General features: G+C 67.5%; 102 protein-coding genes (1 of these 102 running past the window's edge). 60 read left to right on the plus strand and 42 right to left on the minus strand.

What is annotated here, in order from left to right; translation table 11 throughout:
* Positions 1 to 150 precede the first annotated feature (150 nt).
* Both ACF8ME_RS10800 and ACF8ME_RS10805 read right to left on the minus strand, forming a co-directional pair.
* Positions 151 to 1,440, minus strand: a complete 1,290-nt coding sequence (locus ACF8ME_RS10800) for a M20/M25/M40 family metallo-hydrolase (RefSeq protein ID WP_016452280.1) — start codon at positions 1,438 to 1,440, stop codon at positions 151 to 153.
* Positions 1,441 to 1,596: 156 nt separating this feature from the next.
* Positions 1,597 to 2,871, minus strand: a complete 1,275-nt coding sequence (locus ACF8ME_RS10805; RefSeq protein WP_016452281.1) for an MFS transporter — start codon at positions 2,869 to 2,871, stop codon at positions 1,597 to 1,599.
* 65 nt (positions 2,872 to 2,936) lie between these two features.
* Between ACF8ME_RS10805 and ACF8ME_RS10810 the strand changes: the two genes are divergently transcribed.
* From ACF8ME_RS10810 to ACF8ME_RS10830, 5 genes are all read left to right on the plus strand, one after another.
* Positions 2,937 to 3,947 (plus strand): AraC family transcriptional regulator, encoded by a 1,011-nt coding sequence (locus ACF8ME_RS10810; protein ID WP_392416381.1) that lies wholly within the window; start codon positions 2,937 to 2,939, stop codon positions 3,945 to 3,947.
* A 98-nt stretch (positions 3,948 to 4,045) separates the two neighbouring features.
* The gene (locus ACF8ME_RS10815; RefSeq protein WP_016452283.1) at positions 4,046 to 4,621 is read left to right on the plus strand and encodes an RNA polymerase sigma factor; all 576 of its coding nucleotides are present in this window, start codon (positions 4,046 to 4,048) and stop codon (positions 4,619 to 4,621) included.
* Positions 4,618 to 5,205 (plus strand): hypothetical protein, encoded by a 588-nt coding sequence (locus ACF8ME_RS10820; RefSeq protein WP_070080768.1) that lies wholly within the window; start codon positions 4,618 to 4,620, stop codon positions 5,203 to 5,205. The genes ACF8ME_RS10815 and ACF8ME_RS10820 overlap by 4 nt, the downstream gene beginning before the upstream one ends.
* 34 nt (positions 5,206 to 5,239) lie before the next feature.
* Positions 5,240 to 6,484 carry a sulfite oxidase gene (locus ACF8ME_RS10825; RefSeq protein WP_392416383.1) on the plus strand — a complete coding sequence of 415 codons (1,245 nt, stop codon included), beginning with the start codon at positions 5,240 to 5,242 and terminating at the stop codon, positions 6,482 to 6,484.
* A gap of 96 nt (positions 6,485 to 6,580) precedes the next feature.
* On the plus strand, positions 6,581 to 6,928 hold the full coding sequence (locus ACF8ME_RS10830) for a cytochrome c (RefSeq protein WP_017405076.1): 348 nt from the start codon (positions 6,581 to 6,583) through the stop codon (positions 6,926 to 6,928).
* Positions 6,929 to 6,941: 13 nt separating this feature from the next.
* Here ACF8ME_RS10830 and ACF8ME_RS10835 read toward each other — a convergent pair whose 3' ends face one another.
* The 8 genes from ACF8ME_RS10835 to mnmG all read right to left on the minus strand — a co-directional run bounded on the left by ACF8ME_RS10835 (position 6,942) and on the right by mnmG (position 14,695).
* Complete coding sequence (locus tag ACF8ME_RS10835; RefSeq protein WP_070080767.1) at positions 6,942 to 7,766, minus strand: methyltransferase type 12; 825 nt, start codon at positions 7,764 to 7,766, stop codon at positions 6,942 to 6,944.
* Between the two features lie 24 nt (positions 7,767 to 7,790).
* A complete protein-coding gene (locus tag ACF8ME_RS10840) occupies positions 7,791 to 8,825 on the minus strand; it encodes a peptidoglycan-binding domain-containing protein (RefSeq protein WP_016452287.1) in 1,035 nt (344 codons plus the stop codon).
* 196 nt (positions 8,826 to 9,021) lie between these two features.
* On the minus strand, positions 9,022 to 9,957 hold the full coding sequence (locus ACF8ME_RS10845) for a ParB/RepB/Spo0J family partition protein (RefSeq protein ID WP_016447293.1): 936 nt from the start codon (positions 9,955 to 9,957) through the stop codon (positions 9,022 to 9,024).
* A 13-nt stretch (positions 9,958 to 9,970) separates the two neighbouring features.
* A complete protein-coding gene (locus ACF8ME_RS10850; RefSeq protein WP_017405073.1) occupies positions 9,971 to 10,549 on the minus strand; it encodes an alpha/beta hydrolase in 579 nt (192 codons plus the stop codon).
* Positions 10,550 to 10,551: 2 nt separating this feature from the next.
* On the minus strand, positions 10,552 to 11,322 hold the full coding sequence (locus ACF8ME_RS10855; RefSeq protein ID WP_016447291.1) for a ParA family protein: 771 nt from the start codon (positions 11,320 to 11,322) through the stop codon (positions 10,552 to 10,554).
* A gap of 13 nt (positions 11,323 to 11,335) precedes the next feature.
* The gene (locus tag ACF8ME_RS10860; RefSeq protein ID WP_013799962.1) at positions 11,336 to 11,950 is read right to left on the minus strand and encodes a LysE family transporter; all 615 of its coding nucleotides are present in this window, start codon (positions 11,948 to 11,950) and stop codon (positions 11,336 to 11,338) included.
* A 106-nt stretch (positions 11,951 to 12,056) separates the two neighbouring features.
* Entirely contained in the window at positions 12,057 to 12,719 is a 663-nt protein-coding gene (gene rsmG, locus ACF8ME_RS10865; RefSeq protein ID WP_046238211.1) for a 16S rRNA (guanine(527)-N(7))-methyltransferase RsmG, read from the minus strand.
* Positions 12,716 to 14,695: a tRNA uridine-5-carboxymethylaminomethyl(34) synthesis enzyme MnmG gene (mnmG, locus tag ACF8ME_RS10870; RefSeq protein WP_016447288.1), complete on the minus strand. Its 1,980-nt coding sequence runs from the start codon at positions 14,693 to 14,695 to the stop codon at positions 12,716 to 12,718. Before mnmG ends, rsmG begins: the two co-directional genes overlap by 4 nt.
* A gap of 302 nt (positions 14,696 to 14,997) precedes the next feature.
* On the opposite strand from mnmG, the gene ACF8ME_RS10875 reads away from it, so the two are divergent.
* Both ACF8ME_RS10875 and gstA read left to right on the plus strand, forming a co-directional pair.
* On the plus strand, positions 14,998 to 15,585 hold the full coding sequence (locus tag ACF8ME_RS10875) for an NADPH-dependent FMN reductase (protein ID WP_016447287.1): 588 nt from the start codon (positions 14,998 to 15,000) through the stop codon (positions 15,583 to 15,585).
* Positions 15,586 to 15,680: 95 nt separating this feature from the next.
* On the plus strand, positions 15,681 to 16,289 hold the full coding sequence (gene gstA, locus ACF8ME_RS10880) for a glutathione transferase GstA (protein WP_013799958.1): 609 nt from the start codon (positions 15,681 to 15,683) through the stop codon (positions 16,287 to 16,289).
* Positions 16,290 to 16,349: 60 nt separating this feature from the next.
* Here the strand turns inward: gstA and ACF8ME_RS10885 are convergent, their stop codons facing one another.
* Positions 16,350 to 17,123: an IclR family transcriptional regulator gene (locus tag ACF8ME_RS10885; RefSeq protein ID WP_012201983.1), complete on the minus strand. Its 774-nt coding sequence runs from the start codon at positions 17,121 to 17,123 to the stop codon at positions 16,350 to 16,352.
* 114 nt (positions 17,124 to 17,237) lie between these two features.
* Between ACF8ME_RS10885 and ACF8ME_RS10890 the strand changes: the two genes are divergently transcribed.
* The 6 genes from ACF8ME_RS10890 (at position 17,238) to ACF8ME_RS10915 (ending at position 21,800) form a co-directional block, all read left to right on the plus strand.
* On the plus strand, positions 17,238 to 17,993 hold the full coding sequence (locus ACF8ME_RS10890) for an SDR family NAD(P)-dependent oxidoreductase (protein WP_074921160.1): 756 nt from the start codon (positions 17,238 to 17,240) through the stop codon (positions 17,991 to 17,993).
* A gap of 13 nt (positions 17,994 to 18,006) precedes the next feature.
* Positions 18,007 to 18,393 (plus strand): NIPSNAP family protein, encoded by a 387-nt coding sequence (locus tag ACF8ME_RS10895; RefSeq protein WP_047469599.1) that lies wholly within the window; start codon positions 18,007 to 18,009, stop codon positions 18,391 to 18,393.
* Positions 18,394 to 18,405: 12 nt separating this feature from the next.
* Complete coding sequence (locus ACF8ME_RS10900) at positions 18,406 to 18,957, plus strand: VOC family protein (protein ID WP_012201980.1); 552 nt, start codon at positions 18,406 to 18,408, stop codon at positions 18,955 to 18,957.
* Positions 18,958 to 19,039: 82 nt separating this feature from the next.
* Positions 19,040 to 20,014, plus strand: a complete 975-nt coding sequence (locus ACF8ME_RS10905) for a tripartite tricarboxylate transporter substrate binding protein (protein ID WP_160851006.1) — start codon at positions 19,040 to 19,042, stop codon at positions 20,012 to 20,014.
* Positions 20,015 to 20,018: 4 nt separating this feature from the next.
* Positions 20,019 to 20,600, plus strand: coding sequence for an NADPH-dependent FMN reductase (locus ACF8ME_RS10910; RefSeq protein ID WP_160851004.1), 582 nt, complete (start codon positions 20,019 to 20,021; stop codon positions 20,598 to 20,600).
* An 81-nt stretch (positions 20,601 to 20,681) separates the two neighbouring features.
* On the plus strand, positions 20,682 to 21,800 hold the full coding sequence (locus tag ACF8ME_RS10915; protein WP_392416388.1) for an alkene reductase: 1,119 nt from the start codon (positions 20,682 to 20,684) through the stop codon (positions 21,798 to 21,800).
* A 105-nt stretch (positions 21,801 to 21,905) separates the two neighbouring features.
* Here ACF8ME_RS10915 and ACF8ME_RS10920 read toward each other — a convergent pair whose 3' ends face one another.
* Positions 21,906 to 23,609, minus strand: a complete 1,704-nt coding sequence (locus ACF8ME_RS10920; protein ID WP_016447285.1) for a methyl-accepting chemotaxis protein — start codon at positions 23,607 to 23,609, stop codon at positions 21,906 to 21,908.
* Between the two features lie 300 nt (positions 23,610 to 23,909).
* On the opposite strand from ACF8ME_RS10920, the gene ACF8ME_RS10925 reads away from it, so the two are divergent.
* On the plus strand, positions 23,910 to 24,104 hold the full coding sequence (locus ACF8ME_RS10925; RefSeq protein WP_012201975.1) for a heavy-metal-associated domain-containing protein: 195 nt from the start codon (positions 23,910 to 23,912) through the stop codon (positions 24,102 to 24,104).
* Positions 24,105 to 24,125: 21 nt separating this feature from the next.
* Complete coding sequence (gene cueR / locus ACF8ME_RS10930) at positions 24,126 to 24,563, plus strand: Cu(I)-responsive transcriptional regulator (protein ID WP_043789533.1); 438 nt, start codon at positions 24,126 to 24,128, stop codon at positions 24,561 to 24,563.
* Here the strand turns inward: cueR and ACF8ME_RS10935 are convergent.
* The gene (locus tag ACF8ME_RS10935; RefSeq protein WP_252651931.1) at positions 24,560 to 25,351 is read right to left on the minus strand and encodes a TetR/AcrR family transcriptional regulator; all 792 of its coding nucleotides are present in this window, start codon (positions 25,349 to 25,351) and stop codon (positions 24,560 to 24,562) included. The genes cueR and ACF8ME_RS10935 overlap by 4 nt on opposite strands.
* 130 nt (positions 25,352 to 25,481) lie before the next feature.
* Here ACF8ME_RS10935 and ACF8ME_RS10940 point away from each other — a divergent pair, with 130 nt between their 5' ends.
* From ACF8ME_RS10940 to ACF8ME_RS10975, 8 genes are all read left to right on the plus strand, one after another.
* Positions 25,482 to 26,366, plus strand: coding sequence for an ABC transporter ATP-binding protein (locus ACF8ME_RS10940; protein WP_126311541.1), 885 nt, complete (start codon positions 25,482 to 25,484; stop codon positions 26,364 to 26,366).
* Complete coding sequence (locus ACF8ME_RS10945) at positions 26,363 to 27,244, plus strand: branched-chain amino acid ABC transporter permease (protein ID WP_017406956.1); 882 nt, start codon at positions 26,363 to 26,365, stop codon at positions 27,242 to 27,244. Before ACF8ME_RS10940 ends, ACF8ME_RS10945 begins: the two co-directional genes overlap by 4 nt.
* Positions 27,245 to 27,266: 22 nt before the next feature.
* Positions 27,267 to 28,304, plus strand: a complete 1,038-nt coding sequence (locus tag ACF8ME_RS10950; protein WP_392416390.1) for a branched-chain amino acid ABC transporter permease — start codon at positions 27,267 to 27,269, stop codon at positions 28,302 to 28,304.
* A gap of 36 nt (positions 28,305 to 28,340) precedes the next feature.
* The gene (locus ACF8ME_RS10955) at positions 28,341 to 29,522 is read left to right on the plus strand and encodes an ABC transporter substrate-binding protein (protein ID WP_016447278.1); all 1,182 of its coding nucleotides are present in this window, start codon (positions 28,341 to 28,343) and stop codon (positions 29,520 to 29,522) included.
* A 13-nt stretch (positions 29,523 to 29,535) separates the two neighbouring features.
* A complete protein-coding gene (locus tag ACF8ME_RS10960) occupies positions 29,536 to 30,354 on the plus strand; it encodes an ABC transporter ATP-binding protein (RefSeq protein WP_133072689.1) in 819 nt (272 codons plus the stop codon).
* A 145-nt stretch (positions 30,355 to 30,499) separates the two neighbouring features.
* Positions 30,500 to 32,335, plus strand: a complete 1,836-nt coding sequence (locus ACF8ME_RS10965) for an AMP-dependent synthetase/ligase (RefSeq protein ID WP_392416392.1) — start codon at positions 30,500 to 30,502, stop codon at positions 32,333 to 32,335.
* A 7-nt stretch (positions 32,336 to 32,342) separates the two neighbouring features.
* Positions 32,343 to 33,131, plus strand: a complete 789-nt coding sequence (locus ACF8ME_RS10970; protein ID WP_392416393.1) for an enoyl-CoA hydratase/isomerase family protein — start codon at positions 32,343 to 32,345, stop codon at positions 33,129 to 33,131.
* 99 nt (positions 33,132 to 33,230) lie between these two features.
* Positions 33,231 to 34,418, plus strand: coding sequence for an acetyl-CoA C-acyltransferase family protein (locus ACF8ME_RS10975; RefSeq protein WP_047217528.1), 1,188 nt, complete (start codon positions 33,231 to 33,233; stop codon positions 34,416 to 34,418).
* 64 nt (positions 34,419 to 34,482) lie between these two features.
* Here the strand turns inward: ACF8ME_RS10975 and ACF8ME_RS10980 are convergent, their stop codons facing one another.
* A complete protein-coding gene (locus ACF8ME_RS10980; RefSeq protein WP_392416395.1) occupies positions 34,483 to 35,520 on the minus strand; it encodes a recombination-associated protein RdgC in 1,038 nt (345 codons plus the stop codon).
* 309 nt (positions 35,521 to 35,829) lie between these two features.
* Between ACF8ME_RS10980 and ACF8ME_RS10985 the strand changes: the two genes are divergently transcribed.
* Entirely contained in the window at positions 35,830 to 36,375 is a 546-nt protein-coding gene (locus ACF8ME_RS10985) for a Spy/CpxP family protein refolding chaperone (RefSeq protein WP_126311536.1), read from the plus strand.
* A 176-nt stretch (positions 36,376 to 36,551) separates the two neighbouring features.
* Positions 36,552 to 37,184 carry an acyloxyacyl hydrolase gene (locus ACF8ME_RS10990; RefSeq protein WP_043789536.1) on the plus strand — a complete coding sequence of 211 codons (633 nt, stop codon included), beginning with the start codon at positions 36,552 to 36,554 and terminating at the stop codon, positions 37,182 to 37,184.
* Positions 37,185 to 38,709: 1,525 nt separating this feature from the next.
* Here ACF8ME_RS10990 and dinG read toward each other — a convergent pair.
* Positions 38,710 to 40,884: an ATP-dependent DNA helicase DinG gene (gene dinG, locus ACF8ME_RS10995; protein ID WP_392416397.1), complete on the minus strand. Its 2,175-nt coding sequence runs from the start codon at positions 40,882 to 40,884 to the stop codon at positions 38,710 to 38,712.
* Between the two features lie 816 nt (positions 40,885 to 41,700).
* Between dinG and ACF8ME_RS11000 the strand changes: the two genes are divergently transcribed.
* From ACF8ME_RS11000 to ACF8ME_RS11020, 5 genes are all read left to right on the plus strand, one after another.
* A complete protein-coding gene (locus ACF8ME_RS11000) occupies positions 41,701 to 42,849 on the plus strand; it encodes an efflux RND transporter periplasmic adaptor subunit (protein WP_016454185.1) in 1,149 nt (382 codons plus the stop codon).
* A 21-nt stretch (positions 42,850 to 42,870) separates the two neighbouring features.
* On the plus strand, positions 42,871 to 45,984 hold the full coding sequence (locus tag ACF8ME_RS11005) for an efflux RND transporter permease subunit (protein WP_016447267.1): 3,114 nt from the start codon (positions 42,871 to 42,873) through the stop codon (positions 45,982 to 45,984).
* Between the two features lie 301 nt (positions 45,985 to 46,285).
* Positions 46,286 to 47,422 (plus strand): TolC family protein, encoded by a 1,137-nt coding sequence (locus ACF8ME_RS11010; RefSeq protein ID WP_223275166.1) that lies wholly within the window; start codon positions 46,286 to 46,288, stop codon positions 47,420 to 47,422.
* Between the two features lie 153 nt (positions 47,423 to 47,575).
* On the plus strand, positions 47,576 to 48,280 hold the full coding sequence (locus ACF8ME_RS11015) for a response regulator transcription factor (RefSeq protein ID WP_392416399.1): 705 nt from the start codon (positions 47,576 to 47,578) through the stop codon (positions 48,278 to 48,280).
* Positions 48,281 to 48,284: 4 nt separating this feature from the next.
* Entirely contained in the window at positions 48,285 to 49,685 is a 1,401-nt protein-coding gene (locus ACF8ME_RS11020) for a HAMP domain-containing sensor histidine kinase (protein ID WP_046239392.1), read from the plus strand.
* A gap of 7 nt (positions 49,686 to 49,692) precedes the next feature.
* Here ACF8ME_RS11020 and ACF8ME_RS11025 read toward each other — a convergent pair whose 3' ends face one another.
* The 3 genes from ACF8ME_RS11025 to ACF8ME_RS11035 all read right to left on the minus strand — a co-directional run bounded on the left by ACF8ME_RS11025 (position 49,693) and on the right by ACF8ME_RS11035 (position 51,668).
* Positions 49,693 to 50,091 carry a YkgJ family cysteine cluster protein gene (locus ACF8ME_RS11025; protein WP_392416402.1) on the minus strand — a complete coding sequence of 133 codons (399 nt, stop codon included), beginning with the start codon at positions 50,089 to 50,091 and terminating at the stop codon, positions 49,693 to 49,695.
* A gap of 129 nt (positions 50,092 to 50,220) precedes the next feature.
* Positions 50,221 to 50,685, minus strand: coding sequence for a MaoC family dehydratase (locus tag ACF8ME_RS11030; protein WP_392416404.1), 465 nt, complete (start codon positions 50,683 to 50,685; stop codon positions 50,221 to 50,223).
* 11 nt (positions 50,686 to 50,696) lie between these two features.
* Complete coding sequence (locus tag ACF8ME_RS11035; protein ID WP_016454189.1) at positions 50,697 to 51,668, minus strand: tripartite tricarboxylate transporter substrate binding protein; 972 nt, start codon at positions 51,666 to 51,668, stop codon at positions 50,697 to 50,699.
* A gap of 126 nt (positions 51,669 to 51,794) precedes the next feature.
* Here ACF8ME_RS11035 and ACF8ME_RS11040 point away from each other — a divergent pair, with 126 nt between their 5' ends.
* Both ACF8ME_RS11040 and ACF8ME_RS11045 read left to right on the plus strand, forming a co-directional pair.
* Positions 51,795 to 52,715: a LysR family transcriptional regulator gene (locus tag ACF8ME_RS11040; RefSeq protein ID WP_392416444.1), complete on the plus strand. Its 921-nt coding sequence runs from the start codon at positions 51,795 to 51,797 to the stop codon at positions 52,713 to 52,715.
* Between the two features lie 133 nt (positions 52,716 to 52,848).
* The gene (locus ACF8ME_RS11045; RefSeq protein ID WP_392416406.1) at positions 52,849 to 53,955 is read left to right on the plus strand and encodes a CaiB/BaiF CoA transferase family protein; all 1,107 of its coding nucleotides are present in this window, start codon (positions 52,849 to 52,851) and stop codon (positions 53,953 to 53,955) included.
* An 81-nt stretch (positions 53,956 to 54,036) separates the two neighbouring features.
* Here ACF8ME_RS11045 and gyrB read toward each other — a convergent pair whose 3' ends face one another.
* The 3 genes from gyrB to dnaA form a co-directional block, all read right to left on the minus strand.
* Positions 54,037 to 56,616 carry a DNA topoisomerase (ATP-hydrolyzing) subunit B gene (gene gyrB / locus ACF8ME_RS11050; RefSeq protein WP_016447261.1) on the minus strand — a complete coding sequence of 860 codons (2,580 nt, stop codon included), beginning with the start codon at positions 56,614 to 56,616 and terminating at the stop codon, positions 54,037 to 54,039.
* A 202-nt stretch (positions 56,617 to 56,818) separates the two neighbouring features.
* Positions 56,819 to 57,937, minus strand: a complete 1,119-nt coding sequence (gene dnaN, locus ACF8ME_RS11055) for a DNA polymerase III subunit beta (protein ID WP_016447260.1) — start codon at positions 57,935 to 57,937, stop codon at positions 56,819 to 56,821.
* 121 nt (positions 57,938 to 58,058) lie between these two features.
* Entirely contained in the window at positions 58,059 to 59,465 is a 1,407-nt protein-coding gene (gene dnaA / locus ACF8ME_RS11060) for a chromosomal replication initiator protein DnaA (RefSeq protein WP_016447259.1), read from the minus strand.
* A gap of 414 nt (positions 59,466 to 59,879) precedes the next feature.
* Between dnaA and rpmH the strand changes: the two genes are divergently transcribed.
* The 7 genes from rpmH (at position 59,880) to ACF8ME_RS11095 (ending at position 65,715) form a co-directional block, all read left to right on the plus strand.
* A complete protein-coding gene (gene rpmH, locus ACF8ME_RS11065; RefSeq protein ID WP_012207856.1) occupies positions 59,880 to 60,014 on the plus strand; it encodes a 50S ribosomal protein L34 in 135 nt (44 codons plus the stop codon).
* A 58-nt stretch (positions 60,015 to 60,072) separates the two neighbouring features.
* Complete coding sequence (locus tag ACF8ME_RS11070) at positions 60,073 to 60,582, plus strand: ribonuclease P protein component (RefSeq protein WP_017407041.1); 510 nt, start codon at positions 60,073 to 60,075, stop codon at positions 60,580 to 60,582.
* Positions 60,579 to 60,869, plus strand: a complete 291-nt coding sequence (yidD, locus tag ACF8ME_RS11075) for a membrane protein insertion efficiency factor YidD (RefSeq protein ID WP_392416409.1) — start codon at positions 60,579 to 60,581, stop codon at positions 60,867 to 60,869. The genes ACF8ME_RS11070 and yidD overlap by 4 nt, the downstream gene beginning before the upstream one ends.
* Positions 60,866 to 62,575, plus strand: a complete 1,710-nt coding sequence (yidC, locus tag ACF8ME_RS11080; protein ID WP_016447256.1) for a membrane protein insertase YidC — start codon at positions 60,866 to 60,868, stop codon at positions 62,573 to 62,575. The genes yidD and yidC overlap by 4 nt, the downstream gene beginning before the upstream one ends.
* A 100-nt stretch (positions 62,576 to 62,675) precedes the next feature.
* Complete coding sequence (mnmE, locus tag ACF8ME_RS11085; protein ID WP_034365454.1) at positions 62,676 to 64,097, plus strand: tRNA uridine-5-carboxymethylaminomethyl(34) synthesis GTPase MnmE; 1,422 nt, start codon at positions 62,676 to 62,678, stop codon at positions 64,095 to 64,097.
* A gap of 223 nt (positions 64,098 to 64,320) precedes the next feature.
* A complete protein-coding gene (locus tag ACF8ME_RS11090; protein WP_016447254.1) occupies positions 64,321 to 64,800 on the plus strand; it encodes a Crp/Fnr family transcriptional regulator in 480 nt (159 codons plus the stop codon).
* A gap of 177 nt (positions 64,801 to 64,977) precedes the next feature.
* A complete protein-coding gene (locus ACF8ME_RS11095) occupies positions 64,978 to 65,715 on the plus strand; it encodes a hypothetical protein (RefSeq protein ID WP_016447253.1) in 738 nt (245 codons plus the stop codon).
* 17 nt (positions 65,716 to 65,732) lie between these two features.
* Here ACF8ME_RS11095 and ACF8ME_RS11100 read toward each other — a convergent pair whose 3' ends face one another.
* Entirely contained in the window at positions 65,733 to 66,290 is a 558-nt protein-coding gene (locus ACF8ME_RS11100) for an adenine phosphoribosyltransferase (protein WP_017405006.1), read from the minus strand.
* 96 nt (positions 66,291 to 66,386) lie between these two features.
* On the opposite strand from ACF8ME_RS11100, the gene ACF8ME_RS11105 reads away from it, so the two are divergent.
* From ACF8ME_RS11105 to ACF8ME_RS11120, 4 genes are read left to right on the plus strand one after another with little or no spacing between them, the layout of a single operon-like run.
* Positions 66,387 to 67,388 carry an SIS domain-containing protein gene (locus ACF8ME_RS11105; protein ID WP_016447251.1) on the plus strand — a complete coding sequence of 334 codons (1,002 nt, stop codon included), beginning with the start codon at positions 66,387 to 66,389 and terminating at the stop codon, positions 67,386 to 67,388.
* Positions 67,388 to 67,948, plus strand: coding sequence for a KdsC family phosphatase (locus tag ACF8ME_RS11110; protein ID WP_392416411.1), 561 nt, complete (start codon positions 67,388 to 67,390; stop codon positions 67,946 to 67,948). The genes ACF8ME_RS11105 and ACF8ME_RS11110 overlap by 1 nt, the downstream gene beginning before the upstream one ends.
* The gene (lptC, locus tag ACF8ME_RS11115; protein ID WP_392416412.1) at positions 67,945 to 68,562 is read left to right on the plus strand and encodes an LPS export ABC transporter periplasmic protein LptC; all 618 of its coding nucleotides are present in this window, start codon (positions 67,945 to 67,947) and stop codon (positions 68,560 to 68,562) included. Before ACF8ME_RS11110 ends, lptC begins: the two co-directional genes overlap by 4 nt.
* Before the next feature lie 41 nt (positions 68,563 to 68,603).
* Entirely contained in the window at positions 68,604 to 69,404 is an 801-nt protein-coding gene (locus tag ACF8ME_RS11120; RefSeq protein ID WP_016447248.1) for an SDR family oxidoreductase, read from the plus strand.
* Positions 69,405 to 69,507: 103 nt separating this feature from the next.
* Here ACF8ME_RS11120 and ACF8ME_RS11125 read toward each other — a convergent pair whose 3' ends face one another.
* Positions 69,508 to 70,032 carry an RNA recognition motif domain-containing protein gene (locus ACF8ME_RS11125; RefSeq protein ID WP_392416415.1) on the minus strand — a complete coding sequence of 175 codons (525 nt, stop codon included), beginning with the start codon at positions 70,030 to 70,032 and terminating at the stop codon, positions 69,508 to 69,510.
* 255 nt (positions 70,033 to 70,287) lie between these two features.
* On the minus strand, positions 70,288 to 70,653 hold the full coding sequence (locus ACF8ME_RS11130; protein ID WP_016447246.1) for an RNA-binding protein: 366 nt from the start codon (positions 70,651 to 70,653) through the stop codon (positions 70,288 to 70,290).
* Between the two features lie 493 nt (positions 70,654 to 71,146).
* On the opposite strand from ACF8ME_RS11130, the gene ACF8ME_RS11135 reads away from it, so the two are divergent.
* The 4 genes from ACF8ME_RS11135 (at position 71,147) to ACF8ME_RS11150 (ending at position 74,795) form a co-directional block, all read left to right on the plus strand.
* A complete protein-coding gene (locus ACF8ME_RS11135) occupies positions 71,147 to 71,725 on the plus strand; it encodes a TMEM165/GDT1 family protein (RefSeq protein ID WP_034348253.1) in 579 nt (192 codons plus the stop codon).
* Positions 71,726 to 71,831: 106 nt separating this feature from the next.
* On the plus strand, positions 71,832 to 72,980 hold the full coding sequence (locus ACF8ME_RS11140) for a homoserine O-acetyltransferase (RefSeq protein WP_392413377.1): 1,149 nt from the start codon (positions 71,832 to 71,834) through the stop codon (positions 72,978 to 72,980).
* A complete protein-coding gene (gene metW / locus ACF8ME_RS11145; RefSeq protein WP_012207840.1) occupies positions 72,977 to 73,561 on the plus strand; it encodes a methionine biosynthesis protein MetW in 585 nt (194 codons plus the stop codon). Before ACF8ME_RS11140 ends, metW begins: the two co-directional genes overlap by 4 nt.
* 70 nt (positions 73,562 to 73,631) lie before the next feature.
* Entirely contained in the window at positions 73,632 to 74,795 is a 1,164-nt protein-coding gene (locus ACF8ME_RS11150) for a glycerophosphodiester phosphodiesterase (RefSeq protein WP_392407009.1), read from the plus strand.
* Here ACF8ME_RS11150 and ACF8ME_RS11155 read toward each other — a convergent pair.
* A complete protein-coding gene (locus tag ACF8ME_RS11155; RefSeq protein ID WP_016447241.1) occupies positions 74,779 to 75,420 on the minus strand; it encodes an NAD(P)H-dependent oxidoreductase in 642 nt (213 codons plus the stop codon). The genes ACF8ME_RS11150 and ACF8ME_RS11155 overlap by 17 nt on opposite strands.
* A 38-nt stretch (positions 75,421 to 75,458) precedes the next feature.
* Complete coding sequence (locus ACF8ME_RS11160) at positions 75,459 to 75,848, minus strand: MerR family transcriptional regulator (protein ID WP_016447240.1); 390 nt, start codon at positions 75,846 to 75,848, stop codon at positions 75,459 to 75,461.
* A 123-nt stretch (positions 75,849 to 75,971) separates the two neighbouring features.
* Here ACF8ME_RS11160 and ACF8ME_RS11165 point away from each other — a divergent pair, with 123 nt between their 5' ends.
* Positions 75,972 to 77,486, plus strand: coding sequence for a M20 family metallopeptidase (locus ACF8ME_RS11165; protein ID WP_016447239.1), 1,515 nt, complete (start codon positions 75,972 to 75,974; stop codon positions 77,484 to 77,486).
* Positions 77,486 to 78,370, plus strand: coding sequence for an alpha/beta hydrolase (locus ACF8ME_RS11170; protein WP_392416416.1), 885 nt, complete (start codon positions 77,486 to 77,488; stop codon positions 78,368 to 78,370). Before ACF8ME_RS11165 ends, ACF8ME_RS11170 begins: the two co-directional genes overlap by 1 nt.
* On the opposite strand, the gene ACF8ME_RS11175 is transcribed toward ACF8ME_RS11170, so the two are convergent.
* Positions 78,357 to 79,109: a 16S rRNA (uracil(1498)-N(3))-methyltransferase gene (locus ACF8ME_RS11175; protein ID WP_046984816.1), complete on the minus strand. Its 753-nt coding sequence runs from the start codon at positions 79,107 to 79,109 to the stop codon at positions 78,357 to 78,359. The genes ACF8ME_RS11170 and ACF8ME_RS11175 overlap by 14 nt on opposite strands.
* A 13-nt stretch (positions 79,110 to 79,122) precedes the next feature.
* Positions 79,123 to 80,220: an aminoglycoside phosphotransferase family protein gene (locus ACF8ME_RS11180; RefSeq protein WP_392416418.1), complete on the minus strand. Its 1,098-nt coding sequence runs from the start codon at positions 80,218 to 80,220 to the stop codon at positions 79,123 to 79,125.
* A 92-nt stretch (positions 80,221 to 80,312) separates the two neighbouring features.
* Between ACF8ME_RS11180 and ACF8ME_RS11185 the strand changes: the two genes are divergently transcribed.
* The 3 genes from ACF8ME_RS11185 (at position 80,313) to rsmA (ending at position 85,061) form a co-directional block, all read left to right on the plus strand.
* Positions 80,313 to 82,748, plus strand: a complete 2,436-nt coding sequence (locus ACF8ME_RS11185; RefSeq protein WP_043791605.1) for an LPS-assembly protein LptD — start codon at positions 80,313 to 80,315, stop codon at positions 82,746 to 82,748.
* Positions 82,749 to 82,789: 41 nt separating this feature from the next.
* Entirely contained in the window at positions 82,790 to 84,217 is a 1,428-nt protein-coding gene (locus ACF8ME_RS11190) for a peptidylprolyl isomerase (RefSeq protein ID WP_016447234.1), read from the plus strand.
* A 76-nt stretch (positions 84,218 to 84,293) separates the two neighbouring features.
* Positions 84,294 to 85,061, plus strand: a complete 768-nt coding sequence (rsmA, locus tag ACF8ME_RS11195) for a 16S rRNA (adenine(1518)-N(6)/adenine(1519)-N(6))-dimethyltransferase RsmA (RefSeq protein WP_392416420.1) — start codon at positions 84,294 to 84,296, stop codon at positions 85,059 to 85,061.
* A gap of 66 nt (positions 85,062 to 85,127) precedes the next feature.
* Here rsmA and ACF8ME_RS11200 read toward each other — a convergent pair whose 3' ends face one another.
* The 10 genes from ACF8ME_RS11200 to ACF8ME_RS11245 form a co-directional block, all read right to left on the minus strand.
* Positions 85,128 to 85,553: a barstar family protein gene (locus tag ACF8ME_RS11200; RefSeq protein WP_013804792.1), complete on the minus strand. Its 426-nt coding sequence runs from the start codon at positions 85,551 to 85,553 to the stop codon at positions 85,128 to 85,130.
* 149 nt (positions 85,554 to 85,702) lie between these two features.
* A complete protein-coding gene (locus ACF8ME_RS11205) occupies positions 85,703 to 86,122 on the minus strand; it encodes a ribonuclease domain-containing protein (protein WP_016447232.1) in 420 nt (139 codons plus the stop codon).
* A gap of 324 nt (positions 86,123 to 86,446) precedes the next feature.
* Positions 86,447 to 88,756, minus strand: coding sequence for an NADP-dependent malic enzyme (locus tag ACF8ME_RS11210; protein WP_016447231.1), 2,310 nt, complete (start codon positions 88,754 to 88,756; stop codon positions 86,447 to 86,449).
* A gap of 208 nt (positions 88,757 to 88,964) precedes the next feature.
* Positions 88,965 to 90,431: a M81 family metallopeptidase gene (locus ACF8ME_RS11215; RefSeq protein ID WP_252651919.1), complete on the minus strand. Its 1,467-nt coding sequence runs from the start codon at positions 90,429 to 90,431 to the stop codon at positions 88,965 to 88,967.
* On the minus strand, positions 90,428 to 91,723 hold the full coding sequence (locus tag ACF8ME_RS11220) for a Zn-dependent hydrolase (RefSeq protein WP_392416422.1): 1,296 nt from the start codon (positions 91,721 to 91,723) through the stop codon (positions 90,428 to 90,430). The genes ACF8ME_RS11215 and ACF8ME_RS11220 overlap by 4 nt, the downstream gene beginning before the upstream one ends.
* 32 nt (positions 91,724 to 91,755) lie before the next feature.
* On the minus strand, positions 91,756 to 92,466 hold the full coding sequence (locus ACF8ME_RS11225) for an ABC transporter ATP-binding protein (protein ID WP_013804788.1): 711 nt from the start codon (positions 92,464 to 92,466) through the stop codon (positions 91,756 to 91,758).
* Positions 92,463 to 93,242, minus strand: a complete 780-nt coding sequence (locus ACF8ME_RS11230) for an ABC transporter ATP-binding protein (protein WP_012207823.1) — start codon at positions 93,240 to 93,242, stop codon at positions 92,463 to 92,465. Before ACF8ME_RS11230 ends, ACF8ME_RS11225 begins: the two co-directional genes overlap by 4 nt.
* Positions 93,239 to 94,231 carry a branched-chain amino acid ABC transporter permease gene (locus tag ACF8ME_RS11235; RefSeq protein WP_026062103.1) on the minus strand — a complete coding sequence of 331 codons (993 nt, stop codon included), beginning with the start codon at positions 94,229 to 94,231 and terminating at the stop codon, positions 93,239 to 93,241. Before ACF8ME_RS11235 ends, ACF8ME_RS11230 begins: the two co-directional genes overlap by 4 nt.
* A gap of 5 nt (positions 94,232 to 94,236) precedes the next feature.
* Entirely contained in the window at positions 94,237 to 95,097 is an 861-nt protein-coding gene (locus ACF8ME_RS11240) for a branched-chain amino acid ABC transporter permease (protein WP_016447227.1), read from the minus strand.
* A gap of 194 nt (positions 95,098 to 95,291) precedes the next feature.
* Entirely contained in the window at positions 95,292 to 96,497 is a 1,206-nt protein-coding gene (locus ACF8ME_RS11245) for an ABC transporter substrate-binding protein (protein WP_034365479.1), read from the minus strand.
* 244 nt (positions 96,498 to 96,741) lie between these two features.
* Between ACF8ME_RS11245 and ACF8ME_RS11250 the strand changes: the two genes are divergently transcribed.
* A complete protein-coding gene (locus ACF8ME_RS11250; RefSeq protein ID WP_392416425.1) occupies positions 96,742 to 97,758 on the plus strand; it encodes a FadR/GntR family transcriptional regulator in 1,017 nt (338 codons plus the stop codon).
* A 109-nt stretch (positions 97,759 to 97,867) separates the two neighbouring features.
* Positions 97,868 to 98,896 (plus strand): Bug family tripartite tricarboxylate transporter substrate binding protein, encoded by a 1,029-nt coding sequence (locus tag ACF8ME_RS11255; RefSeq protein WP_392416428.1) that lies wholly within the window; start codon positions 97,868 to 97,870, stop codon positions 98,894 to 98,896.
* 79 nt (positions 98,897 to 98,975) lie between these two features.
* Here the strand turns inward: ACF8ME_RS11255 and ACF8ME_RS11260 are convergent, their stop codons facing one another.
* Positions 98,976 to 100,334 (minus strand): aspartate aminotransferase family protein, encoded by a 1,359-nt coding sequence (locus ACF8ME_RS11260; RefSeq protein WP_016447223.1) that lies wholly within the window; start codon positions 100,332 to 100,334, stop codon positions 98,976 to 98,978.
* Between the two features lie 246 nt (positions 100,335 to 100,580).
* Between ACF8ME_RS11260 and ACF8ME_RS11265 the strand changes: the two genes are divergently transcribed.
* The gene (locus tag ACF8ME_RS11265) at positions 100,581 to 101,549 is read left to right on the plus strand and encodes a LysR family transcriptional regulator (protein ID WP_016447222.1); all 969 of its coding nucleotides are present in this window, start codon (positions 100,581 to 100,583) and stop codon (positions 101,547 to 101,549) included.
* 411 nt (positions 101,550 to 101,960) lie between these two features.
* On the opposite strand, the gene ACF8ME_RS11270 is transcribed toward ACF8ME_RS11265, so the two are convergent.
* Positions 101,961 to 102,233, minus strand: a complete 273-nt coding sequence (locus tag ACF8ME_RS11270) for a DUF2061 domain-containing protein (RefSeq protein WP_392416430.1) — start codon at positions 102,231 to 102,233, stop codon at positions 101,961 to 101,963.
* A gap of 138 nt (positions 102,234 to 102,371) precedes the next feature.
* On the opposite strand from ACF8ME_RS11270, the gene ACF8ME_RS11275 reads away from it, so the two are divergent.
* The 5 genes from ACF8ME_RS11275 to sigJ all read left to right on the plus strand — a co-directional run bounded on the left by ACF8ME_RS11275 (position 102,372) and on the right by sigJ (position 109,395).
* Positions 102,372 to 106,160, plus strand: a complete 3,789-nt coding sequence (locus ACF8ME_RS11275; RefSeq protein ID WP_392416432.1) for a PAS domain S-box protein — start codon at positions 102,372 to 102,374, stop codon at positions 106,158 to 106,160.
* On the plus strand, positions 106,157 to 107,158 hold the full coding sequence (locus ACF8ME_RS11280; RefSeq protein ID WP_016447218.1) for an HD-GYP domain-containing protein: 1,002 nt from the start codon (positions 106,157 to 106,159) through the stop codon (positions 107,156 to 107,158). The genes ACF8ME_RS11275 and ACF8ME_RS11280 overlap by 4 nt, the downstream gene beginning before the upstream one ends.
* Positions 107,159 to 107,245: 87 nt before the next feature.
* Positions 107,246 to 107,788 carry a GNAT family N-acetyltransferase gene (locus tag ACF8ME_RS11285; RefSeq protein WP_026062867.1) on the plus strand — a complete coding sequence of 181 codons (543 nt, stop codon included), beginning with the start codon at positions 107,246 to 107,248 and terminating at the stop codon, positions 107,786 to 107,788.
* 112 nt (positions 107,789 to 107,900) lie between these two features.
* Entirely contained in the window at positions 107,901 to 108,401 is a 501-nt protein-coding gene (locus ACF8ME_RS11290; protein ID WP_017407282.1) for an NUDIX hydrolase, read from the plus strand.
* Between the two features lie 70 nt (positions 108,402 to 108,471).
* A complete protein-coding gene (sigJ, locus tag ACF8ME_RS11295) occupies positions 108,472 to 109,395 on the plus strand; it encodes an RNA polymerase sigma factor SigJ (RefSeq protein ID WP_016447215.1) in 924 nt (307 codons plus the stop codon).
* Here sigJ and ACF8ME_RS11300 read toward each other — a convergent pair whose 3' ends face one another.
* Both ACF8ME_RS11300 and ACF8ME_RS11305 read right to left on the minus strand, forming a co-directional pair.
* On the minus strand, positions 109,396 to 110,610 hold the full coding sequence (locus ACF8ME_RS11300; RefSeq protein ID WP_074921138.1) for a DUF1501 domain-containing protein: 1,215 nt from the start codon (positions 110,608 to 110,610) through the stop codon (positions 109,396 to 109,398).
* A gap of 16 nt (positions 110,611 to 110,626) precedes the next feature.
* On the minus strand, positions 110,627 to 111,542 hold the 3' portion of the coding sequence (locus ACF8ME_RS11305; RefSeq protein ID WP_209670358.1) for a DUF1800 family protein. Its footprint extends 662 nt past the window's final position; 916 of the gene's 1,578 nt are visible here — the last part of the coding sequence; its start codon lies beyond the right edge, outside the window — the gene reads right to left on this strand; its stop codon occupies positions 110,627 to 110,629.

The raw sequence follows: 111,542 nt of genomic DNA on the forward strand, positions 1-111,542 counted from the left end.
CTGACCTTTCTTGGCGAATCAAGAAAGGGCAGTCGGCTGCCGGGCCGAAACCCGGCCTCGAAAAACAACCACCCGGCAGGGTCAGAAAAAGCGACTCAAGCCACCGTCTGGCTTTGGCTTAACGCAGGAGTGCAGCCTGATAGCCGACCCTTACTTGGAGAGATCCATGATCATGCGCGTGGCCAGGTACAGGCGCGGCACGATGGTGTTCAGCTGCACATACTCCGCATCATTGGAGTGCGCGCCGTAGCCGCTCAGGCCAAAGCCCTCGATGACCGCACCCTTGGCCTTGAGCGCCGCAAACGCCGCGTCGGTGCCGCCGCCCGTGGCCTTTTCCATCACGCTCATCTTCAGGCCCAGCTCATCGCTGTAGATGGTCTGCGCCTGTTTGGCCAGGCTGCGCGAGGCCTCGTTGGCCTCCAGCGGCGGGCGGCGCACTTCGAACTTGAGCTGCACCTTGCTGGCGTCCAGCAGCTTGTGGCCCACCTTGGCCTGCATGGCCTGCTCCAGCGCCGTGAAGTCGGCCACGCGCAGCGCGCGGGCGTCGGCCTGGGCCGTGGCCTCGGCGGGAATGACGTTGCGGTTGGTGCCGGCCTTGGCCACGGTCCAGTTGAGCTTGAGGCCGGTCTCGGGCTTGGACAGGTCCTTCATCTGCAGCAGCTGGTGCGACAGCTCGTACAGCGCATTCACGCCGTCCTCGGGCTTGGCGCCCGCGTGCGAGGCCTTGCCCTCGACCTTGAGGTAGGCCGCGCCGATGCCGCTGGTGGCCAGGCGCACGCCGCCGTCCGTGCCGCCACCTTCGAACGAGAAGACCGCATCCTGCTCGGCGCCCAGGCGCGTGATGGTGCTGCGCGCGCCGGGCGAGCTGATTTCCTCGTCGCTGTTCATCAGCACGGTCAGCGTGCCGTAGTTGTCGAAGCCCAGCTGGCGCAGCATGGCCACGGTGTGCAGGATCAGGGCCACGCCCTGCTTGTCGTCGGCAATGCCCAGGCCGTAGGCGCGCTCGCCGTCGATGCGAAACGGCTGGTCCTTGAGCATGCCGCGCAGGTAGACCGTGTCCATGTGGGCGATCAGCATGATGCGGCTGGTGCCCTTGCCCTTGAACTCGGCATGCACCATGGGACCGATCTTCTCGGGCGTGTCACCCAGCCGGTAGACGTCGGTGGGCTGCAGGATCTCGACCTTGCCGCCCTGCTCGCGCAGCTTGCCGGCCACGTAGTTGGCGATCTGTTCCACGCCCTCCATGTCCTTGCTGCCCGACTCGATGTGCACCAGCTCGCGCAGCGTGTCCAGCAGGGGCTGCTGGTGCTTTTGCGCCAGCGCCTGGATATCGGCCTTGGGCGCAGCCAGGGCACTGCCGGACAGGCCGGCCATGGCGAGGGCCAGCGCCAGCGGGGCGCTGCGGAACATGAGGGAAAGCGGTGCGAAGGCGGAACGCATGGACAGGTCTCCTGTGTTGAAAAGTTGTGCCTGCACGATAGCAGGCGCCGCGCAGGGCGCACGCAATTGGCGTGCCTGTTTTGTCCATCTCTGCGCCCAAAGCAAAGGCCCCGCAAGCTTGGGCCTGCGGGGCCTTGTGGGGAGCGCGACCCGGTATCAGCCCGCGCTCAGCGCCATGCCGCTTTTCCGGCTCACGCCATCGCCCACGACCACGGCCGACACCACGCTCAGCACCAGGGCAATGGCCGATCCGTAGAACACGCCGTGGCTCATGCCGTGGTCCAGCATGTAGCCGAACACCGGCGCGGCCAGGCAAAAGCCCAGGTCCAGGCCCGAATACACCGTGCCGTAGACGCGGCCCGTGGCGCCGGGCGGGGCGGCGCGCTTGATCAGCATGTCGCGCGAGGGGCCGGCCAGGCCCGTTCCCAGGCCCGCGATGGAGGCCACGGCCACGGCCGCCATGGCCGGCAGCCAGCCCGTGCCGACCAGGAACAGCGCAACACCCGAGCCCAGCATGCAGATGGAGATCACCTTCTCCAGCCGCTGCACGCGGCCCACGAGGAAGCCGCCGGCCAGCATGCCTGCCGCGCCGCAGAGCATGTAGCCCGTGACGATCAGCGCCGTCACGCTCAGCGGCAGTCCGTACATGGACTGCATGGCGGGGCTGGCAAAGCTCTGGATGGCGCTGAGCGCGCAGGTGCTCCAGAAGAAGAACGAGAAGCACAGCCAGACCGAGGGCAGCTTCAGGAAGGCCATGGGATGCTCCTGCGGCACGGCTGCCGCAGCGGCGCGCGCTGCGGGGGCCTGGGCATCGGCCGCACGGTCGTCCAGCGCCTCGCGGTTGAGCACCATGATGGTGAGGATGACGGCGGCCAGGGCCGCGCCGCACAGGCAGGCCAGGCGCCACGAGCCCGTGGCCGTGGTGATGCCCGCCATGAACAGCGGCGCCAGCGCCCAGCCGATATTGCCCGACAGGCCGTGCACCGAGAACGCATGGCCGATGCGCTTGGCCGACACGCGCTTGTTGAGGATGGTGAAGTCCACCGGGTGGAAGGGCGCATTGCCCAGGCCCGCGAAGAAGGCCGCCAGCAGCAGCATTCCATAGCCCTGTGCCAGGCTGGCGACCACGCCCGCCACGGTGAAGCTGCCCAGCGCCGCAAACAGAATGGGGCGCGCGCCGAAGCGGTCCACGGCAAAGCCGGCCATGGCCTGTCCCACGCCGGAGACCACGAAGAACAGCGACACCATCACGCTGAGCTCGGCATAGCTGTAGCCGAACTCGGCGATCAGCCACGGAAACAGCGGCGGCAGCAGCAGGTGGAAGAAATGCGAGGAACCATGCGCCAGGCCGATCAGGCCGATGGTGCGCACATCGCTGCGCAGCGGGTCCGGCGCCACGGCGTCCGGCATGGAAGAGGAAGAGGCGGTCATGGGCCGCATCTTAGGCAGCAGCGTTTCGTCTTGTATGCGATAGTCTGCCAACTTCTATCGCAAACATGCCAAAGCCTGTCTCCACGCCCGGCACCCCTGCCGACACTCTTGCCGACACCCTGCCCAGCACCTGCCCCGCAGCCGCACTGCGGTCGGTGCGCAGGGCCCGGCCGATGGAGCCGGTGGAGGCCCTGCATCCGCACCTGTTCGTGCCCACGCCCCAGCGCCCCGTGCGCGCCAAGCAGCATCGCCTGTCGGCACGCACGCGCGTTATACCGCACAGCCACAGCTGGGCACAGATCGCCATCTCGCTGGACGGCGTGCTGCACCTGTCGGCCCCCCAGGGCACGCTGATCGCCCCACCCTCCAAGGCCGTGTGGATTCCGCCCGGCCTGGTCCACGCCGTGGCCATGGTCGAGGAAGCCGATCTCGTCTCCATCTACGTGCTGCAGGACGATCCGGCCCAGGGCCCCGTACTGCCGGACCTCCCGCCCTGCGGCGTGGCCTGCAACCCGCAGGACTGGGCACGCTGCCGCGTGCTGGAGGTTTCGCCGCTGATGCGCGAACTGATCACGGCCCTGCCCAAGCAAAGCGATGACCAGCCCGCACCCGACGCCGCCACGCTGCAGCGCGAGCACCATCTGAGCGCCCTGCTGCTGGAAGAGCTTCGCCGCGCCAGCGAAGTCCACCTTGGCGTGAACATGCCCCAGGACAAACGGCTGCGCATGCTCTGCGAGGCCGTGGTGGCCGACCCCACCCAGCACGAGAGCCTGGCCGACTGGGCGGCAGACACCGGCGCCAGCCCGCGCACCGTGGCCCGGCTGTTCCAGCAGCAGCTGGGCTGCAGCTTCACCACCTGGCGCCAGCAAGTGGTGCTGGCCCATGGCCTGAGCCTGGCCGCGCGCGGCCTGCCCATACAGCAGATCGCGGCCGAGCTGGGCTACAGCCCCAGCGCCTTCAGCGCCATGGTGCACCGCACGGTGGGCATGCCTCCGGCACGGTTCTTCGGGCAGCAGGCTGGTTCCGCTGCCCACAGGGTCGGAACAGGCGCTGTATCGCGGCTGACCAGGGGATGAAAGGGAGCCATCGCCTCTTCGCGATAGCTGATCCGATATAGGGTTTGCCGATAGGCAGGCCATGGAATGCGGCGGCGCCCTGCGTGCTCTTATGCCGCATGATCTCCACCGCCGAGTCGCGCTACAACCAGTGGGTGCGCGAGCACTACCGATTCCTGCTGCGCAGCGCCTGGGCGCTGACCGGCTCGCGCGCGCTGGCCGAGGATGTGGTGCAGGACTGCTTCACCAGCGCCTGGCGCTTTCGCCACCAGCTGCGCGAGGCCGCAATGGCGCGGGCCTGGCTGTTCCAGATCATGCGCCGCCATGCCTTCCGGCACCTTGCGCCATCGGCCCATCTGGTCAGCGATGACGAGGCGCTGGACCAGCATCCCGCCCCCTCCCCCTCGCCTTCGGCGCTGGACGACCGGCTCGACGTGGTCAAGGCGCTGTCGCGCATCGCCCCCATCCACCGCGAGGTGCTGGTGCTCTATTACTTCGACGACATGCCCACGGCCCAGATGGCCGAGGCCCTGGACATTGCGCCGGGCACGGTGCTGTCGCGCCTGTCACGCGCCCGCGATGCGCTGAAGGCGGCCCTGGAGCAGGCCGCCCCGGCGCCTGCCCCAGAGACTGCCAGCGTGATCCCGCTACGCCCCACCCCGCTGCGCGCCACCCGATACCAAGGCTTGAAATGACTGCCCCGGACACGACCGACGAATCGGCCTTCGACCTGCGCGCACGCGCCGAACTGGCCCTGGCCTTCGACCCCGGGCCGCACGGCGAGCCGCCCGCCCATCTGCTGCGCCACACGCCCTGGCATGCGCGCAGCGGCGTGCGCCGGCTGATCGCCGCGCTGCTGGTGGGCAGCTCGGCCGCCACCGCCGTGTTCGCCATGCGCCCGCCCGAGCTGGTGCGCGCCGCCATCGAGCATGAGTACTACGAGCGCACGCTGCGCGGCAGCTTCATGCCCGAGGCCGAGGTGGCGCGCCGCCTGGACCTGCCGGCCGGCGAGAAGCTGCCCGGCTACACCCAGCTGATGCGGCCCTGCGATATCGACGGCACGCGCGCCTACCACCTGACCACCTTCTTCGAGAAGGGCGGCATCGTCACCGTGCTGGCCTTCGACCAGCCCCAGCGCCTGGCCGATGGCCAGGGCTGGTGGGCCAACATGCACTGGCAGGTCGTTCGCTCGCGCGAAGGCCGGCCGCTGGTGCTGGTAGCCCAGAAGAAACAGGCCCTGGCCGTGGCCAGCAAGGCCCTGGGCCCCCCTGCCCCATGACACGCCCCATGACAACCACCACGAGGAGACACCCATGAACCACTTGCCGACATCGCCCACCTCCCCCGCGCGCCGCAGCCTGCTGGCCGGCAGCGCCAGCGCACTGGCCGCCGCAGGCCTGGCCGGCCTGCACCAGGGCGCGTTGGCCCAAGCATCCGCAGCTGCGGCGGCACCGACAGCCCCGGCGGCCAAGCCCCTGCCCGGCTACGCGGGCTGGAAAAAGGCCGATGCCCTCATCGTCCACAGCTCCACCACCATAGAGACGCGGCGCGGCGCCTTCGGCACCAGCGTGATCACGCCCAGCGACCAGCTCTATGTGCGCAACAACCTGCCCACGCCGCCTGAATCCATCGTGGCCGACCGCGATGCCTGGCAGCTGCAGGTGGAGGGCGTGCGCCAACCCCGCAGCCTCAGCGTGCGCGAGCTCAAGTCCCTGGGACTGGAGACCGTGGCCATGGTGCTGCAGTGCTCTGGCAATGGCCGGGCCTTCTTTCCCAGCAAGCCCAGCGGCACGGCCTGGACCGTGGGTGCGGCCGGCTGCGTGGTCTGGAGCGGCGTGCCCGTGCGCGAGGTGGTCAAGGCCCTGGGCGGTGTGTCAGACGGCGGTCTCTACATGACCGGCACGGGCGGCGAGGTGCTGCCTGCAGGGCTGGACCCCAAGAGCGTCATCGTCGAGCGCTCGGTGCCGCTGTCGGCCCTGGAAGACGCCCTGCTGGCCTGGGAGATGAACGGCGAGCCCATCCCGCTGGCCCATGGCGGGCCACTGCGCCTGATCGTTCCCGGCTACACCGGCGTGAACAACATCAAGTACATCAAGCAGCTGGCCTTCACGCCGCGCGAGAGCGAGGCCCACATCATGTCCCACGGCTACCGCATCTCGCCGCCCGGCAGCAAGGGTGACCCGAGCCAGCCCTCGGTGCAGGAGATGAGCGTCAAGTCCTGGATCAACTCGCCCCTGCCCGAGGACGGCGGGCAGGCCGCCGGCCTGGTGCAGATCCACGGCGTGGCCTTTGGCGGCATGGACGCCGTCAAGGGCGTGGAGGTGTCCACGGACGGCGGCAAGAGCTGGCAGGCCGCGCGCCTGGTCGGCCCCGACCTGGGCAAGTACGCCTGGCGCCAGTTCGTGCTGCAGGCGCGCCTGCCCAAGGGCACGCATGTGCTGGCCAGCCGCGCCACCGACGCGCGCGGCCGGGTCCAGCCCGAGACGCGCGGTGAAAACCAGAGTGGCTACAACAACACCAGCTGGGCCGACCACGCCGTGACCGTCACCGTGGCCTGAACACGGCCCGCGCGCTCATCCCGCCACCCCTTCTCTTCACTCCCGTCACTTCCCGCACACGGCGCCAGACCGTGGCGGGCCCGTACCTCCATTGCCATGTTCACGATGAAACACCTGATCCACACCGCCCTGCTGGGCAGCACTTTGCTCGGCAGCGCCCTGCTGTGCGCCCCCGCCTTTGCCGATGAAGCGGCCCAGATGGCCCTGGGCAAGAAGCTGTTCGCCACGGCCACGCCCGCCTGCGCGCTGTGCCACACGCTCAAGGACGCGGGCGCCGAGGGCGCCATCGGCCCCGTGCTCGACGAGCTGCAGCCCGATGCCGCACGCGTGGCCCGTGCCCTGCGCGACGGCATAGGCGCCATGCCCTCATTCAAGGCCACGCTCAGCGAGGCCGAGATCGCCGCGCTGTCGCTCTATGTGAGCAAGGCCAGCGCGAAGAAGTAGGCGGCACGGCCCCTCACCGGCGTTCCTGCAGCTCCCGCAGGGCCTTTTCGTAGGGCGTCTCCTCGGGCTCGGGAACATGCACCACGGCCTCGCCGGCACCGCCCAGCGGCATGCGGTAGACCCAGAGGCTGTGCCGGCCCGGGCCCTGGCGCTGCCAGGAGGGCTCCACACCGGGCAGCGCAAAGTCCAGGCTGACCAGCCAGGCGCCCTCAGGCAGCTCCGTGGCGGCCTTGACGGCCGCACGGCCCATGCTTTCGGGGCGCTGGAACAGGTAGACCATCTGGTAGCCGCTCCAGTCGGCCAGCCAGATATCGGCGCGGCGCACGCGGGCCCAGGGGCAGCGCAGCGCGCACAGCCAGCGCAGCGGCCAGCTCCACTCCATGCCGTTGAGCCGCGCCTGCGGGTACTGCCCGCGCAGCGCGCGCAGGCCGTCACCCAGGCCGCAGCCGGCATCGAGCACGGCCGCGCCATCGGGCAGCGGCGCGGCATCGGCCAGGCCTTGCAGCGCATCGGTCGGCGTGGGAAACAGCGGCGCATCGCGCCAGGCGTTGAGCGGGTAGACCAGGGCGAGCAGGCCCAGCGCCGCCAGCCACAGCCAGGGGCTGATGGCGGCCAGGCCGCCCGGCCCCCACAGCATCAGGCAGGACAGCGGAAAGCCCGCCGCCACGGCCAGGCGCCGCCACCAGGGCGTGGCCAGCAGGCTGGCGAGCACGCCCAAAAAACAGGCCGCCAGCCAGGCGGCCAGCGGCCCTAGGGTCGATTGCAGCGCGGCGTAAACAAGCCAGGCGCCGGCCCAGGCAAGAAGGGCCGGGGCCGGCCAGGGAAGGCGCCGCATCATGCGCGCCCTCCGGCCGGGAGCCGCTTATTGCTGTTGCAGTGCTTGCGAGGTGGCACGGTCGAGGCGGCCGGTCTGCGGCAGGCTCTGGTCGCGCTGGAATTCGCGCAGGGCGTTCTGGGTGTTCTTGCCCATGGCGCCGTCAGGCGTGCCTGCGGTGTAGCCCAGGGCGTTGAGCTTTTGCTGCGCGGCGCGCAGCGACATGCCGGCGGCATTGGCGCCCGGAGCCGATGTCTGCGACGGTGCGGCACCGCCGTCCACGCCCAGGCGTCCACCGCCGCCCAGGCCCTGGCCCTTGACGGTCTGTGCCTTGTAGTTGCGCAGCGCGCGCACCATCTGGTTGTAGGCGTCCATGAAGGCGGCGGCGATCACCTTGCCTTCGGCCGTGCGCGTGTAGCCGCCCAGCGAGGCGCCGGCGGAGCCGCCGAACAGCGCGCCCATGCCGCCCCAGTCGGTCTTGGAGGACGAGCCTTCGGAAGCCGACACCTGCACGCCCGAACGGTTGTCCACCAGGGCCAGCATGACCGAGGCCTCGCGGGTCTTGGTGGCTGCAGCCAGCGCGCCGAAGATGCCGCCTGCGCGGCCGCCGATGGCGCCGCCCATGCCGCCGGCATCGCTCTGGTTGAAGATCACTTCGGGGGACAGGCCGTAGTCGGAGGCCACCATCTGGCCCTTGCCCAGGTTGCTGCCGCCGCGCATTTCGCCCGAGTCCATCAGCGCGCGTTCACGCGCCATGGCGCCCATGCCGGCCGCGCCGCGTTCCACGACGATGAAGCAGTTGGACTGCTGGATCATCAGGCGCAGCAGCTGCGAGGTGGGCGGCAGGCGGTACTGCTGCGTGAGGATGGTGTACCAGCCGGCGGTCTGGTTCTCGACCAGGGAGATGGTGCCCAGCGAGGAATCGCAGCGCTCCAGCTCGGTGTTGGCGTTCTCGGCGCTGGCACCGCCCGCGGCGCCCGTGGCCACGGTCTTGGCTTCCGGCGAACCCATGCGCATGTCGGTGGTCACGCAGCCGGTCAGCGCCACGGCGGCGATGGCAGTCAGGGCAAGATACTTCTTCACGTTGTAATCCTCTTGGTCTGGTCTAGGTGAAATCAGCGCCAGGGCAATGGCGTCCACGCACTGGCAGCGTCGCCAGTCAGCGATTACACACAATTACCCCGCATAACAGCGCGCAAATATACCGGGATTCACCCTTGCGAAAAAGCGCTGCTTTGCTGCAGAACGACAGATCACAGACGGTTACAAGCTGTTGTCATCACTCGGGTGCATCGCCGCGCAAACGTTCGATCAGCCCGTTGAGCGCATCGAGCGAGCCGAACTGGATCGCCACTTCGCCCATTTCCTGCAGCTTGCCGCCCCGGCGCACGGACTTCTTGATGCGCACTTCGACATCGGCCATGAGCAGGTCGGACAGCTCTTCCTCCACGCGCTTGATATCGCGCGTCTTGCCTTCCTTCTTGGACTTCTGGCGCACCAGGCTGAAGTCGGCGCCGATCTTCTTGACCAGGGCCTCGGCCTCGCGCACCGACAGCTTCTTGGCCGCGATCTGGTTGCCGGCCGTGATCTGGGCCGCGCGGTCCAGCGACAGCAGGGCGCGCGCATGGCCCATGTCGATGTCGCCGGCCATGAGCATGGTCTGCACCGGGTCGGCCAGGTTCAGCAGGCGCAGGATATTGGTGGCCGCGCTGCGCGAGCGTCCCACGGCCTGGGCCGCCTGCTCGTGCGTGAGGCCGAATTCCTTGACCAGGCGCGACAGGCCCTGGGCCTCTTCCAGCGGGTTCAGGTCCTCGCGCTGGATGTTCTCGATCAGCGCCATGGCGGCGGCGGCCTCGTCGGGCACCTCGCGCACCAGCACCGGCACCTCGGCCAGGCCGGCGATGCGGGCTGCGCGAAAGCGCCGCTCGCCCGCGATGATTTCGTATTTGCCGGCGTGTTCGCCCTTGGCCAGGCGGCGCACCAGGATGGGCTGCATGATGCCCTGGGCCTTGATGCTTTCGGCCAGCTCGTAGAGCGCGCCCTCGTCCATGTGGGTGCGCGGCTGGTATTGGCCGGGCACCATCACGTCCAGCTGCAGGATGCTGGGCAGCCCGGTCTCGGCCACGGGGCCGCCGGCCTCTTCCTTGTCGTGGACCTTGGGGCCGAGCAGGGCTTCGAGTCCTCGTCCCAGTCCCTTGGGTTTCTTGGTCACCATGGTGTTGTCCTTGTCAAAGCGACGCCAGCAGCGCGTGTCCGCTGTCCCAGTCGCCCAGCCCGCTGGCCGTGTTGAGATGGCCCGAAGGCCCTGCATCGACAAAGCGCGCGCCCCAGGCATCGGCCAGAGTCTGCACGCGCTGCGCGCTGCAATAGATATCGTTGTTGCTGCCGACCACGATGGAGGCAAACGGCAGGCGCTGCATCATCACGGGCGACCAGCCAGGCAATTGCTCGCGCAGCTGGGGCTGCTCGGTATCGCCGGGGGCGACCAGCAGCGCGCCACGCACCTTGCGGGCGGCCAGCGGCGAATGCGCCGCCCACCACGCCACAAGGATGCAGCCCAGACTGTGTGCCACCAGCACCACCGGGCGCGGCGCGTCGAGCACCGTCTCCTGCAGCCTGGCGCTCCAGTCGCCGCGCAGCGGACGGTCCCAGTCGTTTTGCTCCAGGCGGCGGTAGCCGTGGCGCTGCTCCCAGCGGCTTTGCCAGTGGCCGGCGTCCGAGTTCTGCCAGCCGGGCAGCAGCCAGACGTCCTCGGCAGCCCACCCGGTCGGCACGCCCTGCCCTGCCGTTTCATGTGAACCTTGCATGGCTACATCTTCTTGATGCGGCGCACCATCTCGTGCGCGAAATCGATGAAGGCCTTGCTGCCCTTGGCGCCCGGGTCGAAGACCACGCCAGGCACGCCATAGCTGGGCGCCTCGGCCAGGCGCACGTTGCGCGGGATGACGGTGTCGAAGACCTTGTCGCCGAAGTGCTCCTTGAGCTGGTCGCTGACCTGCTGCTGCAGCGTGGTGCGCGGGTCGAACATCACGCGCAGCAGGCCGATGATCTGCAGGTCGGGGTTCATGTTGGCATGCACCTGCTTGATGGTGTTGACCAGGTCGGTCAGGCCTTCGAGCGCGAAGTACTCGCACTGCATGGGCACGACCACGCCATGGGCCGCGCACAGGCCGTTCAGGGTGAGCATGGACAGGCTGGGCGGGCAGTCCACGAGCACGAAGTCGTAGTCGGCATCGGCCGCCCTGAGGGCGCCCTTCAGACGCTCGTTGCGGCGCTCCAGCGTGACCAGCTCGATCTCGGCGCCGCTGAGTTCGCGGTTGGCGCCCAGCACGTCATAGCCCACGGCCTCGGAGCGCACGGCGGCTTCCTTGACGCTGGCGTTCTCCAGCAGCACGTCGTAGACCGACAGCTCCAGCGCGCGCTTGTCCACGCCCGAGCCCATGGTGGCATTGCCCTGGGGGTCCAGGTCGATCATCAGCACGCGCTGGCCGATCTTGGCCAGGCCCGCAGCAAGGTTGACGGCGGTAGTGGTCTTGCCGACCCCACCCTTTTGATTGGCGACACAGAAGATTTTGGCCATGGTATTTACACGCTTATTTGGCGATGGCCAGCTTGAGGCCAAAACCGATCAGAAACACGCCCGCAGTCTTTTCGAGAACCCGGGAAACCGCAGGATTGGCGCGCATGCGCTCGGCCAGATGCGCGGTCAGCAGCACCACGATCAGGCAATAGAGAAAGGTCAGAGCAGCCACCGTGGCCGCCATCACCGCGAACGTGAGCAGGCCCTGGTGGCTTGCGGGATCCACGAACAGCGGGAAGAAGGCCATGTAGAACACGATGGACTTGGGGTTCATCAGGGTGATCAGGCCGGCCTGGCGAAAGTAGTGGCGCGGCTCGATGTGCAGCACGGGCTTGTCGCCGGGCTTGGCAGTGAGCATCCTGAAACCCAGCCAGCCCAGGTAGGCGGCGCCCAGCCACTGCACGGCATGGAAGGCCGCGGGATAGGAGGCCAGCAGCGCGGCAACGCCCGCCACCGCCATCCAGATCAGCACCTGGTCGGCCGCCAGCACGCCGGCGCAGGCCGCCATTCCGGCACGTATGCCGCCCTTGCCGGTGGAGGTGATCAGCGCCAGATTGCCCGGCCCCGGAATCAGCAAAAACAGAAGAATGGCAACAACGAATGCGCTGAAATCGGAGATGCCGAACATGCTGACCCCTGAGCGATGAAAGCTGGGAGTTTATGCGAGGGCCATGGCCAGCGCATGGGGAACATGGCCCCGCCGCAACGCGGCAGTGTGCTATTCGGTAAAAAAATCAGGCTGCAGCAGTGCGCAGCCAGAGGATGCAGCGCTCGGCATCCAGGCCCGGCACCTTCAATGGTTCCACGTGAAACACCTGCACGTCGGCAGGCAGCGCGGCGATTTCCTCGTCGGGGTGCTTGCCCTTCATGGCCAGCCAGGTGCCGCCCTCCTCCAGCGCCTGGCGCGACCAGCGGGTGAAGTCCGCCAGCGAGGCAAAGGCACGGCAGCTGATCAGCGGATAGCGCGTGGTCAGCTGCTCCACGCGGCTGTGGATGCCGCGCAGGTTGGGCAGGCGCAGAGTGGCCGCCGCCTGCTGGATGAAGGCCGCCTTCTTGCCCACCGTGTCCACGCAGTGCACGTCGATCTGCGGGCAGCAGACGGCAAAGACCACGCCGGGCAGGCCGCCGCCCGAGCCCACGTCCAGCATGGCGGTGCGCCCTGCGCGCGCAGGCATCTGGGCCAGGTGGCGCTGCAGGGGCGGCACGGCGGCCAGGCTGTCGAGCAGGTGGTGGGTCAGCATTTCCTGCGGATCACGCACTGCCGTGAGGTTGTAGACCTTGTTCCACTTGCCCAGCAGGGCCTGGAATTCCATCAGCGTATCGACCTGGGCAGGGGAAAGCTCCAGGCCCAGCGCCCGCAGGCCGGCCTCGAGAGGAGCGCGCAGTTCCTGGCTCATGCGGATGCCTCCTCGCCCTTCGCGTCTGTCACATCAGGGGCAAAGCCGCGGAAGCCCCCCTTCTTCAGGTGCACCATGAGCAGGGAGATCGCCGCTGGCGTCACGCCCGACATGCGCGAAGCCTGGCCCAGCGTCTCGGGCCTGTGCTTTTGCAGCGACTGGCGCACCTCGAAGGACAGGGCTGGCACCTGCATATAGTCCAGTTCGGCCGGCAGGCGCAGGTTCTCGAAGTGGGCGGCGCGCTGCACCTCGTCCTTCTGGCGGTCGATGTAGCCTGCGTACTTGGCCGCGATCTCCACCTGCTCGACGACGGAGGCGCTGAGATCGCCCAGCACCTCGGGCTGCACATCGGCCGAGGCATAGCGGCCCTCGTTCAGGCTCATCAGCTTGCCGTAGCCCACATCGGGGCGGCGCAACAGGTCGAACAGGTTGTATTCACGCTCGATGGACTTGCCCAGCACCCGCTCCGATTCCTCGGGCGCGACGATGCGCGGATTGACCCAGGTGGACTTCAGGCGCTCTGTTTCACGTGAAACAGCATCGCGCTTGCGGCTGAAGGCATCCCAGCGCGCATCGTCCACCAGGCCCATGGCGCGGCCCGCTTCGGTCAGGCGCATGTCGGCGTTGTCCTCGCGCAGCTGCAGACGGAACTCGGCGCGGCTGGTGAACATGCGGTAGGGCTCGGTCACGCCCTTGGTGATCAGGTCATCGACCAGCACGCCCAGGTAGGCCTCGTCGCGGCGCGGCAGCCAGGCTTCCTGGCCGCGGCACTGCAGCGCGGCGTTGAGGCCGGCGAACAGACCCTGGGCCGCCGCTTCCTCGTAGCCGGTCGTGCCGTTGATCTGGCCCGCGAAGAACAGGCCCTGGATCTGGCGCGTCTCGAAGCTGCTCTTGAGCGAGCGCGGATCGAAGTAGTCGTACTCGATGGCGTAGCCGGGACGCAGAATGTGCGCGTTCTCCAGCCCCTTCATGCTGCGCACCAGTTCGTACTGGATGTCGAAGGGCAGGCTGGTGGAGATGCCGTTGGGATAGAACTCGTTGGTGGTCAGGCCTTCGGGCTCCAGGAAGATCTGGTGGCTTTCCTTGTCGGCAAAGCGGTTGATCTTGTCCTCGACGCTGGGGCAGTAGCGCGGGCCCACGCCTTCGATCTTGCCCGTGAACATGGGGCTGCGGTCAAAGCCGCTGCGGATGATGTCGTGCGTGCGCTCGTTGGTGTGGGTGATCCAGCAGGGCATCTGGCGCGGGTGCATGGCCGCATTGCCGATGAAGCTGAACACGGGCAGCACGCCTTCGTTGACACCACCGGGCATGCCGTCGCCGGGCTGCTCCTCGCACTGCGAGAAATCGATGCTGCGGCCATCCAGGCGCGGCGGCGTGCCGGTCTTCAGGCGGCCCTGGGGCAGCTGCAGTTCCTTGAGCCGCGACGACAGGCTGACGGCCGGCGGGTCGCCCGCGCGGCCTGCCGCGTAGTTGTTCAGGCCCACGTGGATCTTGCCGTCCAGGAAGGTACCCGCCGTGAGCACCACGGTGCGGCTGCGAAAGCGCACGCCGACCTGCGTGACGGCGCCCACCACGCGGTCGCCTTCGACCATGAGGTCGTCCACCGCCTGCTGGAACAGCCACAGGTTGGGCTGGTTCTCCAGCATGTCGCGGATGGCGGCCTTGTAGAGAATGCGGTCGGCCTGGGCGCGCGTGGCACGCACGGCCGGGCCCTTGGAGCTGTTGAGGATGCGGAACTGTATGCCGCCGATATCGGTGGCCAGCGCCATGGCGCCGCCCAGCGCATCCACTTCCTTGACCAGATGGCCCTTGCCGATCCCGCCGATGCTGGGATTGCAGCTCATCTGGCCCAGGGTCTCGATGTTGTGGCTCAGCAGCAGCGTCCTGCAGCCCATGCGCGCAGCAGCCAGCGCGGCCTCGGTGCCGGCGTGGCCGCCACCGACCACGATCACATCAAATTCCTGTGGGTACAACATGCTTATCACTCCGGGGGCCTGCCCGGCCCAAGCCCCCGACACGGAGCACTCACGCTCCGGCGCTCATGGCAGGTGGCCCTCGTTCATGTAGCGAGGGGAACCCAGCGGGGAACCCGCGATTTTCCCACCTTTGCCGCACCAGTGCCTTGCAAGGGGTCGGCCGGCCCTGCCACCGGGCCGGCACTGTGCCGGTGTTCCACGTGAAACAGTGCAGCGGGCGACGGCATTCTCCGCAGGATGCTGCGCGCCGCCGCCCGCAACGCGGCCCGCTTGCAAGAAACATGTGCAGGGCCTGTGATGCAATGGCGGCCATGCAGATCCTCATCTTCGCGGGCAGTACCCGCCAACAATCGCACAACCGGCGCCTGGCCGCCGCCGCCGCCGACATGGCGCGCGAACTGGGCGCCCAGCCCACGCTGCTGGAGCTGTCGGATTTCGACATCCCCATGTACAACGCCGACCTGGAGGCCAGCGGCACACCGCCCGACGTGCTGCGCTTCAAGGCCGCGCTGCACAGCCACCCGGCCTGGCTGATCTGCTCGCCCGAGTACAACGGCAGCTACCCTGCCCTGCTCAAGAACGCCATCGACTGGGCTTCCAGCCCCGTGGCCGGTGATCCGGTCTGGTCCGATGGCACCCTGCCCTTTCGCGGCAAGGTCGTGGGCATGGCCAGCGCCTCGCCCGGCGGCCTGGGCGGCCTGCGCGCCCAGTCGCACCTGGCGCCGCTGCTGCTGAACCTGCAGTGCTGGCTGGCCCCCGTGAGCCACGCCGTGGGACAGGCAGGCCAGGCATTCGACGACGCCGGCCGCCTGCAGCGACCCCAGGACCAGCAGGGCATGAAGGCCGTGCTGGAACAGGTGCTCTGGGCTGCACAGCGCCTGTCGGCCTGAACCCTGGCGCCAGCGCGGTCCCATCATGCGCAGCCCCGCCACATGGGGTTAGCATGGGCGCTTGTCTTTCTTACCCTGATCGGAAGCCATCCACCATGAAGCTCTACTACAGCCCTGGCGCCTGCTCTCTGTCTCCCCACATCGTCCTGCACGAGGCAGGCCTGGCCTACGAGCCGGTCCTGGCCAGCACCAAGACGCACAAGCTGCAGGACGGCACGGACTACTACGGCATCAACCCGCTGGGCTATGTTCCCTTCCTCGTGCTCGACGACGGCGACACGCTGCATGAAGGCCCGGCCATCGTCCAGTACCTGGCCGATCTGGTCCCCGAGAAGAAGCTGGCCCCGGCCAACGGCACCATGGCCCGCTACCACCTGCAGGAGTGGCTGAACTTCATCGGCACCGAGCTGCACAAGGGCTTCGGTCCCCTGTTCAACCCCGCCACGCCCGACGACTACAAGCCCGTGGTGCGCCAGCGCGTGCTGGACCGCCTCAAGTGGGTGGACGGCGAGCTCAATGGCCGCGACTACCTGATGGGCGAGCAGTTCACCGTGGCCGACGCCTACCTGTTCACCGTGACGGGCTGGGCCCAGTTCGTGGGCGTGGACATCTCCGAGCTGACCAACCTCCTGGCCTACCGCGAGCGCGTGCTGGCCCGCCCTGCCGTGCAGGCCGCGATGAAGGCCGAAGGCCTGCTCAAGTAAGCAGCGCCGAGCCCGGGCTCGGCGGCACAAGGGGCCGGCTGGTGTGAACCAGCCGGCCCCTTATCTTTTGCGCGTGCGGATGCGCTGCTCTATCTGGGCCGCTGCAGCGCGCACCTGCTGGGCGATGCGCCGCACGCGCGCCGCCGTCATGCGCTGGGTCAGCGCGGCCACGCTGACCGCCCCCATGGCCTGGCCCATGCTGTCGCAAAAATGCGCGCCCACGGCCGTCACGCCCAGGCTCACGCGGTTCTGTATCACGGCCACGCCTGCGCGGGCCGTTTCCTCGCAGGCCAGGCGCAGTCCCGCATCGGTGAGCTTGCCAAAGGCCGGCAGGGCGGGCGCCACGCGCTCGATGATGGCCTCGCGCTCCTCTGGCGCAATGGCGGCCAGCACGGCCAGCCCACCGGCGCCCACGCCCAGCGGGCGCCGGCTGCCGACCTGCAGCACCAGCGTGCGTATGGGGAAGTCGCCTTCGAGCCGGTGCAGGCACACGGCCTCGAATCCGCTGCGCACCACCAGGTAGGCCGTGTCCTCGGTTTCACGTGACAGCGCCGCCATGGCCGGCTCGCACAGGTCGCGTATGTCGTGCAGCATCGACCCGGCCAGGCCCAGTTCGAAGGCCAGCGGCCCCAGCCGGTAGCGGTGGGTCTGGGCGTCGTGCACCACCAGGCGCTCGGCAATCAGCTGCTTGAGGATGCGGTGGGCCGAAGGGTGGGGCACGCCGGATTTTTCGGCCAGTTCGCTGAGCGGGCAACCGCGCACGCCCCCGGTCGCCAGCAGCTTGAGAAAGGCCACGCCCCGCTTGAGGGAGCCGGCATCGGACGATGAGGTCATGTTCGTTTATCGGACAACTGAGTAGCGCCGCCGGGCGATTTGAAAACAATCGGAATGGCCGATCAACCACGGCCCGGCCAGGGCACGGCAAGGCCGGGCGCCACGGATTTCCGAATGATGCAACTCTCCCATCCGCCATTGCAAGACAGAATCGCCGTCGTCACCGGCGCCAGCAGCGGCATAGGCGCCGCCACGGCGCGGGCCCTGGCCAGCGAAGGCGCCACCGTCGTGATCGGCTACCACCAGGGCCGCGACCGCGCCCAGGCGCTGCGCGAGGAACTGCCGGGCAGCCACCACACGCTGCAGCTGTCGCTGCAAGACGAGGCAAGCCACGCCACCGCCGCCCAGTGGCTGCAGCAGCACCTGGGCCGGGTGGACCTGCTGGTCAACTGCGCGGGCTTCACCGAGCGCATCGCGCACGCGCAGATCGATGCGCTGGAGCCCGCGCTGTTCAACCGCATCCTGTGCGCCAACGTGGGCGGCACCTATGCCGTGACGCGGGCCCTGCTGCCGCTGCTGCGCGCCTCGCAGGATGCCGCCGTGGTCAACGTGTCCTCGGTCTCCGCCTTCACGGGCCTGGGCAGCAACATGGCCTATTGCGCCGCCAAGGCCGCGCTGGACACGCTGACGGTGTCCATGGCGCGCGCCTTCGGCCCGGTGCGCTTTCTCTGCGTCTCGCCCGCCGCCGTGGACACTGGCTTCGTCGGGGGCCGCAGCCGCCAGGAGCTGGAGAAAAAGGCCGCGCACACGCCGCTGGGCCGCGTGGTCGAGCCCGGCGATGTGGCGCAGGCCATCCTCGCCTGCGCCACGCATCTGCGCACGGCCACGGGCACGCGCATCGTGATCGACGGCGGCCACAGCCTCGGTTGAAAAAAGGCACGGCATGCTCGTCGAACAACGCACCTACACCGCCCACCCCGGCAAGTGGCGGGACTACCTGGCGCTCTACCAGGCCGAGGGCCTGGAGCTGCAGCAACGCATTCTGGGCCGCATGGTCGGCTACTACACCAGCGACTCGGGGCCACTCAACCAGATCGTCCACCTGTGGGCCTATACGGACCTGAACGAGCGCGCCGAGCGCCGCGCCCGCCTGCTGGCCGAGCCACGCTGGCAGGCCTATGTCGCGCGCATGCTGCCGCTGCTGCAAAGCCAGGAATCGAAGCTCCTGGTCCCGGCCCCCTTCTTCCAGCCCCAGTGGAGCGGCTGCCAGGAGCCGCTCCACGGCGCCACAGGCCCCGCGTCCACTTCCGGCCCCTTTTCCACCGACTGACAGGAGACATCCATGCTGTGCAAAAAGCTTCACCACGCCGCCTACCGCTGCAAGGACGCGGCCGAGACCGTGCGCTTCTATACCGAGGTGCTGGGCCTGCGCTTCACCCACGCCATGGGCGAGGACCATGTGCCCTCCACGGGCCAGTACAGCCCGCACATCCACATCTTTTTCGAGATGGAGGACGGCAGCTCCATCGCCTTCTTCGAGTGCCCCAGGGACCCGGGCCAGATGAAGGACATGGAGTCGCCGGGCTGGATACAGCACTTCGCCTTCGAGGTCGCCGACGTGGACACCGTGCTGCGCGCCCGGCAGGACCTGCTGGACCGGGGCATTGACGTGGTGGGCCCCACCAACCACGACGACTTCATCACCTCCATCTACTTCTTCGACCCTTCGGGCCACCGCCTGGAGCTGACCGCGCGCACGGCCGACGCGGCGCGCCACCAGGTCTTCGAGCAGGAGGCCATGCAGGTGCTGGCCCTGTGGAACGAGACCCACGACTGGTCGCAGCGCGAAAAGCTCTACGGCGCCCAGACCGGCTACGCACGCGCGGACCGCTAGCCGCAACACCAGCCAGGCCTGCCAGGCCTGCCAGGCCACTGGACACGTCCGCCGCGCGCAATACAAAAAAAGGAGACACGACATGACTGCCATCACCCGACGCACGGCCCTGCTTGCAGGCGCCGCCTCACTCGCCCTGCCCACGGCCCGGGCCCAGGGCGGTTTTCCCAACCGGCCCATTCAATTGATCCACGGCTTTGGCGCGGGCGGCAATGCCGACGTGGTGGCCCGGCTCGTGGCCCAGAAGCTGCAGGAGTCGCTCAGGCAACCCGTGGTGGTGGAGATCAAGAGCGGCGCGGGCGGCTCCATTGCCAGCAACTTCGTGGCCAAGGCGGTGCCGGACGGCTACAGCCTGGTCATGCTCACGGGCGCGCACACCGTGTCGGCCGCGCTGCGCAAATCGCTGCCCTACGACGCGGTCAAGGACTTCGCCTTTGTCTCCACCGTCTCGTCCTTTCCCTTCGTGGTGGCCGTGCGCGCCGAGCATCCCGCCAGGACCCTGGCCGATCTGCTGGCCATGGCCCGCAAGGAGCCGGGACGCATCACCTTCACCTCGGTGGGCGTGGGCTCCACCCAGCACATGGCCGGCGAGCTGCTGGGCTCCACGGCCAAGGTGCAGCTGCTGCACGTGCCCTACCGGGGCGGCGGCGCACCCGTGCAGGCCGTGATAGCAGGCGATGTGGACGTGCTCAGCGACACGCTGACCGTGGCCATGCCGCACATCAAGTCGGGCCGGCTGCGCGCCCTGGCTGTCACCAGCGCCCAGGCCTGGCCCACCCTGCCCGAGGTGCCGCCGGCCTCGGCCGTGCTGCCCGGCTTCGAGGTGCGCTCCTGGCTGGGCCTGGCCGCGCCCGCAGGCACGCCCGCCGACGTGGTGCAAAGGCTGGCCGCCGAAACCCACAAGGCCCTGAAGGAGCCCGACCTGCTCCAGGCCCTGGCCAGCGCCGGCAGCGCGGCCACGCCCTGCAGCCCCGAGGAGATGCGTGGCATGGTGGGCACCGAAATCGCGCGCTGGCGCGGCGTCATCCAGCAGGTCGGCATTCCGCTGCAGGCCTGACGCCATGGACATCATCGGCCTGTGCGGCAGCCTGCGCCGCCATTCACTGAACCGCATGCTGCTGGAGCTGGCGGGCGAATGCCTGCCACCCCAGGCCACGATGCAGGTCTGCGACTGGCGCGCGCTGCCGCCGCTGGATGCCGGCCTGCTGGCCACGGGCATGCCCGAATCCGTGCACCAGTTGCGCGAGCGCATCCGCCGCGCCGACGCCGTGGTGCTGGCCACGCCCGAGTACAACTTCTCCATTCCAGGCATGTTCAAGAATGCGCTGGACTGGATCTCGCGTGGCGACGACCAACCCTTTCGGCACAAGCCCGTGGCCCTTGTCTCGGCCTCGCCGGGCCCGCTGGGCGGGGCGCGCGTGCAGTACGAACTTCGCAAGGTATTGCAGTGCATGGAAGCCGACGTGCTGGCCCGGCCCGAGGTGTTTGTGGGCCAGGCGGCGCAGAAATTCGACAGCCAGGGCCTGTGCACCGATGCCGCCACGCGCAGCTTCGTGACAGCGCAGATGCAGGCGCTGGGCCGACTCGTGGCACAGCACCGTCGCCTGCACGACAGCGCGCAAATCCCTGGCCTGCACGATTGATTCCATGGGCGTAATCTGTGCCGTACGCCGCGCCGCCCGCACGGGCGGCGCTTTTGCTTCACGCACAGAAAGCCCCGTTGCATGACCTCTCTGTTCGAACCCATACAGGCTGGCGAACTGCGCCTGCCCAACCGCATCGCCATGGCGCCGCTGACGCGCAACCGCGCACCCCAGGCCCTGCCCAACGACATCATGGTCACCTACTACGCCCAGCGCGCCAGCGCCGGCCTGCTGATCAGCGAAGGCACGGCCATCAGCCACCAGGGCCAGGGCTATGCCCATGTGCCGGGCCTGTACGGCAGCGAGCAGCTCGACGGCTGGAGGCGCGTGACCGACGCCGTGCACAAGGAGGGCGGGCGCATCGTCACCCAGCTGTGGCATGTGGGCCGGGTCTCGCACACCTCGCTGCAGCCCGAAGGCCAGGCGCCCGTGGGGCCGTCCCCGGTGGCGGCCAGATCCAAGACCTATGTGATCGACGAGGACTCGGGCAAGGGCCAGTTCGTGCCCACCTCCGCGCCGCGCGCGCTCGCCCAGCAGGAGCTTCCCGCCATCGTCCACAGCTTCGCCGTGGCCGCGCGCAATGCCGTGGAGACGGCCGGTTTCGACGGCGTGGAGCTGCACGGCGCCAACGGCTACCTGCTGGATCAGTTCCTCAAGACCGGAGCCAACCGGCGCGATGACGACTACGGCGGCAGCATCGAGAACCGCGCCCGCCTGCTGCTCGAATGCACGCGCGCCGCCGCCGATGCCGTGGGCGGCGGCCGCGTGGGCATCCGCCTGTCGCCCGTCACGCCGGCCAACGACATCGCCGATGCCGACCCCCAGCCGCTGTTCGAATACGTGGTGCGCCAGCTGGCGCCGCTGGGCCTGGCCTACATCCACATCATCGAAGGCGCCACCGGCGGCCCGCGTGAATTGCCCGACCGGCCCTTCGACTACGCGGCCCTCAAATCCGCCTACCGCGAGGCCGGCGGCCAGGGCGCCTGGATGGTCAACAACGGCTATGACCGCGACATGGCGCTGCGCGCCGTGGAAAACGGCCACGCCGATATCGTGGCCTTCGGCAAGGCCTTCATCTCCAATCCCGACCTGGTCCACCGCCTGCGCGACGACCTGCCGCTGAACCCCTGGAACTCCAGCCTTTTCTACGGCGGCGGCGCAGAGGGCTATATCGACTACCCGTTCGCGCGCCAGGCCTGATTTGCGGCGCTGCAAAGCAAAAAGCCCGCAGGCATGGCCTGCGGGCTTTTTTCGTTCGCGCGATTCACGGGGTCACGTGAAACAGGGCCGCTGGCCCCTGCCTTCTCAGGCGTGTTCCAGCAGCTGGGTCTCGCGCGTGTCCCGGCCAGAGGCCAGCGAGGCGCGGCCTGCCGCCGGCGCCAGGCTGGGCTGGCCCTGGGAGGGACGGCCATAGGAAGCATGCGAGCCCATGGACGCCACGGCCGCACCGGCAATGCGGAACTGGCCCACCACCTGCGCCAGGCGCGCGGCCTGCTCGCGCAGCGACTCGGCAGCGGCAGCCGATTCCTCGACCAGGGCTGCGTTCTGCTGCGTCATGCGGTCGATATCGCCCACAGCCTGGTTGACCTGGCCGATGCCGCCCGACTGCTCGCTGGAAGCCGCCGTGATCTCGCCAATGATGTCGCCCACGCGCTGCACGCTGTCCACGATCTCCTTCATGGTCTTGCCAGCATCCTCCACCTGGCGCACGCCCACGTCCACGGCCTGCACGCTGGTCTGGATCAGCGCCTTGATCTCGCTGGCCGCCTGGGCCGAGCGCTGGGCCAGGGATCGCACCTCGGCCGCCACCACGGCAAAGCCGCGGCCCTGCTCGCCGGCGCGCGCCGCTTCCACGGCGGCGTTCAGCGCCAGGATGTTGGTCTGGAAGGCGATGGAGTCGATCAGGCCGATGATGTCGCCGATCTTGCGGCTGGAGGTCGTGATCTCCTGCATGCTCACCACGGCCTGGGCCACCACGTCGCCACCGCGCGTGGCCGTGGTCGAGGCAGAGGCCGCCAGCTGGTTGGCCAGCTGCGAGGACGATGCCGTCTGCTGCACCGTGGCCGTGAGCTGGGACAGCGAGGCCACGGTCTCCTGCACATTGCTGGCCGTCTGCTCTGTGCGCGAGGACAGGTCCTGGTTGCCCGTGGCGATCTCCTGGCTGGCCGTGGCGATGTTGCCGCTGGCGTCGCGCACCTGGGTCACCATGGAGCCCAGGCTCTGCTGCATCTGGTCCAGCGCGCGCTGCAGGTCGGCCACCTCGTCCTTGCCCTCCACCTTCACGCTCTGCGACAGGTCGCCCTGGGCGATGGTCAGCGCCGTCTGGCGCGCCTGCACCAGGGGGCGGCAGATGGACAGCATGTTCATCAGCGTCAGCGGCACCACCACCAGCACCGTGAGCACCACGGCGGCAACGAAGATCCACTGCGTCTGCTCGGCCACGCCCTGCTCCTCGGCGGCCATGGCATCGACCTGCTGGCGCAGCAGCTGGTCGAGCTGGGCGATGAGCTTCTCGACCTCGGCCACCTCGGCCATGGCCTTGCCGCTCATGCGGTTGGCCGTGGTGGCCGTGTCGTAGCCACCGGCCTCCAGCTGGCGCGCAATGTGCTCGAACTGCTGGCGGTAGCGGTCCACACGGTCGGAGATGCCGCTGACGATGGCATCGTCGGCAGGGTCCTCGTCCTTCAGAAAACGCCCCGCCACGGCCTTGACGCGCTCGATGGCCGCCAACCACTGCCCGTGGGCCTTGCGCACCTCGTCGGCACGCTCGTACTGGATGATCATGTCCTTTTCATGGGCGCGCACCGCGCCCAGCTCGGCGCGCAACTCCACCATGTAGCCCATCTTGGCGTACGAGGTATGCATGAACTGCTGACTCATGCCATGGATGCGGAACATGCCCAGCATCCCGGCTCCGCCCAGCAGACCCAGCAGCACCAGCACCATGGCGATGGCACCCAGCATCCGCGTGCGGATCGTGAAAGCCCGCATCATTCCCAACAAGTTCATGACCGTTTTCCTCTCTGTCAGTCAGGGCGCACGCACGGTCTCCAAATGCATAGCGCCAACGTAAATACAAATTGTTGCAGTTTGTCAGATGATCGCCAATGGTCTATGACGGTTTTTGCATATTCACGGCTCTTTTCGATCTATCGGCCATTGCAGCGGATCATTGAGCCGGCCGACTCACATCGAGTTGGGCCAAATCAACCCTTGCCCAGCCAGGCGCTTGACCTTGCCATGGTGTCAGGGTTCAACATGCCGTCCATGGCTTGCGCCACTTCGGCGCGCCCCAACCAGGAGCTAGAAATGCAACATGTTTTCACCGTGCAGGGCATGACCTGCGGCCACTGCGAACGCGCCGTCACCCAGGCCGTGCAGGGCGTGGATGACCAGGCCCAGGTAAAAATCGATCGCGCAGCCCAGCGCGTGGAAGTCGACAGCAGCGCCAGCCGCGAGGCACTGGGCGCGGCCATCGCCGAAGAAGGCTACAAGGTCGCCTGAGTCCCCGGAGTGACACGCACCATGTCCGCCCAAGCACAGCACTGGCCCGTCTCCATCGGCGAGGCCGCGCGCCGCGCCGGTGTCTCGGCGCGCATGGTGCGCCACTACGAAGCCCAGGGCCTGCTGCCGCCCATGCACCGCACGGACGGCGGCTACCGCCAGTACGCCGAGTCCGACGTGCACGCCCTGCGCTTCATCCGCCGCGCCCGCGACCTCGGTTTCTCCATGGACGAGATCGCCACCTTGCTGGGCCTGTGGCAGGACAAGAGCCGTGCCAGCAGCCAGGTCAAGGACATCGCCCAGCGCCACATCGACGCACTGACCGAGCGCATCGCCGCCATGCAGGCCATGCAGCGCACGCTCAAGACCCTGGTGCACTGCTGCCACGGCGACGACCGGCCGGACTGCCCGATATTGGATGATCTGGCAGCGCAGGACGAGGGCAGTACGGCGCCCTAGCCTGCTGCCCCGCCGGGCGGTTGTCCTGGGCCTCGGGCCTCGGCTGCTGCACGTTTCGAATCCGGATTGCGCGCCCGCTTCTTTTGCTGTGCAGGGGCCTGGTCCCTGCGCAACACCCCCCCCATCAAGGTATCAATGCACTGCTGCGCCACTTCCTCGGCCGAGTACTGGCCGCCGGGCTGGTACCAGCGGCCTATCCAGCTGAGCGCGCCGGCAATCACGAAGGCCGTCATCTTGGGGTCGCAGGGGGCCAGGGAGCCCTCCTGCACGCCAGCGGCCACCAGGCGGCGGAAGGCCTGGTCTATGGCGGCCTTCTGGCGGCGCAGTTCGCGGCGGCTGTCGGGAGGGACCTGTTCGTCGCCCACGCGGATCAGGCACATGCCGAAGTCCATGGTGACGATGCGCGCATAGACCTGCATGCAGGCGCGCAGCTGGTCCACGGCCTGGCCACCTGCGCGGCGCGAGGCCTCGATGCCTTCCAGCGTCATGGCCAGGCCCTGGTTCACGCACTGCAGCAGGATCTCGTCCTTGTTCTTGACGTAGTAGTACAGCGTGGGCTTGCTCACGCCCAGCCGCGCGGCGATGTCGTCCAGCGAGGTGGCGGAGAAGCCGCGCTCGTTGAACAGCTGCGCGGCGGCCTGCAGCACGGCCTGGCGCTTGGCCTCGCGCTGCTGCTCGCGGTCGGGCGTGCCGCTCCAGGGCGAGTCCACGGCGGGCGCCGCACGGCCTTTGCGGGCGCGGGTTCCGGGGCTGGGTCGGGTCTTGGTTTCAGGGCTCGATGGCTTCATGGCGGCGGGTGCACCGGGGAAATCACCGATGCTGCATGCGGTGGGCGACAACCAGAATCTACTCCAAAGTAAGCAGTCTACGCACCAGTAGGCTCCTGCCCGGCTCGACGAACCAACGCACGAGACAGCCATGGAGACACACCCCGACGGCGGCCGGCCCGCCCCCTTGCTGCAGGTCGATGGCATCACGCTCGCCTTTGGCGGAGTGAAGGCGCTGTCGGGCGTGGGCTTCGATGTGCAGCCCGGCTCGATCACGGCCGTGATCGGTCCCAACGGCGCGGGCAAGACGTCGCTGTTCAACACCATCTCGGGCTTTTACCGGCCCACGGGCGGCTCCATCCGCTTCCAGGGCGAGGACATCACGCGCGTGCCGGCGCCGCGCCGCGCGCGGCTGGGCCTGGGGCGCAGCTTCCAGAACATTGCGCTGTTCCGGGGCATGACGGTGCTGGACAACATCAAGCTGGGCCGCCACGCCCACCTGCGCACCAACGTGTTCGATGCGCTGCTCTACCTGGGCCGCGCTCGCCGCGAAGAGGCCGAGCTGCGCCGCGACATCGAGGAGCGCATCATCGATTTCCTGGAGATAGACCACATCCGACATGCGCCCGTGGCCGCCCTGTCCTACGGGTTGCAAAAGCGCGTGGAGATGGCGCGCGCCCTGGCCATGCAGCCGCGCATCCTGATGCTGGACGAGCCCGTGGCCGGCATGAACCGCGAGGAGACCGAGGACATGGCGCGCTTCATCCTGGACGTGCGCGCCGAATGGGGCGTGACCGTGCTCATGGTGGAGCACGACATGGGCATGGTCATGGACCTGTCCGACCATGTGGTGGTGCTCAACTTCGGCCAGGTCATCGCCCAGGGCACGCCCGCCGTGGTGCAGGCCGATCCCGAGGTGAACCGGGCCTACCTGGGCGCCGGTGATGTGGGCGAGCTGCGGCGCCGGCTGCGTGGCGCGTCCGCCCGGCCGGAGCCCGCCACGCCGCAGCCTGCCCTGGCACAGGAAGCCGCATGATGGACTGGGCCTACCTGTTCGAGATCGCCCTCACGGGCCTGGCCGGCGGCGGCCTGTATGCGCTGGCCGCGCTGGCCTTCGTGGTGGTCTACAAGGCCACGCGCGTGGTCAACATCGCCATCGGCGAGCTGCTGATGGTGGGCGCCTACCTGTTCTTCACCTTCGCGGCCATGTTCGCGCTGCCGCTGTGGCTGGCCATTCCCGCCGCCGTGCTGGGCACGGGGCTGCTGGGCGCGCTGATCGAGCGCACCATGATCCGGCCGCTGCTGGGCGAGCCGCCGATCTCGGTGTTCATGGTCACCGTGGGCCTGGCCTCGGTGCTGGTGGGCCTGGTGGAGCTGATCTGGACGGCCGACCAGCGCCGCCTGCCCGAGTTCATGCCCACGCAGCCCGTGATGATCGGCGAGGCCTTTCTCGCGCCCAAGGTGGCCTGGGGCGCAGCCGTGGCCGTGGTCTTCATCGCGGCCGTGCTGCTGGTGTTCCGCTACTGGCGCGGCGGCGTGGCCCTGCGCGCCACGGCCAGCGACCAGGCAGCGGCCTATTCGGTGGGCATCAATGTGCCGCGCGTGTTCTCGCTGGCGTGGGCGGTGTCGGCCATGATCGCCGCCGTGTCGGGAATCATCGTCGGCTCCATCGGCGGCATCTCGTCGAGCATGGGCGTGTTCGGCCTGTCGGTGCTGGTGGTCGTCATCGTGGGCGGGCTGGACAGCGTGCTGGGCGCCCTGGTCGGCGGCCTGTTCATCGGCCTGGTGGAGGCGCTGGCCGGCGCCTACCTGGGCGGCGAATACAAGCTGCTGGCCACCTTCATCGTGCTGGTCGTGGTGCTGATGCTCAGGCCCTACGGCCTGTTCGGCACACACGAGATCGAGCGGCTCTAGACAGCTTCAGAAAGACGGCAGCATGCGCATAGGCACCCTCAAGGAAAGCTACATCGCCGATGCGGCGCTGTTCGACTCCCGCACGCAACGCATCTGGCTGGCCATGGCCGGTGCGCTGCTGCTGCTGTTTCCCTTCATGGCCAGCGACTACTGGCTGTACCTGGCCTGCCTGGTCAGCATCAACGTGGCCAGCGCCACGGGGCTGAACATCCTCACGGGCTACACGGGCCTGGTGAGCCTGGGCCAGGCCGCCTTCATGGGCCTGGGCGCCTATACGGTGGCCATCGTGCAGGCGCGCTGGGGCACGCCCGTGCTGTTCAACCTGCTGGCGGGCGGCTTCGTGGCCATGCTGGGCGGCATCGTGGTGGGCCTGCCCTCGCTGCGCGTCAAGGGCCTGTACCTGGCGATTGCCACCATCGCGGCCTCGTTCATCGCGCACTTCCTGTTCGCCAACCTCAGGCTCACGGGCGGCACGGCCGGCCTGACGCTGCAGCCCGCCACGGTGTTCGGTGTGGCGCTGGACACCTCGTTCCGGCTGTACTGGGTGATCATGCCGGTCACGCTGCTGATGCTGCTGGGCGCGGCCAACCTGTTTCGCACACGCACAGGCCGCGCCTTCATCGCCATCCGCGACCGCGACATCTCGGCCGAGGTGCTGGGCATACCGCTGCTGCGCTACAAGCTGCTGTCGTTCGGGCTGTCCTCGTTCTACGCGGGCGTGGCGGGCGGGCTGTGGGCGTACTTCTTCCGCGTGGTCACGCCCGAGAGCTTTCCGCTCTTGATGTCCATCTTCTTTCTCGCGGCCATCATCGTCGGCGGCATGGGCTCCATCCTGGGCTCCATCCTGGGCGCGGTCTTCATGACCATGGTGCCGGAGCTGCTCAAGCTCATCGTGGACCTGCTGCCCGGCGGCTCCGAGCTCACCGTCTTCCTGTCGCCCGTGCGCACCATGGTGTTCGGGCTGCTGATCATCGTCTTTCTGGTCTTCGAGCCGCAGGGGCTCGCACAAATGTGGCGGCGCCTGCGCCGCTTCTTCCACCTGTGGCCCTTCCGCAATTGAGGCGGCGCCGCGCACGACAAGCAAAAGGAGACAAGCATGCAGCAACACCCGACCTCCTCGCGCCGCCGCAGCCTGCTGCTGGCGGCCGGCGCCAGCCTGGCCGCGCCGCTGGCCGCCCGCGCCCAGGCTGGCGGCGAAGACATCGTGATCGGCGGCTCCATCCCCATGACGGGCGTGTTCGCCTTCGCGGGCGTGGGCATCAATGCCGGCATGGGCGACTACGTGAAGATCGTCAACGAGGCCGGCGGCATCAAGGGCCGCAAGGTCCGCTACGTGCCCGAGGACACGGGCTACAAGGTCGATGTCTCGGTGGCCGCGTTCAAGAAGATCACCAGCCAGAACAAGGTCAACCTCTACTACGGCGACTCCACGGGCTTTTCCAAGACCATCAACCCCGAGCTGGACCGCAACGGCGCCATCCTCATGGCGGGCGCCTCCTTCGCCACCGAGCTCAACAACCCGGCCAAGTACCCGAACCAGTTCCTCGTGGGGCCCGACTACACGGAGATGTTCGGCATCCTGCTCAAGCACATCGCCAAGGAAAAGCCGGGCGCCAAGGTGGCCTTCGTCTACTCCGACTCCGAATTCGGCCGCGACCCCATCGAGGCCAGCGAAGCGGCCGCCAAGAAGCTGGGCCTGAACATGGTGGCCAAGCTGATGACGCCGCCCGGCAGCGTGGACGTGTCCACCGAAGTCATCAAGCTGCGCCGCGCCGCGCCCGACTACACCATCTTCCACGGCTACATCCTCGCGCCCATTCCCGAGTTCATCCAGCAGGGCAAGCAGATGGGCATGACCAGCCGATGGATGGGCACCTTCTGGACCATGGACAGCTCCACCGTCATGAAGATGGGCGAGGCCGGCGACGGCTTCATGGGCGTCATGCCCTACCGCTACTACTACGACACCTCGGCCAAGGCGCCCATGCTGGACAAGATCCGCGCGCTGCGCCCCGAGTACCAGAGCACGGCCTATATCCAGGGCTTTCTGGCGGCCATGCTGTTCGTGGAATCGGCCAGGCGCTGCCTGGACGCTGGCAAGCCGCTCACCGGCCCCAACCTCAAGGCCGCGCTCAACTCCATCAAGGACTTCGACACGGGCGGACTGATCGGCGTGCCCATCACCATCAAGGGCAATTCGATTCCCGTGGGCCGCGTCTACAAGGCGGACATGAAGGCGCAGAAGATGCTCCCAGCGTCCGACTGGATAGCGCTCTGAATCCCGTGGCGCCATGACCCAGACTGCCCAGGATCTGGTCCTCGAAATCAACAACATCGAGGTCATCTACAACAAGGTCGTGCAGGCCCTGCGCGGCCTGTCGCTGGCCGTTCCGCGCGGCCAGATCGTGGCGCTGCTGGGCAGCAACGGCGCGGGCAAGAGCACCACGCTCAAGGCCGTCTCCGGACTGCTGGCGCTGGAGGACGGCCTGCTGGCCAGCGGCAGCGTGCGCTACAACGGCCAGTCCACCGCGCAGTACGCGCCCCAGCAGCTGGTGCGCCTGGGGCTGTCGCATGTGATGGAGGGCCGGCGCGTGTTCGAGGACCTCACGGTGGAGGAAAACCTCGTGGCCGCGACCTACGCGCTCACGGGCCGCCATCAAGTCAAGCCCGACTTCGACCTGGTCTACAGCTACTTCCCGCGCCTGCATGAGCGACGCAAAGGCCTGGCCGGCTACCTGTCGGGCGGCGAGCAGCAGATGCTGGCCATTGGCCGCGCGCTGATCGCCGAGCCCCAGCTCATGCTGCTGGACGAGCCCTCGCTGGGCCTGGCGCCCAAGCTGGTGGAGGACATCTTCACCATCATCGCGCGCATCAATGCCGAGCGCGGCACCTCCATGCTGCTGGTCGAGCAGAACGCCACCGTGGCCCTGGCCGTGGCGCACAGCGGCTACATCATGGAGAACGGCAAGATCGTCATCGACGGCCCGGCCGAACGCCTGGCCCAGGATGCCGACGTGCGCGAGTTCTACCTGGGCATGGGTGGTGGCGGCGAGGCAAAAAGTTTTCGCGACCTGAAGCACTACAAGCGCCGCAAGCGCTGGTTGTCATGAAGCACCCCCTGAGTCGCTTCGCGCCTTCCCCCTCTCTCCCGCTTCGCGAGGGAGGGGGACAGCACCCTCGGTGCGGGGCGGCCCTTCCTCGGTGCTCCCGTGTGGGGGCACGCCAGTGTCACAGGCAGCGCGATGGGTCATTGATATGAAGAACCTTCCCGAACTCACCCTGCCCCAGATGCTGGCCGAACGCGCGCGCAGCGATGCCCGGCGCGTGGCCATACGGCAAAAGGACTTCGGCATCTGGAAGCCCACCAGCTGGGCGCGCTACCACGAGCGTGCCAGCCACTTCGGGCTGGGCCTGGCGCAGCTGGGCCTGCCGCCAGGCGGCCACATGGGCGTGATCTCCGAGAACCGCATCGAGTGGGTGCTGGCCCAGATGGGCGCGGGCCTGATCGGCGCCATCACCGTGGGCGTCTACCCCACCAGTCCCACGCCCGAGGTCGCCTACGTGGCCGGACACGCGGACATCGCCATCATGGTGTGCGAGGACCAGGAGCAGACCGACAAGCTGCTGGCCGCCCTGCCCGAGCTGCCGCAGCTGCAGAAAATCATCGTCATGGAGACCAAGGGCCTGCGCAGCCTTGCGCCCGAGCTGCGCGCCCTGATCACCACCTTCGACGAGGTCGAGCGCCTGGGCGCCCAGGCCGCCAGCCGCGCCCCCATCGAACAGGCGCTGGCACGCCAGACGCTGGATGACGTGGGGCTGATGATCTACACCTCGGGCTCCACCGGCAAGCCCAAGGGCGCCATGATCACCTACCGCAACATCCGCGGCGTGGTGCCCGGCATTGCCGAGCGGCTGGGGCTGGATGGCGGCACGCGCCACCTGTCCTACCTGCCGCTGTGCCACGTGGCCGAGCAGATGCTGACCAGCTTCGTGCCGGTCTACCTGGGCTCGCAGGTGCACTTCGGCGAGTCCATCCGCACGGTGCAGGAAGACCTGCGCGAAGTCGCGCCCAACATGTTCCTGGGCGTGCCGCGCATCTGGGAAAAGCTGCATGCGGCCATCAGCATCAAGATGCAGGAGACCGGGCCGCTGCGCCGCGCGCTCTACCGGCGCGCCATGGCCGCCTGCGCGCCGCTGGCCGAAAAGCCCCGCAGGCAATGGAGCCTGGCCGAACACCTCACCTGGGCCGCCAGCTACTGGAGCGTGCTGCGCGCACTGCAGAACTTCATCGGCCTGCGCCAGGTGCGCGTGGCGCTCACGGGCGCCGCGCCCATACCACCCGACGTGGTGCGCTTTTTCCGCACGCTGGGCGTGCCGCTGATCGAGGTCTACGGCCTGACCGAATCCACGGGCATGGTCACGGGCCACCGGCTGGACGACGTGTCCGTGGGCAGCGTGGGCGTGGCCACCGAAGGCGTGCAATGGCGCATTGCCAGCCTCGGCAGCAGCGCGGGCCACGAGGGTGACGACAGCGGCGAACTGCAGATCAAGGGCGACATGGTCTTCGCGGGCTACTACAAGAACCCCGAGGCCACGGCGCAAAGCCTGCAGGACGGCTGGCTGCACACGGGCGACGTGGTGCGCGTGCAGGGCGGCCAGCTGCGCATCGTGGACCGCCTCAAGGACATCATGATCACCGCCGGCGGCAAGAACCTCACGCCCTCGGAGATCGAGAACACCATGAAGGCCAGCCCCTTCATCAAGGAGTGCATCGTCGTGGCCGAGGGCCGCAAGTTCGTGGGCGCGCTGGTTCAGATCGACTACGAGACCGTGGGCCAATGGGCCCAGGCGCGGCGCATTGCCTTCACGCATTTCCGCTCCCTGGCCGAGATGCCCGAGGTGCGCGCGCTCATCGAGGCCGAGATCGCGCAGGGCAATGCGCGCCTGGCCCAGGTCTCGCATGTGCGGCGCTTCCATCTGCTGACCAAGGAGCTGGACCACGACGACGGCGAAGTCACGGCCACGATGAAGGTGCGCCGCTCGTCCATCTACAAGACCTACGCCGCCGAAATCGACGCCCTGTACCACTGAGCCTCCCATGACCGATACGCAAGACACCCCGCTGCGGCTGCAGCGCGAAGGCGCCATCGCCACGCTGACCTTCCACCGCCCCGCCGCCCTCAACGCCATCGACGTGCCCATGGCGCTGGCGCTGCGCGACGCCGTGCGCGCCCTGGCCCAGGACCGTGCGCTGCGCTGCGTGGTGCTGGAAGGCGCGGGCCGCGCCTTCATGGCGGGCGGCGACCTGGACACGCTGGCCGCCGACCCCGTGCGCGGCGCCGCCGAACTGCTGGGCCCGCTCAACGAGGCCGTGGCGCTGCTGGGCCAGCTCGATGCGCCCGTCATCGCCAAGGTGCATGGCGCGGCGGCAGGCGCAGGCCTGTCGCTGATGCTGCAGGCCGACTTCGTCTACGCGGCCGAGGGCACACGCTTCAACCTGGCCTACATCAACCTGGGCGCCAGCTGCGACGTGGGAGCCTCCTGGGCGCTGCCGCGCATCGTGGGCCTGCGCAACGCGCTGGAGATCGCCATGCTGGGCGAGACCCTGGACTGCGCCCAAGCGCAGCGCCTGGGCCTGATCAACCGCGTCCTGCCGCCCGCCGAACTCGACGCCGCCGTGCAGCAGCTGGCCCAGCGCCTGGCCGCCGGCCCCACGGTGGCGCTCGGCCATATGCGCCGCCTCATGCGCGCGGGCCTGGACCGCAGCCTGCGCGACCAGCTGGCCGCCGAGGCCTGCGCCTTCGATGCCTGTGCGCGCACGGCCGACCTGCCGCGCGGCATTGCGGCGTTCCACGCCAAGCAGACTCCGCAATTCGAGGGACGTTGACCTGCGCCCGGAACTGACGCCGAGGCGGCTGCGCTGCCTGCCGCCTGCCCGGCACAATGCACTCCATCCCCCGTGTTCATCGCTTCGAGGAGCTTCACCATGACCCCACGCGACGTCTTCGTCGTCGGCACTGCGCGCACCGCCATCGGCACCTTCGGCGGCAGCCTCAAGGACGTACCCAACACCCAGCTGGCCACCACGGCCGTCAAGGCCGCCATCGAGCGCGCGGGCCTGGCGCCCGACGCCGTCGGCCACGTGGTCATGGGCAATGTGATCCCCACCGATACCAAGGACGCCTACCTCTCGCGCGTGGCCGCCATCGATGCGGGCTGCCCCATCGAGACGCCGGCCTTCAACGTCAACCGGCTGTGCGGCTCCGGCCTGCAGGCCATCGTCTCTGCCGCCCAGGCCATTGCGCTGGGCGATTGCGACGTGGCCATCGGCGGCGGCAGCGAGTCCATGAGCCGCGGCCCCTACTTCGACCAGGCCGCGCGCTGGGGCGCGCGCATGGGCGACGCCAAGAGCATCGACTACATGCTGGGCATCCTGCACGATCCCTGGCAGAAGATGCACATGGGCATCACGGCCGAGAACGTGGCCGAGCGCTACCACATCAGCCGCGAAATGCAGGATGAACTGGCAGCGGCCAGCCACCAGCGCGCGGCCGCTGCCATCGCGGCCGGCCACTTCAAGGAGCAGATCGTTCCCGTGGAAATCGCCACGCGCAAGGGCGTCGTGGTCTTCGACACCGACGAGCATGTGCGCGCGGCCACCACCATCGAAGTGCTCAGCGCCATGAAGCCGGCCTTCCGCAAGGAAGGCGGCACCGTGACGGCCGGCAATGCCTCGGGCATCAACGACGGTGCCGCCGCCGTGGCGCTGGCCGCAGGCGATCGCGTGGCTGCCCTGGGACTGAAGCCGCTGGCGCGCCTGGTCGGCTACGCCCATGCCGGCGTGGACCCCGCCTACATGGGCATAGGCCCCGTGCCGGCCACGCAGAAGGTGCTGCAGCGCACGGGGCTGAAGATTGCAGACATGGACGTCATCGAGGCCAACGAGGCCTTTGCGGCCCAGGCCTGCGCCGTGATCCAGCAACTGGCGCTGGACCCGGCCAAGGTCAATCCCAACGGCTCGGGCATCTCGCTGGGCCACCCGGTCGGCGCCACGGGCGCCATCATCACCACCAAGGCCATCGCCGAACTGCAGCGCACGGGCGGCCGCTATGCGCTGGTGACCATGTGCATAGGCGGCGGCCAGGGCATCGCAGCCATCTTCGAAAGGGTCTGAGCGCCCTGGGGGCGCGGCGATGTTTCACATGAAACATTGCCGGCCCGGGTGCCTTGCTGCTGGCTCAGAACGGCGCTTCTTCAGGCGCCGTGTCCACGGGTGCCGTGGCCGGCCCCGTCAGCGCTCCACGGCCCGATGCCGCTGCGCGCGGTGCCGTCGCGGGAGCGTGGGCAGCAGGCGTCTGCAGCGATGCGGGAAGATCCTGGCCCAGGCCCGTGCGCCCTTCCCCGCCCAACGCCTCGATCAGATCGGGGATGAGCCTGGACAGCTCGCCCGTGGCAATCGCCACGTCGGCATCGAAGCCGCCGTCGTCCTGCGAATGGCCCTCCATCACGGCATCGAGCAGCGCGATCTTGCGGATCTGCAGACCCTCGGTCAGCACAAAGCTCACGCGGTCGTCCCAGGTCAGCGCCAGGCGCGTGGGCAGCTTGCCGTGCTCGATGTGCTGGCGCACCTCGTCGATGTCCAGCGGATGGCGCGCATAGCGCACCACGGCCTTGGATTCGTCGGCGGCCTTGAGCTCGCATTCACGGTCAATCGAAAAGCCGGCCGGGCTTTCCTGCGTGGTCAGCCAGTGCGCCATGGCGGCCTGTGCGCTGGTCTGCGTATCGACCAGGGCCAGCGCAAAGCCTGTGAGGCCCTCCACCAGCGAGCTGACCACCTCGTCGGCGCGCGCCTGGCTGCCGGTGTCCAGCACCAGGGTGCGGGCCTGCGGGTCCAGCCAGACCCACATGGCGCCCTGCTTGGTGAAGGCCATGGGCAGCAGGTCCAGCTTGGCCTCGTCCTTGAGTTCCTTCTTTTCCTTCTTGCCGGGCTTGCGGCCTTCGGTGGCCTCGATGTGGGCGGCCTTCTCGTTGACGCGGCGGTTGAGCACGCTGGCCGGCAGCATCTTGGCCTCGGTCATGAAGCGCATCACCCACTGATTGGCCACGGACTCGGCCAGCGGGCCATGGGGCTCGCCGCGCGGCGGCACCCAGCCGGCGCTGCGCTCCTGCGTGGCGCCGCACTCGGCAAACGGGCTCTTGCCCAGGGCTTCTTCAAGCTGCTGCAAATCGCCCTGCCAGCTCTCGGCAATGCGATAGACGATCATGTTTTTGAACATAGCGAACCTTTGCTCGGACGGACTGCGGCCGTGCCGCAAGAGGGTGTGCAACACCGGGCTGCGCCGCCTCCATCCAGAGGGAGAAAACTGAAAAAACAGCAGGGGCGCCATGCCTTGGCGCCCCGCCCGGCCATTGTGCATGCCTGGCGCCGGACAGCGCTGCACAAGCTTGTCAATTCTTTACAAGCCCTGCGCAAAACCACACGGCCCCGATACATCGGACGACCACACTTCAACCATCCGCTGCACAGGGCCCGCCAAGTGCCTTGACGGCGGCCTTCAGTCACCCTCTCCAGAAAGGATTTTGGAATGACCACCACCTTCCGCCGCACCCTCGCCAGCGCCGCAGCTGCCACCGCCTTGCTGGCCTCGTTCGCCCTGCCCTCGTACGCCCAGACCGCCGCGCCGGCAGCACCGGCTGCAGCCACCACGCCCAAGCCCGAACGTCCCATGCACAAGCCCGGCGAGCGCCGCGAACACATGCAGCAGCGCATCGCCAAGCTCAAGGCCGACCTCAAGCTCACGCCGGCCCAGGAGACCGCATGGAACACCTATGCGGCCACCTTCAAGCCCGGCGAGCGTCCCCAGCGCATGGAGCGCGAGGACTTCGCCAAGCTGACCACGCCCCAGCGCATCGACAAGATGCGTGAAATGCGCGCCCAGCGCGCGGCCGATGCCGATCGCCGCGGCGAAGCCACCAAGGCCTTCTACGCCCAGCTGGATGCCAGCCAGCAAAAGACCTTCGATGCCGCCACGCTGCACAAGGGACACCCTGGCCACCACGGCATGGGCCACGGCCCGCGCCATGACCACAAGAGCGGCCAGGCCCGCCCTGCCCCGGCACCTGCCCAGTAAGCGCCAGCCTGGCCTGCCTGCCACCGGCGGGCAGCCGGATTGCTTGAGCCAGCCCTTGCACGGACGCCTTGTCGGGCGACCGACAGTGCAAGGGCTTTTTTGCTGACGCCCCGGTCTTCACCAGCCTCCCTAGAGTGCTACAGGCACAGCAACGTGTGCCGCCCCCGGAGAAGATCATGGCCCTCAAAATCATTCAAACGACGCCATCCAGCTACCAGAGCCTCGCCAAGGCACGCATCCATCCGCCAGCACGCCTGGCAGCGACCGTGATGCTGGCCTGCGCAGGCGCTGTCCTGCCGATGGCGACCCAGGCGCAATCCTTGGCGCCGGAATCCACCCCTTCCCTGTACCTGCAATATGGCGCGGCCGAGCGCAGCGCCGACAGCTGGACCCTGGGCGTTACCGTGCCCTGGCGCAACTGGCGCCATGCGCTGTGGGGCGGCCAGCTCAGCGGCTACTGGGATATCTGGGGCGCGCGATGGTCCGCCCCCCTGGAAGGCAGCCACCGCAGCACCTGGGTGGTGGGCATCAATCCCACGCTGCGCTGGCGTGGCAGCAACGGACAGTCGCCCTGGTTTGCAGAAACCGGCGTGGGTCTGAGCTGGGCACTGAACCGGCGCTACGTCACGGACGAGAAGGAATTCCCGACCCGCTACAACTTCGCCACCCATATCGGCGTGGGCTACCTGTTTGGCAACCAAGGCCAGCATGAACTGGTGCTGAGGCTGGAGCACCATTCCAACGCTGGCATCAAGAAGCCCAACCCCGGCGAAAACTTCCTGCAGCTGCGCTACGCCCACCATTTCTGACCATCGCTGCAGCCCAGCCCCGACCACCCGCGAGGTGGTCTTTTTTTTGCCCGCTGCAGGCCTGTGGAAAAACCTGGGTATAAAAACCTTGTAAATCCATGCTTATCCACACGATGGATGCATCGCGGAAAGTTGTTCCCAAAACGGGTGCAGCTGCAAGGCAGCATCCACCACAGGGTTTGCATACTCATAACTTATTGATTTTTCATGTGAAAAATCAGTTATCAACAATTAAGCGCTTCACTTACTACTACTACTAATTAAAAAATAGAAGAAATAGGAATAACAGCCGAGCTCGGTTTTTCACAGCACGAACGCCGATCTGGATAAAAAAAGCAGCCCCCTTGCCCAGGAAAAGCTGCTTGTCAACAGATCACAGCATGGTCAGACCCTGTGTTCATCCATGCATCACAGGTCTGTCTTCTGACTGATAAACGCTTAAATTTCTTTTAAATCAATAACTTACGAGAAAACATCAAAAAAAAAGCCTGTCATGCAAAACTGTGGATAGAAGATGATCAACTTTCAAGTTATCCACAGAAAAATCCGTGACATGCAATCTATCCCCGTTGGCAAGACACCGGGAACAGGGCGTTGACCACATGTTTTTCAGTACGCTAGATCCTTGTTTTTTTTAATGTAATGGCAGTTATCCACAGAGATATCATGCCTCTACTACTACGACTATTCTTTATAAGAAGATCAAAGAACAACCAAAGGCGAAGTCACGCCGGGAAGCCAAGGCAGCCAGGTTTGCCAAAAAAAAACAGACGCGTGAGCTTGGCTGGAGCCAGGCATGTGCAAAGAAGGACTGCGCTCCAGCGAAATTGGCGCGCCTGTCTGCAAAAAATCCGCAAGACTCCTGGGCGATGGCCTTGCTCATGAAGACAAGACGTCACCCGTCACCCGGTTGGCATGCAGGTGAACGACGGCCTTTTTCACGCCAGGCTGTGAACAACCAGGGAAAACTTCGAGGAAACGGCGTCTCTCGCACGGGCACATGCGGACACGCCAGAGGCCGCCGTTGTTCATTCAAAAAAATTCAATCCTTGATCTGGGCCCTGCAAGCGGCCTGTGCATCCGAATCAGGAGCAGTTGATCCAGCACTGGCAAGGGCAATCACGAAAAGTGATGGCTGCAGCACTGCAGGGAGAAAGGATGGGAATCAGGCCGTCTCTCCAACGGCCCGCAGACAGCGCAAACACCAGGCAGATGCCAGGACCCCTGCAGGGGCGCCAAAGCGCTTCCTGGGGCCGCCTGATGGCCTGTGGGCCGTGATCTCCGGGGGTGGTCGGCAGGTGTGGCCTGCGAGGTCGCGCAGGTCCTTTGCACCTGTTGCCGGGCGCCGCATGCATGAACGGATCCCGTGGAGTGAAGTTGCCCACAGGCTGTGTGCAAATGGCCTGTGGGCAATCGGGAGGACGGTTTTCAGGAAAATTGCCTGAAATCAAGGGCTTGTGTGGATGGGGGAAGGTGGAGGAAACGGAGAGGGGCTGGTTTCCCCGTTCTTTCCACAGCTTTCGTCTCAGCGTGCCGGGCGGCGCTGCAGGGCAAAGGGCGGCAGGCCCTTGAGCAGCTGCTGGCCATAGCTGGTGTTCACCAGGCGCCGGTCATAGCAGTAGACATGGGCCTGGTCTTCCTCGGTGCGGATGGCGCGGCCCACCCACTGGGCCAGCCGTATCGCCGTGGCCGGCACCACGAGTTCGTTGAAGGGGTTGCGGCCGCTGCTGCGCAGCCATTCGGCGCGGGCCTCGCCCACGGGGTCGTCGGGCGGGGCAAAGGGCAGCTTGGTGATGAACAGGGACTCGCACAGTGCGCCGGGCAGGTCCAGTCCCTCCCCGAAGGACTGCATGCCGAAGATGATGGAGGGCTCGCCCATCTCCACGGCATCGCGGTGGCGTGCCAGCAGCAGGGCGCGGGGCATGGCCGTCTGCACCAGCACCTGCGAGCGCATGGCCGTGGACAGCGCATCCACCGCCAGGCGCATCTGCTCGCGCGAGGTGAACAGCACCAGGGCGCCGGCCTGCACACGGGACAGGTCGCCCAGCAGCGCGTCCACCATCTCCTGGGTGAAGCGGGCGGCTTCCTTCGGATCGGCCACGGTTTCGCGCGCCACCAGCGTGCCCTGTCGCGCGTAGTCGAAGGGGCTGGGCACTTCCAGCGTGGTCACGGCCGCATCGTCGTGCAGGCCGGCCTCGCGCAGGAAGAAGTCGAATTGTCCACAGCTGGTCAAGGTGGCCGACGTGAGCACCGCGCCGCGCACCTGGGACCACAGGTGATGGCGCAGCGTGGCGCCGGGCAGGATGGGGCTGGCATGGGCCTTGACCACGATGTACTCGCCATCTGTCTCCAACGTGAACCATTTGGCATTGGGCACGCGGCTACTGTCGTCATCCTGCGCCGGCTGCTGCATCAGCAACTGGGCCGTGTCATAGACGGATTCCAGGCGGGGTGCCAGTGCGCCAACCTGTGCATAAGCTGTAGACAGCCTGCGTGCTTCCTCTGGATTGTCCTTGATGGCGGCGCGCAGCGCCTTGGAGATGGCGCGCAGCGCGTCCAGAAAGCTGTTGGCATGGTGGGCCGCCCTGCCCAGCGGCTCCAGCAGGGGCTCGGGCAGCATGCCGCGCGGCACGCGCACCCGGGCCGGCCCCCAGCTGTCCTTTTGTGACTTGAGCGTATCGCCGTACAGCTCCATCACCAGGCGCGCCAGTTCCTGCAGCTGCTGGCGCAGCTGGCTTGCATGGCTGGGCAGGTCGGCCAGTTCCTCCACTTCGACCAAGGTATTCACGCGCAGGGCGCGGCTGGTCAGCTTGTCTATCCAGCCCAGGCGGCTCAGGTCCATCTCGCCGGCGAACTGGCCCAGCGCCGTGGCGGGCAGATGGTGGGCTTCGTCCAGCACCAGAAGGCAGTTGTCCAGCTCGGGCAGCAGCCGCGCGCCCAGGGAGGACAGCAGCAGATCGTGGTTGGCCACGATGACCTGGGCGGCCACCAGGTCCTTGCGGCGCTCGTAGTAGACGCAGTTGCTGAAGGCCGGGCAGTGCTTGCCCGTGCAGGACGAGGATTCGGCCGCCACGGGGCTCCAGGCCTCGGTCTCGGGCGGGGTTTCCAGCGAGTCGCGGTCGCCGTCCCAGGCCTGGCTGGCCAGCGCGTTGGCCATGCTTTTGTAGAACTGCATGCGCGCCTCCAGCTCCAGGGCCGGGCGTGCCACGCGGCTTTGGGCCTGGGCCTTTTCCTCGGCGAACAGATCGTCCAGATCCTCGTCCTGGGCCTCGCCAGTGCTGGCCAGCCGCTCCAGCTTCAGTTTGCAGACAAAGCGGCCCCGGCCCTTGGCCAGCGCGAACTTGAAAGGCTGCTCCAGCTGCTGGGCCAGCGCGGGCAGATCCTTGTTCACCAGCTGTTCCTGCAGCGCCACGGTGGCCGTGGAAATCAGCACCCGGGTGCCGCGCGCCAGCGCCATCGAAATGGCGGGAATGCTGTACGCCAGCGATTTGCCCACCCCCGTTCCGGCCTGCACCACGGCAATGGACCGGGTGGGCTCCGGCGCGCCCTCATCGATTTTTCCCAGCTGGGCCTGGCTCAAGGTCTGCGCGACCTGGGCTGCCATTTTTCGCTGCCCCTCACGATTTCGGAACCCCGGGATGGCTCCGACCACGTCATCGAAGGATTTCAGGGCTTGGTCAGCCCATTTTTTTTCATGCATTTCGGCGTATTTCGACCAGATGGATCACTTTGGTCCGTCTGTTTATAAGAATTCGTACAGTGATATGTATTAAATAAGATGCGAAATCTTATGGAATACAGCGCACAAAGCGCGTTTTTCGTATGCCGTACAGCCTACAAGCTGCACGTCATATGGATCACTGCACCCGCCAATCGCATGTGCGTACAGGTGGGTATCGGTGGCCGGGATGGACATCTGTCCACCGGCTGTTCCTGGATTGTTCCCATGGCCGTTGATGGCTGTGCGCGTGGCTGCATCCACAGTCTTGCCCACAGCTGCCAGGGTGTGCGGCCTGTGGTCAATCTTGTGTGCATGCTGTTGGCATGCCTGTGGATTGATGGAGTGATTGTCGCGATTCATCGTTGATTTGCAACGAATTTTTCGCGGATTCAGGTTTGCTGCAATTTGCAGAAGGTGATGGAAGTTGTCACCACTGTGGAAAACAGGGCCTGTGCAGATCTCTGGCTTTGCAGGGTGCATTTTTCCCCGGGATATCCACAGGTCTGCCGCCGCTGCGGCCTGGCCAGGGTCCCACGCCAGGCGGCAGGTCCGGGGCCGCGCAGGCTGTGCGCCGCGGACCGCGCCGGATCTCGCAAAAGTCCGCCAAAGGCACAGACCATCCCCGCCGGGGACAGGTCCCGGGGGCGAGCCCAGGGCATGCGAGTGCCTTACCAAACGGTAATGAAGGCTTCACGCACGCCGGAAGATGCGTTTTCTAGCATCTGTTTCATCTCAGGAGACAAGGGTCGGCTCGCTGCAGTCCCTGCGCTCCAGGCATGGATTGAAGGGGCAAGAATGATCAAGACACTTGCGGGCCTGCCCACGGCAGCCCGGTTTCCGGCGGCCTCGGCATGCGCCGTCATCGCCGTGGCCTGCCTTGTGGCGGGCTGCGATGCATCCAAGGCATCGGCACAGAACGAGCCTGCCGCGCAGGCACCCGCGCCCGCCGGCGTGGTGCGGGTCAAGCCCGAGTCGCTGAAGATGCTGGACATCGCCGCGGTGGCCGATCCGCAGGGCACGCAGATGGCCTGGGCGCCGGCGCGCGTGACCTTTGCCGAGGACCGCGTGGCCACCGTCTCGGTGCCGCTGGCCGCGCGCGTGGTGTCCGTGCGTGCCCACGTGGGCGACATCGTCAAGGCCGGCGACGAGCTGGCCACCCTGGTCAGCCCCGAGGCGCTGCGCGTGCGCTACGAGGTGGAAGCTGCCCGCAGCGCGCATGACGTGGCCACCGTGGAAGTGCGGCGCCAGCAGACCATGGTGGACAAGGGCGTGGGCGTGGAGGTGGATCTGCGCGCGGCCCAGGCCAAGCTGCGCGAGTCGGCCCAGGAGCTGGCGCGTGCCCAGGGCACGTCGGCGCTGCTGGGGCAAGGCGGCGGCGACCGGCTGGTGCTGCGTGCGCCGCGCGCCGGCGTGGTGGCCGAGCGCAAGGCCGTGGTCGGCGCCTCGGTCGAGCCCAGCGGCGAGCTGTTCCTGATCGGCGATCCCGCCGCCATGAACGTGGTGGCCGATGTCTTCGAAAGCGATCTGCCCGGCATCCGCCTGGGCAGTGCCGTGCAGGTCGATGTGCCGCAGCTGCCCAAGCCCCTGACCGGCACGGTGCGCCACCTGGGCGCCACGCTGGACAAGGAATCGCGCCGCGCCTCCGTCATCGTGCAGCTCGATGCGCAAAACCCCGTGCTGCGTTCCGGCATGCAGGCGCGCGTGGGCCTGCAGGTCTCCAACGAGCACGAGATGCTGATCCCCGTGACGGCCGTGCTCATCAAGGATGAAAGCCGCAGCATCGTCTTCGTGCAGACCGGCGAGCTGCAGTTCGAGGCCCGCACCGTGGTGCTGGGCCGGCCCTCGCGCGGCATGGTGCCCGTGGTGTCGGGCCTGAAGTCGGGTGAGAAGATCGTCGTGCGCGGTGGCCTGCTGCTCGACGGCGCAGCCAGCCAGCTGCTCTGATCGCGGCAAGGAGTCCCATCAATGCTGCGTTCCCTGATAGCGTTTGTGGTGCACCGGCGGCTCGTCGCCCTGTGCGCCACCCTGATCATCGCCATCTATGGCGTGTATTCGTACCTGCACACGGCCATCGAGGCCTATCCCGATGTGACCAATGTGCAGGTGGGCGTGATTGCCCAGGCGCCGGGCCTGGCCCCCGAAGAGGTGGAGCGCCAGATCACCCAGCCGCTGGAGCGCGAGCTCAACGGCACGCCGGGCCTGGTGTCGCTGCGCTCGGAGAGCTACTTCGGCCTGGCCATGATCAACCTCGTCTTCAATGACGAGGCCGACAGCTTCCATGCGCGCGCCGAGGTGTCGCAGCGCCTGCCCCAGGCCAATCTGCCCGACGGCGTCACGCCCGAGATGGCGCCCGACTACACGCCGCTGGGCAAGATCTTCTACTACCGCCTGAAGAGCGACCGCCACACGCTGGCGCAGCTGCGCACCGAGCAGGAATGGCGCGTGGTGCGCGTGCTCAAGCAGGTGCAGGGCGTAGCGGACGTGGTCAGCATCGGCGGCTTCGTCAAGGAGTACCACGTCGAGGTCGATCCCGAGAAGCTGTATGCGCTGGGCCTGTCGCTGGAAGACGTGAGCGATGCCCTGTCCAAGTCCAACCGCAACGTGGGCGGCGGCCTGATGCGCCGCGGCGAGCAGTCGCTGATCATCCGCGGCATCGGCCTGCTGCGCACGCCGCAGGAGATCCAGGGCGTGGTCGTGGCCATGCGCGGCAGCGCGCCCGTGACCATTGGCGACGTGGCGCGCGTGGTGCAGTCGCACACGCCGCGCCAGGGCTCGGTGGGCATGGACGATGCCGACGACGTGGTCCAGGGCATCGTGCTGCTCAAGCGCGGCGAGAACCCCTCGGTGGTGCTGGACCAGATCCATGCCAAGGTGGCCGCGCTCAATGACGGCGGCCTGCCCGAGGGCATGCACATGGAGACCAACTACGACCGCTCCGACCTGGTCGGCCACACGCTGGGCACGGTGCAGCACAACCTGCTGTTCGGCGCCACGCTGATCGTGGGCGTGCTGTGGCTGTTCCTGCGCAGCCTGCGCGGCTCGCTGATCGTGGCCACGGTGATCCCGCTGTCGCTGCTGGTGGCCTTCATCGGCCTGCACCTGCTGGGCATGCCGGCCAACCTGATCTCCATGGGCGCCATCGACTTCGGCATCATGGTGGACGGCGCCGTGGTGCTGGCCGAGAACATCATCCGCAACGCCCGCCTGCGCAAGCCGCAGACGCAGGCGGACATGCGCCACATCATCATCGACTCGGCCGTGGCCGTGGCCAAGCCCACGCTGTTCGCCATGGCCATCGTGATCGCGGCGCTGATCCCCGTGTTCTCGCTGGAAAGCATCGAGGGCCGCATCTTCCGTCCGCTGGCCATGACCTACAGCTTCGCGCTGCTGGGTGCCCTGGTCTTCGCCATGGGCCTGGTGCCGGCGCTGTGCGCGCTGTTCCTCAAGCCCCAGCACGTGATGGTGGAAGAGCCCAAGATCTTCGACCGCGCGCACCACGGCTACCAGCACTGGATCGGCAGCCTGCTGGGCGCCGGGCGGCGCCGTGTCATGGTGGTGGTCGCCTCGCTGGCCATCCTGGTGGCGGCCGGCCTGTCGGCCGCCTGGCTGGGCACGGAATTCCTGCCCGAGCTCGATGAAGGCGACGCCTACGTGCTGGTGCAGATGCCGGCATCGATCTCGCTGGAAAAGGGCCAGGAAGTGCTGCGCGACGTGCGCCTGCGCCTGAAGACCTTCCCCGAGGTCATCACCGTCACCACCGAGCAGGGCCGTCCCGAGTCCGGCACCGACAACGAGACGCTGAACCTGGCCAAGGTGCTGGTGCGCCTGAAGGGCCACGGCGAATGGCGCAAGGGCCTGACCAAGCCCCAGCTCATCGAGCAGATGCGCGCCACGCTCAGCGAGATTCCGGGCGTGTCGTTCAACTTCGCCCAGCCCATCCGCGACAGCGTGGAGGAATCGACGTCCGGCGCGCGCGGCCAGGTGGTGCTCAAGGTCTTCGGCCCCGACATTCCGCAGCTGCGCTCCATCCTGCAGCAGACCGTGGACCTGGTGAAGGACATCGACGGCGTGGTCGACCTGGGCCTGTACCGCGATGCGCCTGCGCCCCAGGTGCACGTGGAGTTCGACCGCCAGGCGCTGGCGCGCCAGGGCATTGCCATGGAGACCGCGCAAAAGACGCTGGAGGCCGCGCTGGCCGGCAACATCTCCACCACGCTGTGGGAAGGCGAGTACCCCGTGCCCGTGCGCGTGCGCCTGCCCTACGTGGACCGCATGGACGAGGAACGCATCCGCAACATCGCCATCCCCCTGCCCAATGGCGCTGCGGGCGGCTCGGTGCCGCTGCACTCGGTGGGCCAGGTGGCCATCAAGATCGGCAACTCCTCCATCTTCCGCGAAGGCAATGCGCGCTACATGGCGCTCAAGTTCAACGTGGAAGGCCGCGACATCGGCTCCGTGGTCAAGGACACGCTGGCCACGTTCAAGAAGAACGTGAAGATCCCCGAGGGCTACCAGGCCGTCTGGGGCGGCGAGTGGGAGAACCAGCAGCGCGCGGCCGCGCGCCTGAAGATCGTGGTGCCGCTGTCGCTGATCATCGTCTACGCCCTGCTGTTCGGCGCGCTGGGCCAGGCGCGCAGCGCCGGCATCATCTTGCTGTGCGCGCCCTTCACCATGGTGGGCGGCATCGCGGCCCTGCACTTGGCGGGCATCGAGCTGTCCATCAGCGCGGCCATCGGCTTCATTGCCTTGCTGGGGCAGGTGGCGCTGGCCGGGCTGCTGGTGATCTCGGCCGTGGAGGAGCTGCGACGGCAGGGCATGCCCATGATGCAGGCCCTGGTCGAGGGCGCTGCCGAGCGCATGCGCTCCATCGTGCTCGTGGCGCTGCTGGCGCTGCTGGGCCTGCTGCCCATGGCGCTGTCCACGGGCGTGGGCAGCGAGACGCAAAAGCCCTTCGCCTCCGTGATCGTGGGCGGCATGGTGGTGCTGCCCCTGGTGGCCCTGGTGCTGCTGCCCGTGCTCTATGCGCTGCTGGGCCCCAAGAACATGTTGACGCAGGAAGAACTCGATGAAAAAGAGTAAGCACCCCCTGAGCGGCTGCGCCGCTTCCCCCTCTCTCGCTTCGCGGGAGGGGGACGACGCCATCGCCGCGAGGCGGCTCTTGCTTGGCGTCTCTGATTTGGGCCGTGCCGGTTTTGTGGGTCGTTCACCTTATCGGGCCCTGTTTGTGGCTGTGGCGCTGTGCTGCGGGGCGGGTTCTGCGCTTGCGCAGCAGGCTGTACCCGCTGTACCCGCTGTACCGGGCGGGGCGGCTGTGCCGGCCATCACTGCGGCGCCTGCTTCCGAGGTGGCTCCGGCGGCTGCGCCGCAGCAGCCGGTGGGGATGCAGGAGTATCTGCAGATGGTGGTGCGCAACCAGCCCCAGCTGGCGGCGCAGCGGCTGCAGATCGGGATTGCGCAGGCGGACAGCCGCACGGCGGCGGCGTTTCCCAATCCTTCGGCGTCGTACAGCAGCAAGCCGGGCGAGAAGCAGTGGGGCATAGAGCAGCCGCTGCCCATTTTCGGCCAGCGGCGCCTGCGCATGGAGAACGCGCGCAAGGGCGAGACGGCGGCGCGCGCCAATGTCGAGGTGGCCGTGGCCACCACGCTCAACGATGCAGCCACGGCCTTCATTGATCTGCTGATGACGCAGCAGCGCCTGAAGGTCTGGCAAGAGGCGCAGGAGGCCCTGAACAGCGCGGGCAATATCGTGCGCGGACAGATCGAGGCCGGTGCGCGCAGCCGCTATGACGGCGCGCGCCTGAGCCTGCAGCAGGCCCAGATGGCCATGCAGGTCAGCCAGGCCCAGTCGGACTGGCAGGATGCCGCCTCGCACGCCGCCGCCCTGGCCGCCCTGCCCCAGTGGGCACCGCGCGCCACGGGCAGCCTGCAGGCCGTTCCCGTGGCCCAGCTGTTGCACGAGCAGGAACTTTGGGAGGCCGCGCGCCTGCGCCTGCCGGCCCTGGTGGCCGCCCAGGCCGAGCTGGACCAGCTGCGCCACAAGGTCGAGCTGGAACGCCGCGAAGCCCTGCCCACGCCCAGCATCAGCGTGGCGCGGGTGCGCAACCGGCTGGACGGCAACTACAACCAGATCGGCGTGTCGGTGGAGCTGCCGCTGTTCGATCGCCGCGAAGGCCCCATCGCGCGTGCCCAGGTGGAGGCCGAGCAGGCCCAGCTGCGATACGACGCCGCGCTGATCGAGGCGCGTACCGAGCTGCAGCGCGCCATCAGGCAGCTGAAGCTGCGCCGCGATGCCGTGCGCGCCTACGAAAAGCAGGGCCTGGCCCAGATCGCGCCGCTCAACCAGATGGCCCAGGACGCCTACAAGCTGGGCCAGGGCTCCATCCTGGAGCTGATCGATTCGCTGGGATCGATCAACGAGCACCGCCTGGAGCACCTGGACCTGGTCAAGGAAATGATGCTGGCCGAGTGGCAGGTGCGCGTGGCCAGCGGCGATCTGCCGATGTGGGCTGCGCCCTGACGGTTTCATGCGGCGCGGTGCTCTGGGATGCCGCGCGGCCCTGCCCCTAGCTGGAAAGAGGTGGTCAACATGCCGGCACCCCCACCGATCTCGGCGGAGTCTGGCGCGCCGTATAGTGTCTGCCTCAGTTTCGAGTCAGGCCCTGCCGCCCGCATGTACCGCTATCTCATCATCGAAGACGACGCGCTGAACGCGCGCTACATCGCCGAAGGCCTGCGCCAGCAGGGCGCGCAGGTGGCGGTGTGCAGCGATGGTGTGCAGGGCATCGCCATGGCCGTGGGCGAGAGCTGGGATGTGATCATCCTCGACCGCATGCTGCCCAACGGCTTCGACGGCCTGCAGATCCTGCAGACGCTGCGCTCCATGGGCAAGCAGACGCCGGTGCTGGTGCTCAGCGCCCTGTCGGCCACGGACGAGCGCGTGCGCGGCCTCAAGGCCGGCTGCGACGACTACCTGACCAAGCCCTTTGCCTTCTCCGAACTCTCGGCACGCCTGGAGGCCCTGGTGCGCCGCGCCCAGATCCCGGCCCCCGCGCGCGAGATGTGCCTGGCCGACCTGCGGCTGAATCTGCTCACGCGCAGCGCCGAGCGCGCGGGCCAGCCGCTGGCGCTGCAGCCGCGCGAGTTCCGCCTGCTGGCCTTTCTGATGCAGCACGCGCACCAGATCGTCACGCGCACCATGCTGCTGGAGTCGGTGTGGGACTACCGGTTCGACCCGCAGACCAATGTCATCGACGTGCACATCAGCCGCCTGCGCGGCAAGGTGGACAAGGGCTTCGAGCCTGCGCTGATCCACACCGTGCGCGGCGTGGGCTACAGCCTGTCGGACCGGCCGCAGGACCTGCCGCAGGTGGCCTGATCCCATGTCGCTGGCCAAGCCCTGGAGCTCCACGGCCTTCCGGCTGGCGCTGACCTACGGCGTGCTGCTGGTGCTGACCATGTCCATCGTGCTGTCGGTGTTCTACGTGCAGACCGTGGGCGTGCTGCGCATGCGCATGGACCGGCAGGCCGAGAACCACATGCGCCGCCTGGTCGAGCACCGCGACAAGTACGGCGAGCCCGCGCTGGAGGCCGAGATCCAGCAGACCCTGCTGGACGGCGTCAACACCGATACCGAAATCCTCATCCTCATGGATGGCGACGGCAATCCCATCATCGGCAACGCCGACGTGGTGCCCGCACGCCGCCTGACGGAGATGGGCGTGCGCGATCTCAAGGTGCGGCGCAATGGCCGCATCATCGCGGGCCGCGTGGCCGTGGCCCAGCTGTCCGACGGCAAGCTGCTGGCCGTGGGCAGCGACATGCAGGTGCAAAGCGATGTGGAGGAGCTGTTCGGCCGCGCCAGCCTGCTGGCCGGCCTGGTGGCCCTGGGCATGGCCGTGCTGGGCGCCGGGGCCTTCCGGCGCGTGGTGGAAGAGCGTGCCGCCGACATCCGCAGCACCATGGCGCGCGTGGCCACGGGCGACCTGCGCCAGCGCATCCCGGTCACGCGCCGCGACGATGAGTTCACGCTGCTCAACCGCGACATCAACACCATGCTGGACCGGCTGGAACTGCTGATGGACGGCATACGCCATGTCTCCAACACCATCGCCCACAACCTGCGCACGCCGCTGACGCGCATCCTGCTGCGCCTGCGCAATGCCCAGCAGGCCACGCCCGAGGAAAAGAACGAGACGCTGGCGCTGGTGGCCCAGGAAGTGGCCGAGCTGGGCGTGGTCTTCGACAAGCTGCTGCAGATTGCCGAAGTGGAAAGCGGCGCCAGCCGCAAGAACTTCGCGCCCGTGGACCTGCGCGCCCTGCTGGTCGACGTGGTGGAGTTCTACGAACCGCTGGTCGAGGACGCAGGCGGCGTGCTGCGGCTGCAGGTCGAAGGCACGCCCATGGCGCTGGGCGACGGCGACCTGCTGGCCAGCGCCGTGGCCAACCTCGTGGACAACGCCATCAAGTACGGATCACTGCCCGACAGCGACCACGGCGCCGACATGCTGCTGCGCGCGGGCGTGGCCCACGAGCACGGCATGGACGGCGGCGCCTGGGGCGTGGAAATCATCGTGCAGGACCGCGGCCCCGGCGTGGACGCGCAGACGCGCGAGAAGATGAGCACCCGTTTTTACCGCGCCGAATCGGACCGCGAAGGCTACGGCCTGGGCCTGGCCAGCGTGCTGGCCATCGTGCAGCTGCACGGCGGCAAGCTGGGCTTCGAGAACATGCATCCGGGCCTGCAGGCAAGGATCTGGCTGCCCGGGTTGCCCACGGCCTGAAGCCGTTTCAGCGGTCCTTGTGACCGTAGGCGCAAAAGCCGGGCTTGGGCCCCTTCTTGGGGTGCAGGCGACAGGTTTCGGGCCGCTTGTCGTAGACCGTGCAGCGCCGCGACTTGGCATCCAGAAAATTGCAGTCCCCGCTGGCGCGCCGCGCCATGGTGAAGATGTTGTGCTTGGGGTTGTAGTGGTCGATCAAGCGCATCTTCATCAACCGCTTGGCGATGAGCTTGGGCTCCACGTTGTCCACCTCGAACGGATCCACCAGCTCCAGCCGCACCAGATCGGGCAGCTGCACCTCCAGCGGCATGGTGCAGCAGTTGGCCGCACAGCTGTCGCACATGCCGGACTTGTATTTGCTCCAGGAGTCGAGGCGGTCGACGTCGACGATGCTGATGGGGGATCTCATGGTGGGGGATGGGCGTGTGCAGGGCCGCTATTTTTCGCCAGAAAGCCCGGCGGCGGTTGCCGCGCCGGCGTAGCCAAGCGACGGGGCGGGTCTTTGGGGGACGCTGCCCCTGCATCCATCCCCTGGCCTTCAGGCCGGCCGCTTCCTCAGCAGGTATTTCTGAAACCCGTCGGACACCCGCTCGTCGCGCTGGTTCAGCACCTCGGTGGCCAGGGTCAGCACGCCCGTGGTGTTGCCGGGCTTGAGCTCGGACACCGTCAGCGTGCAGTACAGCGTGTCGCCCACATGGACGGGGGCCAGGAAGCGGCTGCCCTGCTCCAGAAAGCCCTTGAGCGATTCCTCGACCATGTGCGGGAACAGGCCGGCGCCTGCCGCCGTCTGTATGGCCACCTGGTAGCCGTGGGCCAGCATATGGGGCATGCCGCGCGCGCGGCAGTACTCCACGTCGTAGTGCACGGGATGGTTGTCGCCGCTGGCCAGCTGGAAGGCGGCGAACAGGGCATCGGTCATGGTGCGCGAGGGCAGGGCGAAGACCTCGCCCAGCGCGAAGTCGTCAAAGTAGCGCTGGGCGCACAGGGATGGGTGGCGTGGCATGGCGACTCTCCTCAGTTCGCGCTCATGTGGGCGGCCCGGGCGACCTTGCCCCATTTGTCCAGCTCCTGCTTGAGGAAGGCGGCCAGCGCCTGGGGGCGCGGCTGCTTTTCCAGCACCAGGCCCATGTCGTAGGCCTTTTTCTGCAGCCCGGCATCGTCCACCGTGGCCTGCAGGCTGGACTGCAGGCGGGCAATCAGCGCTGGCGGCGTGCCTGCGGGGGCGAACACGGCGTTCCAGGTATAGGCCTCGTAGCCGGGCACCTGCTCGGCAATGGCAGGCGTGTCGGGCGTCTGAGGCAGGCGCTGGGCCATGGTGGTGGCCAGCAGGCGCACCGTGCCCGCCTTGACCTGGGCCAGGCCTGTGGGCGCGCTGTCCAGCATGAAGGCCAGGTGCCCGCCGATGAGGTCCTGTATGGCTGGCGCACTGCCCCGGTAGGGCACATGCTGGGCCCGGGTGCCCGCCATCAGGTTCAGCAGCTCCGCGCCCAGGTGCGGAGCGCTGCCCACGCCCGCCGATGCATAGCTGACCTGGCCGGGCCGCGCCCGCAGATAGGCCAGGAAATCCGGCAGGCTCTGCACGGGCAGCCGCTTGTCCACCACCAGCACCAGCGGCGCCCTGGCGAGCAGTCCCACGGGCGCGAAGTCTTCCTCCGTGCGGTAGCCCAGCTTGTCGTGGATGTAGGGATTGACGGCATGCGCCACCGTGGTCAGCAGCAGGGTGTAGCCGTCAGGGGCTGCCTTGGCAACCGCCTCCGTGCCCACCAGGGTGCCGGCACCCGTGCGGTTCTCGATCACCACGGGCGTGCCCAGCTTCTGGCTCCAGACATCGGCCATGGCGCGGCCGAAGGTGTCGGTGGGGCCGCCTGCCGCGTAGGGAATCACCAGCTTGATGGGGCGCGCCGGATAGTCCTGCGCTGCGGCCGCGCCGGCGGCCAGAAGCAGGGCGGTGAGAAGGGTTTGGCGTCTTGCCGTCTTGAAGTCCATAATTTTCTCCGTTGTCTCCTGGCGCCGACTATAGAAATGCGCTGCCAATGCGGCCAGTCGAATCATTGATAGGGCGGTTAGAAACCGTCTAACACCAAGGAAATGCCCAAGGCGGGCATGCAACGGATGCGATATGAATTGACGGATCTCAGGGTTTTCCTTGCGATTGTCCAGGCCAAAAGCCTCAGCGCAGGCGCGGCTGAAATGCATTTGACGGCGCCATCGGCCAGCTACCGGCTCAAGAATCTGGAGCAGGCCATGGGCGCATCGCTGTTTGAAAGAACGTCCAAAGGCATGGTGCTGACCCCGGCGGGAATGACGGTCAAGAAATACGCCGATTCCATTTTCGGCAGCGTGGACCGCCTTCACGGAGAAATGCAAAGACACATCAACGGAATATCGGGCCATATCCGCGTATTTGCCAACAGCAGCACGCTGACGGGAATTGCGCCCGTGCTCAGCCGCTATCTGGCCCATTATCCGAACGTCAATGTGGACCTGGAGGAGCGCCTGAGCGAAGACACGGTGCGCGCCTTGCTCGACGGCAGTGCCGATGTGGGCCTGGTGGCCGGCCAGATCGATCTGCATGGCCTGCACGCCATCACCTATGGCCACGATGAACTGGTGTTCGTGGTGCCCGCTGGCCACCCCTTGGCCGCCAGCAGCAGGGTGCCGCTGGAAACCGCGCTGACCTACGACCTGGTCTCGATCGGCCGCAAGACCAGCAACTTCCTCTACCTCCAAGGCATGGCTTCCAGGCTGGGCATGAATCCAAGGGTACGTGTGCACGCACCAACATTCGAGGCCGTGCTGCAGTGCGTGCAGGAAGGCGTGGGCATTGCGCTGGTGCCGCGCTCCATTGCCCGGCCGGCGCTGCAGGCGCGCAGGCTGGCTGCCGTGGGCCTGGACGAGGCCTGGGCGCAGCGCGAGCAGAAGGTGGTCACGCGCGAACCCGAAACCCTGCCCGCCTATGCCCGCGATTTCGTGGCCTATGTGGCGGCCCAGCCTTTGCCCGAGGAAGGCGCCGTGCAGGAATCCCTGCCTTAGAAGATTTGGAATTCCGCTTAGAAAATGCCGACTGGCTGGGTGATGGTCGCACTTCTAGAATGCGGCGAATCGAATATTCGCCTCGTTCTAGAAAATGCAGACACGCCCATTGGATGGTTTGACGGTATTGGCCATGGAACACGCCGTGGCAGGGCCTTTTGCCAGCCGGCAGCTGGCGGACCTGGGGGCCAGGGTCATCAAGCTGGAGCGATTGCCCGATGGGGATTTTGCGCGGGGCTATGACGACAAGGTCCATGGTGAATCATCCTTTTTTGTCTGGGCCAATCGGGGAAAGCAAAGCCTGGCTGCGGATATCAAGACCGCCGAAGGGCAGCATATCGTCGGGAAAATACTGGAAAACGCCGATATCCTGATCCAGAACCTGGCCCCGGGTGCCATGCAGAGAATGGGCATGGATTTCGACAGCCTGCATGAGAAATATCCGCGTCTCATCGTCTGCGATATATCGGGCTATGGCGAAGGCGGCCCGCTCAGCGACAAAAAGGCCTACGACCTGCTGATCCAGGCGGCAGCCGGCCTGATCTCGGTCACGGGCACGCCCGACCAGCCCGCGCGCGTGGGCATTTCCATCGCCGACATCGCGGCCGGCATGTATGCCTACTCGGGCATGCTGTCTGCCCTGCTGCAGCGCGCCCGCACCGGCCGGGGCCTGCGCGTGGAGGTATCCATGCTGGAGGCGCTGGCCGAATGGATGTCCTACCCGCTGAACTTCGCCCATTACGGCGGCACGGCGCCCGCGCGCAGCGGGCTGACCCATCCTTCCATCGCGCCCTATGGCCAGTACACGGCCGGTGACGGCCAGAGCCTGATCTTCGGCCTGCAGAACGACCGCGAATGGCACAGCTTCTGCGCCCATGTGCTGCAGCAGCCCGCGCTGGCGCAGGACACGCGCTTTGCCACCAACCTGCAGCGCGTGGCGCACCGCAAGGAACTCGATGCGGTGATCGCCTCCGTGCTGGCCTACCTGAGCCGCGAACAGGCCATGCAGCGCCTGGATGCAGGCGGCATCGCCAACGCGCCGCTCAACGGCATGCACGCGGTCTGGAACCATCCCCAGCTGCAGGCGCGCCAACGCTGGCGCGAGGTGGCCACGCCCGCCGGCAGCATCCAGGCCCTGCTGCCCCCGGCCACGCTGTCGGATGCCGAAGCCGCCATGGGCGCCGTGCCCGCGCTGGGCGAGCACACGCAGGCGCTGTGGGAGGAGTTTGGCGGGCGGTAAACATGGCCAGGGGGGCCAAGGTCCGGCCATGAAAAAAGCGCTCCTTGCAGAGCGCTTTTTGCAGTGTGCCGTTCGGCTGGATCAGACGTCGATATTGCCCGCCCGCAGCGCATTCGTCTCGATGAAGTCCCGGCGCGGCTCCACCTCGTCGCCCATGAGCATGGTGAACACGCGGTCGGCCTCGATGGCGTCGCCGATCTGCACCTGCAGCAGGCTGCGCACGGTGGGGTCCATGGTGGTCTCCCACAGCTGCTCGGGGTTCATTTCGCCCAGGCCCTTGTAGCGCTGGCGGGCCGTGGTGCGTTCGGCCTCGTGCAGCAGCCATTGCATGGCCTGGCGGAAGTCGGTGGCCTTGTCGCTCTTGGCCTTCTCGCCTTCGCCGCGCGTGACCTTGGCGCCTTCGCCCAGCAGGCCGTTGAAGTTCTGGGCTTCGTCGGCCAGTGCGGCGTAGTCGTGGCTGCGCACGAACTCCTGGGTGAGGATGGAGCTCTTGATGTTGCCGTGGTGGTGGCGGCTGATGCGCAGCACGGGCTTTTCGGAGACCGGATCGATTTCGGCCGTGACCTCGGCGGGCACGCCCGTGGTGGTCAACTCGCGCAGCTTGGCCTCCAGGATGGGGGCGCAGGCCTGTGCCGCCTCGATGCTGTCCAGCGTGATCTGCACGCCGTCGGCGATGGCGCGCAGGGCCTCGGCATCCATGAAGTTGGACAGGCGGTCGATGACGGTCTCGGCAGCCAGGTGCATGTTGGCCAGCTTGGCCAGTTCCTCGCCGTCCAGCGTGCGCGGGTTGGCGCCGCCGGTGCTGACGCTGGCGTTCATCAGCGCGATGCGCAGCAGGTACTGGTTGAGCGCGGGACCGTCCTTGATGTACAGCTCTTCCTTGCCGTTCTTGACCTTGTACAGCGGCGGCTGGGCGATGTAGATGTGGCCGCGCTCGACCAGGTCCGGCATCTGGCGGTAGAAGAAGGTCAGCAGCAGGGTGCGGATGTGGGCGCCGTCCACGTCCGCGTCGGTCATGATGATGATGCGGTGGTAGCGCAGCTTGTTGGGGTCGAAGTCGTCGCTGCCGCTCTTGCCCGATTCGGCCGTGGCCTTGCCGATGCCGGTGCCCAGGGCCGTGATCAGGGTGACGATTTCGTTGCTGGACAGCAGCTTCTCGTAGCGGGCCTTTTCCACGTTCAGGATCTTGCCGCGCAGCGGCAGGATGGCCTGGAACTTGCGGTCGCGACCTTGCTTGGCGGAGCCGCCGGCGGAGTCACCCTCGACGATGTAGATCTCGCACAGCGCCGGGTCCTTTTCCTGGCAGTCGGCCAGCTTGCCGGGCAGGCCCATGCCGTCGAGCACGCCCTTGCGGCGCGTCATCTCGCGGGCCTTGCGCGCGGCCTCGCGGGCACGCGCGGCATCGACGATCTTGCTGCACAGGATCTTGGCGTCGTTGGGCTTTTCCTCCAGGTAGTCGGTCAGCGCCTTGGCGACGATGTCCTCCACGGGCGCGCGCACTTCGCTGGAGACCAGCTTGTCCTTGGTCTGGCTGCTGAACTTGGGCTCGGGCACCTTCACGGACAGCACGCAGCACAGGCCTTCGCGCATGTCGTCGCCGCTGACCTCGACCTTGGCCTTCTTGGCCAGCTCGTTCTGCTCGATGTACTTGCCGATCACGCGCGTCATGGCGGCGCGCAGGCCCGTCAGGTGGGTGCCGCCGTCGCGCTGCGGGATGTTGTTGGTGAAGCACAGCACCTGCTCGGCATAGCTGTCGTTCCACTGCATGGCGACTTCGACGCCGATCTCGGTGCCGGGGATGCCGCCGTAGCTTTCCGCAGGACGCGTGCCGTTGGCGTGGAAGGCGGTGGGGTGCAGCACCTTCTTGTTGGCGTTGATGAACTGCACGAAGCCCATGACGCCGCCGGCGCCGGAGAAGTCGTCCTCGCGGCCGTCGCGCTCGTCCTTGAGGCGGATGCGCACGCCGTTGTTCAGGAAGGACAGTTCGCGCAGGCGCTTGGCCAGGATCTCGTAGCGGAACTCATGGTTCTGCGTGAAGATTTCCGTGTCGGGCAGGAAGTGGACCTTGGTGCCGCGCTTGTCGCTCTTGCCGACCACGCGCATGGGCGAGACTTCGACGCCGTCCACGATCTCGATGGGGCGGTTCTGCACCTGGCCGCGCGAGAAGTCGATCTCGTAGACTTCGCCGTCGCGGCGCACGCTGAGCTTGAGCCAGATGGACAGTGCGTTCACGCAGGACACGCCCACGCCGTGCAGGCCGCCCGAGACCTTGTAGCTGTTCTGGTTGAACTTGCCGCCCGCGTGCAGTTCGGTGAGGGCGATTTCGGCCGCCGAGCGCTTGGGCTCGTGCTTGTCGTCCATCTTCACGCGCGTGGGGATGCCACGGCCGTTGTCGATGACGGACAGGGAGCCATCGGCATGGATGGTGACCAGGATGTCGTCGCAGTAGCCGGCCAGGGCTTCGTCGATGGAGTTGTCCACCACTTCGAAGACCAGGTGGTGCAGGCCCGTGCCATCGGAGGTGTCGCCGATGTACATGCCGGGGCGCTTGCGCACGGCCTCCAGGCCTTCGAGGATCTGGATCGCGCCTTCGCCATAGCCGCTGGAGTCTGAGCCTTCGGGGGCAATGGTCTGGTTTTCTGGCTTGTTCTCGTCGGTCATGGAAGGCCCTGGGGTAGTTCCGTCGGAAGCTGTCGCTTCGCTTGAAAATGTTCGATTCGGCCGCTGGCGCGGTGCGTAGGGACGCGCGCTGCGGGCTACGAGTCGGATAGGGTGGTTGCGCGCCTTGCACCGGCTTGTGCCACCGGGCGGCGGGTGCAGGGGCTGCGCAATGTGTCAGGCATCGGGTAGGTGTGGCGCGCGCTCAGATGCGCATCGGCATCACGACGTACTTGAAGCTGTCGTTCTCGGGGATGGTCAGCAGCGCCGAGCTGTTGCCGTCCTGCAGGTCGATCCTGATCATGTCCTGGCCCATGTTGGACAGGGCGTCGATCAGGTAGGTAACGTTGAAGCCGATCTCGATGGTGTCGCCACCGTAGTCGATGTCCAGCTCGTCCATGGCCTCTTCCTGCTCGGCGTTGTTGGAGGCCACGCGCAAGGTGCCGGGTTCCACCGTCAGGCGCACGCCCTTGAACTTGTCGCTGGTCATGATGGCCGTGCGCTGCAGGCTGGCCAGCAGCGGGGCGCGGCCCAGGGTCACGCTGTTGGTGTGGTTGCGCGGGATGACGCGGTTGTAGTCGGGGAACTTGCCCTCGACCAGCTTGGTCACGAACTCCATGCCGCCAAAGGTGAACTTGGCCTGGTTGTTGGCGAACTGCATCTCGATGTGGGGCTGGTTCTCGCCGCCGGCATCCGACAGCAGGCGCTGCAGCTCCAGCACGGTCTTGCGCGGCAGGATCACTTCCTGCTTGGGCACTTCCACGTCCAGCTGGCTGCTTGCAAAGGCCAGGCGGTGGCCGTCGGTGGCCACCAGGGACAGCTGCTTGCCCTCGGCCACGAACAGGATGCCGTTGAGGTAGTAGCGGATGTCCTGCACGGCCATGGCGAAGGAGACCTGGCCCAGCAGGTCCTTGAGCACCTTCTGCGGCACGCTGAACGACGGGCCGAAGGCCGCAGCCTCCTGCACCAGCGGGAAATCCTCGGCCGGCAGGGTCTGCAGCGTGAAGCGGCTCTTGCCGCCCTTGAGCACCATCTTGGCCTGCTGGGTCTCCAGGCTCACGGTCTGGTCGCCGGGCATGGTCTTGAGGATGTCGATCAGCTTGCGCGCGCCCACGGTGGTGGTGAAGTCGCCGGTGTCGCCGCCGAGTTCGGCGGTGGTGCGGATCTGGATTTCCAGGTCGCTGGTGGTCAGCTGCAATGCGTTGCCGGTCTTCTTGATCAGCACGTTGGCCAGGATGGGCAGCGTGTGGCGGCGTTCGACGATGCCGGACACCGATTGCAGGACCGCGAGAACTTTGTCTTGTGTGGCTTTCAGGACGATCATGTCAACCTCTGATTTAAGGATGCGGGTCTCGGTGGGAGCGGCGGCTCACAAATGAGCCCCCTCTTGCCGCTCGAATCCCCCATTTTGCCGCGTACGCAGGGCCTGAACGGGGGAGTTTTCATCAACCTTTGAGAGTTTGCTCCAGCACGTGCAGCTGCTGGTTCAGCTCGGTCAGCTGCTGGCGTTCGCCGGCGATCTTGCGCACCGCGTGCAGTACGGTGGTGTGGTCGCGTCCGCCGAACAGCTCGCCGATCTCGGGCAGGCTCTTCTGGGTCAATTCCTTGGCCAGGTACATGGCAATCTGGCGCGGCCGGGCAATGCTGGCCGGGCGCTTCTTGCTGTACATGTCGGCCACCTTGATCTTGTAGTAGTCGGCCACCGTCTTCTGGATGTTTTCCACGCTGATCTGGCGGTTCTGGATGGACAGCAGATCACGCAGGGCCTCGCGGGCCAGCTGGATGGAGACTTCCTTCTGGTTGAAGCGCGAATAGGCCAGGATCTTGCGCAGCGCGCCTTCGAGCTCGCGCACGTTGGAGCGCACGTTCTTGGCCACGAAGAAGGCGACTTCCTCGGGCATCTCGGCGTTCTCGGCGCGGGCCTTGTTGATCAGGATGGCCACGCGCATCTCCAGCTCGGGCGGCTCGATGGCCACCGTCAGCCCGGAGTCGAAGCGCGAGACCAGCCGCTCGTGGATGTTGGCCAGACCCTTGGGATAGGTGTCCGAGGTCATCACGATGTGGCTCTTCTTGGCCAGCAGGGCCTCGAAGGCGTTGAAGAACTCCTCCTGCGTGCGGTCCTTGTTGGCGAAGAACTGCACATCGTCGATCAGCAGCAGATCCAGCGAGTGGTAGCGCTCCTTGAATTCGTCAAAAGTGCGGCGCTGGTAGGCCTTGACCACATCCGAGACGAACTGCTCGGCGTGGATGTAGAGAACTTTCGCGTCGGGCTTGTCGGCCAGCAGCTTGTTGCCCACGGCATGCACCAGGTGGGTCTTGCCCAGGCCCACGCCGCCGTAGATGAACAGCGGGTTGTACAGGTGGCCGGGCGAGCCCGCCACATGCATGGCGGCCGAGCGTGCCATGCGGTTGGCCGTGCCTTCCACCAGGGTTTCAAAGGTCAGCGCGGCGTTCAGGCGCGTACGGAAGACCGGCGCTGCCGCGTCTTCGCCAGTGACCGTGGGCACCGAGGTGACAATGGTTTCCGGTGGGGCCGAGCGCTCGCTGGAAGATGGGCGAACATAAGTACGCACAACGCTTTCCCGTTGAGCGAGCGCTAACTCAAGTGTCACCGGCTGGCCATAGAGCGACTCCAGCATGGCCGAGATGCGGCCTGCATATTGGGCGCGGATCCAGTCGAGCTTGAAGCGGTTGGCCACGTAGACGGTGACTTTGGAGAAGTCTTCGGCGACGTGCGCGGTCAGGGGCTTGATCCAGGTGTTGAACTGCTGCTCAGGCATTTCCTGCCCCAGTTGCTCAACGCAGACTTGCCACAGGCCCTGGCCTGCATCGTTCGTAGGTTCCTCTGTCATTGTCGAAGTCTAGTTGTGGATAGGAGGAACTGTTGCGAGGCTGCCATTGTAGCTTTTGCGGAAGTTATCCACAAAATATCAGGAGCTTGTCCTCTGCCCTGTCGCAAAATGGGCAGGCATCCTTCGGGTTCGAAGGGCATTGCATCAAGTGGGCAACGCTGTGATAATCGCGGGTTTCCCTGAATGTGTTCAGGGTGATATGTCCCGCCCGTCTGCATCGGGTCTGCATGCTGCTGCTGGTTGCCTTGGGCGAAACCTTCCCGGTTCGCGCTCCTGGCCGCACATGGCAAGTGCATCGTGCAGATTTTTGGCAGGTGGCCTGGCGGTTTGCCTTTGTGGCGGCTGCTGGCTGCACTGCGTGTAGCGTGCCGGATACGGGACCGGTGCAAAACTGAACCTTCTCTAGGAACCAACATGAAACGTACTTACCAACCCTCCAAGACCCGTCGCGCCCGCACCCACGGCTTTCTGGTCCGCATGAAGACCAAGGGCGGCCGCGCCGTGATCAACGCTCGCCGCGCCAAGGGCCGCAAGCGTCTGGCCGTCTAAGGCCAGCCATTGCTGGGCGGTTTGCTCGCTGCACTGAACCCCTGAAAGGGGTGCTGGAATGCAACGGCTGAAAACACGTCCGCAGTTTCAGGCCGCCATGGCTGCCGGTACGATTTCGCGTACCGCGCACTTCGCCCTGCACCGTCTCGTTCTGACGGAGCAGGTCGCTGCCATGCCGCCACCGACAGGGCCCGGATCGCAAGATCCGCAGGCCCTGTTCGGCGTTGGCGCGGTGCGCCGGGATGCCTGGCTGGGTGCCATGGTGCCCAAGCGCTGGGCGCGCCGATCGGTGACACGCCACACCATCAAGCGGCAGATCTACGCCGTGGGCGGCGAGCACGAGGCCTTGATGCTCCATGGCGCGCATGTGGTGCGATTGCGCTCGGGCTTTGACCGGCGCCAGTTCGTGAGCGCCACGTCCGATGTGCTCAAGCAGGCGGTTCGTGCCGAGCTGCAGCAGCTGTTCGCCCATGCCGCGAAACGCCTGTCGCAGCCGGCACCCGGGTTGCCTCAGCCAGCGCAGGAGCCGGCCGCTGCCGCTGGCGAGCCTGCCGGAGCCACGCCATGATGCAGCGGCTGCTGATGGCGCTGGTGCGTGGCTATCGGCTGATGCTCAGTCCCTGGCTGGGCTCGGCCTGCCGCTTCACGCCGACCTGCTCTGCCTATTCCCTTGAAGCGCTGGAGCAACACGGCGCTGCGGTAGGCTCCTACCTGACACTGCGCCGACTGGTGCGCTGTCATCCGTGGTGTGACGGGGGGCATGACCCTGTGCCAGAGCACAAGCCCAGGCTGTTCACCAGCCTGACGGCTGCGCCCGAAAACACCCAACCTTCCTCACCTAAGAAGTCTTCATGAACGATATTCGCCGCACCATCCTGTGGGTGATATTTGGCTTTTCGCTGGTCTTGCTATGGGACAAATGGCAAGTGCACAACGGCAAGAAGGCCACTTTCTTCCCCGCGCCGGCCGTGGCCACGGCCCCGGCACCTGAAACGGGCAAGGCGCCCGGCGACGCCAGCGTGCCCTCGGCAGCGACTGCGGCAACGGCCGGTGCCGGCGAAGTGCCTGGCGGCGCTGCCGCGCCCGAGGCTGCCCCGCGCCAGAACGTGACCATCAGCACCGACGTGCTGCGCCTGACCTTCGACAGCCAGGGCGGCACGCTGCGCCATGCCGAGCTGCTCAAGTACGCCGATTCCGCCCACAAGGACAAGCCGGTCGTGCTGTTCGACGAGAGCGTGCACCGTGTGTATCTGGGCCAGTCGGGCCTGATCGGCGGCGGTTTCCCCACGCACAAGACGACCATGACCGCGCTGCCCGGTGCACGCGAGCTCAAGGACGGCGAGGACCAGATGGAGCTTCGCTTCGAGTCGCCCGACATGGGCGGCGTGAAGCTGGTCAAGATCTGGACGCTCAAGCGCGGTGCCTACGACATCGGCGTGCGCCATGAAGTGGTGAACACCGGCACGACTGCCGTGAACCCGCAGCTGTACCTGCAGCTGGTGCGCGACGGCAACAAGCCCGAAGGCGAAGAGTCCACCATGTACTCCACCTTCACGGGCCCGGCCGTCTACACCGACGAGAAGAAGTACCAGAAGGTCGAGTTCAAGGACATCGAAAACGGCAAGGCCAGCGTCGAGAAGTCGTCCTCGGGCGGCTACGTGGCCATGGTCCAGCATTACTTTGCCAGCGCCTGGCTGCTGGCCGAAGGCGTGCAGCGCGAGAACTTCCTGCGCAAGGTGGACAGCAACCTCTACGCCGTCGGCATGATCACGCCCGTGGGCACCATCGAGCCCGGCCAGAGCAAGAGCGTGGAAGCGCGCCTGTTTGCCGGACCCCAGATCGAAAAGCGCCTGGAGGCTCTGGCCCCCGGCCTGGAACTGGTCAAGGACTATGGCTGGCTGACCATCCTGGCCAAGCCGCTGTACTGGCTGCTGGACAAGCTGCACGGTTTCCTGGGCAACTGGGGCTGGTCCATCGTGGCCCTGGTGCTGCTGCTGAAGATCGCCTTCTACTGGCTCAATGCCAAGGCCTACTCCTCGATGGCCAAGATGAAGGCCATCAACCCGCGCATCATGGAAATGCGCGAGCGCCTCAAGGACAAGCCCCAGCAGATGCAGCAGGAGATGATGCGCATCTACCGCGAGGAAAAGGTCAACCCCATGGGCGGCTGCCTGCCCATCATCATCCAGATCCCGGTGTTCATCGCGCTGTACTGGGTGCTGCTGTCCAGCGTGGAAATCCGCAACGCCCCCTGGATCGGCTGGATCACCGACCTGTCGGCCAAGGACCCGCTGTTCATCCTGCCCGTGCTGATGACCCTGTCGTCGCTGCTGCAGACCGCGCTGAACCCCGCTCCGCCGGATCCGATGCAGGCCAAGATGATGTGGATCATGCCCCTGGTCTTCAGCGTGATGTTCTTCTTCTTCCCGGCCGGCCTGGTGCTGTACTGGCTGACGAACAACATCCTGTCCATTGCCCAGCAGTGGATCATCAACACCCGCATGGGCGTGCCGCCGCAGTTCAATCTGCCCAACTTCGGCAAGACCAAGCCTGCCAAGTAAGCCTGCGAAGGCCCTGGCTCCAAAGCCCGCTTCGGCGGGCTTTTTTCATGGGCGGCCTATCATCGGCGGCCTGAAATCCCTTCCCAAGAAAGCTCCATCCATGCTGCCCCGCCACAACGACCCCATTGCCGCCATCGCCACCGCTCCGGGGCGCGGCGCCGTGGGCATCGTGCGCGTCTCCGGCAAGGGGGTGGCGCCGCTGGTGCGGGTGCTGTGCGGGCGCGACCTCAAGCCGCGCGAGGCCACCTACCTGCCGTTGCGCGATGCCGCAGGCGGACCCATAGACCACGGCCTGGCCCTGTTCTTCCCGGCGCCGCACAGCTACACCGGCGAGGACGTGCTGGAGCTGCAGGCCCACGGCGGCCCGGTCGTGCTGCAGCTGCTGCTGGCACGCTGCCTGGAGGCGGCGCAAGAGCCTCTCGAAGGCCATCGCAGCGTACTGCCTGGCCTGCGCCTGGCCCAGCCTGGGGAATTCACCGAACGTGCCTTTCTCAACGACAAGATCGATCTGGCCCAGGCCGAAGCCATTGCCGACCTGATCGACGCCAGCACCGAGGCCGCCGCGCGCAGCGCGAGCCGCTCGCTGTCGGGAGCCTTCTCCGAGGAGATCCATGGCCTGCGCGATGCGCTGGTGCACCTGCGCATGCTGGTCGAGGCCACGCTGGACTTTCCCGAGGAAGAGATCGACTTCCTGCAAAAGGCCGATGCCAGCGGCCAGCTCGCGCGGCTGCGCGGCAAGCTGGACCAGGTGCTGTCGCGCGCCCACCAGGGTGCGCTGCTGCGCGAAGGCATCAAGGTCGTGATCGCAGGGCAGCCCAATGCGGGCAAGAGCTCGCTGCTCAATGCGCTGGCCGGTGCCGAGCTGGCCATCGTCACGCCCATCGCCGGCACCACGCGCGACAAGGTGCAGCAGACCATCCAGATCGAGGGCGTGCCGCTGCACGTGATAGACACAGCCGGCCTGCGCGAGAGCAGCGACGAGGTCGAGCGCATCGGCATCGCCCGCGCCTGGGAGGAGATCGCCGCGGCCGATGCCGTGCTCTTCCTGCACGACCTCACGCGCATGGGCGACAACGACTATCTGGCCGCAGACGCGGCCATCGCCGAAACCCTGGCCCAGAAGCTGCCGGGCCAGGTGCCCGTGATCGATGTCTGGAACAAGACCGATCGCGCCGAGCCGGCCCAGCTGCAGGTGCATGGCGGGCGCGAAGGCAGCGTGGCGCTGTCGGCACGCACCGGCGACGGCCTGGATGCGCTGCGCCGGCGCCTGCTGGATGTGGCCGGATGGCAGTCCGCCCCCGAAGGCCTGTACCTGGCGCGCGCACGCCATGTGGAGGCGCTGCAGGCCGTGGCCGCGCACCTGGAAGAGGCCGAGCTGCAGCTGGCGGCCCAGGCCGCCCATCTGGACCTGCTGGCCGAGGAACTGCGCCTGGCCCAGGTCTCGCTGAACTCCATCACCGGGGAATTCAGCTCTGATGACCTGCTGGGTGTGATCTTCTCGAGCTTTTGCATTGGCAAGTGACAAGAGGGGATGCGGGCTGTGCGCGGCATGCCCAGCACGGCTGATGGGATGGCGGCAATATTTATCTTTTGCTACAAAATTTGCCGTCGAAAACCCACGCGCCGGCATTGGCGTGCCGGCTGCCGTCGCTTAGCATGCGGCGTGCCGCAGCGGCCCTTGCCGCTGCCTGTCGCCGGGTGCCGTCCCGGAGCGGGTACGCGGCCCACTTCGAACCGGATCCGCCATGTCTTCTTCCTCCCACAATGATTTGCGGCCTTTGGCCCAGGCCATGTCGTCGGCCGTGGCTGTCGACGGTGTGCAGAACGCGCTGACCTCGGAGCAGTGGGATCTGCTGGCACCTTACCTGGTGCCCGTCACTCTGGCCGCGGGCGAGCTGCTGTTTGCCGAAGGTTCGCTGGACCGCAATCTGTACTTCGTGGAGTCCGGCAGCCTCAGCGTGCACTACCAGGATGCCAAGGAGCGCATCCGCCTGGCCATCGTCGGTCCGGGCTCCATCCTGGGCGAGGGAGCCTTCTTCGCGCACCGCGCGCGCCACGCCACCGTGCAGGCTGCCGCGCCGGGGCGCCTGTGGTGCCTGACGGCCATGCGCTTCGCCGAACTCAGCAACCGCCAGCCCGGGGTGGCGCTGGCCCTGGTCATGGCCGCCGGCCAGGTCCTGGCGCGACGCGCGGTGGACAGCCGCCGCCGGGTGGCGAGCACCTGAGCAGCACCTGAACGGCACTTGGGCGAAGGCTCTCCGGGGGCCGGGTGGGATTACAGACCGGGCTTTGCTCTGCGACAAATTGATACAGCGGTTTTTGCAACACCTGTGCTCAAAATGTCGCCAAGTTGCAGGCACAATGCCGCGAGTTTGTGACTATTCGTGACAATGAGAGCCCCCATGTCTGTGTTCAACTGGTTTTCCCGCAAGCCTTTGCCCGAACAGGGTCGTGGTTCGCCTGGAAACGATGGCCAGGCCAACCCCGCGGCACGCCGTGATGCCGTCGCGGCCGGGCGCCGCAGCGAGCGGTCCGAGCGCCGTGAGCAGCTCTATGGCGTGGTGCGCGATGTCATGGTGCGTGCCGGGGTGTTGTCGGCCAGCTACAAGTTCAAGGTGCTCTCGCTGGACAGCGTGGGCCAGCGCTTCGTGGTGATGATGGACCTGGCACGGGCCTATGCCAGCGAAACCGCTCGGCTCAGCGAGATCGAGGCCATGCTGGCCCAGGCGGCCAAGGCCCGCATGGGCGCGGTCGTGACAGCCGTGTACTGGCGGGTCAGCGACCAGAACGCCGCCGCCCAGGCCCAGGTGCATTCCGTGGCCGTGCGCACACCGCGTCCCGTCCAGCCCGTGGCCGTCCCCGCCGTGGCTGCGATGGAGGCCGTGGCGCCCCAGCGCCGCAGGCAGGACACGGCGCCGTTCGAGCCCATAGACGACCAGGAAATGGCCGCCTTCAAGATGGCCGTGGCGGCCATGCCCGCTGCAGCACGTGGTGCGGGCTCTGCAGCTGCGGCGCCCGCCGGCGTGCGCCGCTCGGGCCCCTTGCTCGGGCCGGGCGCAGGCGAACGCGGCGCGGACTTTCACCACAGCACGCTGGACCATCTGGACCTGGGTGTCACCCAGTACGGCGAACTGCGCTGACCGGGCGCCGGCCTGATTCAGTGGCCGGCGAAATCCACCAGCGTGAACAGCGGCAGGCCGCCATCGCGCAGCAGGGTGGAGCCGCCCAGTTCGGGCAGATCCACGATGGCCGCGCCCTCGATCACCGTGGCGCCCAGCTTTTCCAGCAATCTCTTGCCGGCCATCATGGTGCCGCCGGTGGCGATCAGGTCGTCGATCAGCAGTACGCGATCGCCGGTCTTGACGGCATCTGTGTGCAGCTCCACCGTGGCGCTGCCGTATTCGAGCTCATAGGTTTCCTCCACCGTGGTGAACGGCAGCTTGCCCTTCTTGCGGATGGGCACAAAGCCAACGCCCAGCTCGTGGGCCACCACGGCACCCAGGATGAAGCCGCGTGCATCGAGCCCTGCCACCACGTCGGGGCGCATGCCGCGCTGCATGTAGCGGTGCACGAAGGCGTCGGTCATCACGCGAAAGACCTGGGGGTCCTGCAGCAGCGGCGTGATGTCGCGGAACTGCACGCCGGGCGCCGGCCAGTCGGGCACGGTGCGTATGTGCGATCGCAGGTAGTCGTTGACGCTGAGGGTGGTGTGCATGGCGCTGGATCGGGGGCTGGAAAGAACGGGCCAGTGTACCCAGACGCCCGATGGGGCCGCCGCCGCCGGGTAGCCAGACCGCCTAAAATCTTCCAGATGAATTCTGATGCTGCCACCTTGAACGCGCTGGATACGTCCAGGGTCCTGCGCCTGGCCCGCGACACCCTGGGCATCGAGGCCGATGCCCTTCTTGCCATGTCGCAGCGCCTGGATGGCGTGTTCGGTGAAGTGGTGCAGCGCATCCTGAGCCTGTCCGGCCGCGTCGTCGTGATGGGCATGGGCAAGAGTGGCCACGTCGGGCGCAAGGTGGCGGCCACCCTGGCATCCACGGGCACTCCCGCCTTCTTCGTGCATCCGGGCGAGGCCAGCCATGGCGACCTGGGCATGGTGACCGGCATCGATCTGGTGCTGGCGCTGTCCAACAGCGGCGAGGCCGATGAACTCACCGTGCTGCTGCCCGCCATCAAGCGCCAGGGCATACCCCTGGTGGCCATGACCGGCGGCGCGCAGTCCACGCTGGCCCGCCATGCCGACTGGGTGCTGGACACCCGTGTGGAGCGCGAGGCCTGCCCTTTGAACCTGGCACCCACGGCCAGCACCACCGCGCAGATGGCCATGGGCGACGCCCTTGCCGTGGCACTGCTCGATGCACGCGGCTTTGGCGCCGAGGACTTTGCGCGCTCCCATCCGGGCGGCGCGCTGGGCCGCAAGCTGCTGACCCATGTGCGCGATGTCATGCGCAGCGGCAAAGAGCTGCCCAAGGTCGGGGCCGATGCCAGCTTTGTCGAGTTGATGCGCGAGATGAGCGCCAAGGGCCTGGGCTGCTCGGCCATCGTCGATGCGGCAGGCGTGCTGCAAGGCATCTTCACCGACGGAGACCTGCGCCGCCGTGTCGAGGCCGGCACCGACCTGCGCGCGCTGCAGGCCGGCGATGTCATGCACAAGGGCCCCCGCACCATCGCCGAAGACGCGCTGGCCGTCGACGCCGCCAGCATGATGGAGGAGCACGGCATCACCGCCGTGCTGGTGGCCGATGCGCAGCACCAGCTGCGCGGCGTGGTCCATATCCGCGACCTGATGCGCGCCAAGGTAATCTGATGGCACGCGCTCCCTTGACGCCCGTGCAGAACTGGGACGCACCACTGCTGCTGCTGGCGCAGGACGTGCGGGTGGCATTCTTCGATGTCGATGGCGTGCTGACCGATGGCGGCCTGCTGTTCTCTGGCGAAGGCGAAGTGCTCAAGCGCTTCAACACGCTGGACGGCCATGGTCTGAAACTGCTGCAAAAGGCTGGCATCACGCCCGCCGTGGTGACGGGCCGCGATTCGCCCGCGCTTCGCCTGCGGCTGAGCAATCTGGGCGTCACGCATGCGCGCTTTGGCACGGAAGACAAGGTGCCTGCCGCCGAGGCCATCCTGAAGGAGCTGGGCCTGCAATGGCACCAGGCGGCAGCCATGGGCGACGACTGGCCGGACCTGCCCGTGATGCGGCGCTCCGCCTTCGCCTGCGCACCGGTCAACGCCCATGACGAAGTGCTGGCCGTGGCCGATTGGGTCACGCCGCGCAGCGGCGGTGAAGGAGCGGTGCGCCAGCTGTGCGACCTGCTGCTGGCCGCGCGTGGCGCCTATGCCGGGCTGCTGGCGGAATACGCATCATGACCCAGGCCTGGCGCCGCGTCGGTGACCGGCTTTCCCTGTCCCTGCCCGTGCTGCTGATGGGCCTGCTGGCGCTGGGCACCTGGTGGCTGGTGCGCAATGCGCCGCAGCCCCTGGCCAGCGGCACCGAAAAGGCCGTGGCGCACGAGCCCGACTATTTCATGAAGGATTTCTCGATCAAGAGCTTCGATGCCACGGGGCGTCTGAAGAGCCAGATCGAGGGCAGCATGGGCCGACACTATCCCGATACCGACACGCTTGAAATCGACAACGTCCGCATGTTCGCGGTCTCGCCCGAAGGCCGCATCACGCGCGGCAGTGCGAACCGGGCGCTGAGCAATGCCGATGGTTCCGAGGTGCAGATGTTCGGCAATGCCATCGTCACGCGCGAGCCATTTGTGACAGCAGGTAAACAGCCGCAGCCGCAGTTGCAATTCCAGGGCGAATTCCTGCACGCCTGGCCCAACGAGGAGCGCGTGAGTTCCAACCAGCCCGTGGTGCTGACCCGTGGCAAGGACCGCTTCACGGCCGACAGCATGCAGTACAGCAACCTGGATCTGGTCATGAAACTGCAGGGCCGCGTGCGCGGCACCCTGCAGCCTTCCAGGACCAAGTAAGGCGCCAGCGCAAGCGCAGGCATGCCGATGGAGAACAAGCCATGACGACATCCTCGCGCAGCCCGGCACCCCTGGCCTTCATCACCGGCGCATCCAGCGGCATAGGCCAGGCCCTGGCCTGGCACGCCTACCAGCAAGGCTGGTCGCTGGCGCTGGTGGCTCGGCGCGGCGACGTGATGGCGCAGTGGGCTGCGCAACAGGGCCTGGACTCCTCGCGTTTCGCCCTCTACGAGGCTGATGTGGGCGTGCCTGACAGCATCATCGCCGCCGCCCGGCGCTGCGAGCAGCAGCAGGGCCTGCCCGATGTCGTGATCGCCAATGCTGGCGTCAGCTGGGGCGTGGACACCTCGATGCGCGAGGACATCGACACCATGCAGCAGGTGCTGGCCGTCAACACGATGGGGGTTGTGGCCAGCTTCCACCCCTTCATCGCACCCATGGTGCAGCGTGGAAGCGGGCAACTGGTCGGAATTTCCAGTGTGGCCGGGCTGCGCGGCCTGCCAGGACACGGCGCTTATTGCGCCAGCAAGGCTGCAGTCATTGCCTATTGCGAAAGCCTTCGCGGTGAATTGCGCAGTAGTGGCGTAAAAGTCACGACATTGCTTCCTGGCTATGTGGATACACCCCTCACGCGTGGTAACCGCTATGGCATGCCATTCCTATTGGAGCCGCAGGAGTTTTCCGCAAGGGCCTGGCGTGCCATTGAAGCTCGCCGCAGTCTGGTCATCATTCCATGGCAAATGGCCTGGGTGGGGCGGTTGATGAAAATTCTCCCCAACGCGATATTCGACAGGCTGCTTGTAGGACGGAAGCGCAAACATCGGCATTTGGAAAATCCCTGATGCCCATTGCCGTTCGGAATATGCTCATGCACGCATCTTGTGCGTAAAAAAGGCTCCATGAAGGAGCCTTTTTGATTCGGGGTAACACTGAGAACCGTGGAACTCATTCCCCGTTGTTATTGTTGTTTCCCCAGCCGCCGCCACGGCCGCCATTGCGGGGGCCGGAGCCATAAGGGCTGCGGAATCCGCCGTCGCCACGACCGCCGTAGCCGCCGCCACCGCCGCCGTCGCCACGGCCATAGCCGCCACGGTCGCCACCGTCACCGCGTCCGTAGCCACCGCCATCACCGCGGCCACCGCCACCGTAACCGCCGCCGCCATCACCACGGCCATAGCCGCCGCCACCGCCGCCAAAGCCGCCCGAACGCGGGGGACGAGGCTCCATGGGACGTGCTTCGTTCACCACGAGGCTGCGTCCGCCCAATGGCTGGCCATTCATGCCCTGAACGGCAGCCTGAGCCTCGGCATCACTGCCCATCTCGACAAACCCGAATCCCTTGGAACGGCCTGTGTCGCGCTCCATCATGACCCGGGCGCTGGTGACAGCGCCGAACTGGCTGAATGCCTGCTCCAAGTCGTTGTCACGCACACCATAGGGAAGGTTGCCGACGTAAAGCTTATTGCCCATCAAAAACTCCTCAACTCCTCAATGCTCACTGGTTTGCGCTCGGCTTCAGGACGCACAGACATCAGGTTCCTTGTATACAAGAGCCTGGCCAACCTTCCTAAACACATAGCGTTCGAACGGGTCTGCCCGAAACTAAATTATGAAGCACAAAAATCAAAAAGATAAATGCTCGAAAACACAAGCTGATAACGTTTGGCAACAAAAAAGGGGCCCAGAGGGCCCCTTTTTTTGCTAACGCATGCTCTAAGCGAGAGCTTAGTAGCTGTTGCGACGGCCACCGCCGTAGCCGCCGTCGCGGTTGCCACCGCCGAAGCCGCCACCGCCGCCACCACCGAAGCCGCCGCCGAAGCCGCCGCTACGGGGAGCGCGGGGCTCCATCGGGCGGGCTTCGTTGACCACCAGGTCACGGCCGCCGCGGTTTTGGCCGTGCAGGCCTTGGATAGCAGCTTGTGCTTCGGCATCGCTGCCCATTTCGACGAAGCCGAAACCCTTGGAACGGCCGGTGTCGCGCTCCATCATTACCTTGGCGCTGTTAACGGCGCCGAATTCGCTGAAGGCTTGCTCCAGATCGCTGTCACGGAAGGTGTACGGCAGGTTGCCGACGTAAAGCTTGTTGCCCATGGAGGACTCCTGAAAAAACTGGAAAACGCGATGGAGCCCTAGGGAGTCAACACGGGATGACAACGTTAGAGACGCAAACGCACTAGCACTCATTGAGCCGAAGCCCGAACGAAAGCTCGCCCATTATGTGGCAGAAGTTTTCGCACGTTATTACTGTTTCGCAAAAATTCGTCGTGCCCGCCACAGAATGCCCCTGGGAGTTACCCTGAAATTGCGGCAGCGCATAAGCAAGTGCCTTGGCGGCAGTGGGGGCCGGCATGCAGATCCGAGGGCTGCTATGATCGCCGGCTCAGTCTTTGGGGAGTAGATCGTTCGGCTCAGCAGCCGGATGCATGCGTCAACAAACTTGGGCCTTCGCTGGCCTATGGCGTATGCGGCGCGCAGTGCAATGCTGCGTGTGACCGATCGAGACCATTGACCGCGCACCGATCCAAAGGCCGGAGTCGGAGCGTGGTCAATGCGTGCTCTATCCGGCCGGATAAATCCCCACACCATGGAAGCCTTCCTGATTTCAACCTCCGTCGTCGCGCTTGCCGAGATGGGGGACAAGACCCAGCTGCTGTCGCTGGTGCTCGCCGCGCGTTTTCGCAAACCCTGGCCCATCGTTGCGGGCATTTTCGTGGCCACCCTGGTCAACCATGCGCTGGCCGGTGCCGTGGGCGCCTGGATCACCAGCTATCTTGGCGAGAACGCCATGCGCTGGATTCTTGGCCTGTCCTTCATCGCCATGGCGGTCTGGATGCTGATTCCCGACAAGCTCGACGAGGACGAGGTCTCCGGGCATTCGCGCTGGGGCGTCTTCGGCACGACGCTGGTGGCCTTCTTCCTGGCCGAGATGGGCGACAAGACGCAGATTGCCACCGTGATGCTGGCGGCCAAGTACAACGCCTACCTGTGGGTGGTGGCGGGCACCACGCTGGGCATGATGCTGGCCAACGCTCCCGTGGTGTGGCTGGGCGACAAGCTGGTCAAGCGCGTGCCCATCCGGCTGGTGCATGTGATCTCGGCCGTGATCTTCCTGGTGCTGGGCGTGCTGGCCCTGTTCCTTCCGGGGGCAGGCGTTTTGGCATAATGATTCTTCATGCGCCGATTTGCTTCTGCTTGCGGGCGCTTTATAAATCCAGCTAAAGACGACACCAGAGAACCCGGCCTCGTTTTTAGCGATGCCGGGTTTTTTCATGTCCTTCATCGCCACACCACAATCCATGCACTTCGACGAGCCGCTGCCGCTGCAGGGCGGCGGCTCGATCCGCGACTACGACCTCGCCTACGAGACCTACGGGCAGCTCAACGCCGACCGCAGCAATGCCGTGCTGGTCTGCCATGCGCTCAACGCTTCCCACCATGTGGCCGGCGTGTACGAGGGCCAGCCCAAGAGCGAGGGCTGGTGGGACAACATGATCGGCCCCGGCAAGCCCGTGGACACGAACCGGTTCTTCGTGATCGGCGTGAACAACCTGGGCTCGTGCTTTGGCTCCACGGGCCCCATGCACACGCATCCGGACACCGGCAGGATCTATGGCGCCGACTTTCCCGTGGTCACCGTGGAGGATTGGGTGGACGCCCAGGCCCGGCTGCTGGACCGGCTGGGCATAGCGCAGCTGGCCGCGGTGCTGGGCGGCAGCCTGGGTGGCATGCAGGCGCTGTCCTGGTCGCTGCGCCATCCGGACCGCATGCGCCATGCCGTGGTCGTGGCCAGCGCGCCCAACCTCAATGCGGAGAACATCGCCTTCAACGAGGTGGCGCGGCGCGCCATCGTCACCGATCCGGATTTCCATGGCGGGCATTTCTACGAGCATGGCGTGGTGCCGGCGCGCGGCCTGCGCATCGCCCGCATGATCGGCCACATCACCTACCTGAGCGACGACGTGATGAACCAGAAGTTCGGCCGCCAGCTGAGGGAGGGCCTGGACCTGAAGTACAGCACGCAGGATGTGGAGTTCCAGATCGAGAGCTACCTGCGCTACCAGGGCGAGAAGTTCAGCAGCTACTTCGACGCCAATACCTACCTGCTGATCACGCGCGCGCTCGACTACTTCGACCCGGCGCGCACGCATGGCGGCGACCTGACCCAGGCGCTGTCGGTGGCCAAGGCCGGCTTTTTGCTGGTCAGCTTCACCACCGACTGGCGCTTCGCGCCCGCACGCAGCCGCGAGATCGTGAAGTCGCTGCTGGAGAACAACCGCGACGTCAGCTATGCCGAGATCGACGCGCCCCACGGCCATGACGCCTTCCTGCTCGACGACCCCCGCTACATGAACGTGATGCGCTCCTACTTCGACGGCATCGCCCAGGAAACCACGACAGCCGCCAAGGAGGCCGCATGACCGAGCTGAACACCATGCAGGCGATTGCGCGCCTGATCCCCAAGGGCTCGCGCGTGCTCGACCTGGGCTGCGGCGATGGCGCCCTGCTGTCGCACCTTCAGCGCGAGCGTGGCTGCACCGGCTACGGCGTGGAGCTGGATGACGCCAACGTGCTGGCCTGCGTGCGCCGGGGCGTGAACGTGCTGCAGCTGAATCTGGAGGACGGCCTGGCCATCTTCCAGGACAACAGCTTCGACGTGGTGCTGCAGATCGATACGCTGCAGCATCTGCGCAATGCCGAGACCATGCTGCAGGAGACGGCGCGCATAGGGCGCGCGGGCATCGTCGCCTTCCCCAACTTCGCGCACTGGCCCAACCGCCTGTCCGTGCTGCGCGGGCGCATGCCGGTGACGCGGCGCCTGCCCTACCAGTGGTATGACACGCCCAACATCCGCGTGGGCACCTACAAGGACTTCGAGGTGCTGGCCACCCGGAACCGGCTGCGCATACTGGACTCCTTCGGCCTGCAGGATGGCCGCAGCGTGCGTACCCTGCCCAATCTCATGGCGGGCACGGCGGTCTTCCATTTCGAGCACGCCTGAGCGCAGGCGGGCCATGCCCGTGTCATCCCCGGCGCGCACAATCGGATGCCCCGAGACCCCGGAGACAGACATGGACAACCTCCCACGCCGCCGCGCGCTGGCCCTGGCCGGCGCGGCCGCCGGCCTGCTGGTGGCCGGCTGCGCCGCACCGCAGGCGCCCGCCCGAAGCGATGCCGCTGCCGACTGGCCGCCCCGGCCCGCGCTGATCGCCCATCGCGGCGCATCGGCGCTGCGGCCAGAGCACACGCTGGAGGCATACCGCGAGGCCATACGCGCGGGCGCCGACTTCATCGAGCCCGACCTGGTCATCACGCGCGATGGCGTGCTGGTGGCGCGGCATGAGAACGCCATCGCCATCCTCGCGGCCGACGGCAGCCTCAAGGAGGCCACGACCAATGTGGCCGACCGCCCCGAGTTCGCGGCGCGCAAGACCACCAAAACCATCGACGGGCAGGCGATCACGGGCTGGTTCGTGGAGGATTTCACGCTGGCCGAGCTGAAGACGCTGCGTGCGCGCGAACGCATTCCGGCGATCCGCCCGGCGAATGTGCAGTTCAATGACCGTTTCGAGGTGCCCACGCTGCAGGAGGTCATCGACCTGGCCCGAGCCGAGAGCGCACGCACGAGCCGCACCATCGGCATCTATCCCGAGACCAAGCACCCGAGCTACTTCCAGTCCATCGGCCTGCCGCTGGAGCCCGCGCTGCTCAAGCTGCTCGCGGACAACGGCTGGAACCATGCGCAGGCGCCGGTGTTCGTGCAGTCCTTCGAGGTCGAGAACCTGCGCTGGATCCGTGCGCGCAGCAGCCTGCGCCTGGTGCAGTTGCTGGCGCCCAAGGGCAAGCCCTATGACAGCGTGGCACGCGGCACGGGCCCCGGCTATGCCGACATGGTCACGCCCGCAGGCCTGGCCGAGATTGCGCGCTACGCCAACGGCATAGGGCCGAGCAAAAGCATGGTGATCCCCGTGGTGCAGGGTGCGAATGCCGCGCCCACTGCGCTGGTGGCCGATGCCCATCGCGCGGGGCTGCTGGTCCATCCCTGGACGCTGCGGCCCGAGAACGCCTTCCTTCCCCTGAGCCTGAAATCTCCGCCCGCACAGGACGGCGCCCGGCGTGGCAATGCGCGCGCCGACATGGACGATTTCCTGCGCACGGGCATCGATGGCATCTTCACCGACGACCCGTCGGTGGGGCGAGCCGCCATTGACGCATTGCTCAAGTCGCGGCCTTGACCGGACGTGCTGCCGTGCGCCGGCCCGCTGCCTGCGCCTGCTCCAGCCACTGCTGGCGGCGTGCGGCATCGGCGCCGAGCACGGGTCCGAAACTGTGTATGCGCACGGGCCGGATGCCGCTGAACTCCAGGATGGCACGGCGCATCTGGTGATGGCCCGGCATGTGCGCCAGCCAGCGGTAGTACCAGGGCGGGGAATCCATGCTCACCAGCAGATCGGCGGTGCGGCCGGCCAGCAGCCGGTCCCACAGCATCGAGCCCTTGCGGTACTTGAAGGCGAAGCCCGGCAGAAAGATGCGGTCGATGAAGCCCTTGAGCAAGGCCGGCAGGCCGCCCCACCAGGTCGGATAGACCCAGGCCAGGTGGCTGGCCCACAGGATGTCGGCCTGGGCCTGCTGCAGGTCAGGCTCCAGGGGCTGATCCTGGCGATAGCCGGCGCGCAGCAGCGGGTCGAATTCCAGTTCGCCCAGGCGCAGCGTGCGCACTTGGGCACCGCTGTCGCGTGCGCCCTGGGCGTAGGCATCGGCCAGGCCGGCGCACAGGCTGCCGGCCGACGGGTGGCCGAGGATGATCAGGATGCGCTGGGGATGATGGGGGTGCGTGGTGCTTGGAGACATGGCGGCCATGTTCGCCTTGCCCCAAGGGGCAGGGTCAAGACCCTGGATCAAGCCATGGCGGTTTCGCAGGCGCGTTCTCTGGAATCCGCCGGCTCCAGGCGGCATTCGAGCAGCTCACGCTCCAGTGCGGCCAGCTGCGTCTGCAGTCCCTGAAGGTGCTGCATCTGCGCCTGCACCTGCTCGCGGCGGCCGCGCAGCAGCCGGGCCAGCGCGTCCCAGCTGTCGGCGTGGTCCAGGCGCTGCAGGCCATGCAGCTCGTCGAGTCGAAAGCCCAGCCCCAGCGCCTGGCGGATGCGCTGCACCAGCACCAGATCCTGCTGTCCATACACGCGGTAGCTGCCTGCCCGCGCCACGGCACCGAGCAGGCCCCGTGATTCATAGAGCCTGACGGCCTTGGGCGAGCAGCCGGCGCGTCGGGCGAGTTCTCCGATATACATGGGGCGTGATCGTAGTCGCTGGCGCCGGGCTCTCATGGTCTGCATGGCGTTGGCGCACAATGACCGGATCGCGGCGCTGGCTTCGCTCGAACGGTGCGCCCATCCCTGACACGAGGACCCACCATGAATGCACGCACTCCTTCACAACTGCTGCAGCCCGCAGCCGCGCTGGACCGGATCAGCCGCTCCTGGGACGAGCGCATCGTCCCGGCGCTGACCGAGTACATCGCCATTCCCGCCAAGTCGCCCATGTTCGCGCCCGACTGGGAGCAGCAGGGCCACCTGGAGACCGTGCTGCGCAATGCGGCCGACTGGGTGCAGGCGCAGAAGGTGGCGGGCCTGACGCTGGAGATCGTGCGCCAGCCGGGCCGCACGCCAGTGCTGTTCTTCGAGGTGGAAGGCACGCAGGACAAGGCGGCCTCCAGCCCCACGGTGCTGATGTACGGCCATCTGGACAAGCAGCCCGAGTTCGACGGCTGGCGCAGCGACCTGGGTCCGTGGACGCCCAAGTACGAGAACGGAAAGCTGTACGGGCGCGGCGGTGCCGATGATGGCTACGCGGTCTACGCCAGCATCGCGGCCGTGCAGGAGCTCAAGCGCCAGGGCGTGCCGCACCCGCGCATCCTGGGCCTGATCGAGACCTGCGAGGAAAGCGGCTCGCGCGACCTGCTGCCCTATGTCGATGCCCTGCGTCCGCGCCTGGGCGATGTGGGCCTGGTGATCTGCCTGGACAGCGGCGCCGGCAACTATGACCAGCTGTGGCTGACCACCAGCCTGCGCGGCATGGCCAGCGGCACGCTGAAGGTGGAGATCCTCACCGAGGGCGTGCACTCGGGCGATGCCTCGGGCGTCGTGCCGTCGTCCTTCCGCATCCTGCGCCAGGTGCTGGACCGTCTGGAGGACAGCAAGACCGGGCGCCTGCTGCCCGCCAGCTTCCACTGCGAGGTCCCGGCCGACCGCATGGCCCAGATGCGCGCCACGGCGGCCATCCTCGGCGAGGAGACCTATGCGCGCTTTCCCTGGGCGCACTACGACTGCGGTGGCTCCACGCTGTTTGCCCTGCCCACCACCACCGATCCGGTGCAGGCGCTGGTCAAGCGCACCTGGGAGCCCACGCTGAGTGTCACAGGCGCAGAGGGCCTGCCCGCGCTGCAGGATGCCGGCAACGTGCTGCGGCCCTACACGGCCTTCAAGCTCAGCCTGCGCCTGCCGCCCCTGGTCGATGCCGCCGCCTGCGTGCAGGAGATGAAGGCGCTGCTGGAGGACAACGCGCCCTACCAGGCCCGTGTGACCTGGCAAGGGCTGTCGGGTGCCAGCGGCTGGAATGCGCCAGCCATGGACGGCTGGTTCGAGGACGCGCTCAACGCCGCCAGTCAGGCGCATTTCGGTGCTTCCTGCGGCTACATCGGGCAGGGCGGCACGATTCCGCTGATGAACATGCTCAGCCAGGGCTTTCCCAAGGCCCAGATGATGGTCTGCGGCGTGCTCGGCCCCAAGAGCAACGCCCACGGTCCCAATGAATTCCTGCACGTGCCCTATGCCAAGAAGCTCACGGCCGCCGTGGCCCAGGTGATCGCCGCCATGGCCGGGACGCAGGCAGCTTCCGAAGCCGGTGCCGGCACTGCCGGCGTGGCGTGATGGCAGCGTCTGCCCCCGCACCCGTTCCTGCATCTGCCTCGCAAGGCCAGGCCACGCGCCTTGCGTCCAGCGACGGCGCCGAGCTGTCACTGCGCGATTGGCCAGCCGGCGAGGGCCCGGCGCGCGCCACCGTGCTGCTGGTGCACGGCCTGGGCGAGCACATCGGCCGCTATGCGGCACTGGCCCAGCGGCTCAATGCCTGGGGCTATGCCGTACGCGGCTACGACCAATATGGCCACGGACGCTCGGCAGGGCCGCGCGGTGGCCTGACGGGCGATAACCGGCTTCTGGACGACCTGTCGGCCGTGGTGGACGACACGCGCGCCCGGCAACCGGCCGGCCAGCCGCTGGTGCTGTTGGGCCACAGCCTGGGCGGTCTGGTGGCGGCGCTGTTCGTGGCCCGGGCCATCCGGCCTGTCGATGCGCTGGTGCTGTCCTCGCCAGCCCTCGATGTGGGTCTGTCGCCGATCCAGAAATTGCTCGTTGGCACGCTGCCGCACCTGCTGCCCGATCTGCGCGTGTCCAACGGCCTGCAGATTCCGTATCTCTCGCACGACGTGGCGGTCTGCGATGCCTACCGCGCCGATCCGCTGTGCCACGACCGCATCAGCGCACGGCTGGCGCGCTTTCTGGCGCAGGGCGGCCCGCAGGTGCTGGCCCGTGCGGGCAGCTGGAGTGTGCCCAGCCTGTTGCTGTGGGCAGGGGACGACAGGCTGGTGGCGCCGGCCGGCAGCCAGGCCTTTTCCGACCGTGCGCCGCCGGCCGTGGTGCAGGCGCAGTGCTTTGACGGCGCCTACCACGAGCTGTTCAACGAGCGCGATGCCTTCGCCGCGCCCGTGTTCGCAAGGCTGCGGCAGTGGCTGGGCCGGTTCAGTCCAGCGTGAGCGCCGCCAGCGCGGCCAAGGGCGCGGTTTCCGCGCGCAGAACGCGTGGACCCAGCGTGACGGGCACGAAACCCTGGGCGCGGGCCAGGGCCTCTTCGGCCGGAGAGAGGCCCCCTTCGGGGCCCGATAGAAAGACCACGGGCGCATCCTCGGCCATGGCGTCCACGATCTCGCCCAGCGGCCGGGTTCCCTCGCCCAGCGACAGCAGCAGCCGCAGCGTGCCGGGCGGCAGCTGTTTCGCGCCGCCCTCCAGCCAGTCTTGCAGGTCGGTGGGCGCATGCAGCGGCGGCACGCGGTTGCGTGTGCACTGCTCGCAGGCCGACACGGCCACGGCCTGCCAGTGCGCCAGCTTTTTCTCGGCGCGCTCGCCCTTGAGCTTGAGCACGCTGCGCTCGGCCACCAGCGGCGTGATGCTGGCGGCGCCCAGCTCGGCGGCCTTCTCCACCAGCCAGTCCATGCGTTCGTTGGCCGTGATGCCTGCCAGCAGGTGCACGGGGCGCAGCGGTTCGCGTTCCACGGCGTGGTGCGCGCCTATGCGCACGGCCACGTCGCTGCGGCCCATGCGCAGCACGGTGGCCTCGAACTCGCCGCCGCTGAAGCCTTCGCCGGCACGGCCCTGAAAGAGGGTGATGCCGTCGCCGGGCTGCAGGCGCAGCACCTGCACATGGCGCGCCGCACCGGGCGGCAGTTCGATGTCGTCGCCGCTGTGCAGCGCGATGGGGCAGTGAAAGCGTGGCATGGCGTACCTGTCCTCAAACGCGCCCGTAGGCCCAGCCCACCTGGGGCTGGATGTTCTCGATCTGGTCCACCAGGCGCAGCAGCGGCGTCAGCTCGCGGTAGCGGCTGCAGGTGGCGCGGATGTAGTGGATGAAGCGCGGCGTATCCGCCAGGTAGCGGGGCTTGCCGTCTCGCAGTGTCAGCCGTGCAAAGATGCCGGCCACCTTGAGGTGGCGCTGCAGCCCCATCCACTCCACGCCACGGTAGAACTCGCCGAAATCGTCGCCCCAGCCGCTTTGGCTGCGCGCGCCCACCAATCCCGACTTGCGTGCCTTTTCCCAGTAACGCACGGTAATGTCGATGACAAAGTCCTCTTCCCAGCTGATGAAGGCATCGCGCAGCAGGCTGGCGATGTCATAGGTCACCGGGCCGTAGACCGCATCCTGGAAGTCCAGCACGCCCAGCGGGCCGCTGGCGGTCACGGGCTGCATGAGATTGCGCGTCATGAAGTCGCGGTGCACGAAGACGCTGGGTGCCGCCAGGTTGTGGGCCACGATCTGGTCGAAGGCCTTGGCCAGCGTGGCCTGCTTCCTGTCGTCGAGCACGGTCTCGCGGTGGCGCGCGATGTACCAGTCGGGGAACAGTTGCAGTTCGCGGCGCAGCAGGGCGTCGTCATAGGCGGGCAGCACGTCGGGGCGTGAGGCGGTCTGCCAGGCCAGCAGCACCTCCAGCGCCGAGCGGTACCAGGCTTCCGCGTCCTGGGGCTTTTCCGGGTCCAGCGCCTCGATGACGGTGTGGCCGCCCAGGTCGGACAGCAGCATGAAGCCGTGCACGGCGTCCCAGTCCAGGATCTGCGGCACGGCCAGGCCGGCCGAGGCCATCAGTGCCTGCACCTTGGCGAAGGGCGCGCAGTCTTCCTTGTCCGGCGGGGCATCCATGACGATGAGGCTGGCGCCGGCGGCGGTGTCCAGGCGCAGATAGCGGCGAAAGCTGGCATCGGCCGATGCCGGGCGCAGGGTTTCGGGGCGCAGCGCGTGGCGGGCGGACAGCGGGGCCAGCCAGGCGTCGAAGGCGGCATGGCGGGCGGGGTCGGCCCAGACAACGCCGGCCGTGGGGGTGTTTGGATGGCTCATGGATAATCGCGATTCTACAAACCGCCACCCCGGCGAATGCCCGGCGGTGATGCTAGGCTTGCGCCTTTGTCCACCCGCCGCTGTTGACCACCGTGTACCTCCGACCGCCGCTCCCCGATCCGCTGGCTGCCCGCGCGCCCGCGCGCCCCGCTGTACGCCCGCTGGCCTGGCTTGTGGCTCTCGCATGGGCCGGTGGCTCGACGCTGGCCCAGGCCCAGCCCGCTGCGGCCGATGAAGGCCGGCTGCAGCAGGTGCGCCCGCTGCGCCCCAGCACGCTGATGCAGGAAACCTACCCTGAGGCGGTCCGCTCCCAGCAGCCCGTCTACGTGCGCGGTGACGCGCTCAGCGGCCAGCCGGACATCAATGCGGTGATCGAGGGCAATGCCGAACTGCGCCGCGGCGACACCATGATCCGCGCCGACCGGCTCGAATACCAGGTGCCCGACGACCGCGTCAATGCCTCGGGCGCCGTGCACATCAACCAGGCCGGCAATGTCTACGAAGGCTCGCAGCTGGACCTGCAGGTCGATGCCTTCAAGGGCTTTTTCGACAACGCCGGATATCGCTTCCTGGCCAATGGCGCCTACGGCAAATCCTCGCGCGTGGACTTCATCGACCGCGACCATGCCGTGGTCCACGACGCCACCTACACCACCTGCCAGCGCGATGACGAAGCCACCTGGCAGCCGGCCTGGATGCTGCGCGCCCGGACCTTGCACATCGACATGGCCGAGGAAGTCGGCGTGGCCGAGGGCGCGGCCCTGCAGTTCAAGGGCGTGACCGTGCTGCCCGTGCCGCGCATGAGCTTTCCGCTGTCGGACAAGCGCAAGTCGGGCCTGCTGCCCCCCACCATGGGCCTGGACAAGCTCAGCGGCATCGAATACACGCAGCCCTACTACTGGAACCTCGCGCCCAACCGCGACATGACCCTGTATCCCTCGGTCATGAGCAAGCGCGGCGTCAACCTGGGCGCCCAGTTCCGCTATCTGGAGCCCACCTATTCGGGCGAGGCCTACGCGGCCTACATGCCGGGCGACCGCCAGCGCGACCGTGACCGCTGGGCCTACTCGCTGCAGCACCGGGGCGTCATCAGCTCGCCCATCGGCGGCCTGGGGTTGAACATGAACCTCAACCGCGTCAGCGACGACAACTACTGGCGTGATTTCCCGCTGGCCGCCCGTTCCTTGCGCGAGCGCCTGCTGCCCAACGACGTGAACCTGTCCTGGGCGCGTGGCGACGGGGTGCTGACCCTGCGCACCCTGTACTGGCAGACCATGCAGGATGCATCGGCGCCCATTGCCCCGCCCTACGGCATGAAGCCGCAGCTGCAATGGCGCTACACGCCGCTGGACCTGCCGCACGGCCTGGACTTCAGCTTCGTGGCCGACACCACGCGCTTCGAGATCGACAAGCCCCTGGCCGGCATGACCTACAACAACGGCCAGCGCAGCTACATGCAGGCGCAGCTGAGCCGTCCCTTCCTGTCGCCGGGCGCCTTCATCACGCCCAGGATCCAGTTGCACACCAGCAACTACCAGGTGGACCGCCTGATGAGCAACGGCAGCCGCAATGCCTCGCGCACGCTGCCCACGGTCAGTGTGGACAGCGGCTTGGTGTTCGAGCGCGACACCACGCTGTTCGGCCGCCAGCTGCTGCAGACCTTCGAGCCGCGCGCCTTCTACACCTACACGCCCTACCGCGACCAGAGCTTTCTGCCGCTGTACGACACGGCGCGCAACGACTTCAACTTCGCGAGCATCTACTCCGAAAACGACTACAACGGCCAGGACCGCATTGCCGACAACCACCTGCTGACCCTGGGCGCGACCACACGCCTGATCGACGGGGCCACGGGCGCGGAGAAGGCGCGCTTCGGCATTGCGCAGCGCGTGCGTTTCTCCGACCAGAAGGTCATCCTGCCCGGCGAGGTGCCTGCCACCAGCCGGCTGTCCGACGTGCTGCTGGGTGCGGCCATCAACTGGACCGATGCCTGGTCCACCGAAGGCACGACCCAGTACAACCGCGACCTGAACCGCCCGGTGCGCACCACCTTCGGCGCGCGCTACAGCCCCAGCTCCTACCGCACGGTGAACGTGGCCTACCGTACCCAGTACGACACCGTGGCACGCACCGATGCCAGCAAGCTGGTCGATGTGGGCTGGCAATGGCCCATCAACGACCTCTGGGGCGACAAGGGCCGTGACCTGGGGGCCGGCCGTGGCCAGGGCGGCGGCCGCTGGTACACGGTGGGCCGGCTGAACTACAGCCTGAAGGACCGCAAGCTCGTCGATACCGTGGTCGGGCTGGAGTACGACGGCTGCTGCTGGATTGGCCGCGTGGTGCTGGAGCGCCTGCAAAGCTCCATCACCCAGTCCAACACCCGGCTGCTGTTCCAGATCGAGTTCGTAGGCTTCTCGCGGCTGAGCCTGGGTGCCGACCCGCAGCGCAGCCTCAAGCAGAATGTGCCGCGCTACCAGTACCTGCGCGAGTCGGTGACGCCGCCCAGCCGCTTCACCAATTACGATTAGAGCCAAGGCTCCAAACACGCTTTTTGCAAGGCATCTCTCCCATGCGTTTTCTTTCCCAGACCCATTGCTGCGCAGCGGCCGCTGTGGCGCTGGCCTTGCTGGCCACCACAGCCCAGGCGCAAGGCCTGCGTGTTCCGGGCCAGTCCAGGGCGCCCCAGGCCGGCGATGCCTCCGTCTCGCGCGCGCTGGACGCCACCAACCAGCCCTTGTCGCGTGATCGCGGCAGCAATGCCGGCGTGCGCTCGGCCGACTACATCGTGGCCGTGGTCAACTCCGAGCCCGTGACCAACAACGAGGTGCGGGCCCGCATGGCGCGCGTGGCGCAGAACATTGCCGAGCAGGGCGGCCAGATGCCGCCCGAGGCGCTGCTGGCCCGCGAGGTGCTGGAGCGGCTGATCGTGGAAAAGGCCCAGCTGCAGGAAGCCAAGGACACGGGCCTGCGCGTGGATGACTACGCCGTGGACCAGGCGCTGACCAATGTGGCGCGGCAAAACGGCCTGGACAAGGCCGGCCTGCAGTCACGCCTGCGGGCCGAGGGCGTGAACGAAAAGCAGTTCCGCGAAGAACTGCGCCGCCAGATCACGCTGCAGCGCCTGCGCGAGCGCGATGTGGACGGCCGCGTGCGCGTGACCGAAGCCGACATCGACCGCTACCTGGCCGAGCAGCGCAGCGGCGGCGCCGACAAGGCGCCGGCGGCCGTGAACCTGGGCCACATCCTGATCGCTGTGCGCGAGGATGCCAGCCCCGCCGAAGTGGCCGAGCGCGAAGCCCGCGCCAAGCAGGCCGCCGAGGCGGCCCGCACGCAGGGCGACTTCCTGGCCGTGGTCAAGGAGTTCTCCGATGTGCCCGACGGCCAGGGCGGCGGCGCCATGGGCATGCGCCCGCTGGACCGCTACCCCGAACTGTTCACCAAGGCCGTGGGCCAGACGCCGCAGGGCGGCATCGTCGGCCCCTTCCGTTCGGGCGCGGGCTTTCACGTGCTCAAGGTGCTGGAGAAGTCGCAGGCCGGCATGCCTTCCGTGGTCACGCAAAACCATGCGCGCCACATCCTGCTGCGCATCGGCGACCAGATGACCGAGGCCGATGCCGCCAAGCGCCTGGCCGACTACAAGCGCCGCGTGGACAGCGGCCAGGCCAGCTTCGAATCGCTGGCCCGCGAGTTCTCGCAGGACGGCAGCGCGCGCAACGGCGGCGATCTGGGCTGGGCCTCGCCCGGCCAGTTCGTGCCCGAGTTCGAGCAGGTGCTCAATGCGCTGCAGCCCGGGCAGGTCAGCGACCCGCTGGTCTCGCGCTTCGGTGTGCACCTGATCCAGCTCATCGAGCGCCGCCAGGCCGCGCTGACGCCGCGCGAGCAGCGCGACATGGTGCGCAACGTGGTGCGCGAGCGCAAGCTCGAAACCGACTACCAGACCTGGCTGCAGGAGCTGCGTGGCCGCGCCTACGTCGAGTACCGCGAGCCCCCGCAATAAGACACCCCCCAAGCAGCCATGGCTGCGGCAGTCCACAATGGAAGGCGGTGCCATGGCGCACCGCCTTGCTTTTTCTATGAAACACATTCCTCGCAAACGCTTCGGCCAGAACTTCCTGACCGATGGCGGCATCATCGACGGCATCGTGCGTGCCATCGATCCCCGGCCGGGCCAGTCCATGGTCGAGATCGGTCCGGGCCTGATGGCCCTGACCCAGCCCCTGGTCGAGCGCCTGGGCCGGCTCACCGTGATCGAACTGGATCGCGACCTGGCCGTGCGCCTGCGCCTGCACGAGCAGCTCGACGTGGTCGAGTCCGACGTGCTCAAGGTGGACTTTCGCGCCATCGCTGCGCGCCTGGGCGTGCCCAAGCTGCGCATTGCGGGCAACCTGCCCTACAACATCTCCAGCCCCATCCTCTTTCACCTGCTCGAGCAGGTGGACGTGGTCGAGGACCAGCACTTCATGCTGCAAAAGGAGGTCATCGACCGCATGGTGGCCTCTCCGGCCACGGCCGCCTATGGGCGGCTGACGGTCATGCTGCAGTGGCGCTATGCGATGGAGAGCGTGCTGTACGTGCCGCCCGAGAGCTTCAATCCGCCGCCCAAGGTGGACAGCGCCGTCGTGCGCATGGTCCCGCGCGAGGCGCCGGCGGCCCTGGACGCGAAGCTGCTGCAGGAGATGGTGCAGGTGGCCTTCAGCCAGCGGCGCAAGATCCTGCGCAACACGCTGGGGCGCTGGCTGGAAGCCAAGGGCTTTGACGGGGAGTTCGACCTGCAGCGCCGCGCCGAGGAAGTGCCGGTGTCCGAGTACGAGGCACTTGCAGCCCGGTTCACGCGCAGCTAGACGCAGGTGGCGCACGGCGCCAGCGCCCGCATGGGACGCTGGCGCCGTGCAATCAATGTGCGGCTCTTACAGGAAAGAGTAGAAGCAGCGGAACGGGATCTTGCGCTCGGCCCAGTACTCGGCCGCGTCGCGGAAGCTGTCCAGCAGCTGCTCGCGCACTTCCTTGTCGAACTTGGGCGTGGTCGGGATCTGGTCGAGCACGAGCACAAAGCCCGGCTGCGGGCCGGCCTTGTGGATGGGGTCGGTCAGGCAGTCGTAGAGCGCGTCGAAGTTCTTGCCGAAATGCGCGGGGAAGAAGAACTGCGTGGCCAGCAGCTCCAGGATGTCGGCCTTGGTCTGCGCATGGGCCAGGTTGGCATACAGGAAATGGCACCCCAGCGTCTCGGCCGCCTGTTGCAGATCCTCCACCCTGTAGGCGCGGATGGACTGCACGATGTTGGCGCGCACGTTCCGCAAAGGGGTGTCCGGGATCTTACGAAGTGGTGCATCCATCTCCGTGGCTCTTTCTCTAACGTGGATGTGGCCTGCGGGTACGGGCACGTGGCCTGCGGCGTCCCCGGGCTGTGGATGAAATGCAGACCCCTGCCAGCGCACTGCGTCGGACGCGGAGGGTCGAACTGGCTGCAAAGACTGGGTCGAGGTCATTCGATGATCTTGCGAAAGCTGCTGTAGTGGTCGCTGGTGTAGTAGCAGGCATCGGGCTGCTGTGGCTCTCCGCCGCAGACGATGCGGCGGGCTCCGCGGTCACGCGAGCCGGGCGTGCGCACCGTGTACTCACGGTAGTAGCCGCGCGACTGGCGCGGCAGGATGCGCTCGCGGTTGCCGAACACCGTGCCGTCCTTGTCGTGGGCAAAAGGCCCGCCGCGCAGGATCAGCGTATAGGTGGAACGGCCTTCGCGCGGCAGCTCTGACAGGGTGACGGTGGCCATGGCCGCCGTCGAATCCGCGCTCTCGGGCGCCGAGCGGCGCGCATCAGCGAGCGAGGGCGACAGCACAAAGGCGGCCCCGACGATGAGCGCTAGACCGGACTGGTACGCCTTGGCGGCGGCTGCCTTCAGCATCAACTACACCTTTCAGAAATCCAGGGAAGCCCTGAAATCTCGACCCGCTAGTGTGACGGAACACCCCTCAAAATGCAAGTTCTGCCTAAAAAACAGGCAGCTTGACCGAGGAAATGTCTGGGGATTGAACAGTGAGAAGGCAACTCTGCGCCTGAGTTGCCTTCCATTCAATGCAAATGCCGCCCGTTGTCTCAAAAACGCGCGCGGCCAAAACGAGGGACACCGAGCAAGGGCCGCCCCGCAGCGAGGGTGTCGTCCCCCTCCCGCGAAGCGAGAGAGGGCGCCGTGCACACGGGGGAAGCGGCGAAGCCGCTCAGGGGGTGCTTAACGGTTAGCGTTAGCGTCCGCCACCGTCAGCGCCGTCATGTTGACGATGCGGCGCACCGTCGTGCTCGGCGTGAGGATGTGCACGGGGCGGGCGGCGCCCAGCAGCACGGGGCCGATGGCAATGCCGCCGCCAGCGGCCTGCTTGAGCAGGTTGTAGCTGATGTTGGCCGCGTCGATGTTGGGCATGACCAGCAGGTTGGCATTGCCCAGCAGCGTGCTGTTGGGCATGAGCTGGGCGCGGGCCTTGCCGTCCAGGGCCACGTCGCCGTGCATCTCGCCGTCCACTTCCAGCCAGGGGGCCTGCTCGCGCAGCAGCTCCAGGGTCTGGCGCATCTTGACGGCGCTGGGCTGGTTGCTGGAGCCGTAGTTGGAGTGCGACAGCAGGGCGGCCTTGGGCTTGACGCCGAAGCGCATCATTTCCTCGGCGGCCATGATGGTGATCTCGGCCAGCTGCTCGGCCGTGGGGTCGTAGTTGACGTGGGTGTCCACCAGGAAGACCTGGCGGTCGGGCAGCAGCAGGCCGTTCATGCAGGCATAGGTCTGCACGCCGGCGCGGCGGCCGATCACCTGGTCCACGTACTGCAGGTGGTGCGATGTCTGGCCCCAGGTGCCGGTGATCAGGCCGTCCACTTCGCCCTTGTGCAGCAGCATGGAGCCGATCAGGGTCAGGCGGCGGCGCATCTCGATCCTGGCGATGGGCACGGTGATGCCCTTGCGCTCGGTCATGCGGTGGTAGGTCTGCCAGAAGTCGCGGTAGCGCTCGTCGTGCTCGACGTTGACCACGTCGTAGTCCTGGCCCTCCTTCAGGCGCAGGCCGAACTTCTCGATGCGCTGGGCAATGATGGCCGGGCGGCCGATCAGCGTGGGGCGCGCAATGCGCTCGTCCACCACGATCTGCGCGGCGCGCAGGATGCGCTCTTCCTCGCCTTCGGCATAGGCCACGCGCTTCTTGGTGGCCTTCTTGGCCGTGGCGAACAGCGGCTTCATCATCGTGCCCGAGGCGTAGACGAAGGTCTGCAGATGGGCGCGGTAGGCGTCCATGTCCTGGATCGGGCGCTGGGCCACGCCGCATTCGGCGGCAGCCTGGGCCACGGCCGAGGCGATCTTCATCATCAGGCGCGGATCGAAGGGCTTGGGGATCAGGTACTCAGGACCGAAGCTCAGCTGCTCGCCCACGTAGGCTGCCGCCACTTCCTCGCTCTGTTCGGCCTGGGCCAGTTCGGCGATGGCGTGGACGGTGGCGATTTCCATCTCGGTGGTGATGGTGGTCGCGCCGCAGTCCAGCGCACCGCGGAAGATGTACGGGAAGCACAGGACGTTGTTGACCTGGTTGGGATAGTCCGAGCGGCCCGTGGCGATGATGGCGTCGCTGCGCACGGCCTTGACGTCTTCGGGAACGATTTCGGGGTTGGGATTGGCCAGCGCGAAGATCACCGGGCGCGCGGCCATCTTGACCACCATGTCCTGCTTGAGCACGCCGCCAGCGGACAGGCCCAGGAAGACGTCGGCGCCTTCGATGACCTGGCCCAGGGTGCGCAGCTCGGTGGCGCGTGCGAACTGGGCCTTGTCCTCGTCCATCAGTTCGGTGCGGCCTTCGTAGACCACGCCGGCCAGGTCGGTGACGAACACGTTCTCCCGGCGCAGGCCGACCTTGAGCAGCAGGTTCAGGCAGGCCAGGGCAGCGGCGCCCGCGCCCGAGGCGACGAGCCGGACCTCCTCGATCTTCTTGCCCGCGACCTTGAGCGCGTTGACCATGGCCGCAGCCACGGTGATGGCCGTGCCGTGCTGGTCATCGTGGAAGACGGGGATCTTCAGGCGGCGGCGCAGTTCGCGCTCCACGAAGAAGCACTCGGGCGCCTTGATGTCTTCCAGGTTGATGGCGCCGAAGGTGGGCTCCAGCGCGGCGATCACGTCGACCAGCTTTTGCGGGTCCTTCTCGTTGATCTCGATGTCGAAGACGTCCACGCCCGCGAACTTCTTGAACAGGACGGCCTTGCCTTCCATCACCGGCTTGGAGGCCAGCGCGCCGATGTCGCCCAGTCCCAGCACGGCCGTGCCGTTGGAGATCACGGCCACCAGGTTGCCGCGCGCCGTGTACTTGAAGGCGGCGGCCGGGTCCTTGACGATCTCTTCGCAGGGCGCTGCCACGCCGGGCGAGTAGGCCAGGGCCAGGTCATGCTGGTTGGCCATGGGCTTGGTCGGCACGATGGTCAACTTGCCGGGCTTGGGAAACTCGTGGTATTCGAGTGCGGCACGGCGCAGCTGGGCACGTTTATCGGAAGGGGTCGGGGCCGTGTTGTCGGACATCAAGCGTCTCCAGCGAAGGCATGGCCAACGCACGCGCGGATCAGCCCGCGTGCCGTCGGCCGAGGTAGGGGGGAACCGATTGTAGGCCGACAGGCAATAGCCGGGCCCTGCTGTGAAACTGTTGTGATGCCTGGTTGCCCAATGTCCTGCGGCGGCGGCGGTCTTTGCTTGCGCGGCGCCGCAAAGCCGGGCAATCAGATGGCGTCCATCAGATGGCGTCCAGCGGAAACACCGGGCGGCTGACCCGGGCGAACGGAAAGCGCGAATAGTCCGAGGTGGTCACGCCGGGGCTGTCGCACTCGACCAGGCCGGCCGACAGCGGCACGAAGACGGGCCGGCAGTACATGCGCGACTTGAGCAGCACGAAGCGAAAGCGCGTCGGGTCCATGCCCACGCAGTGGAACACGCCCAGGTCCCAGGGCTCGTGCGTCTGCTCGGTGATCACGATCTGCGCTGCGCCCGTGTCCAGGCAGACCGTGCGGCCCATGTGGCAGCGCTGGCCGGTGTAGATGGGGCCGCTGACCGTGTAGGCGCCGTCGCTGACGGCGCGCACCGTGCCGCGCAGCCGCAGCGGCTGCTTGTGCAGGCCGATGCGTTCCAGCGAGACCTTGTTGCCCAGCGCGATCTCCACCTCGGCGCCTTCGCCGGCCGCCGTGAGCGAGGCAACCGCTTCGGGGTCGCACAGCGGGCCCACGGCAATGCCTGACAGGCCCAGCTCCAGCGCGGTCTGCAGCACGTCCATGGTGTCGCAGGTGCCGCCGGACATGCAGTTGTCGCCATGGTCGAGCAGCAGCACGGGGCGGTCGGCTCCCTCGGCCAGGGCCTGGGCGCGGCGCAGCGAATCGGCCAGCGGCTCGCTGCGGTAGACGAAGTCGGCGCGGCGCTGCCAGATCCGGGCGGCCAGCGCGTCCACGCTCGCCTGGGTGGCCGCGCGCTCGTCGGTCCTGCAGGTGGCGACCACGCTCACGCAGGGCGCGGCGATGTCGGCCAGCGAGAAGCCGCCGAACACCGAGACCGCGGGCAGGCCCTCCGCTTCCAGGGCGCGCGCTGCGTTCACGGCGTCCAGCATGGGGCCGTCCAGCGTGGTGCTGCGCAGCGTGTGGCTCATCAGGGGCAGGCGGTGCCAGCACACGGCGTAGCGCGCGCGGCCGGCCAGCATGTCCAGCAGCAGCCGGCCCGCATGCTCGCCGGTCTCGTACATGTCGATGTGCGGATAGGTCTTGAAGCCCACCATCACATCGGCATTGCCCACCATTTTTTCGGTGATGTTGCCGTGCAGGTCCAGCGCCACGCCAACGGGCACGCCGGGTGCGGCGGCGCGCACGCGTTCGAGCAGGTCGCCTTCGCCGTCGGCGCTGTTCTCGGCCACCATGGCGCCGTGCAGGTCCAGCAAGATGGCATCGCAGCCCGGCGCGGCCGCCACGATGCGGTGCGTGAGTTCGTCATAGGCGGCCGCATGCACGGGGCCGCTGGGATTGGAGGTGGCCGATACCGGCGTGACCAGGGTGGCGCCCGCCGCCTCGGCCAGGTCGATGAAGGCGGCCATGGCCGTGCGCATGCCCTTGTTGGCCGAATAGGCCGCCTCGCCATAGGTGGGCGCAAACGCCTCGATGGGCGTGGGCACTGGCGAGAAGGTATTGGTCTCGTGGTTGAGCCGGGCGATCAGGATCTTCATGCCGGCACCCCGCCGTCCGCTGCCTGCACCACGCCCGCAGCCGCCAGCATGGCGCGCAGCAGCACGTTGCAGCCGGCCTCCAGGTGGGCGGGCTCGGCATCCTCGATCTCGTTGTGGCTGATGCCGTCGGCGCAGGGCACGAAGATCATGGCGGCAGGCGCCACGCGCGCCAGGTAGACGGCATCGTGGCCCGCGCCGCTGACCACGTCCATGGCGCTGTAGCCCAGGTCGGCCGCATTGGCGCGCACGGCCTCCACCAGGTGCGGCGTGAAGGGCTGGGGCGGGAAGTAGACGACCTGCTCCACGCCAACGGTCACGCCATGCGCGGCCGCAATGCGCTCGCAGGCCGCGCGCAGTGCGGCATCCATGTCCAGCAACTGGCCGTCGTCCGGCGCGCGCAGGTCCACGCTGAGCTTGACGCCGCCCGGGATCACGTTGCGCGAGTTGGGAAACACCTCCAGCGATCCCACGGTGCCGCGCGCATGCGGCAGGCGGTCCAGGGCGATGCGGTTGACCTCGGCCACGAGGTCGCTGGCGGCCAGCAGGGCGTCGCGGCGCAGCTCCATGGGCGTGGGGCCGGCATGGGCCTCCATGCCCTGCACGCTGACGTCGTACCAGCGCTGGCCCAGCGCGGCGCTGACCACGCCGATCACGCGTTCATGGTTTTCCAGCACCGGGCCCTGCTCGATATGGGCCTCGAAATACGCGCCCACCGCAGGCGCCGGGCCGGCCGGCCCGGCATAGCCGATGGCGCGCAGCGCCTCGTCCACGCTCACGCCCTGGGCATCGCGCTGGGCCAGCGCATGCTCCAGCGTGAAGGCATTGACGAACACGCCCGAGCCCATCATCACGGGCACGAAGCGCGAGCCTTCCTCGTTGGTCCACACGGCCACTTCCAACGGGGCGCGCGTGCGCACGCCGCCATCGCCCAGCGTGCGCAGCACCTCCAGCCCGGCCAGCACGCCGTAGTTGCCGTCGAACTTGCCGCCCGTGGGCTGGGTGTCGATGTGGCTGCCCGTCATCACGGGCGGCAGCGCATCGTCCAGGCCTGCGCGGCGCGCGAAGATGTTGCCGATGGCATCGACGCGGATGCTGCAGCCGGCCTCGCGCGCCCACTGCACGAAGAGATCGCGCCCCTGGCGGTCCAGGTCCGTCAGCGCCAGGCGGCACACGCCGCCCTTGGGTGTGGCGCCTATGCGCGCCAGGTCCATCAGCGATTGCCACAGGCGGGCGCCGTCGGTGCGCAGCCCGGCCGCAACGGTGGCGGCTGCAAGAGGGGTACTGAGATCCATGAATGACTCCTGGGAATGCGAAAGGCGGTGGATCAGGCGATCCCTACACCGAGATACCGGTCCTTGATGGCGTCATCGGCCAGGAAAGCGGCATTGCCTGCCTCGTGCGCAATCGCACCCTGTTCGATGATGTAGTGGCGGTCGGCCAGCTGGGTGCAGACCTCCAGGTTCTGCTCCACCAGCAAGATCGCCACGCCAGCGGCCTTGATGGTCTTGAGCTGGGCCACGATCTCCTCCACGATCACGGGCGCCAGGCCCTCGACGGGCTCGTCCAGCATGAGCAGGCGCGGCGCGTTCATCAGGGCGCGGCCTATGGCCAGCATCTGCTGCTCGCCGCCCGACAGCTGGCCGCCGCCGTTGCCGCGCCGCTCCTTGAGGCGCGGGAAGATGCGGTAGATGTCGGCCAGTTGCCAGGGCGAGCGCTTGCGCTGGCCCAGCAGCAGGTTCTCCTCCACCGTGAGCAGCTTGAAGATGCCGCGGTGCTCGGGCACCAGGCAGATGCCGCGCTGGGCCACCTGGTGCGTGGCCAGCCGGTGCACGGGCTCGCCGCCGAAGCGGATCTGCCCCTGCGAGGGCTGCATCACGCCTGCGATGGACTTGAGCGTGGTGGTCTTGCCCGCGCCGTTGCGGCCCAGCAGCGTGACCAGCTCGCCGTCCTGCACCTGCAGCGACACGCCCTGCAGCACATGGCTCTTGCCGTAGTGGGCGTGTATGCCCTCGACCGAAAGCAGGGGACCGCTCATGCCTTTCCTCCCGTGATCATGTTGCCCAGATAGGCGCTGCGAACGCGCTCGTCGGCGCGGATCTCGTGGGGCAGTCCTTCGGCCAGCACGCGGCCCTGCTGCATGACGGTGATGGTGTCGGAGATGTCCATGACGATGTTCATGTTGTGCTCGATGAGCACCACGGTGTGCTCATCCCTGAGGCCCTGGATCAGGCGCTTCATCTCGTCCAGGTCATCGATGCCCATGCCCGAGGTCGGCTCGTCCAGGAAGATGGCCTTGGGCCGCGCGGCCAGGGCCATGCCCACCTCCAGCCGCCGCTGCTGGCCGTGCGAGAGGTTGCCGGCCGGCGTGTCCGCATGGCGCTCCAGACCCAGGCGCGAGAGCACGCTGGCCACGGTGTCGGCCAGGGCGCGAGCACCCACGGGCGCGTTCCAGCAGTCCAGCGCCCTGGCGGGCGCCACGCCCTGGGCGGCCAGGCGCAGGTTCTCGCGCACGGGCAGGGTCAGGAACAGGCTGGTGACCTGAAAGGACCGTGCCATGCCACGCCGCACGCGGCGGTGGTCGGGCTCGCGCGTCACGTCGTGGCCGTCGAAGACGATGCGCCCGCCGCTCACGCTCTTGGTGCCCGTGAGCATGTGGAACAGCGTGGTCTTGCCCGCGCCGTTGGGGCCGATCACCGAGTGCACGGTATGGGCGCGCACCTTGAGGTCCACGCCGCCCAGGGCGACGAACTTGTCATAGCGCTTCTCGACGCCCACGGCCTCGAGCAGGATGGGAGATGCTGCGGCGCTCATGCCTGGCCTCCTTTGGTTTCTGCAGCGGCCGCCGCGGCATCTGCCGGCCCTTTGCGGCGCACCAGGGCCCACAGGCTCTCGCCCAGGCCCCACAGGCCGCGCTGCAGGCCCAGGCTCACGATCATCAGCACCACGCCCAGCAGCAGCAGCCAGCGCGGCCACAGCGTGGACAGCCAGTCGCCCAGCAGCACGTAGAAGGCCGCGCCCAGCACCGAGGCCAGCAGGTTGCCCGTGCCGCCGATCACGGTCATCACCAGGATCATTTCGCTGGTGTGGTACTCGGCATTGGACAGCGGGGCGATGCCCGTCATCATGGCGTGCAGCGCGCCGGCCAGGCCCGTGACTGCGCCCGAGATCACGAAGGCCTGCAGCTTCAGCAGCCTCAGGTCGTAGCCCACGGCGGCGGCGCGCTCCTCGTTGTCGCGCACGGCCAGCAGCGTGCGGCCGAACATGGAGTCGCAGACGCGGCGCAGCAGCCAGAACACCACCAGAAAGAGCACGGCCACAAAGCCGTAGTACTGCCAGGGCGTGGCCAGCGGCCACAGCGTCTGGCCGGCCACCGCGAGGGCGGGGCGGGGCACATCGAGCAGGCCGTTGTCGCCGCCGGTGATGTCCGTGGCCGAGTAGGCGATGAAGTAGAACATCTGCGCAAACGCCAGGGTGAGCATCACGAAATAGGTGCCGCGCTGGCGTATGGCCACCCAGCCGACGATGGCCGCGCCCACGGCGCCCATGGCGGTGGCGGCCAGCAGGGCCAGCGGCATGGGCAGGGGCCAGCGTGTCAGCAGCAGGGCGATGGTGTAGCTGCCCAGCCCGAAGAAGATGCCCTGCCCGAAGGACAGCAGCCCCGTGTAGCCCAGCAGCAGATTGCAGCCCATGGCCGCGAGGCCGAAGATCAGCACTTCGCTGGCCAGCGAGCCCGACTGCATGCACAGCGGCATGGCCACCACGATGGCCAGCGCGAGAAGGAGATGGGAATGCCTGGTCATGGTCTTCATCCTTTGCGGCCCAGCAGGCCATGGGGTCGCAGCAGCAGCACGGCGGCCATGGCCACGTAGATCATCAGGCGCGCGCCCTCGGGCCACAGCGTGCTCATCACGCTTTGCACGATGCCGATCAGCAGGCCGCCGACCAGTGCGCCGCCGAAGCTGCCCAGCCCGCCCACGACCACGATCACGAAGGCCACGCCCAGCGCCTCCACGCCCATGAAGGGCTCTGCGCCGCGTATGGGCGCGGCCAGCACGCCGGCCAGCGCCGCCGTGGCTGCGCCCAGCGCGAACACCAGGCTGAAGATGCGCAGCACGTTCACGCCCAGCAGGGACACCATCTCGGTCGATTCGCTGCCCGCGCGCACCGCGCTGCCCAGCCGCGTGCCTTCCAGCAGCCACCACAGCAGCACGGCCAGCACGGCGGTGAAGCCGATCACGAACAGCCGGTACTTGGGATAGACGAAGCTGCCCCACATCACCACGCCCTGCAGCAGATCGGGCACGGCCACGCTGTCGCCCAGCGGGCCCCATTGCACGATCACCAGCTCCTGCACCACCAGGGCCAGGCCCACGGTGACGATGATGTGGAACTCATGCGCCTTGGCATACACATGGCGCAGCATGAGCTTTTCCACCAGCCAGCCCAGCGCGCCCACGGCCAGCGGCACCACGATCAGGGACAGCCAGAAGCTCATGCCCCAGCGCGTCATCTGGTAGCAGAAATAGGCGCCCAGCAGGTAGAAGGCACCGTGCGCGAAATTCACGAAACGCAGCAGGCCGAAAACGATGGACAGGCCCACGGCCAACAGGAAATACAGCATGCCTATGCCGATCCCGTTGATGGTCTGAAGCAGATAGATGCTCATACAGGGTCCGAAACGATGGACGAAGGAGGCGAAGTGCCCGGTGGCTCTGAAGCACGCCGGTCATGGTGCTGTGCCTATGAAACTGGCGCAGCCTAAGTGAGGGACACCGAGGAAGGGCCGCCCCGCACCGAGGGTGTCGTCCCCCTCCCGCGAAGCGAGAGAGGGGGAAGGCGCGCAGCGCCTCAGGGGGAGCTCTAAACCAGCTTGCAGCCGGTCTGGTCTACGGGCAGGAAGGACTTGCCGGAGCTGACCACATCCACGTAGTCGTCCTTGTTCTTCATCTTGGACTTGGCCTTGCCCTTGAGCAGGTAGTAGTTCTTGAGCACCTGGTGGTCTGCCTTGCGCACCTCTTCCTCGCCCGTCAGGCCCTGGTACTTCATGCCTTCCAGCGCGGCGACCACGGCCTTGGGGTCGACCGTGCCGGCCTTGACGATGGCATCGATCATCAGCTTGGTGCAGATGTAGTGGCCGGCCAGGCTGTAGTTGGGATTGGCCTTGAACTTGTCGTTGCAGCGCTGCACCAGATCACGGTTGAGCGGCGTGTCCACCGTGTGCCAGTACTGGGCGCCGAAGTACACGCCGTCGCACAGGTCGGCGCCCAGCGACTCGAACTGCTCCAGCCCCGAGGCCCAGGCGATCAGGATGGTCATGTTCTTGTTCATGCCGAAGCTGATGGCCTGGCGCAGCGTGTCCGAGGACTGGGCGCCGAAGTTCAGCAGCAGCAGCACGTCGGGCTTGGCCGCCACGGCATTCGTCAGGTAGCCGCTGAACTCCTTTTCGGTCAGCGAGTGGTAGCTGTTGCCCACATGCTCGATGCCCTTTTCCTTGAAGATGTTCTTGGCCGCCGTGAGCAGGCCGTCGCCGAACACGTACTGCGGCGTGATGGTGTACCAGCGCTTGGCCTTGGGCAGGGATTCGATCAGCGGGCGCACGGTCTGCTCGATGGCGCCGAAGGTGGGTGCCGACCAGCGGAAGGTGGCGCTGTTGCAGTCCTTGCCCGTGATCTCGTCGGCGCCTGCGGTGGTGATGAAGATGCCGCCGGCCTTCTCGGCCTCCTTGCCCATGGCCAGCGCCTCCGACGACAGGATGCCGCCTGCGAAAAAGCGCGTGCCCTGCTGCTGCGAAGACTCCTGCAGCTTGCGCACGGCCGTGGCGGGCTTGCCCTCGGTGTCCAGCACGGTGTAGGCCAGCGGGCGGCCCAGCGCCTTGCCGTATTGCTCTATGGCCAGCTTCATGCCCAGGTCCGCGTACTTGCCGTTGGCCGCGAAGGCGCCCGACATGGGCACGGGGCAGGCGAACTGGATGCTGTCCTTGGACTGCGCCCAGACGCTGCGGCCCAGGCCCAGCGATGCGGGCAATGCGCCCAGTGCCGAGAGTTGCAGGAGGTGACGACGTTGCATGGGATCTCCGTGATGGGGACTGAAGGCGCTGCGGCCCGGGTACGCTTTTCAGAGCAAGTTGCATGCCAGTCGAAACGGGTGCGTGCAGGCTCCTTGATTCATATTTATAGTGATAAATAGAAGGAATAGGGCGCGTGCTAACCCTAGGCGCAAACGCCCACGCGCCATGGCGGTGCATACTGCACCAAACCCGTATGCAGACTGGGCGCGGACACGATCCGGTGCCCTTCCGGAGAACACAACAATGGCTACACCCAAGTCGGCCCCCCTGGCGATCCGGCAGCTTAAGCGCCCGGATCTGGTGGCCCAGGAGATCAAGCGCCTGATCACCGAAAAGAACCTCAGCCCCGGCGACCGCCTGCCGCGCGAAAGCGAGCTGCAGTCCCAGTTCCAGGTCAGCAAGGGAACGATCCGCGAGGCTCTCAAGTCGCTGGAAGTGCAGGGGCTGATCACCATCTCCACGGGCCCTTCGGGCGGGGGCATGGTCGTGGAGGTGCCGCTGGACCGCACGCTGCAGTTCATGCAGAACTACCTGTTCTTCCAGGAGGTGACCATCGACGACATCTACACGGTGCGCCAGATGCTGGAGCCCGAGCTGGCGGCAGGCGCCGTGCCCCATCTGACCGAGGCCGATTTCGAGGCCCTGGAGCACAGCATCGCCTGCTGCGATCCCACGCAAAGCAGCGACGACCTGGTGAGCCAGCGGCGCGAGGACGTGAACTTCCACGACATCCTGGCGGCCGCCAACCCCAACCCGTTCCTGCGCTTCACCTGCGAGCTGATCAACGAGATGATCCGCCAGCTCATCGTCTTCGCCAACCGTACTCCGCAGGCCGAGCACCGGCGCTTCGGCGAGGCCAATGCGCAGTTCCACCGCAGCATCGTGCAGGCCGCGCGCGAGCGCGATGCTGCGAAGGTGCGCGCATTGATGCAGGAGCACATGCGCGATGCGGCCAGCAGCGTCAAGCGGATGAAGGGCCGCATCCAGGGCCGGCTCATCCTCGATGCCGACAGCCTGCGCAGCCCGCGTCCGCGACGCGCCGTGCAGCCGGTGGAAAAGGCCGCAGCGACAGCGCCAGGGACTGCGTCAAAAACAACGGCAAGGGCGAGCGCAATGGCCACCGCGAAGGCCCCGGCAAAGGCCCCCGCAAAAACCATCCCAAAGGCCTCCGCAAAGACGGCTGCGAAGGCTCCGGCAAAGTCGCCTGCGAAGGCCACGTCCGCGCGTTCCGCTGCCGCACGCAAGCGCGCGGCCTCCTGAGCTGTCCCGCACCGGTCATCGGCGCTCCACGCCGCGCGTTTCGCGCTGCCCGCTGCTGGTATGCTGCCGCGCGCTTGGCCTTCACGCATTCCCCTCACGAGACAACAGCATGAGACAAACCCCTTTCGCATCCTCCCGCACCCCGGTGCGCCGCGCAGCCCTGTGGCACGCCCTGGCCGGCGGCCTGGCGCTGGCGGCCACGCTGGCGGTGCCCCTCGCCCATGCCCAGGGCGCAGGCAGCTATCCGTCCAAGACCATTCGCCTGGTCGTGCCCTTCGCACCCGGTGGCTCCACCGACATCCTGGGCCGCCTGCTGGCGCAAAAGCTGGGCGAGAGCATGCACACCACGGTGGTAGTGGACAACAAGCCCGGTGCCAACGGCACCATCGGCTGCGACCTGGTGGCCAAGGCGCCGGCCGACGGCTACACCGTGGTGCTGGGCGACGTGGGCTGCATGGCCATGGCCAAGGGCCTGTATACCAAGCTGCCCTATGACCCGCTGCGCGACTTCGCGCCCATCAGCCTGGTGGCGCGCAGCCCGCTGGTGCTCACCGTGGGCGCGCAAAGCCCGTTCCACTCGCTCAAGGAGCTGACGGCGGCGGCCCAGGCCCAGCCCGGCAAGCTCAACTACCCCTCGTCGGGCACGGGCGGACCCAACCATCTGGGCGCCGAGCTGTATGCCATGCAGGCCAAGGTCAAGATCGGCCACGTGCCCTACAAGGGCAGCGCGCCTTCGGTGGTGTCGCTGGCCGCCGGCGAGACCGACTTCGGCTTTCTCACGGCCGTGACCATTGCCGCGCAGCTCAAGGCCGGCAAGGTGCGCGCGCTGGCCGTGGCCCACAACGAACGCCTGCAGTCCATGCCCGACGTGCCCACCATGTCGGAGGCCGGCCTCAAGGACTTCACGGCCGATGCCTGGTTCCTCGCGGCCGTGCCCGCAGGCACGCCCAAGCCCATCGTGGACCGGCTCTACGCCGAGATCGCCAAGGCCCTGCCCGCGCCCGAGGTCAAGGAAAAGCTGGACGCCATGGGCGTGCTGCCCTCGGGCCTCAAGCCCGATGCCTCGGCCCAGTTCCTGCGCGTGGAAGTGGACAAGTGGCGCGATGTGATCAAGAACGCGGGCATCACGCTGGACTGATTTCGCAGCCTTGCCGTTGCCATGCAAAAAGCCCCTGCGGCCTCACGGCCCAGGGGCTTTTCTCATGTGCCGGAGATGCTCAGTTCGTTTCGGTCAGGGCATCGCCCAGGGCGCTGACCAGCCGCTCGATCTCGGCCTTCTCGCTGATGAAGGGCGGCGCGATCTGGATGGTGTCGCCGCCGTAGCGCACGTAAAAGCCCTTGTCCCAGCACTTCATGGCGATCTCGTAGGGACGGCGGGCCGGCTCGCCGGGCAGCGACTCGATGGTGAAGCCCGCAGCCAGGCCGAAGTTGCGGATGTCGGCCACATGCTTTGCTCCCTTGAGGCTGTGCACGGCCTGCTCGAAGAACGGGGCCAGCGCGCGCACGCGGCCCGGGCCGTCCTCGCGCTGCAGCAGGTCCAGCGCGGCCACGCCCGCTGCGCAGGCAATGGGGTGGGCCGAGTAGGTATAGCCGTGCGGGAACTCCAGCATGTACTCGGGGCCGCCCGCTGCCATGAAGGTGTCGTAGATCTCCTTGCTGGCCACCACGGCGCCCAGGGGCTGGGCGCCATTGGTCACCTGCTTGGCGATGTTCATGATGTCGGGCGTGACGCCGAAGGCCTCGGCCCCCGTCATGGCGCCGCAGCGGCCGAAGCCCGTGATGACCTCGTCGAAGATCAGCAGGATGTTGTTCTGCGTGCAGATCTCGCGCAGGCGCTGCAGGTAGCCGGCCGGCGGAATCACCACGCCGGCCGAGCCCGAGAAGGGCTCGACGATGACGGCTGCGATGTTGCTGGCGTCATGCAGGGCGATCAGGTCCAGCAGCCGGTCGGCCAGCGCGCGGCCATCGGTGGCAGGCATGCCTTTGTGGAAGGACCCCAGCGCCGGCTGCGTGTGCGGCAGGTGGTCGGCCTCCACGCCCTGGCCGAAGGTCTTGCGGTTGCCCACCATGCCGCCGACGGAGATGCCGCCGAAGTTCACGCCGTGGTAGCCCTTCTCGCGCCCGATCAGCCGGGTCTTGCCGCCCTGGCCCTTGGCGCGCCAGTAGGCGCGTGCCATCTTCAGCGCCGTGTCGGCGGCTTCCGAGCCCGAGCCCGTGAAGAACACATGGTCCAGGCCTGCGGGCGTCAGCTCCTTGATCTTGTTGGCCAGCGCGAACGAGGCCGGGTGGCCGAACTGGAAGGCCGGCGCATAGTCCAGCTGCTGGGCCGCGCGGCCGATGGCTTCGGCGATCTCGCGGCGGCCATGGCCCAGGCCCGAGCACCACAGGCCCGACAGGCCGTCGAAGATCTTGCGGCCGTCGGCATCGGTGTAGTAGGCGCCCTGGGCGCTGGTGATCATGCGCGGGCGCGCCTTGAACTCGCGGTTGCCGGTGAAGGGCATCCAGTGGGCCTCGAGCCAGGCGGCATCGGTGCGCGTGGCGGGGGCGGCGCTTTGTTCGGTGGGAACCAGGGTCATGGCGATCTCCTCGAGCCTAGGGAAGAAATGTGGATCGACCCATTGTGAGCGCGCTGTTTGATTTCGCGAAGAGCACGATATCGAGGTTTACTTGCATATTTCTGCAAGTGACCAAGCGCCTGCCGGTCGCGGCATGGCGTGCGCGCATTGGGGGAATCCGTCGCCACTGCCGCCCCGTGGCTCCCCTATAGTGGCTCCCCTGTAGCGGTGGCCATGTCCGGCAAGCACACCGGGAGGCGAATGGCGATGGCGGAATTTTCTCTGGAGACCCCTGCGAGCCGCCGGGCACGCGATGGCCGTGCGCGTGCGGCGCTGGGCCAGCTGGGCGACATGGATCTGCGCCTGCTGCGCGTGTTCAAGGCCGTGGTCGAGTGCGGCGGCATGTCGGCTGCCGAGCTGGAACTGAACATCGGCAGCTCCACGCTGAGCCGCCACATGAAGGACCTGGAAGAGCGCCTGGGCCTGACGCTGTGCCGGCGCGGGCGCGCCGGCTTCGCGCTCACGCCCGAAGGCCACCGCATCTACGAGGCCACGCTGCAGCTGCTGGGCGGCGTGGAGGGGTTTCTGGGCCAGGTGGACGACATCCATGGCCGGCTGGCCGGCACGCTGGACGTGGCGCTGTTCGACAAGACCGTGGGCAATCCGCAGTCACGCATTCCCGAGGCGATAGGCCTGCTGCACGATCAGGCGCCGCAACTGCACCTGCGGCTGCACGTGGCCTCGATACAGGCCATCGAGCGCGGACTGATGGAGGGGCGCTGGCAGGTGGGCGTGCTGCCCTCTGCACCCAGTTCGGGCGCGCTGGACAGTGCCCGGTTGTTCGGCGAGCGCATGCAGCTGTACTGCGCTCCCGGCCATCCGCTGCATGGCGCCGACCATGGCGGGCTGGACTGGGACAGCCTGGGCGCACATGCCTTTGCAGGCCTGGGCTACCAGTCACCCAATATGGCGCTCAGCCACCAGGCCGGCCTGCAGCGCCAGGCCACGGGTTTTGACCAGGAGGCCATTGCCATGCTGGTGCGCTCGGGCCGCTACCTGGGATTTCTGCCCGACCACTATGCACAGGCCATGGAGGGCCAGGGTCTGCTGCAGGCCGTGGCCCCCCACCGGTTCTTCTATCTCTGTGATTTCTTCGCGGTCTGGCGCAGTGCCGTGGTGCCTGGGCGTGCAGCCCGTGTGTTCATCGACGCGCTGCTGGGCGTGCACCGTGAATGAACGGCTTTGCCACAGCCTTGGCAAGAGGAAAATCACAGGTTTGCGAAGAGGCTATACACAGCTTTTCACACAGCTTGTGCACATATTTTCCAGCGTATGCGCTTGACAATGTTTGGCATTGTGACCGGCGCCGGGGCTTCAGTCCGCCCCGATGCGGTCGAAAGGCATGTATGGATTCCGTGCCGGCCATGGGCCGCACGGGCAGCGCCTTGATACCAACGATTTCGCATTTCCCGGGTTCTTGCCACCATGCGCCGCCATGTCCACCTCTCTTGCCGCCACGGCAGGGCCGGGTTTCAGCCCGTGCCGCCATCGACCATCCTTGCCAGGGTTTCGGTCAGCCAATTGCCGAATGAGGCGTCCGCGCTGAAGGACCGCAGGGGCGTGGGCATGTTCGTGCTCCTGGCGGGTTCAGGCCGCAGCCGCAGTGGCTGCTGCAGGCGACGCCGTGCCGGCGCCCGCGTCGGCACGGCGGCGCAGGCCGCGCTCCCACAGCTTTTCATGGAAGAAGAAGGCCACGGCCTGCACCGTGGGCTCCAGCAGGCTGAGCGTCAGCGCGGCCCAGAGATTGCGGGTCACGGCATAGGCCACGGCCGCTGCCACGGTGACATGGATGACGTAGTAGCTGGCGGTCTTCAACAGCGTGCGACGGTGGTGGTGAAGGGTCTGGCGGATGCGGCTCATGGGGCTCTCCTCGGGATGAGACTCCATGCTAGGTGTGCGAAATAGTTATGGCCAATCGAAAATGATCATCAAAGTTATAAACACTATCGATGGCCGGCGGTTGCGTGCTGCGGCCTTGTGCCATGCGGGGGGCGCGCCATGAGCTGGGACCAGATTTTCGTGCTCGGCTGGGCGCCGCATCCGCAGTGGTTCCAGTGGCTGCATCCGGGCCTGGTGACGCTGTCGGTGCTGGTGGCCGTGGCCACGTCGGTGATGGCCATGCAGATTGCCGGGCTGGCGCGCGATGCCGCGTCGCCGCGCATACGCCGCGTGGGCGTGCTCACGGGCGCCTTCTGCCTGGGCGCGGGCATCTGGGCCATGCACTTCATCGGCATGCTGGCCTTCGTGCCCTGCACCTTTGGCGACTACGACCCCTGGATCACCACGCTGTCCATGCTGCCCAGCATGCTGGCGTCCTGGCTGGCGCTGACGCTGATGGTGCGGCCGCAGCTGTCCACGCAGGCGCTGGTGGGCGGCGGCGTGCTCATGGGGCTGGGCATTGGCTCCATGCACTACATCGGCATGGCGGCGGCCCAGACCTGGACCTCGATGCTCTACGACCCCTGGGGCGTGCTGCTGTCGGTGATCGTGGCGGCAGGCATGGCCATGCTGTCGCTGTGGGTGCGCTTCAGGCTGGGCAACACGGGCCGGCTGTGGCCCACGCTGGTGGCCGGCATCGTCATGGGCCTGGCCATTTCCTGCATGCACTATGCGGGCCTGTATGCACTGCGCCTCAAGCCCGAGATCGATGTGCTGGCGCAGGTGGAGTCGCCCACGCATGCGCTGCTGGTGTTCTCCATCGTCGGCATGGTGGTGCTGATCTTCGGTCTGGTGTTCGCGGTCAACATGACGCTGCGCTACCGCCAGATCTACCGCCAGGTGCAGCGCAGCGAATCGCGCCTGCGCGCCGTTGTGGAGACGGCAGTGGACGGCATCGTGATGATCAACGGGCGCGGCAGCATCGTGTCGTTCAACGGTGCGGCCGAGCGGCTGCTGGGCTGGACGGCGCAGGAGGTGGTGGGCCGCAGCGCCAGCCTGCTCATGCCCGCGTCGGGCTGCGATGGCGATGGCGGCTCGCTGCAAAAGCATCTGGCCACGGGCTTTGCGGGCCTGCTGGGCTCCAGCCGCGATATCAACGCCATGCACAAGGACGGCACGCAGATCGCCGTGCGCCTGGCCGTGGGCCGGGTGGCGATTGCCGGCGATCCGCTGTACGTGGGCTTTGTGACCGATATCCGCGAGCGCCGCCAGATGCTGCAGTCGCTGCGCCGCAGCGAGGAGCAGTACCGCACCCTGATCAACAACGTGCCCGGCACCACGTTCCGCTGCCTGTACGACGGCAAATGGACGCCGCTGCTGCTCAGCCGCTCCATCGAGGAGTTGACGGGCTGGACCGAGCAGGATTTCACCGATGGCCTCACGGGCTGGGACCGGCTCATCCACGCCGAGGACCGCGACCGGCTGGAGGCTGCGGTGGCGCATTCTCTGGCGCGGCGCCAGACCTACAACGCCGACTACCGCCTGCTGCACCGCGACGGCAGCACGCGCTGGGTGTCCGAGACCGGGCGCGGCGTCTTCAACGAACAGGACGAACTGACCTGGATCGACGGCGTGATCATGGACCAGACGGCGGCGCGCGCGCGCAATGCCGAGTTCGAGGGCACGGTGCGCGCCATCGACCTGTCGCTGGCCACCATCGAGTACGACCTGCGCGGCCATGTGCTGCGCGCCAACCGCAATTTCCTGGACCTGTTCGGCTACCGGCTCGACGAGGTCGCGGGCCGCCACCACGGCATGTTCTGCGAGCCCGGCTATGCGCATTCGCCCGAGCATGTGCAGTTCTGGCGCCGCCTGGCCGAGGGCGAGTTCCAGGCCGGCGAGTTCCTGCGCTGCGGGCACGAGGGGCGGCGCATCTGGGTGCAGGCCACCTACAACCCCATACGCGGTGCCGACGGCCGGCCCTACAAGATCGTCAAGCTGCTCACCGACATCAGCGCCCAGCGCAAGCTGGCCCAGGAGCTGGTGCTGGCCAAGGAGCATGCCGAAGCCGCGGCCGCCGCGCGCAGCACCTTCCTGGCCAACATGAGCCACGAGATCCGCACGCCCATGAACGCCATCATCGGCTTCACCGAGGCGTTGCGCGAAACCGCGCTGCAGCCCACGCAGGCGCGCTACCTGGACACGGTGCACTACGCGGCGCGCTCCATGCTGCGCCTGCTCAACGACATCCTGGACACGGCCAAGCTCGACAAGGGCGCGGTGGAGCTGGAGATAGAGGACTTCTCGGTGCGCGAGCTGTGCCAGCAGATCCTGGCATCGCTGCGCATCACGGCCGATCGCAAGGGCCTGGACCTGCGCCTGGACTACGACCCGCACACGCCGGCCGCGCTGCGCGGCGACGGCATGCGTGTGCAGCAGATCCTGGTGAACCTGCTGGGCAATGCCGTGAAGTTCACCGAACGCGGCCATGTGCTGCTGCGCGTGCGCTACGAGCAGGGCGTGCTCCAGCTCGATGTGCATGACACGGGCATAGGCATCGCGGCCGAGAAGATCCACCGCATCTTCGACCCCTTTGCCCAGGCCGACGCCTCGACCACGCGGCGTTTCGGCGGCACGGGCCTGGGCACGACCATCTCGCGCCAGCTGGCCGAACTCATGGGCGGCAGCATCCAGCTGCACAGCACGGTGGGCGTGGGCACGGTGTTCGAGGTGCGCCTGCCCCTGCCGGTCGGCGAGAGCCCGCTGTCCGAGCGCGGGGCGGCCAGCCGCAGCCTGCCGCCGCTGCACATCCTGGCCGTGGACGATGTGCCCGAGAACCTGGAGCTGCTGCAGATCAACTTCTCCAGCCAGAACCACCAGATGGTGCTGGCCCACGACGGTGCCGAGGCGCTGCGCTGCGTGCAGGCGCAGGAGCCGCCTTTCGACGTGGTGCTGATGGACCTGCAGATGCCGGGCATGGACGGCCTGGCGGCGGCGCGCGCCATCCGTGTCTGGGAGCGGCAGCTGCAGCGCCGGCCCGTGCCCATCGTCGCGCTGTCGGCCAGCGTGCTGGAGAAGGACCGCAGCGACGCCACCGCCGCCGGCATGGACGGCTTTGCCTCCAAGCCGCTGGACATGGCGCGGCTGCAGGCCGAGATCGCACGCCTGCTGTCGCTGCAGGTGGCGCTCAAGGAGGCCAGGCCGCCCGCGCCCGCCAGCGCCCAGCCGGGGCTGCCTGATGTCACGGTGGACTGGGCCTCGGGCATTGCGCTGTGGGGCCGGGTCGATCCGCTGGTGGCCGCCATTCGGCGTTTCCTCAACGAACAGCTGGACCTGGCCGACCGCCTGCGCCGTGCCCTGCAGCGCCCCGGACCCGAGGCCTTGATCGGCCTGGCGCACCGCGTGCGCGGCGCGGCCGGCAACCTGGGCCTGCAGGCCGTGTACCGGCTGGCATCGCGCCTGGAAGGCCTGGCGCAGGAGGGCGCCGGGCAGCCGCAGCTGCTCGCCCTCATCGACCAGCTGCACCAGGCGCTGGATGCCGTAGCGCGCGAGCTGCGCCAGCGCCACCCGGCCGCCATGCCGATGGCCGAGGCGCAGGGGGCGGCATCGGGCGAGGCGCCGGGCCAGGCGCAGGGCCATGCGTGGGCGCAGGCCGACGGCGATGCGGCGCCCCAGGCGGGCGCACCCGCCCTGCCTGCCGATGCCCGGCCCTGGCTGGAGCGCATCGTGGCCGCCTTGCACAGCGGGGAGCTGGACGGGCAGGCCATGCAGGCCCTCGTGCGCATGCTGACGGCCGAACAGCTTCAGCCGCTGCAGCAGGCACTGGATAATTTCGACTTCGAGCGCGCGCAGGAATGCGCCCAGCAGTTGCAGCAGCAACTGCCCTCGAACGATGGAGACAGAGCATGAATGCGCCCAATCTATTGGCAACGGACAAGCGCCCGCGCCTGCTGCTGGTCGATGACGACCCGACCAACCTGCATGTGCTGCGCCAGATCCTGGGCGAGGATTACCGGCTCTCGTTCGCCACGGACGGGCGCAAGGCTCTGCAGCTGGCCCAGCACCAGCCGGACCTGATCCTGCTGGACATCATGATGCCCGAGCTGGACGGCTACGCCGTGTGCCGCCAGCTCAAGGCGCAGGCCGACACGGCCCGCATCCCGGTGATCTTCATCACCGCCCTGTCGGACGGACAGGACGAGGCCCTGGGCTTTGCCTCGGGCGCGGTGGACTACATCGTCAAGCCCGTGCGCGCGCCCGTGGTGCGGGCGCGGGTGCGCAACCACCTGTCGCTGGTCAAGCTCGACGAGCTGCGCAGCACGCGGCTGCAGATCGTGCAGCGCCTGGGCCGCGCGGCCGAGTACCGCGACAACGAGACGGGCATGCACGTGATCCGCATGAGCCACTACGCAAAGACGTTGGCGCTGGCGGCCGGCTGCACCGACGAATGGGCGGACGACCTGCTCAACGCCGCGCCCATGCACGATGTGGGCAAGATCGGCATCCCCGATGCCATCCTGCTCAAGAACGGCCCGCTGACGGCCGAGGAATGGACGGTCATGCGCCGCCATCCGCAGATCGGCGCCGAGATCATCGGCGAGCACGATTCCCAGGTGCTGCAGATGGCCTACAGCATCGCGCTGACCCACCACGAGAAATGGGACGGCACGGGCTATCCGCAGGGCCTGGCGGGCGAGGACATCCCGCTGGCCTCGCGCATCGTGGCCGTGGCCGACGTGTTCGATGCCCTCACCACGGAACGCCCCTACAAGCACGCGTGGACGGTAGACGACGCCATGGATCACATAGAGCAGCAGGCCGGCGCCCACTTCGACCCGCGCCTGGTGCCGCTGTTCATCGGCCTGCGCCCGCAGCTGGAAGACATACGCGAGCGCTGGAAGGATTGACGGGGAACCGATTCCGGCAGGGTGCGCCGGGGCTTGGGCAATCGCTTACCCTGGGCGGCCTGTCTCCGGCACCTGCCTGTCCTGCCCATGTCTTGTTCGCCTTCTCCATCCTCTTCCTTGCCTGCCGCTGACCGCTTCCATGTCCGCGCACTGACCGCCGCCGACCTGCCCGGTCTGCTGGACATCCAGCGGGCCTGCTATGGCGAGGACTATGCCGAGAGCGGCGAGGTCTTTGCGCGGCGCCTGGCCGGCACGGCCCATTGCTCGCTGGCACTGGAGCAGGGCGGCCGTGTGCGCGCCTATCTCGCGGCCTACCGCAGCCTCATGGCCAAGATCACGCCGCTGCACGGTGACTTCGAGGCCGTCGAGCAGGCCGACACCCTCTACCTGCACGACATGGCCGTGCACCCCGAGGCCGCAGGCCAGGGCCTGGCCCGTGCGCTGCTGGCTCCGCTGTGGGAGCGGGCGCGCGCCGAGGGCCTGCGCCACACGGCCCTGGTGTCGGTGCAGGGCTCGCGCGGCTACTGGGAGCGCCATGGCTATGCCGTGCAGGCGTTGACCGACCCGCTGCAGCAGCAGCGCCTGGTGAGCTACGGCGACGGTGCGCTGTACATGGCCCGGCCGCTGTAGGGCGGTGCTACGGGGCGCTACAGGGTGCTACAGGGCGCCGTGTCGCGTGGTGGTCTGCAAGGCGCGGTGATGGGGTTTTTGGCCGGGGACGGGCCGGCCGCCTCTGGTCATAATGCGCGCCATGCCCGATCGCTGGAAACCCAATGTCACTGTGGCGGCCATCATTGAGCGCGATGGCCGTTTTCTGCTGGTGGAAGAAGACACGGCCGATGGCGTGCGCTACAACACCCCCGCCGGCCATCTCGACCCTGCCGAGTCGCCCATCACCGCCTGTGTGCGCGAGGTCGATGAGGAGACGGCGCACGACTTCGTGCCCACGGCCCTGGTCGGCGTCTACCTGAACCGCTTCGTGCGCACGCGCACCGGCTCCGACATCACCTATCTGCGCTTTGCCTTCACGGGCGAGCTGGGTGACTTCCGGGCCGGCCAGCCGCTGGACGACGGCATCATCCGCACGGTCTGGATGACGCTGGACGAACTCAAGGCCTGCACCGCCCAGCACCGCAGTCCGCTGGTGATGCAAAGCATAGAGGACTACCTGGCCGGCCGCCGCTACCCGCTGGAGCTGATCCACACCGATCCCAGCGTGCTGCAGGCTCCGCAGCCCCACTGAGTCACCAAGGCACCGAGCACCATGCCGGCCCTGTCTGTCACACAACGCCACGCTCCCGCGTCTTGATGGCATGCAGACCTCCTCCGCCACCGACGATCCCCTGGCCCTGTTCGAGCGCCACCGCCCGCGCCTGTTCGGCCTGGCCTACCGCATGCTCGGCCAGCGCGCCGATGCCGAGGACCTGGTCCAGGAGGCCTGGCTGCGCTGGCATGGCGCCGAGCGCGCCGGCATAGAGCAGCCCGAGGCCTGGCTGGTCTCCGTGACCACGCGCCTGGCCATAGACCGGCTGCGCCGCCTGCGCGCCGAGCGCGAGCACTACCAGGGCTTCTGGCTGCCCGAGCCCCTGGTCCAGCCCTGGGCCGAGGAGTCCGCACCCTCGGCCGAAGACCTGCTGGAGCGTGCCCACGACGTGTCCACTGCGCTGATGTTCGTGCTCGAGCAGCTCACGCCCGACGAGCGCGCCGCCTTTTTGCTGCGCGAGGTCTTCGATGCCGACTATGCCGAGGTGGCCCAGGCCCTGGGCCGCAGCGAGGCCGCCTGCCGCCAACTCGTGCACCGCGCCCGCAGCCATGTGCAGGCCGGCCGCCCGCGCTTTGCGGCGCCGCCCGAGGCCCATGCCGCGCTGCTGCAGCGCTTTGCGCAGGCCGTGCAGGGTGGGGACTTTGCGCAGATCCAGGCGCTGTTCGCGCCCGATGCCGAACTCATCAGCGACGGCGGCGGCAAGGTGCCCTCGTTCGGCCGCGTGCTGGAGACCGGCCGGCGCCTGGCCCTGCTGTACTTCGCCACCACGCGCCGCATGCGGCGCAACGGCCAGCGCCAGACCCTGCACCTGGCGCGCATCAACGGCCTGCCGGGCCTGCTGCGCTGCATCGACGGCGAGCTGGAATCCGTGCAGACGCTGCTGGTCGAAGACGGCCTGATCCGCCGCATCTACACGCTGCGCAATCCCGACAAGCTGTCCGGCGTGCCAGTGCCGCCGCAGGCGCTGCCGTAGTCAGACGAGTTGCAGGTCGCGAGGCGTCGCGCCTTCGAAGACACGCTGCAGCTGGGCCGGGCTCAATCCATACATGCGCTGGAACAGGCCGCCCAGCACGGCGCGGTACTCGTTGAGCACGGGATGGTCGCGGTTCTGGAACAGGTTTTTCTGGTTGACCTCGACCTGCTCTCCCACGATGCGACCGCCCGCGCGCGCGGACAGCCCGCCGCCCAGCAGCCAGTAGGTCGTGCCGTGGCCGTGGTCCGTGCCCTTGTTGCCGTTCTCGCGGAAGGTGCGGCCGAATTCGCTGATCACCACCACCACCGTATGGCGCCAGGCCTCGGGACCTATCTCCTGGGCAAAACCGGCCAGGCCCCGGCCCAGCTCGTCCAGCCGTCCGGCCAGCGCGCCTGTGGCGCCGCCCTGGGCCACATGCGTGTCCCAGCCGCCCACATCCACAAAGCCCAGGTCGAAGCGATCGCGCATCAGGGCCGCCATGCGCTGTGCCACCAGCGCAAAGCCCCGCGCGCTGATGGCGTCGCGCCCGGCCTGGTCCATCTCTTCCTGCACGCTGCGCTGCACTGCATCGCGCACGGCAAAGCCCTCCTGCACGGCCGTGGCCAGGGCAGTGCCTGCGTACATGGCGGCAATGGCCTGGCTGCGTCTATCGTCCAGCCCGCCCTTGCCCACGGACGCCAGGGCCATGTTGGCGGACGGCAGGCTGCCACGCAGCAGCAGTGGCAACTGGGGCGTGAACGACATGGGCGACACCGGGCCCCGCCCGTCCTGCCCCAGCACCTGGGCCAGCCGGTTCAGAAAGCCCGACTGGTAGCTGCGGCGCCCGTCCAGGCCCTGGCCCAGTTCGATGGAGTCCTGTGTCTCGAAATGGCTGCGCGACAGGTCGTGCGTGCCTGCAAAGGGCACGAAGCAGGCCTGGCCGGCCTGGAACAGCGGATGGATGCTGTCCTCCAGCATCGGGTGCAGGCCCCAGCGGCCATCCAGCGCCAGCGCGCCGCCGGCCTCGCCGGGACGGGGGATGGCAATGCTGGGACGGGCCTCGTAGTAGAAGTCGCTGTGCGTGGGCACCAGCAGACTGTTGCAGTCATAGGCACCGCGCAGAAACACCAGCAGCAGGCGCGGCGTGGCTGGCTGGAGGGCGGCCGCCTGCAGCCGGCCCAGGTGGGCGGCAAAGGGCAGGGCCGATGCCATGGTCAGGAAGTGGCGTCGCTGCATGGAAAGTCTCCGGGGTTCAGCGGAACATCATCTCGGGTGCGGACAGGAAGTAGGTATTCCAGTCCGCCGGATTGCGGGCCTGGGCCAGTGCCGCCTGCGTGGCCTGGCTCCACTGGGGCAGGCGCTGGCGCACGCTGGCCCGTTCCGACAGCATGGGGTAGGGCGGCTTCTCCAGCGCCTCCTTGGGGTCGGCGCGAAACAGCACGGCGCTGCGCGTGGCGATCTGGCGCGCCACCTCGAAGCGTGCCGCCATCTGGCCCGAACTGGCCCAGTCGGACTGCATCTGCGGATAGCCGTCCGGCGTCTCATGCGCGTAGAGGTTCTGGCCCAGCCGGTTGATCCAGCCCAGCACGGGCGCCACGTCGGCCGCCACGCGCTGGTCCACCGACAGCCGCGTGGCGGCCAGCACGTAGTGCAGCGGATCGCGGAACTTGCGGCCAAAGCGCGCGGCCTCCGGATCGGTCAGCAGCGCCGCCACGGTGGCTGCGATGTCGCCCCGGCTGCGCGTGAAGGCCTGTGCCGTGCGCTGCACCAGGGCCGGCGGCGGATCGTCGGCAATGAAGAACACCGCCAGCTTGTGCGCGATGAACTGCGCCGTGGCCGGCGCGGCGACGATGCGGTCCAGCGCCTCCTGGACCTCGGCCATGCCGCGTGCGTTCAGGGGCTGGCCCAGGAAGGTCTTGGCTCCGTAGTCGTGCCGGTTGGGATTGAACTCGAAGAATCCCGAGCGCAGGTAGTCGCCCTGGCGCCCGCCGCGCATGCGCGGCGGCGGCGTGCCGGCCGGCTGCAGATTGATGCCCACGCCTGTCAGGATGCGCGCCATCTCCTGCACGTCGGCCTGGGTGTAGCCGCTGCCCACGCCCATGGTGTGCAGCTCCAGCAGCTCGCGCGCGTAGTTTTCGTTGATGCGGCCCGCCGCATTGCTGGCGTTG

The organism is Delftia sp. WSY_7 (assembly GCF_043104845.1).
Classification (GTDB): Bacteria; Pseudomonadota; Gammaproteobacteria; order Burkholderiales; family Burkholderiaceae_C; genus Comamonas; species Comamonas tsuruhatensis.

Bases quoted from the DNA above. Each gene is read 5' to 3' on its own strand.
- mnmE (WP_034365454.1), top strand. From the start codon at position 62,676: ATGCTGCCCCGCCACAACGACCCCATTGCCGCCATCGCCACCGCTCCG.
- ACF8ME_RS11215 (WP_252651919.1), bottom strand. From the start codon at position 90,431: ATGAAGATCCTGATCGCCCGGCTCAACCACGAGACCAATACCTTCTCG.
- ACF8ME_RS10935 (WP_252651931.1), bottom strand. From the start codon at position 25,351: ATGAAGCCATCGAGCCCTGAAACCAAGACCCGACCCAGCCCCGGAACC.
- ACF8ME_RS11240 (WP_016447227.1), bottom strand. From the start codon at position 95,097: ATGAGCATCTATCTGCTTCAGACCATCAACGGGATCGGCATAGGCATG.
- rsmA (WP_392416420.1), top strand. From the start codon at position 84,294: ATGAAACACATTCCTCGCAAACGCTTCGGCCAGAACTTCCTGACCGAT.
- ACF8ME_RS11290 (WP_017407282.1), top strand. From the start codon at position 107,901: ATGCGCGCCATGCCCGATCGCTGGAAACCCAATGTCACTGTGGCGGCC.
- ACF8ME_RS10890 (WP_074921160.1), top strand. From the start codon at position 17,238: ATGATGCAACTCTCCCATCCGCCATTGCAAGACAGAATCGCCGTCGTC.
- ACF8ME_RS10830 (WP_017405076.1), top strand. From the start codon at position 6,581: ATGTTCACGATGAAACACCTGATCCACACCGCCCTGCTGGGCAGCACT.
- ACF8ME_RS11045 (WP_392416406.1), top strand. From the start codon at position 52,849: ATGGAACACGCCGTGGCAGGGCCTTTTGCCAGCCGGCAGCTGGCGGAC.
- ACF8ME_RS10950 (WP_392416390.1), top strand. From the start codon at position 27,267: ATGCGCATAGGCACCCTCAAGGAAAGCTACATCGCCGATGCGGCGCTG.
- ACF8ME_RS11270 (WP_392416430.1), bottom strand. From the start codon at position 102,233: ATGAGCCGCATCCGCCAGACCCTTCACCACCACCGTCGCACGCTGTTG.
- dnaA (WP_016447259.1), bottom strand. From the start codon at position 59,465: ATGACAGAGGAACCTACGAACGATGCAGGCCAGGGCCTGTGGCAAGTC.
- metW (WP_012207840.1), top strand. From the start codon at position 72,977: ATGACCGAGCTGAACACCATGCAGGCGATTGCGCGCCTGATCCCCAAG.
- ACF8ME_RS11130 (WP_016447246.1), bottom strand. From the start codon at position 70,653: ATGGGCAACAAGCTTTACGTCGGCAACCTGCCGTACACCTTCCGTGAC.
- ACF8ME_RS11230 (WP_012207823.1), bottom strand. From the start codon at position 93,242: ATGAGCGCCGCAGCATCTCCCATCCTGCTCGAGGCCGTGGGCGTCGAG.
- ACF8ME_RS11160 (WP_016447240.1), bottom strand. From the start codon at position 75,848: ATGTATATCGGAGAACTCGCCCGACGCGCCGGCTGCTCGCCCAAGGCC.
- ACF8ME_RS11300 (WP_074921138.1), bottom strand. From the start codon at position 110,610: ATGCAGCGACGCCACTTCCTGACCATGGCATCGGCCCTGCCCTTTGCC.
- ACF8ME_RS10910 (WP_160851004.1), top strand. From the start codon at position 20,019: ATGGACATCATCGGCCTGTGCGGCAGCCTGCGCCGCCATTCACTGAAC.
- mnmG (WP_016447288.1), bottom strand. From the start codon at position 14,695: ATGTTGTACCCACAGGAATTTGATGTGATCGTGGTCGGTGGCGGCCAC.
- ACF8ME_RS11125 (WP_392416415.1), bottom strand. From the start codon at position 70,032: ATGGGCAATAAGCTTTACGTCGGCAACCTTCCCTATGGTGTGCGTGAC.
- ACF8ME_RS11285 (WP_026062867.1), top strand. From the start codon at position 107,246: ATGTCTTGTTCGCCTTCTCCATCCTCTTCCTTGCCTGCCGCTGACCGC.
- ACF8ME_RS10860 (WP_013799962.1), bottom strand. From the start codon at position 11,950: ATGTTCGGCATCTCCGATTTCAGCGCATTCGTTGTTGCCATTCTTCTG.
- dnaN (WP_016447260.1), bottom strand. From the start codon at position 57,937: ATGATCGTCCTGAAAGCCACACAAGACAAAGTTCTCGCGGTCCTGCAA.
- ACF8ME_RS11260 (WP_016447223.1), bottom strand. From the start codon at position 100,334: ATGACCCTGGTTCCCACCGAACAAAGCGCCGCCCCCGCCACGCGCACC.
- ACF8ME_RS10920 (WP_016447285.1), bottom strand. From the start codon at position 23,609: ATGAACTTGTTGGGAATGATGCGGGCTTTCACGATCCGCACGCGGATG.
- ACF8ME_RS11265 (WP_016447222.1), top strand. From the start codon at position 100,581: ATGGCGGAATTTTCTCTGGAGACCCCTGCGAGCCGCCGGGCACGCGAT.
- ACF8ME_RS11220 (WP_392416422.1), bottom strand. From the start codon at position 91,723: ATGGATCTCAGTACCCCTCTTGCAGCCGCCACCGTTGCGGCCGGGCTG.
- ACF8ME_RS10820 (WP_070080768.1), top strand. From the start codon at position 4,618: ATGACTGCCCCGGACACGACCGACGAATCGGCCTTCGACCTGCGCGCA.
- ACF8ME_RS11250 (WP_392416425.1), top strand. From the start codon at position 96,742: ATGGCTACACCCAAGTCGGCCCCCCTGGCGATCCGGCAGCTTAAGCGC.
- ACF8ME_RS10990 (WP_043789536.1), top strand. From the start codon at position 36,552: ATGGCCCTCAAAATCATTCAAACGACGCCATCCAGCTACCAGAGCCTC.
- ACF8ME_RS11275 (WP_392416432.1), top strand. From the start codon at position 102,372: ATGAGCTGGGACCAGATTTTCGTGCTCGGCTGGGCGCCGCATCCGCAG.
- ACF8ME_RS11040 (WP_392416444.1), top strand. From the start codon at position 51,795: ATGCGATATGAATTGACGGATCTCAGGGTTTTCCTTGCGATTGTCCAG.
- ACF8ME_RS11235 (WP_026062103.1), bottom strand. From the start codon at position 94,231: ATGACCAGGCATTCCCATCTCCTTCTCGCGCTGGCCATCGTGGTGGCC.
- ACF8ME_RS11200 (WP_013804792.1), bottom strand. From the start codon at position 85,553: ATGGATGCACCACTTCGTAAGATCCCGGACACCCCTTTGCGGAACGTG.
- ACF8ME_RS11180 (WP_392416418.1), bottom strand. From the start codon at position 80,220: ATGAGCCATCCAAACACCCCCACGGCCGGCGTTGTCTGGGCCGACCCC.
- ACF8ME_RS11165 (WP_016447239.1), top strand. From the start codon at position 75,972: ATGAATGCACGCACTCCTTCACAACTGCTGCAGCCCGCAGCCGCGCTG.
- ACF8ME_RS11020 (WP_046239392.1), top strand. From the start codon at position 48,285: ATGTCGCTGGCCAAGCCCTGGAGCTCCACGGCCTTCCGGCTGGCGCTG.
- lptC (WP_392416412.1), top strand. From the start codon at position 67,945: ATGACCCAGGCCTGGCGCCGCGTCGGTGACCGGCTTTCCCTGTCCCTG.
- ACF8ME_RS11025 (WP_392416402.1), bottom strand. From the start codon at position 50,091: ATGAGATCCCCCATCAGCATCGTCGACGTCGACCGCCTCGACTCCTGG.
- ACF8ME_RS11280 (WP_016447218.1), top strand. From the start codon at position 106,157: ATGAATGCGCCCAATCTATTGGCAACGGACAAGCGCCCGCGCCTGCTG.
- ACF8ME_RS11000 (WP_016454185.1), top strand. From the start codon at position 41,701: ATGATCAAGACACTTGCGGGCCTGCCCACGGCAGCCCGGTTTCCGGCG.
- ACF8ME_RS11175 (WP_046984816.1), bottom strand. From the start codon at position 79,109: ATGCCACGCTTTCACTGCCCCATCGCGCTGCACAGCGGCGACGACATC.
- ACF8ME_RS10940 (WP_126311541.1), top strand. From the start codon at position 25,482: ATGGAGACACACCCCGACGGCGGCCGGCCCGCCCCCTTGCTGCAGGTC.
- ACF8ME_RS11205 (WP_016447232.1), bottom strand. From the start codon at position 86,122: ATGCTGAAGGCAGCCGCCGCCAAGGCGTACCAGTCCGGTCTAGCGCTC.
- gyrB (WP_016447261.1), bottom strand. From the start codon at position 56,616: ATGACCGACGAGAACAAGCCAGAAAACCAGACCATTGCCCCCGAAGGC.
- ACF8ME_RS11010 (WP_223275166.1), top strand. From the start codon at position 46,286: ATGCAGGAGTATCTGCAGATGGTGGTGCGCAACCAGCCCCAGCTGGCG.
- ACF8ME_RS10945 (WP_017406956.1), top strand. From the start codon at position 26,363: ATGATGGACTGGGCCTACCTGTTCGAGATCGCCCTCACGGGCCTGGCC.
- yidD (WP_392416409.1), top strand. From the start codon at position 60,579: ATGATGCAGCGGCTGCTGATGGCGCTGGTGCGTGGCTATCGGCTGATG.
- ACF8ME_RS10905 (WP_160851006.1), top strand. From the start codon at position 19,040: ATGACTGCCATCACCCGACGCACGGCCCTGCTTGCAGGCGCCGCCTCA.
- ACF8ME_RS11150 (WP_392407009.1), top strand. From the start codon at position 73,632: ATGGACAACCTCCCACGCCGCCGCGCGCTGGCCCTGGCCGGCGCGGCC.
- ACF8ME_RS11135 (WP_034348253.1), top strand. From the start codon at position 71,147: ATGGAAGCCTTCCTGATTTCAACCTCCGTCGTCGCGCTTGCCGAGATG.
- gstA (WP_013799958.1), top strand. From the start codon at position 15,681: ATGAAGCTCTACTACAGCCCTGGCGCCTGCTCTCTGTCTCCCCACATC.
- ACF8ME_RS11120 (WP_016447248.1), top strand. From the start codon at position 68,604: ATGACGACATCCTCGCGCAGCCCGGCACCCCTGGCCTTCATCACCGGC.
- ACF8ME_RS10885 (WP_012201983.1), bottom strand. From the start codon at position 17,123: ATGACCTCATCGTCCGATGCCGGCTCCCTCAAGCGGGGCGTGGCCTTT.
- rsmG (WP_046238211.1), bottom strand. From the start codon at position 12,719: ATGAGCCAGGAACTGCGCGCTCCTCTCGAGGCCGGCCTGCGGGCGCTG.
- ACF8ME_RS11155 (WP_016447241.1), bottom strand. From the start codon at position 75,420: ATGGCCGCCATGTCTCCAAGCACCACGCACCCCCATCATCCCCAGCGC.
- ACF8ME_RS11170 (WP_392416416.1), top strand. From the start codon at position 77,486: ATGGCAGCGTCTGCCCCCGCACCCGTTCCTGCATCTGCCTCGCAAGGC.
- ACF8ME_RS11245 (WP_034365479.1), bottom strand. From the start codon at position 96,497: ATGCAACGTCGTCACCTCCTGCAACTCTCGGCACTGGGCGCATTGCCC.
- ACF8ME_RS11070 (WP_017407041.1), top strand. From the start codon at position 60,073: ATGCAACGGCTGAAAACACGTCCGCAGTTTCAGGCCGCCATGGCTGCC.
- ACF8ME_RS10960 (WP_133072689.1), top strand. From the start codon at position 29,536: ATGACCCAGACTGCCCAGGATCTGGTCCTCGAAATCAACAACATCGAG.
- ACF8ME_RS11090 (WP_016447254.1), top strand. From the start codon at position 64,321: ATGTCTTCTTCCTCCCACAATGATTTGCGGCCTTTGGCCCAGGCCATG.
- ACF8ME_RS11105 (WP_016447251.1), top strand. From the start codon at position 66,387: ATGAATTCTGATGCTGCCACCTTGAACGCGCTGGATACGTCCAGGGTC.
- ACF8ME_RS10975 (WP_047217528.1), top strand. From the start codon at position 33,231: ATGACCCCACGCGACGTCTTCGTCGTCGGCACTGCGCGCACCGCCATC.
- ACF8ME_RS11015 (WP_392416399.1), top strand. From the start codon at position 47,576: ATGTACCGCTATCTCATCATCGAAGACGACGCGCTGAACGCGCGCTAC.
- ACF8ME_RS10985 (WP_126311536.1), top strand. From the start codon at position 35,830: ATGACCACCACCTTCCGCCGCACCCTCGCCAGCGCCGCAGCTGCCACC.
- ACF8ME_RS11005 (WP_016447267.1), top strand. From the start codon at position 42,871: ATGCTGCGTTCCCTGATAGCGTTTGTGGTGCACCGGCGGCTCGTCGCC.
- yidC (WP_016447256.1), top strand. From the start codon at position 60,866: ATGAACGATATTCGCCGCACCATCCTGTGGGTGATATTTGGCTTTTCG.
- ACF8ME_RS11140 (WP_392413377.1), top strand. From the start codon at position 71,832: ATGTCCTTCATCGCCACACCACAATCCATGCACTTCGACGAGCCGCTG.
- ACF8ME_RS11190 (WP_016447234.1), top strand. From the start codon at position 82,790: ATGCGTTTTCTTTCCCAGACCCATTGCTGCGCAGCGGCCGCTGTGGCG.
- ACF8ME_RS11035 (WP_016454189.1), bottom strand. From the start codon at position 51,668: ATGGACTTCAAGACGGCAAGACGCCAAACCCTTCTCACCGCCCTGCTT.
- cueR (WP_043789533.1), top strand. From the start codon at position 24,126: ATGTCCGCCCAAGCACAGCACTGGCCCGTCTCCATCGGCGAGGCCGCG.
- dinG (WP_392416397.1), bottom strand. From the start codon at position 40,884: ATGCATGAAAAAAAATGGGCTGACCAAGCCCTGAAATCCTTCGATGAC.
- ACF8ME_RS10875 (WP_016447287.1), top strand. From the start codon at position 14,998: ATGGCGGCCATGCAGATCCTCATCTTCGCGGGCAGTACCCGCCAACAA.
- ACF8ME_RS10800 (WP_016452280.1), bottom strand. From the start codon at position 1,440: ATGCGTTCCGCCTTCGCACCGCTTTCCCTCATGTTCCGCAGCGCCCCG.
- sigJ (WP_016447215.1), top strand. From the start codon at position 108,472: ATGCAGACCTCCTCCGCCACCGACGATCCCCTGGCCCTGTTCGAGCGC.
- ACF8ME_RS10855 (WP_016447291.1), bottom strand. From the start codon at position 11,322: ATGGCCAAAATCTTCTGTGTCGCCAATCAAAAGGGTGGGGTCGGCAAG.
- ACF8ME_RS10925 (WP_012201975.1), top strand. From the start codon at position 23,910: ATGCAACATGTTTTCACCGTGCAGGGCATGACCTGCGGCCACTGCGAA.
- rpmH (WP_012207856.1), top strand. From the start codon at position 59,880: ATGAAACGTACTTACCAACCCTCCAAGACCCGTCGCGCCCGCACCCAC.
- ACF8ME_RS10810 (WP_392416381.1), top strand. From the start codon at position 2,937: ATGCCAAAGCCTGTCTCCACGCCCGGCACCCCTGCCGACACTCTTGCC.
- ACF8ME_RS10980 (WP_392416395.1), bottom strand. From the start codon at position 35,520: ATGTTCAAAAACATGATCGTCTATCGCATTGCCGAGAGCTGGCAGGGC.
- ACF8ME_RS11210 (WP_016447231.1), bottom strand. From the start codon at position 88,756: ATGTCCGACAACACGGCCCCGACCCCTTCCGATAAACGTGCCCAGCTG.
- ACF8ME_RS10815 (WP_016452283.1), top strand. From the start codon at position 4,046: ATGATCTCCACCGCCGAGTCGCGCTACAACCAGTGGGTGCGCGAGCAC.
- ACF8ME_RS11095 (WP_016447253.1), top strand. From the start codon at position 64,978: ATGTCTGTGTTCAACTGGTTTTCCCGCAAGCCTTTGCCCGAACAGGGT.
- ACF8ME_RS11030 (WP_392416404.1), bottom strand. From the start codon at position 50,685: ATGCCACGCCACCCATCCCTGTGCGCCCAGCGCTACTTTGACGACTTC.
- ACF8ME_RS10915 (WP_392416388.1), top strand. From the start codon at position 20,682: ATGACCTCTCTGTTCGAACCCATACAGGCTGGCGAACTGCGCCTGCCC.
- ACF8ME_RS10825 (WP_392416383.1), top strand. From the start codon at position 5,240: ATGAACCACTTGCCGACATCGCCCACCTCCCCCGCGCGCCGCAGCCTG.
- ACF8ME_RS10895 (WP_047469599.1), top strand. From the start codon at position 18,007: ATGCTCGTCGAACAACGCACCTACACCGCCCACCCCGGCAAGTGGCGG.
- ACF8ME_RS11225 (WP_013804788.1), bottom strand. From the start codon at position 92,466: ATGAGCGGTCCCCTGCTTTCGGTCGAGGGCATACACGCCCACTACGGC.
- ACF8ME_RS10835 (WP_070080767.1), bottom strand. From the start codon at position 7,766: ATGATGCGGCGCCTTCCCTGGCCGGCCCCGGCCCTTCTTGCCTGGGCC.
- ACF8ME_RS10805 (WP_016452281.1), bottom strand. From the start codon at position 2,871: ATGACCGCCTCTTCCTCTTCCATGCCGGACGCCGTGGCGCCGGACCCG.
- ACF8ME_RS10955 (WP_016447278.1), top strand. From the start codon at position 28,341: ATGCAGCAACACCCGACCTCCTCGCGCCGCCGCAGCCTGCTGCTGGCG.
- ACF8ME_RS10970 (WP_392416393.1), top strand. From the start codon at position 32,343: ATGACCGATACGCAAGACACCCCGCTGCGGCTGCAGCGCGAAGGCGCC.
- ACF8ME_RS10965 (WP_392416392.1), top strand. From the start codon at position 30,500: ATGAAGAACCTTCCCGAACTCACCCTGCCCCAGATGCTGGCCGAACGC.
- ACF8ME_RS11110 (WP_392416411.1), top strand. From the start codon at position 67,388: ATGGCACGCGCTCCCTTGACGCCCGTGCAGAACTGGGACGCACCACTG.
- ACF8ME_RS10900 (WP_012201980.1), top strand. From the start codon at position 18,406: ATGCTGTGCAAAAAGCTTCACCACGCCGCCTACCGCTGCAAGGACGCG.
- ACF8ME_RS11100 (WP_017405006.1), bottom strand. From the start codon at position 66,290: ATGCACACCACCCTCAGCGTCAACGACTACCTGCGATCGCACATACGC.
- ACF8ME_RS11255 (WP_392416428.1), top strand. From the start codon at position 97,868: ATGAGACAAACCCCTTTCGCATCCTCCCGCACCCCGGTGCGCCGCGCA.
- ACF8ME_RS10850 (WP_017405073.1), bottom strand. From the start codon at position 10,549: ATGCAAGGTTCACATGAAACGGCAGGGCAGGGCGTGCCGACCGGGTGG.
- ACF8ME_RS10845 (WP_016447293.1), bottom strand. From the start codon at position 9,957: ATGGTGACCAAGAAACCCAAGGGACTGGGACGAGGACTCGAAGCCCTG.